At 32.2% G+C, this 115,343-nt stretch carries 108 protein-coding genes, 10 tRNA genes and 1 other RNA gene (1 of these 119 cut by a window edge); 34 read left to right on the top strand and 85 right to left on the bottom strand.

Annotated elements, in window-relative coordinates:
* A protein-coding gene (locus tag ACKI32_RS06815) for an Ig-like domain repeat protein (protein WP_407414796.1) crosses the window boundary here: on the bottom strand, positions 1–2,141 show its 5' portion. Its footprint begins 922 nt before the window's first position; only the first 2,141 of its 3,063 coding nucleotides appear in the window; it begins with the start codon at positions 2,139–2,141; the stop codon falls past the left edge of the window.
* A 161-nt stretch (positions 2,142–2,302) separates the two neighbouring features.
* Here ACKI32_RS06815 and ACKI32_RS06810 point away from each other — a divergent pair, with 161 nt between their 5' ends.
* The 6 genes from ACKI32_RS06810 (at position 2,303) to cas4 (ending at position 7,780) form a co-directional block, all read left to right on the top strand.
* Positions 2,303–3,376 carry a DNA polymerase subunit beta gene (locus tag ACKI32_RS06810; RefSeq protein WP_407414794.1) on the top strand — a complete coding sequence of 358 codons (1,074 nt, stop codon included), beginning with the start codon at positions 2,303–2,305 and terminating at the stop codon, positions 3,374–3,376.
* Between the two features lie 117 nt (positions 3,377–3,493).
* A complete protein-coding gene (locus tag ACKI32_RS06805) occupies positions 3,494–4,462 on the top strand; it encodes a LytS/YhcK type 5TM receptor domain-containing protein (RefSeq protein ID WP_407414792.1) in 969 nt (322 codons plus the stop codon).
* 44 nt (positions 4,463–4,506) lie between these two features.
* The gene (locus ACKI32_RS06800) at positions 4,507–4,779 is read left to right on the top strand and encodes a 2TM domain-containing protein (RefSeq protein WP_407414790.1); all 273 of its coding nucleotides are present in this window, start codon (positions 4,507–4,509) and stop codon (positions 4,777–4,779) included.
* Between the two features lie 16 nt (positions 4,780–4,795).
* Entirely contained in the window at positions 4,796–5,245 is a 450-nt protein-coding gene (locus ACKI32_RS06795) for a hypothetical protein (RefSeq protein WP_407414788.1), read from the top strand.
* 126 nt (positions 5,246–5,371) lie between these two features.
* Positions 5,372–6,850 carry a sodium-dependent transporter gene (locus ACKI32_RS06790; RefSeq protein ID WP_407414786.1) on the top strand — a complete coding sequence of 493 codons (1,479 nt, stop codon included), beginning with the start codon at positions 5,372–5,374 and terminating at the stop codon, positions 6,848–6,850.
* A 135-nt stretch (positions 6,851–6,985) separates the two neighbouring features.
* Positions 6,986–7,780 (top strand): CRISPR-associated protein Cas4, encoded by a 795-nt coding sequence (gene cas4, locus ACKI32_RS06785; RefSeq protein WP_407414784.1) that lies wholly within the window; start codon positions 6,986–6,988, stop codon positions 7,778–7,780.
* A 43-nt stretch (positions 7,781–7,823) separates the two neighbouring features.
* Here cas4 and ACKI32_RS06780 read toward each other — a convergent pair whose 3' ends face one another.
* The 19 genes from ACKI32_RS06780 to ACKI32_RS06690 all read right to left on the bottom strand — a co-directional run bounded on the left by ACKI32_RS06780 (position 7,824) and on the right by ACKI32_RS06690 (position 19,481).
* Positions 7,824–8,483, bottom strand: coding sequence for a DUF5612 domain-containing protein (locus ACKI32_RS06780; RefSeq protein WP_407414782.1), 660 nt, complete (start codon positions 8,481–8,483; stop codon positions 7,824–7,826).
* Position 8,484: 1 nt separating this feature from the next.
* Complete coding sequence (locus tag ACKI32_RS06775) at positions 8,485–8,739, bottom strand: energy-converting hydrogenase B subunit P (RefSeq protein ID WP_407414780.1); 255 nt, start codon at positions 8,737–8,739, stop codon at positions 8,485–8,487.
* A 10-nt stretch (positions 8,740–8,749) separates the two neighbouring features.
* A complete protein-coding gene (locus ACKI32_RS06770) occupies positions 8,750–9,748 on the bottom strand; it encodes a respiratory chain complex I subunit 1 family protein (RefSeq protein WP_407414778.1) in 999 nt (332 codons plus the stop codon).
* A gap of 3 nt (positions 9,749–9,751) precedes the next feature.
* On the bottom strand, positions 9,752–10,879 hold the full coding sequence (locus ACKI32_RS06765) for a nickel-dependent hydrogenase large subunit (protein WP_407414776.1): 1,128 nt from the start codon (positions 10,877–10,879) through the stop codon (positions 9,752–9,754).
* Positions 10,880–10,891: 12 nt separating this feature from the next.
* Positions 10,892–11,338 carry an NADH-quinone oxidoreductase subunit B family protein gene (locus ACKI32_RS06760; protein WP_292603639.1) on the bottom strand — a complete coding sequence of 149 codons (447 nt, stop codon included), beginning with the start codon at positions 11,336–11,338 and terminating at the stop codon, positions 10,892–10,894.
* Positions 11,339–11,830 carry a 4Fe-4S binding protein gene (locus ACKI32_RS06755; protein ID WP_407414773.1) on the bottom strand — a complete coding sequence of 164 codons (492 nt, stop codon included), beginning with the start codon at positions 11,828–11,830 and terminating at the stop codon, positions 11,339–11,341.
* On the bottom strand, positions 11,831–13,237 hold the full coding sequence (locus tag ACKI32_RS06750; protein ID WP_407414771.1) for a 4Fe-4S binding protein: 1,407 nt from the start codon (positions 13,235–13,237) through the stop codon (positions 11,831–11,833).
* A gap of 12 nt (positions 13,238–13,249) precedes the next feature.
* Complete coding sequence (locus tag ACKI32_RS06745; RefSeq protein ID WP_407414769.1) at positions 13,250–13,498, bottom strand: energy-converting hydrogenase B subunit J; 249 nt, start codon at positions 13,496–13,498, stop codon at positions 13,250–13,252.
* The gene (locus tag ACKI32_RS06740; RefSeq protein ID WP_407414767.1) at positions 13,498–13,974 is read right to left on the bottom strand and encodes an MnhB domain-containing protein; all 477 of its coding nucleotides are present in this window, start codon (positions 13,972–13,974) and stop codon (positions 13,498–13,500) included. The genes ACKI32_RS06745 and ACKI32_RS06740 overlap by 1 nt, the downstream gene beginning before the upstream one ends.
* The gene (locus ACKI32_RS06735) at positions 13,971–14,210 is read right to left on the bottom strand and encodes an EhbH (protein ID WP_407414823.1); all 240 of its coding nucleotides are present in this window, start codon (positions 14,208–14,210) and stop codon (positions 13,971–13,973) included. Before ACKI32_RS06735 ends, ACKI32_RS06740 begins: the two co-directional genes overlap by 4 nt.
* Before the next feature lie 34 nt (positions 14,211–14,244).
* Positions 14,245–14,580 (bottom strand): hydrogenase, encoded by a 336-nt coding sequence (locus ACKI32_RS06730; RefSeq protein WP_407414765.1) that lies wholly within the window; start codon positions 14,578–14,580, stop codon positions 14,245–14,247.
* Entirely contained in the window at positions 14,577–16,031 is a 1,455-nt protein-coding gene (ehbF, locus tag ACKI32_RS06725; protein WP_407414763.1) for an energy conserving hydrogenase EhbF, read from the bottom strand. Before ehbF ends, ACKI32_RS06730 begins: the two co-directional genes overlap by 4 nt.
* Entirely contained in the window at positions 16,024–16,410 is a 387-nt protein-coding gene (locus tag ACKI32_RS06720; RefSeq protein ID WP_407414761.1) for a cation:proton antiporter subunit C, read from the bottom strand. The genes ehbF and ACKI32_RS06720 overlap by 8 nt, the downstream gene beginning before the upstream one ends.
* Positions 16,410–16,643, bottom strand: coding sequence for a hydrogenase subunit MbhD domain-containing protein (locus ACKI32_RS06715; RefSeq protein ID WP_407414759.1), 234 nt, complete (start codon positions 16,641–16,643; stop codon positions 16,410–16,412). The genes ACKI32_RS06720 and ACKI32_RS06715 overlap by 1 nt, the downstream gene beginning before the upstream one ends.
* Position 16,644: 1 nt before the next feature.
* The gene (locus ACKI32_RS06710; protein WP_407414757.1) at positions 16,645–17,067 is read right to left on the bottom strand and encodes a cation:proton antiporter; all 423 of its coding nucleotides are present in this window, start codon (positions 17,065–17,067) and stop codon (positions 16,645–16,647) included.
* Positions 17,064–17,330, bottom strand: a complete 267-nt coding sequence (locus ACKI32_RS06705; protein WP_407414755.1) for a hypothetical protein — start codon at positions 17,328–17,330, stop codon at positions 17,064–17,066. The genes ACKI32_RS06710 and ACKI32_RS06705 overlap by 4 nt, the downstream gene beginning before the upstream one ends.
* A 33-nt stretch (positions 17,331–17,363) precedes the next feature.
* Positions 17,364–17,678, bottom strand: coding sequence for a monovalent cation/H+ antiporter subunit E (locus tag ACKI32_RS06700; protein ID WP_407414753.1), 315 nt, complete (start codon positions 17,676–17,678; stop codon positions 17,364–17,366).
* Between the two features lie 271 nt (positions 17,679–17,949).
* Entirely contained in the window at positions 17,950–18,669 is a 720-nt protein-coding gene (locus ACKI32_RS06695; protein WP_407414751.1) for a metal-dependent hydrolase, read from the bottom strand.
* A gap of 71 nt (positions 18,670–18,740) precedes the next feature.
* Positions 18,741–19,481, bottom strand: a complete 741-nt coding sequence (locus ACKI32_RS06690; protein WP_407414749.1) for a succinylglutamate desuccinylase/aspartoacylase family protein — start codon at positions 19,479–19,481, stop codon at positions 18,741–18,743.
* A 44-nt stretch (positions 19,482–19,525) separates the two neighbouring features.
* Here ACKI32_RS06690 and ACKI32_RS06685 point away from each other — a divergent pair, with 44 nt between their 5' ends.
* The 3 genes from ACKI32_RS06685 to ACKI32_RS06675 all read left to right on the top strand — a co-directional run bounded on the left by ACKI32_RS06685 (position 19,526) and on the right by ACKI32_RS06675 (position 23,634).
* A complete protein-coding gene (locus ACKI32_RS06685) occupies positions 19,526–21,448 on the top strand; it encodes an IGHMBP2 family helicase (protein WP_407414747.1) in 1,923 nt (640 codons plus the stop codon).
* Positions 21,449–21,702: 254 nt separating this feature from the next.
* Positions 21,703–22,881 (top strand): argininosuccinate synthase, encoded by a 1,179-nt coding sequence (locus tag ACKI32_RS06680; protein ID WP_407414745.1) that lies wholly within the window; start codon positions 21,703–21,705, stop codon positions 22,879–22,881.
* Positions 22,882–22,908: 27 nt separating this feature from the next.
* Entirely contained in the window at positions 22,909–23,634 is a 726-nt protein-coding gene (locus ACKI32_RS06675) for an NAD-dependent protein deacylase (protein ID WP_407414742.1), read from the top strand.
* On the opposite strand, the gene sfsA is transcribed toward ACKI32_RS06675, so the two are convergent.
* Together sfsA and ACKI32_RS06665 are read right to left on the bottom strand one after the other, a co-directional pair.
* The gene (gene sfsA, locus ACKI32_RS06670) at positions 23,584–24,327 is read right to left on the bottom strand and encodes a DNA/RNA nuclease SfsA (protein WP_407414740.1); all 744 of its coding nucleotides are present in this window, start codon (positions 24,325–24,327) and stop codon (positions 23,584–23,586) included. The two genes, ACKI32_RS06675 and sfsA, sit on opposite strands and share 51 nt — an antisense overlap.
* Positions 24,314–25,855, bottom strand: a complete 1,542-nt coding sequence (locus tag ACKI32_RS06665) for an NAD(P)H-hydrate dehydratase (protein ID WP_407414738.1) — start codon at positions 25,853–25,855, stop codon at positions 24,314–24,316. Before ACKI32_RS06665 ends, sfsA begins: the two co-directional genes overlap by 14 nt.
* Before the next feature lie 70 nt (positions 25,856–25,925).
* Between ACKI32_RS06665 and ACKI32_RS06660 the strand changes: the two genes are divergently transcribed.
* Positions 25,926–27,053 (top strand): NAD-binding protein, encoded by a 1,128-nt coding sequence (locus tag ACKI32_RS06660; protein WP_407414736.1) that lies wholly within the window; start codon positions 25,926–25,928, stop codon positions 27,051–27,053.
* Between the two features lie 6 nt (positions 27,054–27,059).
* On the opposite strand, the gene ACKI32_RS06655 is transcribed toward ACKI32_RS06660, so the two are convergent.
* The 4 genes from ACKI32_RS06655 to ACKI32_RS06640 all read right to left on the bottom strand — a co-directional run bounded on the left by ACKI32_RS06655 (position 27,060) and on the right by ACKI32_RS06640 (position 32,119).
* A complete protein-coding gene (locus ACKI32_RS06655) occupies positions 27,060–28,859 on the bottom strand; it encodes a hypothetical protein (RefSeq protein ID WP_407414734.1) in 1,800 nt (599 codons plus the stop codon).
* Between the two features lie 59 nt (positions 28,860–28,918).
* Entirely contained in the window at positions 28,919–29,803 is an 885-nt protein-coding gene (fhcD, locus tag ACKI32_RS06650) for a formylmethanofuran--tetrahydromethanopterin N-formyltransferase (RefSeq protein WP_407414732.1), read from the bottom strand.
* A 246-nt stretch (positions 29,804–30,049) separates the two neighbouring features.
* Positions 30,050–30,937 (bottom strand): formylmethanofuran--tetrahydromethanopterin N-formyltransferase, encoded by an 888-nt coding sequence (gene fhcD / locus ACKI32_RS06645; RefSeq protein WP_407414730.1) that lies wholly within the window; start codon positions 30,935–30,937, stop codon positions 30,050–30,052.
* 120 nt (positions 30,938–31,057) lie between these two features.
* Positions 31,058–32,119, bottom strand: coding sequence for a UPF0104 family protein (locus ACKI32_RS06640; protein WP_407414728.1), 1,062 nt, complete (start codon positions 32,117–32,119; stop codon positions 31,058–31,060).
* Positions 32,120–32,195: 76 nt separating this feature from the next.
* On the opposite strand from ACKI32_RS06640, the gene ACKI32_RS06635 reads away from it, so the two are divergent.
* Together ACKI32_RS06635 and ACKI32_RS06630 are read left to right on the top strand one after the other, a co-directional pair.
* Positions 32,196–33,626 (top strand): TrkH family potassium uptake protein, encoded by a 1,431-nt coding sequence (locus ACKI32_RS06635; RefSeq protein WP_407414726.1) that lies wholly within the window; start codon positions 32,196–32,198, stop codon positions 33,624–33,626.
* 54 nt (positions 33,627–33,680) lie between these two features.
* Positions 33,681–34,331 carry a potassium channel family protein gene (locus ACKI32_RS06630; protein WP_407414724.1) on the top strand — a complete coding sequence of 217 codons (651 nt, stop codon included), beginning with the start codon at positions 33,681–33,683 and terminating at the stop codon, positions 34,329–34,331.
* On the opposite strand, the gene ACKI32_RS06625 is transcribed toward ACKI32_RS06630, so the two are convergent.
* The 8 genes from ACKI32_RS06625 to ACKI32_RS06590 all read right to left on the bottom strand — a co-directional run bounded on the left by ACKI32_RS06625 (position 34,332) and on the right by ACKI32_RS06590 (position 36,219).
* Positions 34,332–34,943 carry an MBL fold metallo-hydrolase gene (locus ACKI32_RS06625; protein WP_407414722.1) on the bottom strand — a complete coding sequence of 204 codons (612 nt, stop codon included), beginning with the start codon at positions 34,941–34,943 and terminating at the stop codon, positions 34,332–34,334.
* A 58-nt stretch (positions 34,944–35,001) separates the two neighbouring features.
* Positions 35,002–35,149, bottom strand: a tRNA-Trp gene (locus tag ACKI32_RS06620).
* A 54-nt stretch (positions 35,150–35,203) separates the two neighbouring features.
* Positions 35,204–35,611, bottom strand: coding sequence for a Holliday junction resolvase Hjc (gene hjc / locus ACKI32_RS06615; RefSeq protein WP_407414720.1), 408 nt, complete (start codon positions 35,609–35,611; stop codon positions 35,204–35,206).
* A 103-nt stretch (positions 35,612–35,714) separates the two neighbouring features.
* Positions 35,715–35,790, bottom strand: a tRNA-His gene (locus ACKI32_RS06610).
* Between the two features lie 31 nt (positions 35,791–35,821).
* Positions 35,822–35,904: transfer RNA gene (locus ACKI32_RS06605), tRNA-Leu, on the bottom strand.
* Positions 35,905–35,963: 59 nt separating this feature from the next.
* Positions 35,964–36,038: transfer RNA gene (locus ACKI32_RS06600), tRNA-Glu, on the bottom strand.
* A 29-nt stretch (positions 36,039–36,067) separates the two neighbouring features.
* Positions 36,068–36,141, bottom strand: a tRNA-Ile gene (locus ACKI32_RS06595).
* A 5-nt stretch (positions 36,142–36,146) separates the two neighbouring features.
* Positions 36,147–36,219, bottom strand: a tRNA-Asn gene (locus ACKI32_RS06590).
* Positions 36,220–36,412: 193 nt separating this feature from the next.
* Between ACKI32_RS06590 and ACKI32_RS06585 the strand changes: the two genes are divergently transcribed.
* Complete coding sequence (locus tag ACKI32_RS06585) at positions 36,413–37,393, top strand: radical SAM protein (protein ID WP_407414718.1); 981 nt, start codon at positions 36,413–36,415, stop codon at positions 37,391–37,393.
* A gap of 39 nt (positions 37,394–37,432) precedes the next feature.
* On the top strand, positions 37,433–39,217 hold the full coding sequence (locus ACKI32_RS06580) for a hypothetical protein (RefSeq protein ID WP_407414716.1): 1,785 nt from the start codon (positions 37,433–37,435) through the stop codon (positions 39,215–39,217).
* Positions 39,218–39,243: 26 nt separating this feature from the next.
* On the opposite strand, the gene ACKI32_RS06575 is transcribed toward ACKI32_RS06580, so the two are convergent.
* The 4 genes from ACKI32_RS06575 to ACKI32_RS06560 form a co-directional block, all read right to left on the bottom strand.
* A complete protein-coding gene (locus ACKI32_RS06575) occupies positions 39,244–40,308 on the bottom strand; it encodes a phosphorylcholine transferase LicD (protein ID WP_407414714.1) in 1,065 nt (354 codons plus the stop codon).
* 11 nt (positions 40,309–40,319) lie between these two features.
* Positions 40,320–41,351: a phosphorylcholine transferase LicD gene (locus ACKI32_RS06570; RefSeq protein WP_407414712.1), complete on the bottom strand. Its 1,032-nt coding sequence runs from the start codon at positions 41,349–41,351 to the stop codon at positions 40,320–40,322.
* A gap of 165 nt (positions 41,352–41,516) precedes the next feature.
* Positions 41,517–42,449: an NAD-dependent epimerase/dehydratase family protein gene (locus tag ACKI32_RS06565; protein ID WP_407414710.1), complete on the bottom strand. Its 933-nt coding sequence runs from the start codon at positions 42,447–42,449 to the stop codon at positions 41,517–41,519.
* An 84-nt stretch (positions 42,450–42,533) separates the two neighbouring features.
* Entirely contained in the window at positions 42,534–45,158 is a 2,625-nt protein-coding gene (locus ACKI32_RS06560) for a CDP-glycerol glycerophosphotransferase family protein (RefSeq protein ID WP_407414708.1), read from the bottom strand.
* A 384-nt stretch (positions 45,159–45,542) separates the two neighbouring features.
* Here ACKI32_RS06560 and gatB point away from each other — a divergent pair, with 384 nt between their 5' ends.
* The 7 genes from gatB to ACKI32_RS06525 all read left to right on the top strand — a co-directional run bounded on the left by gatB (position 45,543) and on the right by ACKI32_RS06525 (position 52,738).
* Positions 45,543–46,895 (top strand): Asp-tRNA(Asn)/Glu-tRNA(Gln) amidotransferase subunit GatB, encoded by a 1,353-nt coding sequence (gene gatB / locus ACKI32_RS06555; protein ID WP_407414706.1) that lies wholly within the window; start codon positions 45,543–45,545, stop codon positions 46,893–46,895.
* A gap of 13 nt (positions 46,896–46,908) precedes the next feature.
* A complete protein-coding gene (locus ACKI32_RS06550) occupies positions 46,909–47,718 on the top strand; it encodes a CBS domain-containing ParB/RepB/Spo0J family partition protein (RefSeq protein ID WP_407414704.1) in 810 nt (269 codons plus the stop codon).
* Complete coding sequence (gene hisE / locus ACKI32_RS06545) at positions 47,715–48,002, top strand: phosphoribosyl-ATP diphosphatase (protein ID WP_407414702.1); 288 nt, start codon at positions 47,715–47,717, stop codon at positions 48,000–48,002. The genes ACKI32_RS06550 and hisE overlap by 4 nt, the downstream gene beginning before the upstream one ends.
* 65 nt (positions 48,003–48,067) lie before the next feature.
* Entirely contained in the window at positions 48,068–48,835 is a 768-nt protein-coding gene (locus ACKI32_RS06540) for an ABC transporter permease (RefSeq protein ID WP_407414700.1), read from the top strand.
* A gap of 9 nt (positions 48,836–48,844) precedes the next feature.
* Positions 48,845–49,654, top strand: a complete 810-nt coding sequence (locus tag ACKI32_RS06535) for an ABC transporter ATP-binding protein (RefSeq protein ID WP_407414698.1) — start codon at positions 48,845–48,847, stop codon at positions 49,652–49,654.
* A 15-nt stretch (positions 49,655–49,669) separates the two neighbouring features.
* On the top strand, positions 49,670–50,188 hold the full coding sequence (locus ACKI32_RS06530) for a hypothetical protein (protein WP_407414696.1): 519 nt from the start codon (positions 49,670–49,672) through the stop codon (positions 50,186–50,188).
* A gap of 15 nt (positions 50,189–50,203) precedes the next feature.
* Positions 50,204–52,738 carry a CDP-glycerol glycerophosphotransferase family protein gene (locus ACKI32_RS06525; protein ID WP_407414694.1) on the top strand — a complete coding sequence of 845 codons (2,535 nt, stop codon included), beginning with the start codon at positions 50,204–50,206 and terminating at the stop codon, positions 52,736–52,738.
* Here the strand turns inward: ACKI32_RS06525 and ACKI32_RS06520 are convergent.
* Both ACKI32_RS06520 and larB read right to left on the bottom strand, forming a co-directional pair.
* Positions 52,727–53,296, bottom strand: a complete 570-nt coding sequence (locus ACKI32_RS06520) for a GNAT family N-acetyltransferase (protein WP_407414692.1) — start codon at positions 53,294–53,296, stop codon at positions 52,727–52,729. The genes ACKI32_RS06525 and ACKI32_RS06520 overlap by 12 nt on opposite strands.
* On the bottom strand, positions 53,289–54,050 hold the full coding sequence (larB, locus tag ACKI32_RS06515) for a nickel pincer cofactor biosynthesis protein LarB (RefSeq protein ID WP_407414690.1): 762 nt from the start codon (positions 54,048–54,050) through the stop codon (positions 53,289–53,291). Before larB ends, ACKI32_RS06520 begins: the two co-directional genes overlap by 8 nt.
* Before the next feature lie 55 nt (positions 54,051–54,105).
* On the opposite strand from larB, the gene hypF reads away from it, so the two are divergent.
* Positions 54,106–56,346, top strand: coding sequence for a carbamoyltransferase HypF (gene hypF / locus ACKI32_RS06510; RefSeq protein ID WP_407414687.1), 2,241 nt, complete (start codon positions 54,106–54,108; stop codon positions 56,344–56,346).
* A gap of 40 nt (positions 56,347–56,386) precedes the next feature.
* Here the strand turns inward: hypF and ACKI32_RS06505 are convergent, their stop codons facing one another.
* The gene (locus tag ACKI32_RS06505; RefSeq protein ID WP_407414685.1) at positions 56,387–56,962 is read right to left on the bottom strand and encodes an ArsR/SmtB family transcription factor; all 576 of its coding nucleotides are present in this window, start codon (positions 56,960–56,962) and stop codon (positions 56,387–56,389) included.
* A gap of 307 nt (positions 56,963–57,269) precedes the next feature.
* On the opposite strand from ACKI32_RS06505, the gene ACKI32_RS06500 reads away from it, so the two are divergent.
* The 3 genes from ACKI32_RS06500 to dnaJ all read left to right on the top strand — a co-directional run bounded on the left by ACKI32_RS06500 (position 57,270) and on the right by dnaJ (position 61,011).
* Entirely contained in the window at positions 57,270–57,821 is a 552-nt protein-coding gene (locus tag ACKI32_RS06500; RefSeq protein ID WP_407414683.1) for a nucleotide exchange factor GrpE, read from the top strand.
* Positions 57,822–57,861: 40 nt separating this feature from the next.
* Positions 57,862–59,736, top strand: a complete 1,875-nt coding sequence (gene dnaK / locus ACKI32_RS06495) for a molecular chaperone DnaK (protein ID WP_407414681.1) — start codon at positions 57,862–57,864, stop codon at positions 59,734–59,736.
* A gap of 129 nt (positions 59,737–59,865) precedes the next feature.
* Positions 59,866–61,011 (top strand): molecular chaperone DnaJ, encoded by a 1,146-nt coding sequence (gene dnaJ / locus ACKI32_RS06490; RefSeq protein ID WP_407414679.1) that lies wholly within the window; start codon positions 59,866–59,868, stop codon positions 61,009–61,011.
* A 263-nt stretch (positions 61,012–61,274) separates the two neighbouring features.
* Here dnaJ and ACKI32_RS06485 read toward each other — a convergent pair whose 3' ends face one another.
* From ACKI32_RS06485 to ACKI32_RS06475, 3 genes are all read right to left on the bottom strand, one after another.
* A complete protein-coding gene (locus ACKI32_RS06485; RefSeq protein WP_407414677.1) occupies positions 61,275–65,270 on the bottom strand; it encodes a right-handed parallel beta-helix repeat-containing protein in 3,996 nt (1,331 codons plus the stop codon).
* Between the two features lie 190 nt (positions 65,271–65,460).
* Positions 65,461–69,861 (bottom strand): right-handed parallel beta-helix repeat-containing protein, encoded by a 4,401-nt coding sequence (locus ACKI32_RS06480; protein WP_407414675.1) that lies wholly within the window; start codon positions 69,859–69,861, stop codon positions 65,461–65,463.
* A gap of 162 nt (positions 69,862–70,023) precedes the next feature.
* A complete protein-coding gene (locus ACKI32_RS06475) occupies positions 70,024–74,805 on the bottom strand; it encodes a cobaltochelatase subunit CobN (RefSeq protein ID WP_407414673.1) in 4,782 nt (1,593 codons plus the stop codon).
* Positions 74,806–75,074: 269 nt separating this feature from the next.
* On the opposite strand from ACKI32_RS06475, the gene ACKI32_RS06470 reads away from it, so the two are divergent.
* Positions 75,075–75,923, top strand: coding sequence for a DUF1002 domain-containing protein (locus tag ACKI32_RS06470; RefSeq protein WP_407414671.1), 849 nt, complete (start codon positions 75,075–75,077; stop codon positions 75,921–75,923).
* A 73-nt stretch (positions 75,924–75,996) separates the two neighbouring features.
* On the top strand, positions 75,997–76,977 hold the full coding sequence (dusB, locus tag ACKI32_RS06465; RefSeq protein ID WP_407414669.1) for a tRNA dihydrouridine synthase DusB: 981 nt from the start codon (positions 75,997–75,999) through the stop codon (positions 76,975–76,977).
* Here dusB and ACKI32_RS06460 read toward each other — a convergent pair.
* A complete protein-coding gene (locus ACKI32_RS06460; protein WP_407414667.1) occupies positions 76,974–77,429 on the bottom strand; it encodes a hypothetical protein in 456 nt (151 codons plus the stop codon). The genes dusB and ACKI32_RS06460 overlap by 4 nt on opposite strands.
* Before the next feature lie 132 nt (positions 77,430–77,561).
* The gene (locus tag ACKI32_RS06455) at positions 77,562–79,157 is read right to left on the bottom strand and encodes an ABC1 kinase family protein (RefSeq protein ID WP_407414665.1); all 1,596 of its coding nucleotides are present in this window, start codon (positions 79,155–79,157) and stop codon (positions 77,562–77,564) included.
* Between the two features lie 90 nt (positions 79,158–79,247).
* On the opposite strand from ACKI32_RS06455, the gene ACKI32_RS06450 reads away from it, so the two are divergent.
* Both ACKI32_RS06450 and ACKI32_RS06445 read left to right on the top strand, forming a co-directional pair.
* A complete protein-coding gene (locus ACKI32_RS06450) occupies positions 79,248–79,406 on the top strand; it encodes a hypothetical protein (RefSeq protein WP_407414663.1) in 159 nt (52 codons plus the stop codon).
* Positions 79,407–79,459: 53 nt separating this feature from the next.
* Positions 79,460–79,783, top strand: coding sequence for a hypothetical protein (locus ACKI32_RS06445; protein ID WP_407414661.1), 324 nt, complete (start codon positions 79,460–79,462; stop codon positions 79,781–79,783).
* A gap of 28 nt (positions 79,784–79,811) precedes the next feature.
* On the opposite strand, the gene ACKI32_RS06440 is transcribed toward ACKI32_RS06445, so the two are convergent.
* The 6 genes from ACKI32_RS06440 to ACKI32_RS06415 all read right to left on the bottom strand — a co-directional run bounded on the left by ACKI32_RS06440 (position 79,812) and on the right by ACKI32_RS06415 (position 84,124).
* Positions 79,812–80,363, bottom strand: coding sequence for a DUF2115 family protein (locus tag ACKI32_RS06440; protein WP_407414659.1), 552 nt, complete (start codon positions 80,361–80,363; stop codon positions 79,812–79,814).
* 120 nt (positions 80,364–80,483) lie between these two features.
* Positions 80,484–82,469 carry an ABC transporter transmembrane domain-containing protein gene (locus tag ACKI32_RS06435; protein WP_407414657.1) on the bottom strand — a complete coding sequence of 662 codons (1,986 nt, stop codon included), beginning with the start codon at positions 82,467–82,469 and terminating at the stop codon, positions 80,484–80,486.
* Between the two features lie 243 nt (positions 82,470–82,712).
* Positions 82,713–82,994, bottom strand: an RNA gene (gene rnpB / locus ACKI32_RS06430) — RNase P RNA component.
* Positions 82,995–83,015: 21 nt separating this feature from the next.
* Positions 83,016–83,090, bottom strand: a tRNA-Met gene (locus tag ACKI32_RS06425).
* A 90-nt stretch (positions 83,091–83,180) separates the two neighbouring features.
* Positions 83,181–83,705: a hypothetical protein gene (locus ACKI32_RS06420; RefSeq protein WP_407414655.1), complete on the bottom strand. Its 525-nt coding sequence runs from the start codon at positions 83,703–83,705 to the stop codon at positions 83,181–83,183.
* Between the two features lie 8 nt (positions 83,706–83,713).
* Entirely contained in the window at positions 83,714–84,124 is a 411-nt protein-coding gene (locus ACKI32_RS06415; RefSeq protein ID WP_407414653.1) for a hypothetical protein, read from the bottom strand.
* A 99-nt stretch (positions 84,125–84,223) separates the two neighbouring features.
* On the opposite strand from ACKI32_RS06415, the gene map reads away from it, so the two are divergent.
* Entirely contained in the window at positions 84,224–85,141 is a 918-nt protein-coding gene (map, locus tag ACKI32_RS06410) for a type II methionyl aminopeptidase (RefSeq protein WP_407414651.1), read from the top strand.
* A gap of 105 nt (positions 85,142–85,246) precedes the next feature.
* Here map and frhB read toward each other — a convergent pair whose 3' ends face one another.
* Genes frhB through frhA form a run of 4 tightly spaced genes read right to left on the bottom strand, consistent with a single transcriptional unit; the run spans position 85,247 to position 88,745 of the window.
* Positions 85,247–86,098: a coenzyme F420 hydrogenase subunit beta gene (gene frhB, locus ACKI32_RS06405; protein ID WP_407414649.1), complete on the bottom strand. Its 852-nt coding sequence runs from the start codon at positions 86,096–86,098 to the stop codon at positions 85,247–85,249.
* Between the two features lie 11 nt (positions 86,099–86,109).
* Complete coding sequence (frhG, locus tag ACKI32_RS06400) at positions 86,110–86,946, bottom strand: coenzyme F420 hydrogenase subunit gamma (RefSeq protein WP_407414647.1); 837 nt, start codon at positions 86,944–86,946, stop codon at positions 86,110–86,112.
* Positions 86,946–87,515: a coenzyme F420-reducing hydrogenase, FrhD protein gene (gene frhD, locus ACKI32_RS06395; RefSeq protein WP_407414645.1), complete on the bottom strand. Its 570-nt coding sequence runs from the start codon at positions 87,513–87,515 to the stop codon at positions 86,946–86,948. Before frhD ends, frhG begins: the two co-directional genes overlap by 1 nt.
* Positions 87,516–87,530: 15 nt before the next feature.
* Positions 87,531–88,745, bottom strand: a complete 1,215-nt coding sequence (gene frhA, locus ACKI32_RS06390) for a coenzyme F420 hydrogenase subunit alpha (RefSeq protein ID WP_407414643.1) — start codon at positions 88,743–88,745, stop codon at positions 87,531–87,533.
* A gap of 146 nt (positions 88,746–88,891) precedes the next feature.
* Here frhA and ACKI32_RS06385 point away from each other — a divergent pair, with 146 nt between their 5' ends.
* From ACKI32_RS06385 to ACKI32_RS06375, 3 genes are all read left to right on the top strand, one after another.
* Positions 88,892–89,392 (top strand): endoglucanase, encoded by a 501-nt coding sequence (locus ACKI32_RS06385; protein ID WP_407414641.1) that lies wholly within the window; start codon positions 88,892–88,894, stop codon positions 89,390–89,392.
* A gap of 86 nt (positions 89,393–89,478) precedes the next feature.
* Positions 89,479–89,552, top strand: a tRNA-Arg gene (locus tag ACKI32_RS06380).
* 55 nt (positions 89,553–89,607) lie between these two features.
* Positions 89,608–89,681, top strand: a tRNA-Arg gene (locus tag ACKI32_RS06375).
* A gap of 13 nt (positions 89,682–89,694) precedes the next feature.
* On the opposite strand, the gene ACKI32_RS06370 is transcribed toward ACKI32_RS06375, so the two are convergent.
* The 18 genes from ACKI32_RS06370 to ACKI32_RS06285 all read right to left on the bottom strand — a co-directional run bounded on the left by ACKI32_RS06370 (position 89,695) and on the right by ACKI32_RS06285 (position 103,084).
* Positions 89,695–90,870 carry a TIGR00375 family protein gene (locus ACKI32_RS06370; protein WP_407414639.1) on the bottom strand — a complete coding sequence of 392 codons (1,176 nt, stop codon included), beginning with the start codon at positions 90,868–90,870 and terminating at the stop codon, positions 89,695–89,697.
* Positions 90,871–90,940: 70 nt separating this feature from the next.
* Complete coding sequence (locus tag ACKI32_RS06365; RefSeq protein WP_407414637.1) at positions 90,941–91,711, bottom strand: proteasome assembly chaperone family protein; 771 nt, start codon at positions 91,709–91,711, stop codon at positions 90,941–90,943.
* Between the two features lie 6 nt (positions 91,712–91,717).
* Complete coding sequence (locus tag ACKI32_RS06360) at positions 91,718–91,885, bottom strand: RNA-protein complex protein Nop10 (protein WP_292785157.1); 168 nt, start codon at positions 91,883–91,885, stop codon at positions 91,718–91,720.
* Positions 91,886–91,891: 6 nt separating this feature from the next.
* The gene (locus ACKI32_RS06355) at positions 91,892–92,689 is read right to left on the bottom strand and encodes a translation initiation factor IF-2 subunit alpha (RefSeq protein ID WP_407414635.1); all 798 of its coding nucleotides are present in this window, start codon (positions 92,687–92,689) and stop codon (positions 91,892–91,894) included.
* 59 nt (positions 92,690–92,748) lie between these two features.
* Complete coding sequence (locus tag ACKI32_RS06350; RefSeq protein ID WP_303345555.1) at positions 92,749–92,928, bottom strand: 30S ribosomal protein S27e; 180 nt, start codon at positions 92,926–92,928, stop codon at positions 92,749–92,751.
* 10 nt (positions 92,929–92,938) lie between these two features.
* Positions 92,939–93,217 carry a 50S ribosomal protein L44e gene (locus tag ACKI32_RS06345; RefSeq protein ID WP_292739056.1) on the bottom strand — a complete coding sequence of 93 codons (279 nt, stop codon included), beginning with the start codon at positions 93,215–93,217 and terminating at the stop codon, positions 92,939–92,941.
* A 218-nt stretch (positions 93,218–93,435) separates the two neighbouring features.
* Positions 93,436–94,224, bottom strand: a complete 789-nt coding sequence (locus ACKI32_RS06340) for a hypothetical protein (RefSeq protein ID WP_407414633.1) — start codon at positions 94,222–94,224, stop codon at positions 93,436–93,438.
* 57 nt (positions 94,225–94,281) lie between these two features.
* Positions 94,282–95,016: a proliferating cell nuclear antigen (pcna) gene (gene pcn / locus ACKI32_RS06335; protein ID WP_407414631.1), complete on the bottom strand. Its 735-nt coding sequence runs from the start codon at positions 95,014–95,016 to the stop codon at positions 94,282–94,284.
* Between the two features lie 58 nt (positions 95,017–95,074).
* Entirely contained in the window at positions 95,075–95,848 is a 774-nt protein-coding gene (gene trpA, locus ACKI32_RS06330) for a tryptophan synthase subunit alpha (RefSeq protein WP_407414629.1), read from the bottom strand.
* Positions 95,841–97,025, bottom strand: a complete 1,185-nt coding sequence (trpB, locus tag ACKI32_RS06325) for a tryptophan synthase subunit beta (protein ID WP_407414627.1) — start codon at positions 97,023–97,025, stop codon at positions 95,841–95,843. Before trpB ends, trpA begins: the two co-directional genes overlap by 8 nt.
* On the bottom strand, positions 97,022–97,621 hold the full coding sequence (locus ACKI32_RS06320) for a phosphoribosylanthranilate isomerase (protein ID WP_407414625.1): 600 nt from the start codon (positions 97,619–97,621) through the stop codon (positions 97,022–97,024). The genes trpB and ACKI32_RS06320 overlap by 4 nt, the downstream gene beginning before the upstream one ends.
* Complete coding sequence (trpC, locus tag ACKI32_RS06315) at positions 97,614–98,390, bottom strand: indole-3-glycerol phosphate synthase TrpC (RefSeq protein ID WP_407414623.1); 777 nt, start codon at positions 98,388–98,390, stop codon at positions 97,614–97,616. The genes ACKI32_RS06320 and trpC overlap by 8 nt, the downstream gene beginning before the upstream one ends.
* Positions 98,391–98,395: 5 nt before the next feature.
* Positions 98,396–99,403 carry an anthranilate phosphoribosyltransferase gene (gene trpD / locus ACKI32_RS06310; RefSeq protein ID WP_407414621.1) on the bottom strand — a complete coding sequence of 336 codons (1,008 nt, stop codon included), beginning with the start codon at positions 99,401–99,403 and terminating at the stop codon, positions 98,396–98,398.
* Positions 99,400–99,984: an anthranilate synthase component II gene (locus tag ACKI32_RS06305; RefSeq protein WP_407414619.1), complete on the bottom strand. Its 585-nt coding sequence runs from the start codon at positions 99,982–99,984 to the stop codon at positions 99,400–99,402. The genes trpD and ACKI32_RS06305 overlap by 4 nt, the downstream gene beginning before the upstream one ends.
* Entirely contained in the window at positions 99,981–101,477 is a 1,497-nt protein-coding gene (trpE, locus tag ACKI32_RS06300) for an anthranilate synthase component I (RefSeq protein ID WP_407414617.1), read from the bottom strand. Before trpE ends, ACKI32_RS06305 begins: the two co-directional genes overlap by 4 nt.
* A gap of 90 nt (positions 101,478–101,567) precedes the next feature.
* Entirely contained in the window at positions 101,568–101,969 is a 402-nt protein-coding gene (locus ACKI32_RS06295; protein ID WP_407414615.1) for a hypothetical protein, read from the bottom strand.
* A gap of 24 nt (positions 101,970–101,993) precedes the next feature.
* Complete coding sequence (locus ACKI32_RS06290) at positions 101,994–102,479, bottom strand: CPBP family intramembrane glutamic endopeptidase (RefSeq protein WP_407414821.1); 486 nt, start codon at positions 102,477–102,479, stop codon at positions 101,994–101,996.
* 404 nt (positions 102,480–102,883) lie between these two features.
* The gene (locus tag ACKI32_RS06285) at positions 102,884–103,084 is read right to left on the bottom strand and encodes a helix-turn-helix transcriptional regulator (protein ID WP_407414613.1); all 201 of its coding nucleotides are present in this window, start codon (positions 103,082–103,084) and stop codon (positions 102,884–102,886) included.
* A gap of 340 nt (positions 103,085–103,424) precedes the next feature.
* Here ACKI32_RS06285 and purB point away from each other — a divergent pair, with 340 nt between their 5' ends.
* The gene (gene purB, locus ACKI32_RS06280) at positions 103,425–104,774 is read left to right on the top strand and encodes an adenylosuccinate lyase (protein ID WP_407414611.1); all 1,350 of its coding nucleotides are present in this window, start codon (positions 103,425–103,427) and stop codon (positions 104,772–104,774) included.
* Between the two features lie 33 nt (positions 104,775–104,807).
* Here the strand turns inward: purB and ACKI32_RS06275 are convergent, their stop codons facing one another.
* The 11 genes from ACKI32_RS06275 to cfbD form a co-directional block, all read right to left on the bottom strand.
* Positions 104,808–107,297, bottom strand: a complete 2,490-nt coding sequence (locus ACKI32_RS06275) for a heavy metal translocating P-type ATPase (protein WP_407414609.1) — start codon at positions 107,295–107,297, stop codon at positions 104,808–104,810.
* Between the two features lie 26 nt (positions 107,298–107,323).
* Entirely contained in the window at positions 107,324–108,121 is a 798-nt protein-coding gene (locus tag ACKI32_RS06270; RefSeq protein ID WP_407414607.1) for a nitroreductase family protein, read from the bottom strand.
* Positions 108,099–109,313, bottom strand: coding sequence for an amidohydrolase family protein (locus ACKI32_RS06265; RefSeq protein ID WP_407414605.1), 1,215 nt, complete (start codon positions 109,311–109,313; stop codon positions 108,099–108,101). Before ACKI32_RS06265 ends, ACKI32_RS06270 begins: the two co-directional genes overlap by 23 nt.
* Before the next feature lie 8 nt (positions 109,314–109,321).
* Positions 109,322–109,711, bottom strand: coding sequence for a DUF126 domain-containing protein (locus ACKI32_RS06260; protein WP_407414603.1), 390 nt, complete (start codon positions 109,709–109,711; stop codon positions 109,322–109,324).
* 9 nt (positions 109,712–109,720) lie between these two features.
* On the bottom strand, positions 109,721–110,347 hold the full coding sequence (locus ACKI32_RS06255; protein ID WP_407414601.1) for a zinc-ribbon domain-containing protein: 627 nt from the start codon (positions 110,345–110,347) through the stop codon (positions 109,721–109,723).
* Between the two features lie 8 nt (positions 110,348–110,355).
* Positions 110,356–111,618: a tRNA pseudouridine(13) synthase TruD gene (truD, locus tag ACKI32_RS06250; protein WP_407414599.1), complete on the bottom strand. Its 1,263-nt coding sequence runs from the start codon at positions 111,616–111,618 to the stop codon at positions 110,356–110,358.
* A gap of 21 nt (positions 111,619–111,639) precedes the next feature.
* A tRNA-Arg gene (locus tag ACKI32_RS06245) sits at positions 111,640–111,713 on the bottom strand.
* A gap of 50 nt (positions 111,714–111,763) precedes the next feature.
* Positions 111,764–112,201, bottom strand: coding sequence for a hypothetical protein (locus ACKI32_RS06240; protein ID WP_407414597.1), 438 nt, complete (start codon positions 112,199–112,201; stop codon positions 111,764–111,766).
* Between the two features lie 85 nt (positions 112,202–112,286).
* The gene (locus ACKI32_RS06235) at positions 112,287–113,654 is read right to left on the bottom strand and encodes an AIR synthase-related protein (protein WP_407414595.1); all 1,368 of its coding nucleotides are present in this window, start codon (positions 113,652–113,654) and stop codon (positions 112,287–112,289) included.
* Positions 113,655–113,656: 2 nt separating this feature from the next.
* Entirely contained in the window at positions 113,657–114,253 is a 597-nt protein-coding gene (gene hisH, locus ACKI32_RS06230) for an imidazole glycerol phosphate synthase subunit HisH (protein WP_407414593.1), read from the bottom strand.
* The gene (cfbD, locus tag ACKI32_RS06225; RefSeq protein ID WP_407414591.1) at positions 114,250–115,323 is read right to left on the bottom strand and encodes a Ni-sirohydrochlorin a,c-diamide reductive cyclase catalytic subunit; all 1,074 of its coding nucleotides are present in this window, start codon (positions 115,321–115,323) and stop codon (positions 114,250–114,252) included. The genes hisH and cfbD overlap by 4 nt, the downstream gene beginning before the upstream one ends.
* Positions 115,324–115,343: the final 20 nt, after the last annotated feature.

Below are 115,343 nucleotides of genomic sequence, written 5' to 3'. Positions count from 1 at the left end.
ATATGATATGTTCCAACTGATGCAAGATTGTCATTAAATATGGAATTATTTATTGCTAAATTTCCATGAGATAATATTGCTCCACCATCATCAGCACTATTGTTTTCAAAAATAGATCTGTCAACTGTTCCATTTATGTTAAAGTAGATTGCTCCACCATATTTTGTTTTACTGTTGGCTATTCTTGTGTTTGTTAAAGTTCCTTCACCATTGAAATAAATGGTTCCTCCATTATCACATGCTGTGTTGTTGGCGAAATTACAATCAGTTATTTCCCCGACAGAGTAAATATAAAGTGCACCGCCAGCATATTCCTCAGCGACATTGTTGGTGAAATTACAATCAGTTACTTTTACATTACAGTTAAGATAAATTGCTCCTCCGCTGAATTTTGCAACATTATTGTTGAAATTGGAATTTTTAATTGAACCATTTCCCCATAATTCAATTGCACCACCAGTTCTTGCATTGTTATTTGTGAAATTACAATTGTTTACTTCACCAACACCTGCGACATATACTGATCCGCCATTTTGCGCAGCATTATCATTAAAGTTTGAATTATCTATTTTTCCATCTTCCCAGAAGTAAACTGCTCCCCCATTATATTTTGCAGTGTTGTTAGTGAAGTTACAGTTTGTTACTGTTCCATTATCTTCCAAATCAATTGCACCTCCGTAGAAATCTGCAGTGTTGTTTTCAAAATAAGAGTTGTCAACAGTTCCTTTTTCAGCAAAATAAACTGCACCGGCACTGTATCCTCCATTGTTGTTTGTAAAGATGGAGTTAGATATTGTTCCTTCATTGTTGAAATAAACTGCACCGCCATCCCCATATTCATCAGTGATTTTGTTATTGTCAAATTTACAGTTTATTACTTCACTAATATTGTCAAAATATATTGCAGCGCCAGTTTCCGCACGATTACCCATAAAACATGTGTTTTTAACAACTCCGCTTCCGGCAGCTATTGCACCACCACAAACAGCAGAATTGCCTACGAATTCCCCATTAAATATTACATTTTCAAAGCTTTTAAAGAAATTAACTCCACCACCGATTTTTCCCTTATTGTTAATGAAATTGCTATTGAATGTAATATTGTAGGAAGTTTCCCTATAGTTTACTCCACCACCTGTTTTAGCGGCCGTATTATTAATAAAATCACAGGTAAATACACTATTACTTGACGTATTTTTGAATGTTATTGCTCCACCATTCCCGTTTACATCATCAAGCAAGCCTAAAGCAGAATTGTTGACGAAATAACCTGTGAAAGTATTGTTATTTGTAGTATTGTAAAAAAACATAGCTCCTCCACAGGATTTAGCTACATTGAATCTGAAATCACAATTGAACTTATTATTATTTGCCTTGTTGTAAAAAAAGATTCCAGCACCATAGCCTGCATTGTTATATCTAAAAATGCTTTCAAAAATGTTGTTCTCAGCAAGCTTATAGAAAAATATTGCTCCACCACTTGCCAAATTTGCGGAATTGTTATAAAACTCTGATGCAAATATGTTGTTTCTAGATTCTCCTCTAACAAATATTGATCCACCGACCCTTTCAGCCTTATTGCCTTCAAAATACCCAGTTATTTCAACATCAATAATTGAATCGTTATAGTATATTGCTCCACCATTATTTGCAGTATTATTTATGAATATAGAATTGATTTTACAATTTGAAAAAGCATCTGCAACAAATACTGCTCCCCCAGCTTTAGAAGCAGTATTATTATCAAATACTGAATCCAAAATGTTTAAACCATTAACAGTAAATATTGCTCCGCCATTTTCACTTGAAAACCCATTTACAAATTTAATATTTTTTAAGGTAACGTTGTTTGAAGTTATATAAAATATTCTGGCCTGTCCTGCCCCATCAATAGTGTGTCCATCCCCATCAATTACAATGTTGTCCTTATCTATTATGATGCCATCCCTGTAATCGGAATCGTTATTGTATGTATAATCCTTTTCTAATGTTAGATTTCCACCAGTTGTGATTTTACCAATCTCAACATTTAAATCTGTGAAATTGCCAACTTCACCAGTGCCCTGATAATCTTCCAATACCCCATGATTACTGTCAGTTGCACTTACACATGTCAAACTGGTTAAAACAAATGTAACCAATAAGGCGAAAATAATTTTAGATTTAATAAATATACCCCCCCCATAAATCAAATACTACTATATTTGTTTAAAGATTATAAAAAATTTTTATAAATGCACTGTCTCCATAAACTCAAAATAGATATAAGACTAAAATTAAAAATAACAATAGGTGTCATGAAATGAAACAGGTAAGAACAAGAGATTTTATTTATACTAGTGATGATTTATATTTTGCTTCAACCAACTACATTCACCCTGAAGATAGGGTAATCTGTTTTTTAAGGTATGTGCCAGACCCAGAAGGTGACCGTGAAAAAGACGGAAGAAGATACCGAAAAGTGGGATCTGAAGAAGCTTATTCATATTTAAGAGAAAACCATCCTGATTATTTGTACTTCTGTGATGTTACAAATGTTGAAATGATGGGAGTTCCACTTGATAAAGTTGAAAAAATTATAAAACCCGAAGAAAGGCTTTTTGGTCTTAAAAAGACTTTTGAAAGTGGTGGTGAGGTTAAAAACCCTAAATTAATTTCAAAATTAATGGATGTTGCTGACTTTTTCCATTTTATGGCAGATATCCCCTATGACCATCTTGGAATTTCAGGATCTATACTACCTGGACTTCAAAAAGATGATGTAAGTGATTTAGACTTTGTGGTATATGGTTTAGATAACCACAGAAGAGCAATTGCTGCTTTTAAAGAACATAGAGGGAAAGAAGTTTACATCAAAGAAGTTGACAAACATATTACAGTTCAAGGAATCACTGATGATTATTGGGATTTTGTATATAACAAAAGAATGAGTGATTCAAGCCTAACTAAAAGCGAATTCAGATGGTATGAAAACAGGAAAGCAAATAGAGGAACTATTAACGGAACCCTATTTGATATTCTAGCCACAAAAGATTACTCAGAAATCAGTGGGAAGTGGGGAGATACAGTATACGAACCACAGGGAATTGCACAAATCGAAGCAGACATTGTGAGTGCCCTTGGAGCATTTGATAATCCTTCACTTTATACAATTGAAAATGTTAAGCTTTTAGATGGTGTGGATTTTAATCTGACAGAAATAGTATCATTTACACACACTTACGCCGGAGAAGTAGTCGATGGCGAGCATGTGATAGCTAAAGGAAAGGTGGAAAAAGTTATTGTTGACGGCGCAGATTCCCATTATCGTTTGGTTGTCGGAACTACCCGTGAAGCTATCGATGAGTATGTAAAACTTAAAGAAAGCCCAGCATGAATTTAAAAAAAATATTAATATAAATACCAATATAATTAAAATTACAAAAAATTCTTTAAAATAATGATTTCAATGCTAAAAGAGAGATTAAAACATAAAAACAAAAATTATTTGAAAATGAATGTGTTATTCCTAATATTAATCATTTTAAATATTGTTCTTTTAATAGGATTAGTCAGTTATTATTCAACCGCTGGAATAAACTTTAATCTTGAATTTTTTAACGATATATCTGCTGTTATAGCCACTATAATCATTTTAGGATTCATTTCGGCCAAATTACCTAAAATAAAAGAATTGGGAGATAGTCCTCTTTATGGAATGGTCTATTTAATAATTATATGTGCAATAGGCCTTATGACTTCATATTTTAACAGCAAGGTCAATACTCCAGAACTTTTTGGCCCATATTTAGAAATGTTTAAGATGTTGTGTGCAGTCTTAATATTTGTTCTTATTGCAACCAATTTAAAATCATTTAAAGCTGTTTTGCATGGCGAATATGATAAAAAAAATCTAATTGTTTGCTTTGTCATATTTACAATATTAGGGCTTGTGGCTTCAAGATGGTGCGTGACAATTAACGATACACCTGCCAACGTCAGATGCTTGATAGTTATGATTAGTGGTTTATTTGGAGGTCCTTATTTGGGAATACCTGTGGGAATAATATCCGGAGCATATAGATTCACCCTGGGAGGAACCACAGCACTGCCTTGTGCAATTTCAACCGTAATCAGTGGAGTTGTCGGAAGTTTAATCTTTATGTGGAATGATAAAAAATTCCCTAGAACTATCGCTGCAATAACATTAATGTTTTTATTTACTGGTTTTGAGATGTTGATGATTGTTATATTAACTCCACCAGACATTTCATTCCCTTACCTCAGAAATATCTATCCAATAATGTTATTTGCATCTGTTATCGGAATAATTTTGTTTTCAATCGTTGTTAGAGAAAAAAGACAGAAAAAAGAATCTTTAATTAGTTACGAAGAACAGAAAATCAACGAATTAAGAAATGAATACGATGAAGTAATTGAAGATTTAAGAGCAGAAATCAAGGAATTAAAAAAAGATAAATGAAAATATTCAAATAATATGTGTTATAAATTAAAATTGGTGATTTAATGACAGATGATTTATATAAAAAAGCAGAAAAAAGAGCGGATGCAAAACTTGGTTTTTATCATCATTTATATGGTTTTATTACAGGTAACGTGATTCTTTTTGTTCTTAATGCCATTACATCTTTTGGTAGTTGGTGGTTTTACTGGATTACCGTTTTATGGGCAATTGGTTTAATAATTCACTTCTTAAAAGTGTTTGTTTTCTCTGCAAAGCTTGACGATGACTACAGAGACCAAATGATTGAAAAAGAAATGGAAAAACTAAAAAAATAGATTTTAAGGAAGTACCATGAATCTAAATAAAAAACATTTAATTATCCTTTTAATTTTTATTGGTGCTTTATTCATAATCGCTAGCGCATGTGCTCAAGCAGACAGTGCTGCAAAAACTAGCACAAAACAAGCAACCGTTAAAATTTATAATTTTAAACCAGGAGTACTTTGGGGTCCAAAATCATTAATACTTAAAAACGGTGATGCAATTGCCGGTTATGTCGAATACAAAGGGAATATGCAGTTTGACAAAGGAACTGGTGTTACTTCATGGTACATAGGAAATGGAGTAAATGGAGATATCGAACCCCACCACACCAAGCTTGTCAAAGTGAAATTCTTCTTTAAAAATAAGAAAGGAAATGTTAAAACAAAAACCGTTAAAGGCAATGGAGGACATATCCGAACAGACCTAATTAATGGGTATACTCCATACAAAGCTACTGTCTGGTACAAAGAATACTAAAATTATCATAGGGAAAATTTTTTCCCTTAAACCTACTTTTTTTGAAAAACTTGATTATATTAACTAAATTAATCAATTATTTAAACTTTAAACACTAAAATAATAGTATCAAAAATATGTGATAAAATGACAGAACAGAAAAGATCCGAATGGAACAGTAATCTTGCATTTATGATGGCAATGATTGGTTCTGCTGTTGGACTTGGAAACATCTGGCGTTTTCCAAATGTTTTATATTCCAATGGTGGAGGATCATTTATGATTCCATACATCGTTTCACTATTTCTTTTAGGAATTTCCTTCGTTTTAGTCGAATATGCTGTAGGATTCAAATTTAAAAGGTCACTTGCAAGAATATTGTTTTCAGTCAGTAAAAAACTAGAACCTGTAGCATGGTTCATCCTATTAGTCGTATTTTTAATCACAACATACTATGTATGTGTTGTTGGATGGGATTTAATATACATTGTTTTAAGTATTACAAAAGCATGGGGAGCAAACCCAGACTTATATTTCACAAATAATGTCCTACACGCAACAGATTCAGTGTCCGGAATATTTACAATAGTTCCAACAGTACTTGCATCAGTATTTGCAATTTGGTTTATAGCATGGTTTATCCTCAAAAGAGACTTGAATGAAGGTATTGGTCGTGTGAGCAAAATCCTATTGCCATTGCTTTGTATAATAGTTGTGGGCATTGTAGCTTTCTCACTAACATTACCTGGCGCATCAATCGGATACACACAGATTTTTACACCAGATTGGTCAGCACTGACTAATTTAGACGTTTGGTTAGCTGCATTTGGACAAATCGTGTTTTCACTAAGTTTAGGTATGGCAATCGCTATGACTTATGCCAGTTACCTACCAGAAGGCTCCAAATTAGTCGATAATGCTTTAGTTGTTGCATTTTCAAACTCAGGTTTTGAAGTGTTTAATTCAATTGGAATATTTTCCATTTTAGGATTTATGACCTTGAGTTCTGGAATTCCATTTAATGAACTTGTAACTGAAGGAACAGGACTTGCATTTGTAGTTTTCCCACAGGTATTTAACATAATGGGCGATGTTGCTTACATTGTTGGGCCATTGTTCTTTTTATGTATTCTATTTGCAGGAATCACATCAGTTATTGCACTTCTTGAAGGAGTCTGTTATTCAATTTCTGAAAAATTCCTTATTGAACGTAAAAAGACCGCAACAGCAGTTTGTATTGTCGGATTTTGTATATCAACAATCTTTGCAACAGGACTTGGAAGTTCAATTTTGGGAGTATTTGATGCGTTCTTAAACAATTTCGCATTGCTATTTGCAGTACTTCTTGAATGTATAATCTTTGGTTGGATTTACAAATTTGACGATTTAATTGAAACATTAAACAACAATTCCAAAATTAAAGTAGGCAAAACATGGAAAACTGTAATTAAATACATATTACCAATTTGTATTTTCGGCCTTTGGGCTCAAGGAATATACTCAACCATAAGTTCTTCCAATAGCTTTAGTACAACAATCATGATAATATTAACAATAGTATTGATTGTAGTTCCAGTCATATTTGCAAAATTGCCTGCAATAAACGAACATTACTACGACGTGTAAAATTGAATTTAAATAGCTAAATTACTAGCTATTTACTTTTTTTATTTTATTTGAAGAAATTTATATCAGTTATAACTTCTAATTTTAAATATTATTAGGTTAATAGTAATATTAATAATTTTAAGAGGTTATATTATGATAAATGTTTCTTCCATAAAAACAAATTTATATTGTCCAATGAAAGTATATCATCAAATTCACACAGATACTAACAAAAATGACAATTACCAATTAGCTGTTGAAATCAAAAAGCTTAAAATCGATGTTCAAGACCTAATCAATAAAAATATGCGAAAAGTAAAAAAAGAAATGAATCTCAAAGAGATTGAATGCATATTATCCGACAATATGGACCATTATATCAAAAGTAACCTAGATTCAATTAAAGAAATGGGATTTCAAATTGAAGAAGAAAAAAACAATGAAATATTTGATAGCGCCCATTTTAACATCAAAATCATGGCATTAAAAATCTCAAAAGCGATGAAAATACTTGATAAAAATGCCTTTGCAATAATGGACATGTTTTTTCCGAATTGCATGCATTCCTATCTTATAAAAAATGAAAATCTTGAATTGATTGGGATGTGTGATAAAATAGAGATAAATGATGGCAGATATTATCCTGTAACTATTAAAAGCTCAAAACCTCCGCTTAATGGTGTTTGGAGACAAGATGCAATCGAATTAGTTGCTCATGCAATACTCATTGAAGAAGAATTTGAAACCGAAGTTTATGTCGGTTTTGTGGAATATGAAAAAATAGGCGATAGGCGACCAGTTGTAATGGATGTGGATTTAAGAAAGGCATTATTTGATGAAATGCACAAAGTAAAAGAAATAGTTGAAAATAAAAAAACTCCAGATATAAAAATGAATGGCAAAAAATGTCAAAATTGCGAATACAAAGATATCTGTATTAAAAATTAATTAAGGGAGTTGAAAAACTCCCCCATATATCCATAAACATGATTTAAAATTTAATATTGTCCCCAAGCCTTTCAATATCAAATACTGCAGTATCTGCTATTGACATTACCGCTAAAACACCGGCCTGAATTGGATCCGTGATAATCAAATCAGCATATTCCGTTACACTTCCAGGCATATTTAGACAAATTACAATAAGCTTACTTTCTTCTTTAACCTTTTTAACAGCTTCTGTAATTTCTCCACCCATAAGAGAACCTGCAAGAACCAAAGCACTTACACGAGGCAATCTAGAAATAGCTTCAACAGCTTCAGCCAAATCTTTTTCACCAACCAATGGAATTGTATCAATACTGATACGTTCCCCACGTATATTATGCCTATCCGCTTCGGTGATTGCACCCATAGCCACTTGAGACACCTGCGCTCCGCCACCAACTATAATTATACGTTTCCCATAAATATCAAGTTGAGAACCATGTAATTCAACTGATTTTACTGTGTCAATACTTTTTAAATCAGCAATTAAGTCATCTATGTCTTCAACATGCTCTAGTTCTAAATTAATAGAACCCATATTATTTTTTTCGACAAAAAGATGGACATAACTAATATTAGCACCATGGTTAGTGATAACATCAGTAATATCATCCAACACGCCTTTTCTCTCATCTGATTTAATAGTTAATGTATAATCACTCATTTTATGGCCTTATTTTATCTAGTTCCGCATGTGCTCTTTTCCACATGCTTAAATAATTATCATCTTTAGTAACAGGAATCACTTCTAGACCTAAGTCCCTATGTTCAGCAATCCATTCTTCATGAAATACAGGTATTTCAATTTTAATTGGTTCAGAGGTTTTATTTACTACTATGAGATTTCTGTAAGGAAAATCCCATTCAACAATGTATCCTCCAAGACTTACCATATGATACGGCCTCATAACAAACTTCATTTTCCTCACCTCATAATAATCCAAGTACAATAGATAATATTCCAAGTAATGTAGCGCCTAAAATTGTAGGCAATAATTGCCTATTTGTAAATACTGGGCTGAATGCTGAAAATATTCCCATCATAAACACAAAGATTAATGCCACAGCAATATTTACTAAAATTCCCCATGAGAAAATGCTTGGAGGAATTCCAATGAATAATACTGAAAATACGCAACCAAGTACAAACATGAAAAAACCTCTTGTTAAATAAACAATAGCTCTATATTTAGCCGCATATTCCATGTATGGTCCTTCAATTACATCACTTTTAGCTTTGATAATTGAAAATGGATATTCATTTAAAATTATCATGTACCCTATGAAAAAGACAATTGCTGCTATTCCCCCCGCTACTGTAAACAAGAACGGTCCATGTACTTGTTGATATGACACAATATCTTGTAAGAAAATGCTTCTTGCAGCAGTTACTGGAGCAAATAACGCAAGATACAATGGGAAAGACCCATAAGTAATCATTCTTAAAGACCTTTTTGCACTTATATCTTCAACAAATGATCTTTGAGCATTTAGGTGGGCTCCTCCTTTTGCCAAATCAGGGAATGGCATTCTTAAAGACATTACAGATTTAGATAATGCTCCCATCAATACATAACAAATCTCTTCCACTTTTAAAAACCCAACAATCGCCACCAAACTTGCAAGAGCAGGTATTTGATAAGCTTGTGGAGTTAATGCAACAAGAATACATAAAACAACAATGAAACATAATACTGGCAATATTTTATATAATCCTGGAACAGGAGATTCGACTTTAACATTTTCCTTAAACATGAATTTTATCGGAGCCATAATTCCTGGAGCGATAAGAATTGGTCCAATTCTCTGTTGAATTCTTGCATGAATGTATTTTCTTTCAATTCCAGGAAGTAATGTTGAAATTATAAAACAAACCAATACTGTGAGAACAACTGCAAGAACTGAATGTATAATTGTATTTGAAAACATAATCTATCTCCTTATTACCTCAATTGCTCTATCAGTACAAGTGAAACAAGGGTCACATTGTACAATACATAATTGTGCATCTGTAAGCTGGTCTCCAATACATGCATATTGCATTGCCCCAATGTTCGCCATTGATGGAGTCCTTATAATACAGTGCCTTACTCTACCGCTTTCCAATGAATAAGAATGATAAAGAGTTCCTCTTGGAACTTCAATATAACTTTCAGTTATGTCCGTGTCAATCATTTCCCAGTCATGATTAACCAATTTACCTTCAGGAATGTTTGCAATAGCTTGTTTAATAATTTTAATTGATTCAAATGATTCTAAAGCCCTCATTAACAAATTGGATTTCACATCACCATCAGGTTGTGTGACAACATTAAAATCAAATTCATCATATTCAAACATTGATGTTCTTAAATCTCTTGCAACACCAGTTGCTCTTAGAGTTGGGCCAGTCACTGCCAATTCAATAGCTTGTTTTTGTGGCAATACCCCAATTCCAGTTATCCTTGACATAACCATTGAATCTGAGGTAAATCTAGTTGCAAAATCTGTAAGACCTTCTTCAAGTTTATCCATATCATTTTTAAGCCTTAATATTTTTGCTTCATCCAATTCACATCTTGGCCTTACACCACCTAAAACAGAACAACCATATTGAACTCTGTTACCACCTATCATTGCGAGCAATTCCATTACAATTTCTCTTAAATAGAATACCCTCATTGAAAATGTTTCATGAGACAATACTTCACAACCATGCGCTAAATACAAGAAGTGTGAATGCAAACGTTCAAGTTCACTCATGATAACTCGAATATATAAAGCCCTATCTGGAATTTCAATACCTATGCCCATTTCAGCAGTTCTGCATGAATTCCATATATGTGAATTTGAACAGATTCCACAAATTTTTTCTGTAAGTGAATTAGCTTTTTGAACTGGAAGTCCTTCCATGATTCTTTCAATACCCCTATGATTAACACCAATAGTTATTTCGGCTTCTTGAACTATTTCATCTTCAACAAAAAACCTGACTCTATATGGTTCCAATGCAGCAGGGTGAACTGTACCCATTGGAATTCCTGTTTCAATAATATTGCTTCTTGGTACTTTCTCCTCCATTTAATCCCCTCTTTAATCTGCATCTAATAATGTAGGTAAAAGTGATACAACACCAGCCAAGACATCTTGAGGTCTTACCGCACAACCCGGAACTTTAGCATTAACCGGGATAATATTTTCAACTGGTCCTTCAATTTCTTCTGAAGGTATATCACCATAACAATTCTTATAAACACCACCCATTAGAGCACAACTTCCAGCAGCCACAACTAACTTAGGATTAGGAATAGCTTCATAAATTGCTTCTAATGGTTTCCTATTTAAATGTGTAACCGGACCTGTAACAACCAATACATCTGCTTCACGAGGATTCCAAGTTAAAAACACATTATATTGCTCAGCATCAAAACGTGGTGATAATATTGAATTGACAATTTCAATATCGCATCCATTACATCCTCCAGTGTAAACCAGCATGACGTGGATTGCTCTTGCCCTTGAAAATGATTTAATTCCCATCTAATCACCATCCTCTAAATTTTTCAATACTGTTTTATCTGATAAGTATTGTGCAATAATCTTAAGTTTATCCTCGGATATTTTAAATGGTTGTTCAAGAAACTCTGAGACATCGACTTCTTGATCTCCAACACAACTCGGATGAACTGTTCCTTTTTGTCCATAAAGTGAAAATATTGGGCAGAAATCATGACAATAATAACATACAACACATTTTTCAAGATTAATTTCAGGTACTTGGTCTTTAGTCCAGTCATCAGTTAATTTAACAGGGTTTGCTAACGGTTTCATCTCAATTGCACCTGTTGGACATACATTAGCACAACCAGAACATCCGATACATGCTTTTTCATCAACTCTATCATCAACTTCAACTGAAAGAGTGGAGATTTGTCTTCTAAGTTCCATATCTGTAACTCTATCAGCTGCAAAAAAGATTCTTTTAAAGTTGGTAAAAGCTCCTTCTAAAGCTATTTTAAGTAAGTTTATCATTTAAATACCCTCTATTGAATCTTTAAAATTTCTCTCGAATAAAAATGCCCTTGCAGGACATGCATTTTTACATGCTCCACAATATGTACATTTTTCTTCATTTACAACATAATTACCATCAATTTCATCAATCGCATCATATGAACAAATCTTGTGACATAACCCACAATGCATACATAATTCCTGTTCAATGAAGTTAAATCCATCCTTAATTTCATTTTTATACCTTGTAGTTTTAGCAATTGCGTCAACAGGACAGTGAACAGCACAATTTTCACATAATATACATTTATCTAAGTTAACAGTAATACTGCCTCTGTTTAATGTAATAGCTTCTTCTTGACAGACTTCTACACAAATCCCACAGGAGATACAGTCATCTGAAACACTACCATCCCATGAATGTGTCATATATTGGCGTGCATGTGTCTCATCACAAACTTGTGCACATTTACCGCATGAAACACAGAATCCTGCCAATGTAGGTAACTCTTCATCATTAATCTCATCATAAATGTATATTTCATCATCTTGTCTTAAAGTATTGACTGGACAAGACTCAGTTGCTATGTCATGAGTTACGTTTTCAGTGTCAACTGTAGGGTCATATCTTAATTTTCCATCTACCTTCTTAAGTGATTCATTTTCACATAAATCAGCGCATAAACCACAATTTAGACAAGAAACAATAAATCCTGTTGGTTTTTGATTTAATTTATTAACAATAATCTCAAAGTCATCTACTGAAATTGCATTGTTAGGACAAGCCTTCATACAATTAAGACAAAGTGTACATGATGACTTATTAACAATTTGAAGCTTATTCATTGATTCATTAGGACATACATCATTACAAATTCTACATTCACTGCAGATTCCCTCATCTCTGTCAATATTTACATGAATAGCTCCAGTCGGACAATACTCTTGACATCTTCCACATAAAACACATTTCTCATAATCTGTGCCGAAGTAACTTCTTGTAACTTCTTTAGTTTTGCTTTCACTTTTATGAGGAACATTTTCCATTGGAGGGTAGAGTATGTTCAATGATTCTATGAAATTGAGTTGTTTTTCTTTCTCAAGCTTATAACCATCAATACGATTTGAACAGACCTCTTCACAGACTCCGCAACGTGAACAAATACCATATACAATCCCATCTTCAATAGTGATGTTATTGGTAGGGCAATTGTACATACACATTCCACAACCATTACATTTGGCTCTATCTACAACATATCCCCCATAGCTATTTAAGAATATTGCTCCATTTGGACAGTTTTTATAACATATTCCGCAAGTAAGACAACTGAAAGCTCTACCATTAATGAATTTAATAGCTTTTGTAGGACACTGTTTTATACAATCTCTTTTTCCATCACATGCATTAGTTGTTAAAAACATTATAAAAACTCCTTATTTACTCCTTGCAAATATTAGTTTGCCTACAAAAATTCCTATTAAAGCAGATAAAAATGCGGTTGAAATAGGTAAATCTGTGTAAAACGGGAAATTACCTAATTGCCAAGCCATAATAATTCCTGCAATAAGTATCACTATAAATGAGCCTAGAGTGAATCTTGTATCGTCAATATTTAGTTTAAGTTGAGATCCGATAATTAAACCAAATATTAATCCGAATATTATTGGTCCTAAACTAAACATTATTCACCCTCCTCAGTAAACTTTTTAAATCCTTCAAATGCAATAACAATTGCAGATAAACCCACAAATACTTTCAAACCAACGAAAATATTTAAATATGGAATTATGCCTGCATTGGTGACATCAGGATAATGTAAAACATTTTGTATGGATGCCGGGACAATGTTAAGTATGTCTGTACCTACATTGTATAAGAAAAATCCTCCAACAAACAATCCGATTAAACCTAATATGATAAATCCTAATGCACCGATTGATTCGAAAACTTCGATATAAGCATGAGAGAATTCTAATGGAGAATTGCCCAATCCATAAACTAGAATGGATAATGCTACACCACTAGCAATCATTGCTCCACCTTGGAAACCTCCACCAGGAGTAATATGTCCACCAAGAACAGTCATTATACCCAAACATATGAGAATAATTGAAAGTGGTAAAGCTATCAATTTTAAAATAACACTACCTTGACTCATCTTTTATCCCCCAATAATCCTCTACCAAATATGAGCAATACAACTATTCCTGCAGTTAACAGAATAATTGATTCCCCTAAGGTATCGTATGCTCTGAAATCGAAAATTACTACTGTCACCATGTTTGGTGCAATCTGTGTTCCCAAATAATTATAAATATTGCTTACACCAGGATTGATGATGCTGCTTAAATTAAATATTGCATCAAATAATGTAATAGAACATATTGCAACCATTATTGCTGCAATTAAATTACGAACAGTGCTCTTATCAGACAAGATTACCACCCCAGTACATAAATACAATGATAATTGAAAGTGTGACTATCGCGTAAAATAACATCTTTTCAAGTGAATCTTCTTGTTCTATTTTGAATTTAGGAATAAGCGGAATATTTGAAATTAACACAACCGCCAATATCAATGTAACAATACCTGCAAGTAAAACACTTACATGCCTTAACAATATTGCAGATAACACCAATGATACGATTAAAAATATTTCTGCTGTAATACTACCAGAAACATCAGCATTGGTTACGGGACCTGGTGAAAACAATTTTCTGAATTGTTTTACAACATCGAATATTTGATCATACAGTTTCATAATATCCCTCCTACAAAGTTAGAAATTCCGCTTGTAACAACATCAGGGAATAAACCTAAAAGAACAATAATTATCAATAATATGCCCATTGCAATAATCATTGAATTTGGAACACTTTTTCCTTCAAGTTCTAAGTCATTTGGTTTTGGTCTTAAAAACATTGCATAAAATGTTTTAACAAACACTACAAATGTGGCTATACTTACCATAATAGCTAAAATAGATATCTCAGGGAATCCACAACTTAAAGATGCTTGAACAAGCATTAATTTAGATTGGAATCCGCTTAAAGGAGGAACACCAGCCATTGCCAAACCACCAATTAAAAGCATTAAGCTAACTTTTGGATGGTATGCTAAAAGTCCACCTAATTTACGAGTATCCACTTCATTTGTTGCATTAACTATTGCACCAAAACCTATGAATAATAATGCTGTAATAATAATTTCGTTTAAAGCCTGGAACAGACCAGCAGTAATTGCATATTGGGTTCCAAGACCTATACCCAATCCAATGAAACCAAGTTCACCTACAGCTAAAAATCCAATCATTCTTCTGAAGTCTGTTTGAGTAAGTGCAAGAGAGACACCCAATATCATAGCCAAGATAGAGAAGAAGACTATGAGAACTTCAAATATTGGCAATACTGAATAAATTCTAAACATGACCAATACAATTGAAATCATTGAAATGACTGTAAATGATTGAAGTAAAGCTGCTCCATGAGGTTCTGCTTTTGAATAAATTCCAGATTTTATAGTATGGAATGGTGGTAAACCAGATGCGTATAACCAACCAAAGAAGATTAATCCGAGTGAAATTAAAAATACTGGAGAAGTAGCATCAACTAAACCATTATGAACAGCAGCTACAATATCTGTAACATTTACACTACCTGTTAGTGCCAATAGGAATCCAATTCCTAAAAGCATAATTGGTGACCCGATAGATCCCAAAATCATATATTTTAAAGCCATTTCATAACTGTAATCAATTGATGAAGCAGCCACAATACCTACTTGTGCAAGTGCTAAGATTTCAAAGAATACAAACATGTGGAAAATATCATCTGTTAACAGCATTGCAGTTACTGCAGCAGTACCTAAGAACAATAAGAACAAATATGGTCCTGAAACTTTCTTATACTTAGTTAGATAGATAAATACAACTAAAAATGTTAAAAGACCAATCATTGCAATGAATATTTGTTGCAAGAATGTGAATGAATAGGTAATTGCTGGATGATACATCACACCAGTTACATTATCCAACATCGGAGCATATCCTCCGAAGTAATGCAATCCATAGTTAGACAATAATGGAATTGCCGGAAGACATATTGCTATAACAAATGCAAAAATCTTAGTTATTTTGTTGAACTTTGAAAATGCTGAAATAAGCAAACCTGCCATCAAAGGAACAATAACCATAAGTGGAATTAATTCATTCATTGTATTCCTCCTGTTTTGATGTGTCTGCTAGCATTGCTTTAGTGGATAAGGTTCCATACCTCCTATACAATACCATTACCAAAGCAAGCATTACAGCCAAAGTACTTGCGCCAATTACAATACTGGTTAATACTAAACCGAAAGGAAGAGGATAAGCAGCATTTGATGCAAACCAAGATGCGTCAGTTCCAGGAATCAAAATAGGAACAACACCCCCATACTTATAACCAAGGGCTACGATGAATAGGTTAACACCCTCCTCAATAAAGCTAATACCAATTATCTTTTTTATGATATTATCAATGAAAATTGCTGAATACAGTCCGATGACTACTAAAGCAATAGATGTGAATAATATCGCCAATTGAACCTGTACCATTAGCTATCACCCCTTTGAGTCTTTTTAACGGCCAAAGCAATGAATACAGGGACAATTACTGCACCAACAATAGCTTGAGTTAAAGCAACATCCGGCGCCATCAACACTTGGAAGAGAACTGCAATAGCCCCCGCAGTAAATCCTGTTAAAATCGCAGCTTTTAATAAATCTTTCTGAATAAGAGCAAGAATTGCACTTATAATAATTATAATCAATAATACAAATTCCAACATCTTATTCTCCCTCCTCAATTTCCAATGTAGTAACTGAGAATCTGTCATCAGCTTTAAGTTTTTCTGAATTTTCACTTTCAAAAACTTGCATTTTATCTCTTGGATGAATAAACGGATTGTTATAATCCGGAACTTCCTCAACAGTTACCAAATCCAAATTATTTTCTCTATCTTCTTTTTTCCAATAAGCATTAGCTATTGCATGTGCTGTAAACGGTGCAATAATGAAGTATATTCCCGCAAGCAAATATTGGCCAAGACCAATCATGGCAATAATACAGGCAATATCAAAAACACCAATGATATGAATCCTTGCATAAACTGCATTTTTAGTGTTTTTTGGTAAAGTAACGATTCCTACTGCTGAGATAATAATTAAAAATGCTGCAATAATTAAAAGGGCAGATTGAATATACTCTATCATTTATCTTCCCCTCCCAAAACAGCAGCGAAAGCAACAGTACCTATAAAACCAAAGAATATTAAAGCCAATGATATATCTTTAAAGAATGCGATATCATACACATCCCCTCCAACAAGTAATGCCATAGCAAAAGCTACAACAACAACTGAACTTCCTATAAGTCCCATTGAAGTGGATTTATATGAACCCGCTCTTAAAGCGGCCAGCATCATGATAATTAATGCTATAACCAAAATATATTTTGAAATAAACAATATATCCATACTATCTCACTCGATTTTTTTATAAGAAAATGATTATTCGAGCATTTTCTTAATATACTTTTCAAAAGGAATAATATCCTCTTTTTCTCTTGGAGAAATAGCAGCTACTTTAATAATGTTATTTTCACTGTCCAAATCAACAGACAAAGTACCTGGAGTTAAAGAAATACTATTTGCTAAAATTGTTTGAGAAACAGGCCTCTCTAAAACTGTTTCAATATCAACAACTATAGGATCAATATTTCTCCCCATAACTGAATTAAAAGCAACACTGATTGTTGCTTTAATGATTTCATAAATAAGGTCTAAGAAATAAATAATTCCATAACCAATTCTAGTCAAAAACATTAAATAAGCTCCATTTCATTATATAAATTAAGTCAGTAAATTGACATTAAATAATAATATTATTATTTATCATGATTATTTATTATAAATGTATGCTTTTTAAAAAAAATGCTATAAAAAAATAAGTTTGTTATAAAAAATTTTTCTAAAAAATTAAAATGAACTATTTTGTTTATCAAAATTAAAAAACAGGAATAAAATTATACTAAAAATCGAATTTAGAAAAAAATATACAGAAATTAAAAATTATGATATAATTGTTTCAACTTAGTTAAAAAATTAATTTCAAAACCATCACATAATTTTCAAATAAGTTAAATAATAACGGAACATGTATAATTAATGAGATTACAGATAATAAAAATATCATTGCCAAACCAAATGATTTATAAACCTTTTTAGAAGAAACGGGTGCAAAAATTTTAATCCCAGCTGGCGTGAATGAATCAAGAACAGTGTGAGATAATAATCCCAAAAACAGCGCCAAAACAATTTCAATATAAGATATATCCCCATTTGGAATAATAAACATACTAACGAAAAACAAAGGTATGAGAATCATCAATAACTTCTTATTTAAGAACAAAAAGCTTAAAATAGCAATGATTATTGCAATTATCAAATAATCATTTTCCAAAGTTGTAACACCAACGACTAATTCATAACCCCAAATAACAATTAGTGAAACACAAGCCGTTAATGTCAAGATACCAAAAATTGAATGTGTAAAACTTCTATGTTCTGAAAAGTAAAATGTAACTCCTAAAAATACAATTATTAAACCAATGAAATAAGGTAATTTAAGGATATAAAGTGAAATAAACACTATCAATCCTAAAATAATCAACTTATAGACATTCTCCTTTTTGAATTTATGATCAAAATCTGGGATATTTGCACCAATAAAGGTAAGAGCAATTAACGGAGGACTATGAAAAAACATCAAGGAAATTATTAATGCAAATATCGAATGTCCTTTATAAGAAGACAATTAAATCACCTTTACTAAAAGATATTTAAATAATATTAAAAATAAGTAATCCGAGAGCATTTGTTAAGTAATCATAATCCAAAATATGATAAAAAACTTTTCATTTGGCTAAATGACCTTTCAACACTCCCAGTTGCAACATTAGCAAATGGAGATACAACTTCCCCAGTAATAGCTGGAATTTCTTTTAGATTGCAAACATCTTCAACAGCCCCCTTGTAAGATGAACCTGCAAAATCAAAAGAAATTATTTCAGAGCCAACATCTTCCGAAATATAATTGGCAATTAAAAAACTTTCAGAACTTGGAGATTTTGATGAAAAAATAGCTTCAAAACCAGGATTTGAATTAACCGCAGTTGAATGGAAGTCACCAACAAAATTTATTCCTAATTTATCTATTTTTTGAATAATCAAATTACTTAAAGAATCTTTTATGTGTGCAGAGCGATTTAAATCCATTGAATGAAATGTTCTTTCATTATTCATTGTGGATTTAGGGGATGCAAATGGTATGAAAAATAATGTGTGGTTTAAATCTTTACCTATTAATTCGTTTATCAAATAAACATTAGCAATCTGAGGAGGCAATTCATTACCATGAATGCCTGATAAAATTAATATTTTAGTTCCCTTATTTCCTAATTTAAAAATAGGAGTTCCATGAACTGATTTTTCTAAAATAAATTGAGTTAAATTGTTTAATTCCAATTTTTCAAGAAGGTTACTATTCTTTGAAATAAATCCTCCTGAAAAATCTGAAATATAATCCATTTCAAGATTGGCAAATTGCTCAATTTTTTCAAAAACCATAATTAATTATACATAAACGCTCTTATTTAAAATTAGGGATTAAATTGAAAAAATATATTAAAAACTTAATTAGGCTCATCAATTATGAACGAGATGCCGAAATAGATTTGATGACACGTGAAATAAGTTCCATGTCAGGTAAAAAAAGAGAAGAACTTGGAAGAGCAATTAATAAAGTTAAAGGCAAATATTTAGGAAAAGAATTAGGCCTGCAGATTGTCCAATTTGGAAGATCTGAAAAAATCGAAACTGAAATTTCAGTTGGAGACATGGTTTTAGTAAGTACAGATAATCCCTTAAAAAGCGATTTGACAGGTACCGTTACGGAAAAGGGAGCCAGATTTATTAAAGTCGCATTTGATAAAAGAGTTCCAAGATGGGCATTAAAAAAGAAGGTTCGCCTTGACTTATATGCAAACGATATAACTTTTAGAAGAATGGAAGATAATTTAAAGCATTTGAGCCTGAAGGGTAAAAACGCCCTTGAATATATTTTAAATGAAAGAAATCCGAAAAAGAACAGACAACCCCCATACATTAACTATATTGACGAATCCCTTAACAGCTCTCAAAGATCAGCTATTGAAAATGCTCTTTCCTGTGAAAACTTCTATTTGATACACGGTCCTTTTGGAACAGGAAAAACAAGAACCCTAGTTGAGTTAATCTCACAGGAAACAAGACAAAATCACAAGGTACTGGCTACAGCCGAAAGCAATGCCGCAGTTGATAATATTTTAGAAAGGCTGATGGAAAATAAAAAATTAAATCTTACACGTCTTGGACATCCACAAAGAGTATCAAAGCACAATATTACACAAACACTGGCCTATAAGGTTGAACAGCACGATTTGAATAAGAAAATTAGAAAAATTCACAGAAAAATGGATAATCTAATCGAAAAAAGAAGTGTTCACACAAAACCAACCCCGCAATATAGGAGAGGGTATGGAGACTATGATATACTGCACAATGCTTCAAAAGGAAAAGGCGGACGTGGAATAAGTCCGGATAAAATGAAATCAATGGCCAAATGGATTGAAATCAACCAGGAAATAGATGAATATCACGATGAAATTAAAAGAATAGAAAACAGAATGATTAAAAACATTGTTGAGGAAAGTGATGTGATTTTGGCTACAAATTCATCCTCTGCTCTTGAAGCAATTGCAAGAGTGAAATTTGATGTTGCAATAATTGATGAAGCTTCACAGGCAACAATTCCAAGTGTTTTAATCCCAATTGCCAAAGCCCATAGATTTATTCTTGCAGGCGACCACAAACAGCTTCCACCAACAATAATTAGCGAAAAAGCAGGAGCCCTTGAAAAAACATTATTTGAAGAATTAATCAAGATGTACCCATTTAAATCACAGTTACTGAATGTCCAATATCGTATGAATCGTTTACTTATGGAATTTCCAAATAAGGAATTTTATGATGGCAGCCTGAAAAGCGATTCAAGTGTAGACGACATTACAATTAATGACATATTAAACTCCAACTATGAAGAAGAAGCCCTGCTATTCATTGATACATCAAATATTGATGATTATGGAGAATCACATCTGAAAAATTCAAAATCCATCATAAACAATGTTGAAGCTGACATTGCCGTGGATTTGGCTAAAAGTTATATGAGTGCTGGAGTCAGTGAGGAAGATATTGGAATAATCAGCCCTTATGCTGACCAAGTTAAAATTATTCAGGATCGAACCCCTGTTGAAGTAAAAACCGTTGACGGATTTCAGGGAAGGGAAAAAGAAATAATAATCATATCCACTGTGAGAAGCAATGATAATGAAAATATTGGATTTTTAAAAGACTTAAGAAGATTAAACGTTGCAATCACAAGAGCTAAAAGAAAATTAATCATCATTGGCCATAAAGACACATTAATAAGCAATCCAACATATTCCAGACTTATTGAATTTGTTGAAAATGAAAACTTGCTGATTAAAATTTAGGCATACCTAAACTTTTATATAGTATGAAAAACAACATTATAAACAAGGTTAAAAGTGACCATAATACTTTTTTCCTCCAAACTCTTAATTAGGGATTTTCATTTTAAAACCCCGAATAAATCTTCAACCTCAATTATAACCCCCAATTAAGAGTTTTTCTTCTGCCAACTATTTTTTTAAATTATAAATACTATTAAAAATATAATATTTAATGAAATCTTATTCTTATTTAAAATTATTTACGGTGATTAATTATGGCTGATAAAGTAGTTTTAGCATTCAGTGGAGGGCTTGATACCTCCGTATGCGTTAAATTATTAGAAGAAAAATATGATGTAGAAGTAGTTACCTGCTGTGTAGATGTAGGACAAGGCGAAGAAGAAATGGAAAAAGCAAAAACAATGGCATCCAAAATTGGAGGATTAAAACACTACAATATAGATGCTAAAGAAGAATTTGCAAACGAATACATCGCACGCGGAATCAAAGCAAATGCAGAATATGAAGGATACCCATTAAGTACTGCACTTGCAAGACCTTTAATTGCACAAAAAATCATTGAAGTGGCTGAAAAAGAAGGAGCAACAGCTATTGCACATGGTTGTACTGGAAAAGGAAACGACCAATTCAGATTCGAAGCAGTAATTCTTGCAATGTCAGATTTAGATATCATTGCACCAATCAGAGAAATGAATCTAACAAGAACCGAAGAAAAAGCATATGCTGAATCTAAAGGCATTGAATTAAGCTATGATAAAATTTACAGTATTGATGAAAACCTTTGGGGAAGAGCAATTGAAGGAGATGTCTTAGAAGACCCTGCAAATGAACCTCCAGAAGATATTTACGAATGGACCAAATCATGGGAAGATGCAAACGATGAACCAGAAAAAGTATCTATTGAATTCGAAGAAGGTATTCCAGTAGCCATCAATGGTGAAATGATGACTTTGGTTCAATTAATTGAAAAAGCAAATGAAATTGCTGGAAACAATGCTATTGGTAGAGTAGATACTATCGAAAACAGAATGATTGGTCTTAAAAGTAGGGAAATCTATGAAACCCCGGGTGCAAAATTATTAATCGCAGCTCACCAAGCTTTAGAAGAATTAGTTTTAACAACTGATGAGTTAAGATTTGCTGAATACATGTCAACACTCTATGCTGATTTAGTATACAGAGCTTTATGGCAAGAACCATTAAGAGAAGACATTGACCAAGCAATTGATAAAATGCAAGAAAGAGTTAGTGGAGAAGTTGTAATGAAACTCTATAAAGGTTCAATCCAACCAATCATTAGAAAATCTCCATTCAGCTTACACAGCATTGAACAAATTACTTTTGAAGACAAAGAAACCGAACAAAGTGAAGTTGAAGGTATGATTAAATACCATGGTCTTCAAGCAGCAAATTTCCAAAAATTAAACAGATAGCTTTTAAGCTATCCCACTTATTTTTTTATGTCCAAAATTAACCAATTACAGGAAATTATTAACACTTCAGACAATATCGTCTTTTTTGGAGGAGCTGGCGTTTCAACAGAAAGTGGAATTCCAGATTTTAGGTCTGAAAGCGGAATTTTTAAGAGTTTAGAAAAATATGGTGCAACACCAGAAACTCTCGTTTCCCACAGTTACTACTTAGACCATACTGAAGAATTTTTTAACTATTATAAAGAAAATCTCATTTTTAAGGATGCCAAACCTAATCCTGCACATATTACACTAGCTAAGCTAGAAAAAGCAGGAAAATTAAAAGCAGTGATTACACAAAATATTGACGGACTTCATCAAAAAGCCGGAAGCAAGGAGGTAATGGAACTTCACGGAAGTATTCACAGAAACTATTGTCAGATTTGTGGAAAAGAATATGGGTTAAATCATATCTTAGAAAGTGATGGGATTCCAAAATGCAAATGTGGTGGAATCGTTAAACCTGATGTTGTACTGTATGAAGAACCATTGAACAATGCTATTTTAAGCTTTTCAATTGATTATATTCAAAATGCTGATACTTTAATAATTGGCGGAACTTCACTTGTTGTTTATCCTGCTGCAGGATTAATAAATTACTTTAAAGGAGATAATTTAGTTTTAATTAACAAAAGTGAAACGCCTTATGATGATATTGCGAGTTTAGTCATCAATGACGCTATCGGTGAGACCCTCTCCCAAATCAAAATCTAGGGATTCGGGGATTAACTCAATACCTTCCAACTGATTATCACACCTATAGACAATTATCTCAACACCAGCTTTATACGCTTCATTTAATGTTTTAGAAAAATTAGGATCATTTTCCCAGTTAGGCCTAAAGAATTTGCCTGCCGGATGTTGAATCAAGAAAAATACAACACACCTATTTCCTTGTTTTTTAAGTTCAATAAGTTCTTTTAGATGTTTTGCACCTCTCTCAGTTGGAGCATCTGGAAATCTGGCTTCACCGTTAACAATTAAAGTAACACCTTTAACCTCTATAAAACAAGAATCCTCTAAAAAACTCATTCCACAACAATCATCTTCTTTTTTAGCGAGATATATGTCAATTCTTGAGTTTCCAACTGTTTTTTCTCGTTTAAAATAATCATAGCCATAAAGTTCTTTTATTTTACCTTCTTTAATAGCATCAAAAACTATTGAATTGGCTTGTTGAGAAAATAAAGACACTAAAACACCTTTGTTTTCAACAAAGTGAAGTGAGAATTTGGTTTTTCTATTTGGATTATCAGATGGTTCAAGCCAAACAACTGCATCTTCAACTAACAGCTCCTTACATCTGCCAGTATTTGGAACATGAGCTATTTCCAATTTTCCATCAACTTCAACTTCTGCAATGAATCTATTTGGTCTGTTTTTAAATATTCCTTTAACATAAACCATCTTTAATCACATTTGCAATGTATGAAACCAAATCTGTTGCTGAAAATCCATTTCCTTTTACTTTAAAGGCTTCTTCGCCCGCAAGACCATTGATAAAAATAGCTAAACATGCAGAGTCAAAAGAATTGAGACCTTGTGTGAGCAAACTTGTTGCAATACCCGCAAGTGCATCACCAGTTCCCCCAACAGTCATCCCAGCATTACCCGATTTATTGATTCTAAATTTACTGCCTGATAAAATTAAATCATATTGGCCTTTAACAATGATACTTGCTTTAATCTGGCGAGTAATTTGTTGAAATTTGGTAATCTTTTCATCAACCTTTTTAAAGTCATATGAATCAATGTCAAGTTTTAAATCATCTTTGACTTTAAAAAGTGATTTAAACTCAGAAATATGTGGAGTTAATATTATATCCTCACGATTTTTAATTAATGATAATTCTACTTGTTTTAGAGCGTCAGCATCAAGAACAATTGGTTTTTTAATTTTTGCAACTAAAACATTGAATAATTTTGAGGTTTCATCATCAATTCCTGCTCCAGGACCAATTAATACCGCATCAACCTCTTCAGAAAGATTCAATATCTCATCAACATGTGATAAAGATAATTTATCTCCCTCTAAAGATTTAACAATCAAATCAGGAGATGTTGCTTTTATTGCTTCAGCAGCTTTTTGAGGTGCAAACACATAAACCAAATCGGCTCCCGCCCCCATTGCAGCCATTCCTGCAATGGCTGGAGCACCAGAATAATCTTTATTTCCACCAATAACCAACAATTTTCCATTATTCCCCTTATGTGAAGATGGATTTCTATTTTTCAATCTCAAAAAGTCCCCATAATTAACAAAGTATTCTGCTTCAATTGGAATTCCGATGTCTGCAGTGACAAGTCCTCCGACAACTTCCTCATCAGCATCTCTCACGCCAGTTTTGATTTTATGAAAACTAATCGTATAATCTGGAATTACAGCCAAATCCACCACATCACCTGTTAGAGGATCCATTCCAGACGGAACATCCACACTAATTTTAACACCCTCAGCATCATTAATAACTTCAATAGCCCTTCTAATATTTGCTTGTAATTTTCCTTTAATTCCTGTGCCTAAAAGTCCATCAACAATCACATATTCATTTGAATTGCAATTAGCTATTTCACAAGCATTAATGTCTTCCAAAGTCCTTAAATTGAAGATATTCAAACGAGACAATCTTGGTTTCATATTCTGTAAAATCTCCAAATTGGTTTTTGCCTGACTAGAATGAATATTTTCCTTTAACATATAAACATCAACATCATACCCCCTGTTTAATAGGTAACGTGCTGCAACAAAACCATCACCACCATTTCCACCAGAACCTGTGAAAATTACTACTTTAACTGGTTTTGAGAACGTATAAACAGCAATTTTACCTACTTCTTCTGCTAGGGCTTTGCCTGCTGATTCCATTAAACATAATCTTGATAATCCCAAATATTCGCAATTATAATCTGTAACCATCATATCAATAGGGTCCAAAAAATCACCTTTAAATTAAAATATGACTATCTAATATAAATATAATTATCTTACTAAAAGGAAAAAACTCATGAGAAAAATAACCATAAAAATTTTAACAATCCCAACAAAATTTGTGACCTCAGGAATACTCCTAATTATTGCATTATTCGTTTACGGAATAGTAGGTTCACATTTTATAATGGGTTTAAATTTAATTGATTCTATTTATTACTCAGTCATTACTATGGCAACAGTGGGTTATGGAGATTATCTTCCCAAAACGGGGATTCAAAAGATTTTTGCAACTACCCTAGCACTTGCAGGTGTTGCATTACTTGCTTATGTATTCAATATAATTCTAACAAATTTCCAAGACAAAATGAGCAAATATTCAAAAGGAGTTAAGAAAATGAAAGCTATTGATAATATGGATGATTATTATATTCTTTGCGGTTATGGGAGAGTTGGAAAAGTAGTTTTTGAAGAGCTGACCAAAAGAAAACAAAATGTGATATTATTTGAAAAAGATGAAGACATGACTGAAAACATTGAAGAAAATAATTCAGTGGTTGTGATACACAAAGATGCTACCGAAGATGATTTAATTTCAAAATTGGCAGGAGACAAATGTAGAAGCGTGATAATAAGTACTGGAGATGATGTAACCAATTTATTTATAGTTTTATCAATACGTGAAAGCAATCCTGATGCATGGATTGTATCAAGAGCCAGTAAAGAAGAAAATCATTCAAGACTTAGAAAAGCAGGTGCAGATAAAATAGTGTCTCCGGAATTAATCGGAGGAAAAGATTTATATTTTGAATCAACAAGACCACATATTCTAAAGATTACCGTAAGGCATTCACTAGATGAACTCTATGATGAATTTAAAATAATTAGCAAACATGGATGTACATTAGAAAACATACAATACCACTTACCAGGAATCGAAACCCCACTAACACGAAAAATTAATACAATGGACATTAAAGATGGAAAACGTTTTAGAGACTACCTCGAAGAAAATGATGAACAAAAAGAGGCTATTGAAAATTTATACAAACTCGTAAACAATACCCATTCCCATATCATCTCAGGTCCTGACCGTGCCACTTTTATTAAACTGGTTGATGAATTAAAAAAGCATGAGGAAGTTCTTGGAATAAATTTAACTAAAAAAGAAGTAGCTAAACTAACAAGAGAAAATATAAAATAATTGCAATTATTTAATTATGATTGTGCTCTTTGCTGAAATTAGATATTTATTATTATTAGGAGATATTGTAACTGCATAATTGCCAATTGCAAGTTCTTTAGTGTTTATTTTAGCAATTCCCTTACTATTAGTTTTTACAGTGAAATATTTTGTGAAACTTGATGTTGTAATTTTAATTTTAATACAAACCCCACTAACAACTTTTTTTGTATTTTTATCCTTAACTGAAAGTTTAAAGTATTCTGAAGTGTTGAATGCATTTGTAACATTAGGTGCATTGATAATAGTGGATTTTTTAATTAATTTATCAATATTTCCAAAGCTATGGGTTCCCAATAATTTCATATTTAATGTATACGGCAAAGTATTTTTAGAAATAAATTTACCTTTAAAGTAAATATCATCTTTTAAATGAGCCTTGCTTGGCAAACCGGAATACTTTCCATTGTCATTAGCTGCATAAACAACAACACTAGATGTTGTTTTGAAATTTTTGGTTGTTGACTTCCAATGATACAAGGAAATTTCCCTTTTGTTTAATCCATATGGATCCGTTGCAGCTATTTTTAAACCCGCCTTTTCAGGATTCTTATTAAAACTAGCATAATTCCCTGTTCTAAAACATGATTTATAATTTGGAACAGAAATAAATTCACCAGCTTTTAATTTTCCTGTTTTGATTCCATTAAGCCAAACGGCAGCATATTTTCCATTAGGTGCCTTAATGGCAAAATGCCCTATACCTAACCTAGAAATATAATTTTTAATTGTCTTAAGTTTATTATTTTGGATTTTACCAGACTTTACCATTTCTCCAGACAGCTTTTCAATAGCTTTATTGATACTGGCACTATCTGCACCGCCAGTTCCAACCATCCACCCATCAGAAGTAACAATCATGTGAAAAGAATACTGGCCTATTGTTTTATATTGTTTAACAGCAGTTCTACCATACCATTTTACATTTTTAAAATAGATAGTTACAGAATAAGTAGAATCCCTTCTATATCCACTTATTGAATCAGTTCCATTCACTTGAACATAATAAGAACAGCATCCCACTTCCTCAGTAGGCTTGACTGTCACTGATGCCTTGGATTTGGAATTTTTACTATAAACATGATTTTTATCTTTAATATAAGTGTAAATAATGTAAGAACCTACTTTTAGGTTTTTATTCAACGTGACAATTCCTTTATTATCAGTAGCCCTGTAGTAATTAGTGTATTTTTTAGTTTTAAGAGAATATACCTTAAATAGCACATTAATTCCAGATGCGGGATTATTAGTAACTTTATTATATACTTTTGCTTTGAAAAATAAATCAGAATGCCAATTAGTTTTAAAATTACTTGTTTTAATAACTAAAGGAGCCTTATTAATTTTAATTTGTGAATTACTATTGGATTCATTGAAATCATCATCCCCTCTAAAATCAACTGCAACATTATAGCTATTTGGCTTTAAATTTAAATCCAACTTAACCTGGCCGTTTAAATCTGTGACTTTACTATAGGTTTTCCCGTTTAAAGATATATTCAATTGTTTATTAGGAATAGAAACCCCATTATCATCTTTTAAATAACAAACTAACTGACTTTTCTCTTTATAATAGGAATTAACATTATTAATTTCAATGTGAGTATTTACAGCCTGATGTGGATTATCAACTGCAGAATCAATGATATGTGCCTCTTCAAGATTGACATCAATTTCTTGACTAATATCATCTGAAGCATAAACCATACCTAAACTTAAAATAAAAAACAATGAAACAAAAAGAATAAGACATTTGTTTTTAAACATAAAAACACCAGATATGGTTTAAATAATTTTAAAAAAATAAATTAAGAGAGTAAAACTCTCTAGAACAAGTCTTGTAAGTGAATTTGGTAAGGTCCTAAACTTCCGCCGTAGTTACCTGCACCAATTTCGACAACACCAGGTACTTGACAAGCAGCTTCAATACCTGCTTTCATAGCAGCTTTAACGGATTCTTCATCCACACCGTCAATAACGATTTCCATGTTTCCGAATACGTTTTCTGGTAATTCGGTGTCGACTTGATCTTTTAATGTTACACATTCTTTTTCGTTGGTGGATGCACTCATGAAAGAGTATTTGGATCCAGTTTTGGAACCGGAAGCAACCATACCACCAGAGAATGGAGTAATTACACCCGGAACAGCATGAATAGCATCAACAGCAGCTTCAGCGGCGACAATGGAAGCCATTTGACTGTCTCCCATGATGAAGAAGTTTCCACCAGCTACTCCATCTTTAAAGCCCATCTCGTCTTCCACTAAGAAGTCACCAGACATAATAGGGATTACATGCATTTTTTTACCGTTTACATCTTTTTCAGTTTCGTATCCGTCACCGAAGAATTTGAGTTGTTTTCCTGTTGGGAAAGCTTCTTCAGATTCAAGAGCATTGAATGCTGCTGCGGTAGGAGCAGTTAAAACACATTGACCGATTCTGTCCATGATTTGTCCGCCTAAAGCTTTTTTAGACATGTGGCAGATCATGATTGCATAACCAGGTCTTCCATCCGGAGATTCAGTTGGAGGAACATATTGGTCAATACCTGCTTCTGCAGGACATCCGATAACTGAAGTAGCAAATCCAGTAGCTTCAGTAGCTGCAATTTTAGCTAAATGTTTAGTAGCTGCAGTAATAATTAATCTAGATACTTTAATTCCAAAACCTTCAGCAAAGGTATCTTGTATTTTTACACCATTAATTTCCATTTTTTCACCAAAAATTTTTTTCAAAAAATTGTTTTTTGTGATAATGAAATTTATGATTATGAATAAAAATAAAGGTTACTATTTAATCATTCTATTCAAAATATTTTTCATCATATTTTTATATAAAATAATTAACATTAACAGCAATACTTTAAAAAATCAAACTTAGCTTGTGCATATGTACATTTTAAAAGAATAATTTCTACAAAGCCGAAAAAATAAAAAAAAAGAAGAGAGTTAAACTCCCTAGAATAAATCATGTAAGTTCATGATGTAAGCGCCTAATTTACCGTCGAAGTTTCCTGCTGAAATTTCAAGTACGCCATCAACGGAACAAGCCGCTACAATACCAGCTCTCATAGCTGCTTTAACGGTTTCTTCATCAATACCATCAATAACAATTTCAAATACACCATCAGCATCCGCTCTAATGTCTGATTCTACTTTATCTTTTAAAGTTACACACATTTTTTCATTAGTGGATGCAGGTAAAAATGCATATTCGTTAGAACCTACTTTAGAACCTGATGCAACCATACCGCCAGGGAATGGAGTAATAACACCTTCAACTTTAGAAATAGCTTCAACTGCAAGTTGAGCTGCTTTTATACCAGTTATTTGATCTTTTGCTAAGATAAAGAAGTTTCCTCCAGCTACACCATCTTTATAACCAAATTCAGATTCAACTAAAAAGTCACCAGACATAATTGGGATTGAATATACAGTTCTTCCATCAATGTCTAATTCTTCTTGGAAACCATCACCGAAGTATGATAATTTGAATCCTGTTTTTAAAACATCTTCAGATTCAAGGCAGTTAAATGCTGCTGCTGTTGGAGCAGTTAAAATACACATACCTATTCTTTCCATTAATTCATGGTCAAGTGCTTTTTTACTAGCATGACAAATCATGATAACATAACCAGGTCTTCCGTCAGGAGTTTTATCTGCAGGTACAAAACAATCAATACCTGCTTCTGCAGGACATCCAATAACAGAAGTTGCATAACCGGTTGCTTCTGTTGCTGCAATTTTTGCTAATTCTTGAGTTAAAGCTGTAACTAAGATTCTACTTACTTTAATTCCGAAACCTTCTGCATAAGTATTTTTAATTTCTACGCCGTTAATTTCCATTTTTTCACCATTAAGTTCTTTGAAAATTAGATTAAAAAGAATAATTTAAAAAAATATGAATTAAACTAATTTTCTACGACATTTAAAAATATATTTAATTATTAAAATAAAGTTTTCTATTTAATCTGTCGAGTCATCATCACTATCTTCTTCAATTTCACCAGATGAAGACGAAAATGAAATCTTATCTAAAACAGAAGATCCATAGTATGGTAATATAATCAAACCAATAATTGTAGCCATCCAAAATGAAATTAACCTTTCAATAACTGTTGCAGCCGCACTGATTGAGGATGGAATTCCTGCAGCAGAATAAAATATAATCATGATTCCATCAATTGCACCCAAACCACCTGGAAGTAAAGGAATCATACCTACCAGACAAGCTACAATAAAGACCTCACCGATAACAATAATGTTGACATTTGCTCCAAATGCTAAAAATACTAAATAAACCCTTATAATTTCGAATATCCAAATCAAGAATGATAACGGGATTGTATAGTATAATCCTTTCTTATTTGAGATTAAAATCTTCATAGTGTCCTGGAATCCGAAGATGACACCATGAATTTTTTCTTCAAGTTCTTCTGAATTTTTCTTATAAAATCTTCTAACAAGACCAATAATCCAACCATCAACTCTTTTACCAAAATTAGGATTTATACACATGTAAATAAGAGCTATTAGAACTGCAACAATCACTATTACAGCTAAAACCATTACAATTAAAAGCCACAATTCAAAATCAAAATATAGTGCCATTGCAGCTATGGTGACCGCAGCCAGGACTACAAATGGAAATGTATCCAAAGCCCTATCTGCTACGACTGTTGCAAATGTCTCCTCCATAGGATAATCTTTTCGTTTAGCTAAAATATATGCCCTTACAGGCTCTCCCCCACCACGTCCAGAAGGAGTGATGTTATTAACTGCCAAACCAACCAATACCATTGGAAGTAACTCCTTAATGCTTACATCCATATCAGTGATTTTATTAAGTATTTGCCAACGCAAAGTGTATAAAAAATAAGTGAAAATTTGGGCCGCTATCGCTAAGGCTATAATACCCAAATTAGCGACTTTTAAAGCACCAATAACTTGATCGATTCCTACAAACCATAACATTACTGCCAAAATAAGAATACTAATACCTAAGAAAAATAATGTTTTGCGATCCATATTTATCCTTATAATTTATTTAATTAATCTTCTTACTTATAAATTTATATAGACATTTAATCAAAGTATTACAATAATGAGGTATATAACTAAAACGGATTTAATAATTGTTGCAAGAAATTCCGGATATTTGATGATGGGAATAGGAGTAATGTGTTTAATTCCGTTAATAATGGATATGATTTATTTTGAATTTGATATCCTCAGTTTTTTAATTCCAGGAGCCATTTCAATATTGCTCGGATTTGCTTTTACAAAGTATTTTGATGACAGTGGAAAAAAAATACGATTAAAACATGGAATGATGATTTCATCATTTGCCTGGTTTTGGGCAGGCCTTATTGGAGGACTTGTTTTTATGCTTGCAACACACATTCCACTTACCGATGCTGTTTTTGAAAGCGTTTCTGCCTTAACTGGTACTGGAATAACACTGTATGAAAATGTAGAAATACTGCCTCATAGTATTTTATTTTTTAGAGCTCTTGAACAATGGATTGGTGGTTTAGGAGTTGTTGTTATGGTTGTAAGTGTTTTAACAAAGCCTGGAACCGTATCCTCAAAACTTTACCAATCAGAAGCTCGTGATGAACGTATCAAACCAAGTGTTAAAGCAACACTTAAAAAAACAATGGAAATTTATGCCATTTATACAGTTGCAGGAATTTTATTATATTTATTAGCAGGAATGCCCCTTTTTGATTCTGTTTGTAACACATTCACAATCATTTCAACCGGAGGAATGTCCATAAAAAATGCAAATATTGGTTTTTATCAGAACAATATCATTTATTTTATTACAATCATTCTAATGATTCTAGGAGCAACAAGCTTCTTAGTACATTATAAGGTTATTAGGACAAGAGGTCGCTCATTAATTGAAGATTTACAATTTAAAGTAATAATCTGTGTTATTGCATTTGTCACCCTAATGCTTTATTTTGTTTCAAACATCGTTCCAATGGACTTATTATTCACTGTAGTTTCAGCGATTACAACAACAGGAGCAAGTGTTGCACCAATACAAGTAATGGCCAATTGGCAACCATTTGTTATAATATGTTTAATGTGTTTAATGTTGACAGGAGGTTCAAGCGGATCTACTGTAGGTGCAATCAAACTTGTTAGGATGATAACATTTTTTAAAGGAATTTACCGCCACGTCAGAGAAATTTTATCTCCCGAAGGAAGGGTTGTCCCTATAAAACTTAACGGCCGTAAGATACCTGAAAAGGCAATATCCCAATCCGGAAACTATATAACATTATACATGATGTTTATCATGTTTACATGGGCATTATTCTGTTTATTTGGATATGATCCATTTAACAGCCTATTTACAGCAATGTCCCTTCAAGGAAACAACGGATTGGACTTAGGAATTGTAACACATACAATGCATCCAGCACTAAAAGTAGTAAGTATGTTTGATATGTGGACCGGAAGGTTAGAAATTTATCCAGTGTTGATTACCTTAAGAGCATTTTTCGAAATTTTCAAAAGATAAATTTATATTACTATAAAATAAATATTGATTATTTAACATTTGTGAGGAGATTGAATGTATATAGTCATTATGGGTGGAGGTCGTGTAGGACTTGCACTTGCTAATTTATTAATTGAAAACGGTCAAGACATTACTTTAATTGAAAGTGATGAAACATTATGCGCAGACATTGCATCAGAACTTGATGCACTTGTTATTTGCGGAAATGGTACAAATTCTAAATTGCTTGAAGAAACAAATATTGAAGATGCTGATTACTTCATTGCAACAACTGGTAACGATGAAGCTAACTTATTGTCATGTATTCTTGTTCGAAAATATGATGTTCCAAACATCATTGCCCGTGTAAGTAATCCCGATCACGAAGAAGCATTTAAAGAAGTTGGAATTGACCATGTAATCAGCCCTGAAACTGCAGCCGCCGCACAATTACAAAAATTGGTAACAAGACCAAATGCAGCAGAATTAATGACTCTTGGAGAAGGAGATGCTGAAATATTAGATATGACTATAACCAACGATAGAATTGTCGGAAAACGTTACAAAGACATCTCCCCAACAAAAGACTATATAATTATATCAACTTACGAAAGTGGAAAATTAGTCATTCCACAGCCTAACGATACTGTTACTCGCGGAGCAAAAGTAACCGTTCTTGTCAGACGTGGAACATTTAAAAAAGTTTCCAAAAAATTAGGACAATAATTATAACATAGAATAAGACAATTTTATATGGTCTTTTCCATTTTTCTCAACTATCGGACCGTGACCCGGATAGATGTTTTTAACATCTAATTTCATTAATTTTTCAACACTACTTTTCATATCATCATAGTCCCCGCCAATGTCCATTCTACCAACTCCACCACCTGCAAAGATAGTGTCACCACAAATTAGATTTTCACCATCCCAAAGACAAATTCCACCCCCAGTATGGCCAGGAGTGTGAATTACCTCAAAATCAGCAATTTTATCGCCTTCTTCCAGTTCAACATCAACTCTAGAATTGTCAACCCCTTCAAAGCCAAAAGCAGTGCCTGCAGTTCCCAAATCATCTTCATTTTTAATAGGAATTGCATCGATTTTATGGACTGCAATTTTAGCATTCGGGAAGAAATGATTGCCCCCAATATGGTCGAAGTGGCAATGAGTATTTACAACCAATTCAATATCATCTGGTTCAACACCATTTTCACGTAGTTTTGAGAACAGATATTCTTTATTTTGACCTGCACCGGTGTCCACTAAAATATTATCATCAATTAAGTAACAATTTGAATCAAAATTAAATCCAATAATAAAAGTAATGTTTGACATGAAAAATAATATGTTACAAAAGTAATTAAAAGTTTTGAAAAAAAAGTTTTATAAAAGATGGGGTCACAGGGATTTGAACCCCGATCCTGGGATTTCTCTTGCCTCAGTACTCCAATTGTTCATCACAACGGATACTGTTCAGTTACGCGTATATTTCTTCAAAGACAACTGGAGTCCCAGATGATGCCAGGTTACACCATAACCCCACATAACATACAACAATACATTACATTTTAATAATATATAAATCTTATCATTAGCTAAAACTTCATTTGTTTATCTATTCCTGCTATTTCATCAATTTCCAAACCTTTTTCTAAAGCATAATCCTTCTCAACCTTGTAATTACCATTTTTTGTACGAGGAGTATTATCAGGTTCTAAAAAAAGCCATTTTGTATATTTAAATCTAACACCAATATATGCTTTAGCACCGAAAATCTTTGAAAATTCAAGGAGTGCATCAATTTGAGGTTGATCAATATAAACTTTGTCCTTAGTTGTTGTTTTAACTTCAATTGCTAAGTATAACTTTCCATTTCCAGCAATAACATCCGGCAATGGATTTTTAGTTGCCCCTCCAGATGCTGGAGCTCTCATTGCTGCAAAATTCCTTTCCCAAAGTTTATGCACTAAATCTCTTTCTTCAGCAGACCCTTTTTTAGCCATAATTACACTCTTAAATTATTTCTCATAGTTAATTTTCTTAAAACTGATATATAAACAAAATGAGAGAGCATTTGTAAAGTAATAATAAAAATAGTTTTATAAATGGGGCCGGGGCCGAGATTCGAACCCGAGTCCCGGGATCCACAGTCCCGGAGGATGACCACCTACCCTACCCCGGCAGAAATACTTAAAATAAAAAAATTGTTAAAGTGCGGGAGCAGGGATTTGAACCCTGGTAGACCTGCGTCAACAGGTCCTAAGCCTGTCCCCTTTGGCCTCTCGGGCACCCCCGCTTATGATAAAACAAAGGATACATAGAAACCATTAAAAATCTTAACAAATTTTTTAAAAATGCTCCGGCCGGGATTCGAACCCGAGTCTTCGGCTCGAAAGGCCGAAATGATTGGCCGGACTACACCACCGGAGCATACAAATACAAATAACGTTTAATTAACATGGGCCCAATGGGGTTCGAACCCATGACCTTCCGGTTATGAGCCGGACGCTCTACCTGGCTAAGCTATGGGCCCAACAGCGCCGTCGACAGGGCTCGAACCTGTGACCAATCGGTTAACAGCCGAACGCTCTACCTACTGAGCTACGACGGCATATGATACCCATCCATCTTAACCAAATAAAACCCATGTTTAAAAATCAAAAGACTTTAAACAGTAACTATAACTATGATTACAATAATATATAAACCTTTTGGTTTTTTACGGTTAAAACTAGATAAAATCAGTTTCTATAAAATAATTAATTCCATCTACTATATAAAGTTTAAGAATAAATATAATTAATATGGAATTTAACATATTTGACTTAATAAAAAAAGCCAATGAAGTTACTTTAAATAAGCATGGAAACTTAATAACACTTGAACGAGCCGTATTTCTATCATGGTGGTGTGATAAAGGAGACTGTGCATTCTGTTATATGTCCACGCAAAAAAATAAGATTAAAGACCCTAAAAAAGCTAGAAGAAATATTAGCAATATTTATGCTGAAGCAGAAATGTGCAAACGCCTTGATTGGAATATTGAATTTTTATCAGGAGGATATGAATCATTTACCACACAAGAGATAAAGAATATCGCAACAACCATTAAAGACATAACTGGAGAGGGCGTGTGGTTAAATACAGGAATAACAGATGAATTATATGAATATGGCTCTGAAATAAAAGGAATTACTGGTGCTGTTGAAGTAGCTAATCCAAAAATCCATGAAAAAGTCTGTCCATCAAAACCATTAGAAGAAATAAGTAATATGTTAGATGTTGCAGGTAATTTGGGCTTTAAAAAAGCAATAACAATAATTTTAGGTCTTGGAGAGACATTAACTGATGTTGACTATATCATAGATTACATCAGAGATTACAAAATTGATAGAGTGATTTTTTATTCACTAAACCCCCACAAAGAAACTATTTATGCAAATTCATCTCAGCCCGCTTCACTTTACTATGCTCAAGTTGTAGCACAAGTTAGATTAGCATTTCCAGACATAGAAATCATTTGTGGAACATGGATTGATAATTTGGCAAATATAGGAATATTAATATTAAGTGGCGCGAATGGAATAACCAAATTCCCATTATTCAAGATGTTCGGAACCAAATATGGTAAGCGAGTTGAAGAAGAAGTAAAATGGGCCGGTCGTGAATTAAAAGGAACTTTTACAGACAAGACTCAGTTAGGTCCCGAAAAAAGTGAAGTTTCACCAGAACTGGACAGATTTATTAAAAGATATGTTAAAGAATCCTTAAAAAATAAATATTAATAAATTTGCTATCATTATTAATCTAAGAAAAGAGATACAATGAGTTATAAAAATTTTTTTACAGATATAAATTTAAAAAAGAAAGACATTCCATACTTATCTTTATTATTTATAGCTACATTAATCCTAGTCATACTTGCAAGTTTTAATCCAAACAAGGTGCCTCAAGGATATGATTTGTCAATTTATCTTTTTAACTCTATAAAACTAGCTCATGCTAATGTAAATTTCAGCATCAGTTCATATTCCTTATTTTTATCTCCAACATTGTGTTTTTTAGCTTCTTTATTCATAAGATTAGGATTTGATTATTTCCATTCATGGATTTTAGTGATTGGAATATTCGAAATTATTGCTGCATTTTCATTTTATATATTCTTAAAAAATAGATTCAATTGTCTTTTAAGTTTAACTGGCGCCATTTTACTAATAACTACCACCTACACGCTAAAAATTTTAATGTTGTCATTAACTGATATGGCGAGTATTGCACTATCCACATTGGCTTTTGTCTTTTTTATCGCAGCCGTCAATAAAAATCCAAAATATTATATCTTAAGCTCAATAATTTTTATTTTGGCACTGTTTACACGATATACTTCAGGTTTGGTCCTGCCTTTGATGATTTTCTATTACTTTTCAAAGCATGACCTTTTCGTGAATTTGGATAATTTAATTTCTGACAGACAAAAATTCACATCTGATTTAAAAAATTATCTAAAAAGTCCTGAATTTAAATATATTATAATCTCAATAGTTTTAGCGCTAGTGTCATTCTATTTAATTTATAAAACATTAGCTAATATAGATGCCCATTTAGGACTAATTTCACAAGTTACAAATTCTGTAAGTGGATTTCAATCAAGTACACATGATTCATATTATTCAGAAAACTCTCTTTTCTATATTCTAAGATATCCAAATGGAATATTTAATAAAAATTCTTCTTTATTTGGAATTCGTTTTATATATGTGATCTTTTCACTGATTTTTATTGGATTTTTATTAAAGATATACAATTTATTTAAAAATCGAGAGTTTGTAAAGGAAGTATATTGTAATAGATACAGGTTTAAAACTAAATTCTTTGATGGTTTTTTACTTGTTTTCCTATTCCTGTTAATTGGATTAATATTTTTAGTAAAAAAAGACAATGTCATTTTCACCATGACATTCTTTTTAGTTGCTTCTGTTATATGTGTGTCCTTTTTAAACAGGTTAAACATCAATGATGATAATTATTCATTAACATGCTTGGCAATATGTTCATTTTGCATTTATTTCCTGTTTTTCTCTTTAATCAACATTAAACTCCACAGATACATCATAACTACTTACCCTGCGTTTATTTATTTATTTATTTTAGCATTAGAAGAAATATTTTCAGTGATAAATTACAATTTTATTCCAATAAAAGACAAATATCTGACAAACGACGGATTTAAATTTGAATTTGATAAAAATACTAAATCTAAAATCGAAAGCATCATTTTAATATTATTTTTCCTAATATTGGTGTTAAATAGCGTTAATGCAATAAATAGCTATGAATATTCACAAGAATATTGCGAAATTGTAGATATGTCCAATTATTTAATTAAATATGATTCAGACTACATATCTAAGGACATTACTTCTTCAATTAAATATTATAAGTATTTTGAATTAAATTTGGACAAAGAAATCAACTTCGTAAAAGAAAAAGAAATAGGAAATACCACTAAGTTCAATAGCACATATATAATCCTTAAAAAGAATATTAATATTCCGGATTACTATATTGTGCACCAAGAAGGGGATTTCAATCTATACAGACATTATTAAGGTTATCTTATAAAATAAGATAACGTCTAATTAAATTTTTCATTGATTTCCCTTATTTTCGCCAAATGAATCTTGAATAACTCATCAATATTATCATGACCACGTAAATAAGGTAATCTTTGGTGAAGATGAACAATTTGAGGTAATTGTTTATATCCAGAAGAATAAACTGTTGTTAGATAATAATCACAATCATTTGGGGCAGGATACTCCTTATCATTAATTTTAATCTTAGAAAAAGGCAGGATTACATCCTTATCATATATTGATAATTTATGAGAGTTATTTGGACCTCTCACATTTTCGGCTGCGGGAATAATATACTTACCATCATCAATTTGTACGCCCAATTCATCAATATAATTTTTAATAGCTTCTCTTCTAGGCATTCCAGACTTAAGCCTTTCTTGATATTCTATTTTAGCATCACCAAATCTTTCATTTGTACTCTCATCATAAGAATTTATATAATCATAAGGAAGAATATCAATTCCTGCAAGAATAATTTTTTTGTTTGGATCTTTTTCATTAGGGATTTTGTATGAAATTTGTAAAAATGTATGAATATATCCTTTCGGATTAGATCCTACTTTTCTTATATGAAGTCTGTCTTCAAGATTGTTATTTTTAACTTCCTCATCAATAACGTCAATAAATTTATCAAAGTCTTTTCTAAGCATTCCAATATCCATGTCATCATCCCAAGGAATAAAACCCCCATGACGAACAGCACCTAAAAGAGAACCATAATCCAGCCAATATTCCAAGTCATGCTTTTTACATACATTATCAACAAAATTAAGTAATTCTACACAAAATTGTTGGACATCATTCAATAATCCTTTAGGTTTTAATTCATAATATAAAAATAAAGTATTAAAAAGATTATAATTGGACTCTTCTTGTTTAATATTTTTTTTAGAGGCTATCTTATATTCTCTTTGAGACTTTTTGTACTCATTATGATAGTTCTCTACTTTTTTATTTAATTGTGCATAACGTTTTTCATTTTTATAATATTCATCCTTATAAAAATTATACATATCACTTTTACTTAGAATTTTTTCCTTGATTTTAGAAAATATTGACATACAAACCCCCGCTATTTGAAATTCTCATTTACTTTGCGAATTAACTCCAAATTTTTGGCAAATGCTTCTTCCATATTTTTATATTTACTTAAACGCCCTAATCTTGGATGGACACTAACAATAGATGGAAGTTGCGAATATTCAGAAGAATAAAGTGTTGTTAAATAATAATCACAATTATTCGGTCCAGGATATTCTTTTCCGTTAATTTTAATCTTAGAAAGAGGCATGATTACATCCTTATCATATATTGATAATTTATGAGAGTTATTTGGACCTCTCACATTTTCAATTGCTGGAATAATATATTTACCATCATTCATATCTACATTCAAATCTTCAATATACTCTTGAATAGCCTCTCTTCTTGGAATTCCTTCCTTAAGTTTTTCCTGCAATTTAATTTTTGCTTCGCCAAATACGTCATTTATTGTATCATCATAGTGAGTAATATAATCATATGAGAGAATATCAATTCCTGCAAGTGCAATCTTTCGTTTAGGATTATCTATGTCCGGTTCCCTACATGAGAGCTGTAAAAATGTATGAATATAACCTTTAGAGTTTTTTATTTGTTTTCTTACCCTTAATTTACCCTCAAGATTGTTATTTTTAATTTCATCCTCAATGACATCGATGAACTTTTCAAAGTCCTTTCTAAGCATTCCAAAATCCATGTCATCATCCCAAGGAATAAAACCCTCATGACGAACAGCACCTAAAAGAGAACCATAATCAACCCAATATTCGATATCATGTTTTTTACAAACATTGTCAACAAAATCAAGCAATTCGACACATAAATCCTGCACATCTTTTAAAAGGCCTTTGGGTTTTAAATCATAATATAAAAATAGAGTATTGAATAAATTGTAATTAGATTGTTGAAACTTATTAAATTCACCAAAATCTTTGTTAAAAGCATCTAATTTCTTATCTAATTCATTGAAACATTTATCATATTTTTCATATTCCTCTTTATAATAGTTATAAGAATTACTTTTAGTTAATATTTTTTCTTGAATCCTAGATAATATCCCCATAAAAACCACGAAAAATTTTAAATCGTTGTTTAACTATTTTTAATTAATAATTATATAACAATTTCTATTAAAATAATTAAGAAATACCCATATGGGAAAAATTTCGTATGTTTTGACTATGTTTTCAATTATTTAAAAATGAAAATACCTATGAAGCATCATACATCATAAATTATCTTTAAACCAATTTACAGTTTCAGATAAATTTTTTTCAAAATCATTAGGGTCTATTTTTAAGTTAATATGTTCCATATTAGAAATATCTGCTTGTGAATGCTTAATATCACCTAATCTCTCAGGAAGATACCTTACATCAATATCAGTGTTTAATGTCTTCTTAATAATTGAAAATAACTCATTTATTGTGATTCTTTTACCACAAGCAATATTTACAATACCATTATAATCCGCCTTGCAAGCGTTAATATTAGCTTTTGCAACATCCCTAACAAAAACAAAATCTCGAGTTTGTTCCCCATCACCATAAATAACTGGTTGATCATTTTCTAAAATTGCACTAATAAAATTAGGAATAACTGCAGCATACTGGGAATTTTTATCTTGTTTTGGGCCAAAAACATTAAAATATCTCAATGCAACATAATTTAATCCATAACTTTCATAAAAAGATTTCAAGTAAAGTTCACAACATGCCTTTGATGCCGCATAAGGAGAAGTAGGCATTGGAAGCTCAGTTTCCTTAAGAGGCATGTTTTTATTTTCACCATAAACTGCAGAGGATGATGAAAAGACTACCTTTTCAACATCATTCTTTACACATGCATTCAATAAATTAACGGTTGCAGCAACATTTTCTAAATTACAGGTAACTGGCTTTTCAACACTTAAAGGTACGCTGGCCATAGCCGCTAGATGAAAAACATAATCAACATCATTCAATATTGAATTTAAATCCACACTTTGTAAATCTTTTTGTATTAACTCTAAATTTTCATGATTTGGATTAATTAAATTAGATAATTTGCCTGTTGAGAGATTATCAATGACAATGACATTATTATTATCTAACAACTCCTCTGTTATGTGTGAACCTATAAAACCTAATCCACCTGTAACCAAAATAGTTTTATTTTTCATTATATCACTTATTTGACAATCTATATTATATGTTTATTGACCATGTCTATTATATTATTGTGTTTTAAAATTAAAATTTACAGTCTATTTATCATTGTAAATCCAATCATAAACTCTTTTACGATTATTTTTATCTGTGTATTTAAAGAAGCTATCTACACGATTAATGTATTTTTCATCCATATTACAATCAGTATTAATTAGATTTATTATATTGTCAATTAGGACATCCTCTTCATTAATTACATCTCCAAAACCCATTGTTTCAAAATCAAAATATCCTTCATCATAATTATATTCATCAGCATACTGATAATATAAAACAGGTTTTTTGAGATATGCAAAATCAAAAGCAACTGAAGAGTAATCAGTAACTAAAAGAGAAGATTTATTGAATAATTCTTGATAGGACTCGTCCTTTGAAACAACAACCGTGTCATTATTAATATCAAAATAATTTAAAAATGGTATTAATTCTGGATGGGGTCTGAAAATTAACTTATATCCATTTTCACTCATTACCTTCAATAATTTTTCATTAGTGAAAATATTATTCATCTTTTTATAGAATTCAGAAGCCATTAAAGACTGTTTATCTTTAATGAAAGATCTCCAAGTAGGCATTAACAAAATCTGTTTTTTTACTTCATCATTCTTTAAGTTATCATATCTTGGAAATCCTAAAATTTGGATAACGTCTTTATCATAATTATAATGAGGATTATTCGCAATTGAATTCCATTCTAATTCAGAAACATTCACAAATAATGATAAATTATGAATTGATTTGTTGATTCTGCTGGAAACATCCCCTAATGTAACACCATGTTGAATAAAATATTTATCAGAAGTATTGAAACCAGAATATAGGATTTTATTCCTATGTGATAACGGATGGACAAATTTATCTATTACATGGGTTGTAATAACTTTTTCAGCATATAGATAATATATTTGATTTTTGATAGTTTTAAAACCGATAATATTATCACTGATTTTTTTCATTTTCTCGAAATCAGGAACATCTTTACTTACAACGAAATATTTGTCAATTCCATCATCTTGTTTTATTGCATATTCAAACAGATGTTTTGCATTATCGTCAGCAGAGGTAGGTCTGTCACTAAATAACCAAATCCTCTTATTTCTTAAAAATGGCCAATAAGCAAAGTAAAGCATGCGCACGAATATGCTGTAATAAAATTGTAATCTTCTGGAAGAAGTTAAAATCTTAAACATTGACCTTAATTCAAATTTCAATCTTAATGCACTTGAATAAGGAATAATTAAAATGTTATTATGCTTTAACACAACAATTTTTGAATATTTGATATAATAATGACTAAATTTTGATAATGATGCATTAGTACCGAATCCTAATTTTGGTTTGAAGGTTAATTTTTTCCCATCTTCCTCATAGGTTATGCTAAATGAAATTTCATAATTTTCATCAAGAGTAACATCATAACTTAAATCAAAATTATAATAAAATCTCCATCCAATATCTAAATATTTCCGTGTTTTCCTAAAAGTAGTTGGATAATAAACCCGATTTACTGGGAGCGTGTCTTCTTTTCCACTTGAAGATTTGAACTTAATTTTAATATCAAGAAATTCATCATCACAATTACTTAAAAAGAATCCTGAGATGTTTATTTTATTATTTTTTAATTGAACAAAGTCCAAATTTAAAATATGGTTGTTTAACTTATTTATTAGCCTATCTTTAGATCTTAAGACCACCATGTCTGTGAATTCTGTTTCTTCATTATTTTCAATAGCTATGTGGAAATCGTCTTGTTTATAATATTGAAGGAATTTTTTAACTACATTTAAAAGTTTAGGGGAATTCTCAATAGATTCAATATCAATATATCCCAAAATTTCTTTTAATTTATTTTTATATTCCAATCCTTCTGTTTTATTAAAAAACTTTGAAGTATCTGGAATTAAAGCGTTCATACTAATCAAATAAGATAAAATATTCTGGAGAAACTCAGGAACCGTGCCAAATTTCTCAATAGAATAATTAATTGTGTCAAAACAATAATTATTTACAAAATTTTGGAAATATTCTTTAGTGAAATTCTCAATGTTTATACGCCTATTTTCCCTAAATGAATAATGGACGTTTTTGATTACTCCATATTTTGGATTGTCAATCAACATTTGATTTAATAAAAAGGAACCATTAAGAATTATATCCTCTTTAAACTCATATTGATTAAATATTTCTCTTTTTATAAAACTTGACTCCAAAGAAATATGGATAAACTCGGGCCTTTTAATTAAGTCAATTACTTCATTTTTTTTAAATCTGTAATTTAGAGCATCATTACCATTAGTTGAAATCATATAACTTGGAATTGTGATTAAATTCACATCATATTTGGAGAAAGCATTGTAAACTTCAGATAAAACATTTTCTTTGAAAAAATCTTTGGAATTTAAGAAAGTTATATATTCACCTTCAGCATAGGATAATGCATTGTTATAATTACTATTCAACTCATCTAAAACAACCACATTGTCAGAATATTTATTTTTATACTTTAAACAAGCCTCATACTCTTCATGAGTATTAACTAAAAAAATAACTTGCAAGTTATCTTCAAAGGCTAATTTTTGATTAATTAATGAATTAAATGATTCTGTGATTGAAAATGAATCAGTAACCTGCATTAATATAGTAAATTTGAAATTTCTCATTCGATTCCTCCAGAATAATGTGAAACAATTATTAAATTATAAAAAATAATCCAATTATCATTAACTAATTATATTATCAATTTAATAAATAATTTTTTATTCCAACACTCTATCAAAGGATACCAAATCATACACCACAGTAATCTTTAGTTTTAAAATTGTATTGAACAGATATTTTACAATTTTAGAAAATTGCAAAAAAATATAATACGAATTAATCAATAGCTGGGACAATAAAAAAAATTAATTAAATTTTTTAAGAAAAATTGTATATTTTAATTGTAAGGCCCATTTTCAAAAATATTTATAAATCCCATAAAACAAATACTATCATAATATAAAATATCCAAATATGGAGGAATTACTATTAGTGACGATGTCGATATGATGTGTGGACTTGAAATCCACGTACAACTAGAAACCGATTCAAAATTATTCTGTGATTGTCCTACAAATTATCAGGACGCACCTGCTAATACAAACATCTGTCCTGTTTGTTTAAATCAACCAGGTGCAAAACCTCACCCAACTAATGAAAAAGCATTAGAAAATGCGATTATGATTGCTTTAATGCTTAATTGTGAAATTGACAAAGATGTTATTTATTTTATGAGAAAACATTACGATTATCCTGATTTACCATCAGGTTATCAAAGAACTTCAGTACCTATCGGTATTAATGGTGAATTAAATGGTATTAGAATAAGAGAAATTCACGCTGAAGAAGATCCAGGTCAATTCAAACCTGACAGAGGTACTGTTAACTTTAATCGTTCTGGAATACCTTTAGTTGAAATTGTTACAGAACCAGACATTAAATCTCCTACAGAAGCAAGAAACTTCTTAAAAGAATTAATTCGTGTTTTACAATATAGTGGGGCTGCTCGTGGTGAAGGTACAATGAGAGCAGACGTAAACATCTCAATAAATGGTGGAAACAGAGTAGAAATGAAAAACGTTAATTCTATTAAAGGAGCATATAAAGCTTTAAATTACGAACTCATCAGACAAAAAAATCAGTTAAGAAGAGGTGGGGAAGTAAAACAAGAAACTAGAGCTTATGTTGAAGCTACTCAAAGAACTGTTGCAATGAGACTAAAAGAAGATGCAGATGATTATAGATTCATAACTGATCCAGATTTACCTCCAATGAAAATTTCAGATGAAACAATTGAAAGAATATTAGAAACTATGCCAGAAGCTCCACACAACAAAGTTAAAAGATTTGTTGAAGAGTACGGAATAGATGAAGAATCTGCAAAAGTATTAACCTCAGAACTTGATTTAGCTATAGCTTATGAGGAAATTGTAAAAGAAATTGACCCTAAATTTGCAGCAAAATGGATGAGAGATGAACTTAAAAGAGTTTTATCTTATAACAAATTAGACTTCTCAGATAGTGGAATTACAGCTAATGATTTAATTGAATTCTTAAACATGTTACAATCAAAAGAAATTACCGCCAAAGCAGGACAAAGAATCATAGAGCAAATGCCTAACAATGACCAATCCCCAAAAGAAATTGCGGAAGATTTAGGATTACTTGGAGTTGTAAAAGATGATGAAGTCTTAGCTGCTGTTAAACAAGCTATTGAAGAAAATCCAAAAGCTGTAGAAGATTACTTAGCTGGTCAAAAAGCTTCAATTAATTTCTTAGTTGGCCAAGTAATGAGATTAACTCGTGGAAAAGCAGACCCTGGTGAAACAGTTAAACTTTTAAGAGAAAATATTGAATAATGGAGTAATCGATATGGCTTCGAAAAAATCATTTGTCAAAGATTATATGACTAAAAATGTTATTAGTGTTTCTCCAGATACTAAAACTGACGAAATCATTAATTTAATGAAAGAAAGTCACCACAACAGTTATCCTGTTGTTAAAGACAATAAACTAGTTGGAATGGTAACTGCATTTGATATCGTTGCTAAAGAAGAAAGTGAAACAGTAGAAGGCATTATGACAAGTAATTTAGTAGTGGCCAACCCAGAGTTATCTATTAATGATGCATCAAGAGTGATGTTTAGAAGAGGAATATCAAGAATGCCTGTTGTAGATGATAATAATGAATTAGTTGGCATTATCACAAATACTGATATGGTTCGTTCCCACATTGAAAGATCAACACCAAATAAAGTTGAATACTTTAAAAATACATTAGAACAATTATATGGAATTAAAACTGTTTTAAGACATATGGCTGTAGAAACTGATAAATTAAGACCTACCCAGGACAGAGTTTATGCAGATGAACTTGAAGGTAGGACTTATGAATTAGAAATGGGCCTAGCAGAACCAGCAATTGTTGTAAAAACTGGAGACAGATGGATTTTAGTTGATGGACATCACAGAGCTGTTGCTTCATCTCAAAAAGGATATAAAACTGTTGACTCTTATGTTATTGATTTATGTCAAGACATTAAATTAGGTATGGAAAAAACTGCAGATAAAGCAGGAATTAAATGTTTTGATGATATTGAAATAATCGATGACGATAAACATCCTTTAATAGCCCTTACTGAAAGTATTCAAGAACAAGCATCCAAAGGAGATAACGAATGAGTGACGAAATCATTAGAGAAGTTTATAATGTTTTAAAAACACGTCGTGACAACCCTATTGATTCTTATACTTCAAATATTATGAAAGATAGTGATAAAAAGGCCGAAGATAAAATCCTTGAGAAAATTGCTGAAGAAGCAGGTGAGGTACTTATCGCTTCTAAAAATGATGAAAATTTAGTATACGAATCTGTGGATTTAATCTTCCACACACTTTTATTATTAGTTTATAAAGGCGTAGAACTTGACGAAATATTTGATGAATTCGCTAGACGCAGAAAATAAAAATATATTAATAGTTATTCTCATAAAAATAATTTTAAATTAAAAAAAATAAACAGTTGAAACTTATGTTTGATACATTCGCAGAAAAAAAATTTTTATTGAAAGAATTGGTTAAAAGGGATTTAACTGCCAAATACAAAGACTCAACCTTAGGAATTCTTTGGAGTTTTTTCAATCCTCTTTTAGTAATGTTAGTTTTTACAGCAGTTTTTTCAATGTTATTTAGTAAGCAAATAGAAAACTTCCCAGTTTACTTTTTATGCGGACGTTTAGTTTATGATTTCTTTAATTCAGGTACTAAAAGTGCAATGAGATCCATTAAACGTAACGCTGGTTTATTAAAAAAGATTTATGTTCCAAAACATATGTTTATAGTAAGTACTGTGTGTTATGAATTTGTAAACTTCTTAATTTCATTTGGAATATTGTTTGGAGTTATGTTAATAACTGGTGCACCATTCCGGATTACTATTCTCTTCTCAATTATACCAATATTCTTCCTAATATGTTTAATATTCGGTGTTGGATTAATATTATCCGTGTGCAATACATATTTCACAGATTTTGGATATTTATACAATGTATTTACATTACTGTTAATGTATTCCTCAGCATTATTTTATCCTATGGAAGTTGTTCCAGTTACTGTACAGAAAATTTTTACATTAAATCCTGTTTATTCTGCAATTACCTGTATGAGAGAATGTATTGCTTATGGAGTGATTCCAAACATCAGCAAATTATCTTATTTAGCGGCATTTTCTTTAACTGCGCTTGGAATTGGAGTAATACTCTTTAGTATTTATGATAAAAGATTAGCATTAGAAATATAAGGTGACCAAATGATAATAATCGATAAGATAAAAAGTTTCTTAAAAATGGAAAATCCCTTTAAATCAAATGCAATTGATGAAAATGTTGCTATTGACATACAACATGTAGCAATGGAATTTAAAGTATCTAAAGATAAAATTGATACATTAAAGGAATATGTTATCAGAACCATAAAAAGGAATAAAAAAGAAAGTAAAAAAATTAGAATTCTTGATGACATTACATTTAAAATTTATAAAGGTGAAAGAGTAGGTATTCTTGGATTTAATGGTGCTGGAAAAAGTACATTATTGAAGATAATTGCTGGAATTTATGAACCTACAGAAGGAACAATATCAATAAATGGAAAAATTGCGCCTTTATTAGCTTTAAGTGCGGGCTTTGATAAAAATTACAGTGGAAAAAACAATATTTTTTTAAATGCTGCATTTTTAAGTATTGATGAGAAATATATTAAAGAGAAATACGATGAAATTGTTGAATTTTCAGAACTAGGAGAGTTCATCAATTATCCTATAAAAAATTATTCAAAAGGTATGAGGGCGAAATTGGGTTTCTCAGTTGCTACCCTTATTAAACCAGACATACTCATCATTGATGAAATTTTATCAGTGGGAGATGTTAAATTTAGAAAAAAAAGTTCTGAAAAAATTGATTCAATGATGGAAGATGGGGTTACAGTGTTATTAGTATCCCATTCAACAAAACAAATTAAAAGAATTTGTGATAGATGTATTTGGATTGAAAATGGTAGAATCGCTATGGAAGGCGACACTAAAGAAGTTTGTGATGCTTATATTAAAAGTTCAAAAAAATAATACAAAGGTTTTAAAATGGATAAACGATGGATAGCTATATTAATAATTTTAGTAGTTGGAGTAACTTCTATGTATTTCATAGTTAATGAATCAACATCTATTGGAACTGCAATTACAAGTTTAAATAAGTCCATTGTAACAATACCTGAGGGGTTTACAATTGGAGACACCGGTAAAAATTATGTGGAATTATTTAATAAATCTAGCCCTAATGAAAAAATTTATATTGAGGATACTGGGAAAAATAATGATTCATTGAAACAATTTAATGAAAAAATAAAATTACTGCCCCTGCCAAATAATGAAATTGAAATTATAAAAAATATAACTAACACTACTAACGACGTTACTTATCATTCATTTTATTATGAAAACACAACAAGCAATATAATAGACTCTATAACCTTCTTTACAAGTTATGAACACACATATTATATGAAAATGTATGGTTTTAAAAATATTGATACTATGGATGGTGATTTGCAGTTTGTAGTAAAAACCATACAACCTGATTACAAAAGATCACAAGATTAAACATTAGGTGATAATTTGGAATTTACTGTTATAGTTACTTCAAATAATGTAAATGGTACCAAAAAAACAGTAAATTCTTTAATCAACCAAAATTTAAATTTTAAAGAAAATATTAATGTAATACTAATCGATGCCACTGATAAAAAAGAAATAAAAAGTATTTATGAAATATGGGCATCAGAATATTCTAATTTTACATACATTGCAAATGATGAAAATGATTTAATCCAAGTAAAAAATAGATTAATAAACAATATTGACGGAAAGTACGTTAATTTTTTAAATAGTGGAGATTTACTTTCTAAAAATACATTAAAAGATATTTTAAAATATTACAATGAAAATGATAATGTAGATGTAGTTTGCATCCCAACTAATTTTACAGATAATCCCGAAAAAAACCATTGGTCCAATAAAAGATTTGAAAATACAAAAACAATAGATTTGATAAAAAATCCCGATTATTACCAACTATTCGGATCATCATGTTTTATAAAAAGAAATTGCCTAGGGAATCTTAAATTCAAAGACAGCACCAGACAAGATTGTATTTTTATAAATGAAATACTTATAAATAACCCAAAATTAGGGCTTTGTAAAACTGGAAGATGCGATATCCCCATTAATTTAAGAAATAACCTTGAATTAGAAACTTCTCAATCAACAAAAGAATATTACTTTAATTTATGTGAAAACTATTTTGAAAATCTAATTAAAAAAAGTATTGATAAATTTGGTGAAGTTCCCGAATTCATACAGTATTGTATAACCTATGATGCTGCAATAATGTTACATGCTAAAAACACTAATCAGATTTTGAGTGACAGTGAAGTTGAAGCATTTAAAACTTCAATGAGGCATACTTTAAGCCACATCCCTGATGATATAATCCTAAATAACAACATTATGGACGATTATTTAAAAATCAATTGTTTTTTATTGAAATACGGAGAAATTACTGATTCAATACTTGAAAAATTTGATTTAAATACTGTTTTTATAGATATTTATGATATTATTAACGATGAATTAAAAGTATTGGCAAATTTACCTAACGTTTTTGACAGGGATGTTGACGTATTTGTTAATGGAAAACAAATTGAAACAAATAAAATAACATTCCCACAAAGAAATAGAACTTATTTTAATTATAGATATCTAAAAGATTATTCATTTGAATTTACTTTGCCGTTATCTATAGAAAACAAGTATGAAATAGAATTTAAATCCAATAATAACAACCTAAAAATTGATTTTTCAAGGCCTTGTAACTTTTCACGTGTTGCGGGTTATGCAAAAACAAAAGATTACCTAAGTATTTTAAAAGGAAATAAAATATCAATTGAACACAAAACAACTTTAAACTGGATAAAACAAGAATTTAAAACTTTAGTAAAAATGGTTCGAGAACGCAAGCAAGGTTATAAAACAGGAATTCCAATTAGAATTGCTTACATGTTAGGTTATCCTTATTTTAGAAACAAGCATATTTGGTTTTTTATGGATCGTCCTGAAATGTCAGACGATAATGGAATGCATCTTTTCAAATATGCAATTGATAAAGACAAAAACATTAAAAAATATTTTGTTATAAATAAAGATAGTCCTGATTTTAAAGAAATGAAAAAAATTGGCCCTGTACTCGGTTTTAAATCTATTAAACATAGATATTTGGGCTTGTTTGTAGAAAATATAGTTAATAGTCACCCTGACAATCAAATAATTTATCCGTTTTGGGGCAGTTACCCTCATTTTGCAGGGCTGCTAAAATCAAATAATGTATTTTTACAACATGGAATTACTTTACATGACGTATCTTCTTGGTTAAATAAAACTAATATGAATTTATCTTTCTTTTTGACAGGCTCTCCATATGAATATGATTCACTCTTTAAATATCCATACAATTACGAAAAGGATACTATTAAATTATTGGGTTTTCCTAGATTTGATAATCTAGAAAATGAAACAAAAAAACAGATATTAATAATGCCTACTTGGAGACGAGACTTAGAAAAAAAATCAAATGAGCATATCATTCAGACAGAATATTTCAAAACATTTAATTCATTAATTAATAATGAAAAATTGATTGAATCTGCAAAAGAAAATGGCTATGAAATAATATTTAGGCCACATCCTAACGTTTATAACTTCATTGAAGAATTTGATAAAAATGATTATGTAAAAATTGATTATGAACGAGTGAAATATCAAGCATTATTCAACCAAGGATCCATATTAATCACTGATTATTCCTCTGTTGCATTTGATTTTGCTTATCTTAAAAAACCTCTCATTTATTATCATTATGGTGAAGATTTTCATTTTAATTTAGAAGAAAGCTATTTTGACTATGAAACTATGGGCTTTGGTGAAATTTGTAAAAATGAAGAGGAGTTAGTCAATTTAATTATTGATAATATGAAAAATAATTGTGAAATCAAAGATGAATACTCAAAAAGAGTTGATGAATTCTTTGCATTTACCGATAAAAACAACTGCAAAAGAGTTTACGATGAAATTAAAAAAATTCCTTTAAAGGATTAATTCCATATTGTGCATTCCTCTCTCAAAACTTCCTATTTTAACTCTTTTTTTATTAAATTCCTTAAATCCTATTTTTTCGTATAGTTTTCGAGCCCCCACATTTCTAAAATCAGCATCTATAGTAACTCGATTAAGTTTTTTGGATTTGGCATATTCAATTACATCAAATATAACCTGCCTACCTATTCCCTGACCTCTAAGTGAATCATCAATAGCTATTTCAGCCAAATATAAATCATCCTTTTTAACATCAGATAAAACAAAATAATCAAGGACATCAACAATTATCAATTTTAAAGATTTAATCCTTATATCAAGAGGCTTATCTGACACATATGCCATTAAAACCCCAATAATCTCATTATTATCATTTAAGATTACTTTAAAAGTGCTTGTAGGATTATGTTTTTTTAAATCATTTGCGATAGTTGAAATTGCTTTAGAACTATCCTTGAATAACATGTCAAATGTCCTAAAGTCAACATCATAAACTAATTTTGCAACTTTTAAAATATCATGAGTTTTGGGATTGAAATTTTCATAATGCAAATTAATCACTTTTTACAATAGTTAGGGCAAAAACACCTGCTCCAAATCCATTATCAATATTTACAACTGCAATTCCTGGTGCACAAGATTGAAGCATAGCATCTAGTGCGACTCGTCCACCTTCACCAACACCATAGCCAACAGATGTTGGAACCCCTATAACCGGGACATCTACAAGACCTGCAACAACAGATGGAAGTGCTCCTTCCATCCCAGCACAAACAATAAATGCTCGCACTCCTTCCTTAACCATGTGTGCTATTTGTGGAAACAATCTATGGATTCCAGCAATTCCAATATCGTAAGAGGTAATAGCTTCACAACCACCCTCTTCAACAATGACCCGTGCTTCCTCTGCAATATCAATATCAGATGTTCCGGCAGTTATAATGCCTATTTTAGCAATAGGTTCTCTTTTTTTAATTTCTTTTCTAATAATTAGTATATGGGCTCTAGGATTGTAATCAAAAATTAATGAATTATCACCTAAATCGTCGAATATCTTTTCATAACGTTCAGCAGACAATTTAGTGATTATTAAATCATTATCACTTGCTTCAATATATTTTTTTATTATAATTAGTAAATCTTCATAATTCTTGCTTGGTGCGAAAACTGCTTCTGGAAAACCAGTTCTTTCATTTCTTTTAATATCTAACTTAGCAATGTCATCAAATTCTAAAATGCTAGCTGATTTTAACAATTGCTCAGCTTCATCGATATCAACCTCACCATTTATTAACTTCTCAAGAATATCTTTCATAATATATTATTTAAGATAAAATTATATAAAATTTAACTTACAATATTATAATTTAATGAATGCTTTAAAGATTTTAACTCAAGGAATCGTCCAAGGTGTGGGATTTAGACCCTATGTTTACAGGCTAGCCAAAGATTTAAATCTAAATGGAAGTGTTAGAAACCTTGGAAATGTAGTTGAAATCATAATTGAGGGTGAAAATGTTCAAAAATTTGTTGAAAGGTTGCCTAATGAACTGCCTCCAATAGCAAAAATCGATTCCATGAATGTGGAAGAAATTTCTGCAAATAATTATACTGATTTTGAAATTATCGAAAGTGCAGACTCATATTCCGGTGTTAGCGTAATTCCTCCGGATATAGCAATTTGCGATAAATGTCTTGAAGAAATTAGAAATCCGAAAGACAGACGTTATAAATATGCATTTAATGCTTGTACCGATTGCGGACCAAGATTTACTGTGATTGAAAGTGTTCCATATGATCGTGAGAGAACCTCAATGGACGAATTTCCACTATGTGAGGAATGCTTAGTTGAGTACAAAGAACCTCTAAACAGACGTTATCATGGTGAGGCAATTTGTTGCAGTGATTGCGGACCTCAAATGGAAATCTATGAAGGATTAGATAAAATCGAATGTGATAATCCTATTAAGTTAGGTGCAGATATCCTAAAAGAAGGTAAAATATTGGCCATTAAAGGAATTGGCGGAACACATTTAGTTGTTGATGCATACAATGACAAAGCAATTAAAGAACTTAGAAAAAGATTAAATCGTCCAAATCAAGCTTTTGCAGTGATGTGTAAAGATTTGGAAAGCCTTAAAAAATATGCTCAGTTAACTTCAAAGGAAATCAACACAATTACTTCAAATAAAAGACCTATCGTGATTTTAAAGAAAAATGAAAATTATCCATTCCCTGAAAGCTTATCTCCAGGCCTCCACAATATTGGAGTGATGCTTCCATACTCTCCAATGCATTATCTGCTTTTTGATGAGGGGGAAATTGATACATATGTTATGACTTCAGCCAATATCCCTGGAGAGCCAATGATGATTACAAATGAAGAAATTATCAATGGCGTTAACGATTATTCATTAGTTCACAACCGTAAAATATTAAACAGATGTGATGATTCCGTTATCCGATTTAGAAACAATGAACTATCATTCATTAGAAGATCACGTGGATACACACCAGAGCCTTACACAATAAACTATGAAGTAAATGATGCAGATGTACTAGCATTAGGCCCTGAACTTGATGTGACATTTTCAATAGCTCGTGACAATATTGTATATCCTTCACAGCATATTGGAAATACAAACAAACCAAAAACATTGGAATTTTTAAAAACTGCTATTGAAAATATGTGCCAGATTACAAAAATTAATGAATTTGATATCATTGCCTGTGATATGCATCCGCATTTCTTTACCACACGATTAGCCTATGAACTTGCAGAAAAATATGGTGCGGAAGTCCTTCCAGTCCAACACCACCATGCACACTCTGTTGCACTTGCAAATGACAGTTCTATTGAAGAAATGATTGTTATTGCTGCTGATGGAGTAGGTTATGGAAGTGACGGGACAAGCTGGGGCGGAGAGATTCTCTATACTGACATTAAAAACTTTGAAAGATTAGCTCATTTACAGCCACAATTAATGCCTGGAGGGGACGTGGCAACAAAATATCCTGCAAGAATGCTTGCAAGCATCTTAAATGATAAAGATTTAATTAAAAATTATTCTGACTACTTCAAATATGGTGAAATTGAAATAAAAAATATTTTCAAACAAATTGAAGCTGGAATCAATGTTGGAAAAACAACAAGTACCGGCCGAGTCCTTGATTCAATCGCCGTTGCTTTAGAAATTTGTCATGAAAGGACCTATGAAGGAGAATGCTCTATGAAACTAGAATCTGCAGCATATTATTCAACTAAAGATTTAGAAATTCCAGTTATTATTGAAAACAACCAATTAAATACCACTGAAATATTAAGGGAAGTCGTGAAGTTATACCAAAATGGAGAAAAAAAGGCAGACGTTGCAGCTGCAGGTCAGTTTGCAGTAGCCAACGGATTAAGTAAACTTGCAATAACAGCTGCAGACAAGAAAAATATAGATGATATCGGTGCTACAGGAGGGGTGTTCTACAACGAAGCCATCACAAACACCGTTAAAAATCATATCGAAAATAATGGTTATAATTTCATCCAACATAAAAACACTTGTGCTGGAGACGGATCAGTATCTCTTGGACAAGTTATTGTGGCTAAAAAAAAGTAGGAAAATTGTTTGAAAATTAATTCAAACAATAACAATGAAGTTATCTATTTTTAAGAGTTCTCTCAAGAATGTATTCAGCTCTTTCTTTAAGATTTCCATACAATCTGATTTGATTTTTTAATTCATCGATAGCTTCAAGTTGTCCATCATCAATTCTTTTTTCAATGTCTAACAGTTTAGACCATTCATCACCTGATGGAAGTTGTAATGTATTGAGCATGTCATCTGTGAACTTAACATCAAAATTATTTCTATTAATAGTAATGTGGATGTTAACTTCATTTTGTAAATCATAATATTTACGTGGACGACCTCTTAAAATCTTTTTATAAGAAGAATTCAATATTCCTATGTCTTCCATAGCACGTAAATGTGCAATAATTGCTTTTTGACCAATATCTAGTTCATTTGAGATTTCACTAACAAACATAGGTTCTTCTCTTAAAAGGTTTATAATGTCCCTTCTAGTCTTACAACCCATTACATCAAGTATATCCTCCACATCAATGTCATCTACAGGGTCATTATATCCACCACGGATTTCAATATGACCTTTAGGTAAATCAGCATTTTTGTGAGATTTTCTATTTTTCTCAATGTCGTTTGTATCACTCATAATTAATAATTATATCCTAACCATATTTAAATCATTATGTTTTTGTTACCCTTTGTAAGAAAATATATGCAAAATATCGAAACATTTATATAACTTTTTGTAACTATAATAATGTAAGAGAAAGATAACTTTTGGTTACTTTAATATTTGGTTCAGAAAAACTTAAAGTAATAACTCTGATTTGATGAACCATTTTCCTATATATCCATAAATTCCCAAAAAACCAATATTAAAGAGCCGAAGTGTGAATTCTCGGTTAAGAGTTATTACCAGAGTTTTTCAAAAAACCTAAAAAAAAGGTGCAAATATGACTGATGAAAAAAAGAGTGAAACTGAAGTTGAAACCCAAGATCTTCAAGAAAAATATGATGAAATTCTTGAGGAGCTAACTCTAAAAGATGAAGAGTTGCAAAAAGTTAAAGAAGATCTTGAAAAATCAGAAAGTGAAACTCAAGAATACATTTCACTATCACAAAGACTTCAAGCGGATTTTGAAAATTTCAAAAAAATAACTGATAAACAAAATAAAGAAATTATCAAATTTGCAAATCAAAACATCATAAAAGAATTCCTTGATTGTTACGAAGACTTCGGTAGAGCTTTAGAAATTGAAAATGATAAAGATTTAAGAGAAGGTATCGAACTCATCTATAATAAATTTAGTGATATTCTAACAAAAGAAGGCGTTGAAGAAATTCCTGCAAAAGGAGAAAAATTCGATTTAAATAAACATGAAGCATTAATGGTTCAAGAATCAGAAGATGTTGAAAATGGATATATTATAGAAGAGTTAATGAAAGGATACATGTACAAAGATAAAGTTCTTAAATATTCAAAAGTTATAGTTTGTAAAAAATAACGTTTATTAAATAATTTATGAAAAAAAATAGGTGATAATTATGTCTGATACTAAAAAAGAAAAAATTATTGGAATTGACCTTGGAACAAGTAACTCCGCAGCATCAGTGCTTGTAGGAGGAAAACCAACCACAATTCCATCTGCAGAAGGAGCAAGCCAATATGGTAAATCCTTCCCAAGTTATGTTGCATTTACTGATGACGGTCAAATGTTAGTGGGTGAACCTGCAAGAAGACAAGCAGTAACAAACCCTGAAAACACTATTAGTGCAATTAAAAGAAGTATGGGTACAAACCACAAAGTAAACGTGAATGGAAAAGAATATTCTCCACAAGAAATTTCCGCATTTATTTTGCAAAAAATTAAAAAAGATGCAGAAACTTTCTTAGGCGAACCAATTCAAAAAGCTGTAATTACCGTACCTGCTTACTTTGACGACAACCAAAGGACCGCAACCAAAGACGCAGGAACTATTGCAGGACTTGACGTTGTAAGACTTGTAAACGAACCAACTGCAGCAAGCCTCGCATATGGTCTTGATAAATCTGATGAAGAAGACATGAATATTATGGTTTACGATTTAGGTGGAGGTACCTTAGACGTAACTATCATGGAATTCGGTGGAGGAGTATTTGAAGTAAGATCCACCAGCGGAGACACCCAACTCGGTGGTACCGATATGGATAATGTATTAATCAAATACTTAGCTGATGAATTCAAAGCACAAGAAGGTATTGACTTAATGGATAATGACCAAGCAGTACAAAGATTAAGAGAAGCTGCTGAAAAAGCAAAAATCGAATTATCCACCACCACAACAACTGAAGTCAACTTACCATTCATCGCAATGGGAACTGACGGAACTCCTAAAAACTTAATCATTTCCCTTACAAGAGCAAAATTAGAAGAATTAGTTGACTCCATTGTAGAAAAATCAGGTAAACCAATGCAACAAGCATTAGATGACGCTAAAATGAGCAAAGGAGAAATTGATAAAATCATCTTAGTTGGTGGACCTACCAGAATGCCAATCGTGCAAAAATTTGTTGAAAAATTCATAGGAAAACCAGTTGAACGTGGTATTGACCCAATGGAATGTGTATCCATGGGTGCAGCTATTCAAGGAGGAGTATTAGCTGGTGAAATTAAAGACATCGTTCTTTTAGACGTAACTCCATTATCATTAGGTATCGAAACCTTAGGTGGAGTATCAACTACATTAATTGAAAGAAACACAACTATTCCTACCAAAAAAAGCCAAATCTTTTCCACAGCTGCAGATAACCAACCATCTGTAGACATCAATGTATTGCAAGGGGAAAGAAAAATGGCTGCCGACAACACTTCATTAGGTCGTTTCCAACTCGTAGGTATACCACCTGCACCAAGAGGCGTTCCGCAAATTGAAGTAACATTCGATATTGACGCAAACGGTATTATTAATGTAACTGCTAAAGATAAAGGAACAGGTAAAGAACAAGCAATTACCATTACTTCCTCAACCAAATTGTCCGATGACGAAATTGAACAAAAAATCAAAGAAGCAGAAATGAATGCTGAAGCAGATGCAAAAAGACAAGAAGAAATCGAAATCAGAAACAATGCAGACTCATTAATTTACACTTCAGAAAAAACTTTAGATGAACTCAAAGATCAAGTATCTGAAGATGAAAAAACCAAAGTCGAAGGACTTGTAGCTGAATTAAGAGAACTTATAGCTGGCGATGACGTTGATGCCATTAAAGCAAAGTCTGATGAATTATCCAACATAATTCAAGAGATTGGTGCAAAAATATACCAACAAGCACAAGCTGAAGCACAAGCTCAGCAACAAGCTGGAGCTGACCCTAACGCTGGTGCTCAAGACAATAGTGATGATGACACAATTGATGCAGACTATGAAGTAAAAGACTAGATTAAATAATTAAGTTTTATTAATTGTTGGGTATAAACAAAACAGAATCAGAATCAATAAATAAACTGACAATGAAATAAAACTATTATTTATTCTATTTTATTTTTTAAATTTTATTAAGGTGAAGAAATGGCAGACAAGCGAGATTATTATGAAGTTCTTGGAGTAGATAAATCTGCTGATGAAAAGACAATCAAGAAAGCTTATCGTAAACTAGCCAGAAAATACCATCCAGATGTATGTGATGAACCTGATGCAGAAGAAAAGTTTAAAGAGGTAAGTGAAGCTTATGCTGTCTTGTCTGATGATGAAAAACGTCAAAGATATGACCAATTTGGTCATGCTGGAATGGATGGATTTACTGCAGAAGACTTCTATCAAAACGTAAACTTTGAAGATATCTTCCAAGGCTTCGATATTGGAAACATATTTGACATGTTCGGCTTTGGTGGAGGTTCTCGTTCAAGAAATGCTAGAACTGGCCCACAAAGGGGTTCAGATATCTACACAGAAGTTCCAATTACTTTAGAAGAAGCATTCCAAGGATGCGAAAAAGAAATTAAAATTACAAGAAGCGAATTATGCCCAACTTGTAATGGGTCCAAATCAAAACCTGGCTCTGAACCGGAAACCTGTAAGGTTTGTGGCGGAACAGGTCAAATTAAAGAGGTCAGCAATACATTCCTAGGCCAAATGGTAAACGTTAGACCTTGTAGGTCATGTGGAGGTACCGGTAAAATAATCACCGACCCTTGTGAAGAGTGCCACGGAAAAGGAAGTATCAGAAAAACCAAAACAATTAAAATTGAAATTCCTGAAGGAGTTGATGAAGGTAATCACTTAAGAGTTTCCGGTGAAGGAAACTGTGGTGAAGCTGCAGGCCTTGAAGGAGATTTAATTGTTACAGTTCATGTTAAACGGCATAAAAAATTCGTCCGTGAGGGCGATCACCTATACCTAGACCAACAAATCAGTTTCCCTCAAGCGGCACTTGGGGACCTAATCAGCATCCCAACCATTGAAGGAAAAGAAGTTGAGTTTAAGGTCACACCAGGAACACAAAGCGAAACCGTTTACAAATTAAGGGGACAAGGTATGAACTCTGTCAGACACAACGGCAGAGGAAACATGTATGTCACCGTTAAAGTAGTTGTTCCTAAAAAGTTAAATTCAAAACAAAAAGACTTGCTTAAAGAGTTCTCTGAAATCAGTGGCGAAGAAATCAAACACGTTGAAAGAGGAATTTTTGATAGAGTTAAAGACGCAATGAAATAAATTAGTTTTCGACTAATTTATTTTCCTCCCTATTTTTTATTATTTTTTTTGAAAAATCTATTTTCCATTAATTGAAATTTTAGATGAAATTTTTCTATCAATTTAAATGAAATACTTATTAATTAAATTACTTATAATTAAAAAAACATCTGAAATTAAGAAGCTATGTTTAATAATTTTAATGATGTATTTTAAAAATAGTAAATATAAATTTGGTTATCTACATGAAAAAATAAAAAAAGAATAGAGATTAATAAAAATCTCTATTTAACTGTAATAACTGATTTTGCAGAAGATGCTTTGTAAGATCCGTTGCCTGCAAATTTAACTACTGCTTTGTAACTACCTTTTTTATTCAATTTGGTAATTTTAAAGGTAGCTTTACCTTTAGCATTAGTTGTAGCTTTGTAAGTTTTACCGTTAACTTTAATAGTTACTTTAACACTTCCAAGAGCTTTATTATTAGCTTTTACAGTTACAGCGTATTTTTTAGTTTTTGTTTTTACACTAAATGCCTTTTTAGCTGCGGTAATTTTGGTAGCTGCTTTGGTGACTACAATTTTATTAGTTGCCTCTTTTGGACCATATACATCATCACCATCATATGATACTTTAACAGTGTGAGTTCCAACAGGTAAATAAGCATTGAATCTAGCAACACCTTTTGCATTTGTAGCTGCTACATCTACAAGGTCTACGCCCATAGTTAAAACAAGTGTCTTATTTACAACAGGATTACCATTTTCATCTACTACAGTTACAACAAACTGAGTAGCAGAATCATATGCTTTAGTTAAATCATCTGCAATGATAATTATTTTGTAAGTTGGACCGGTTCCTGAAATTGTAATATTATTAGCTACCTCAATAGCATTTCTACCAACATTGTTAGCCACTAAGTCATTATTATCAATTGAACCAGTAACACCAGCAGCAATTGAAATTGCATAATCACTAGTAGATCTAATGGTGTTATTAGCTATTAAAGCATCACCAGCAACTACTTTAATACCATAGGTGTCAACACCAAATGCTTCCCAAGCAGACTCATTACCTACATTTGAACCTGAAGAAACAATTAAATTGTTAACAACATATAATTTAGCTACTTTTGAAGCAATACCTTTGGTATAGTTTCCATCAACATAAATGCAGTTATTTATGATTTCACTTTCAACGTCACCTAATGACATGCCAATAACAAGATAAGCATCACCATAAATGTCGTTGTTGACATAGCTTACAGATACATTTTGACCATTCATACCAGAATAGATAGGGTAAGCAGAACTTACACCAGTAGCATGAATATCGTTACCAAAGATTACACCGGTAGCAGGACCTTCAACATCAATACCATTAGCATAGTAATTATCTGATGTGGCATAAATGGAATTATCATAAATAAAGAAGTTTTCACCTGAAACTATAATTCCATAGATGTAAGTATGACCATTAGCTTCGATGTCATTTCCAGTAACATTAATATCAGTACAGTTGTCAAAGTCTACAGCATAAATAGTGTCATATAATCCACTAACATCACCATAATTAACATTTACTTCATTATCTGAAAATACAACATCTTTTGAATTTTCAATGAGTATACCTTCACTGACAGGGGAACTTACCCAGTTACCTGAACCGGTAGGAACCTCAGTCCAAGGAACATAACAAGAAACTAACTCTAAATAGAATTTATTACCAGTAATTTTAGCTAAATCAGTTTCATATAGGAAAATACCATAATTTAAACCATCACCTTCAGTAGTACCTTGATAATCAATGGTGTTATTAGAAATAGTCAAGTTAGAAGCATATGTAGCAGCAATTGCAGCAGCATCTTTATCATCATTAGCAACAACGTTAATGAAGTTATTTTCTATATCAACATTTTGAATACCATTAATCTCAACACCAGTACCCGGAGTTGCAATTACATTTTCTTTTAAGGTTAAATTACCTTTGACGACTTTAACACCAACAGCTTCTACACCAAATGCTTCCCAAATGGATTCATTTCCAACTTCACTAGAAGTTAAAACAATTCTATTGTCTATAAGTTCAATGACATCCCCTCTGTAAGCAACACCAGTAGAGTAATTACCATCTAACATGACAGTGTTTCCGTAAAGAGAACAATCAACATCACCTAAAGAGAAACCAAATACATTGTAAGCATTACCTTTAATTTCATTATTAACATAGCAAGCAGTAACATTTGCACCGTTCATACCTGAGTAAATAGCATAAGCAGACACAACACTATTGACAGAAATAGCATTGAGGTTGACTAAACCACTAGCAGGACCTTCAATATCAATACCGTTAGCATAATAGTTATCAGATTCTACTGTAATAGCATTACCTATAATTGTGAAGTCTTGACCGCTTACTTGGATACCATAAATGTAAGTGTGACCTTTAGCAGTAATATTATTGGCATTGATCACAGCTTCATCGGAGTTTTTAAAGGAAATTGCATAAATAGTATCATAAGAACCAGAAATATCGCCATAGGTTAACTCAACAGTGTTTGCTTCAAAAGTTGCATAATCTGATGAATCAAATACAATACCTTCACTGACCGGGAAACTTACCCAGTTACCTGAACCGGTAGGAATTTCGAACCAAGGAACATAGCAAGAAACTAAATCTAAAATGAAATTATTCTGAGAGAAATAAGCGTCAGTAGTATTGTAAACGTAAACCACATTATTAATACCAGTTCCTTTAGTTAAACCTTGATAATCAATAGTATTACCAATAACTTCTAAACCATCAATTTCATCAACATAAATTGCATAAGCATCTTTATCCTCATTACCGACGACATTTATAAAGTTGTCTTCCAAATTAGCGTTAACAGGACCTTCGAAAGAGACACCTTTACCTGGAGTTGCAATAGTGTTATCTGTCATGCTTACATTACCTTTGATGACTTTAACACCTACAGCTTCCACACCAAATGCTTCCCAAACGGATTCGTTTCCAACTTCACTAGAAGTTAAAACAATTTGATTTCCTTCAAGTTCAATATCTTCTCCTCTGTAAGCAACACCAGTAGAGTAATTACCCTCCAACATAACAGTGTTTTCGTAAAGAGAACACTCAACATCACCTAAGGAGAAACCAAATACATTGTAAGCAGTAGCCTCAATTTCATTATTATAGTAGCTTGTACTAACATTTGCACCGTTCATACCTGAGTAAATAGCATAAGCAGACTGTACACCAGTAACAGAAATAATATTTTCATCGACTGCACCACTAGCAGGACCTTCTATATCAATACCGTTTGCATAGTAATTATCAGATCCCACATCAATTTCATTGCCAATAATAACAAACTCATATCCGGAAATAATAATACCGTAAATGTAAGTGTGACCATTAGCAACGATAATGTTGTCTTTAATTAAAGCCCCGTCAGAGTCTTTAAAGTCCACTGTATAGATAGTATCATAAGAACCGGAAGCATTAACATAGTTCAATTCTACTTCATTTTCTTGGAAGATAACATCATCAGATGATTCAATTAAAATACCTTCACTAGCTGGAGAACTTACCCAATTACCAGATCCTGCAGGAATTTCTTCCCATACAACAGGAACTGAATTCAAATAAAGATTAAACTTGTTTCCTTTAATTGTTGCACCGTAAGATCCGTAAACATAAATTCCATTATTTGCTGTACTTCCGGTTGTAGTTCCAAGATAATTAATTGTATTATCGATTAACTGGAAGTTATTAGCAAGAACTGCAGCGATTGCAGCTCCATCTCCATCTTCAACTGCTTTAAAATTAATTGTTGTTTTTTCAACTTGAACGTTAGTTACATTAAATATTGAAATAGCACTTGAATTATAGATTGAACTAGCACCATTAATGTTCTGATTAATAGTTAAACCAGAGATAACAACATCACTTGAATTAACCACAATAGCCATATTAGTAATAGTTGCATTATCACCAGTTATTCTAATCGGACGATCTAATTTAATTATATCCACACCAACATCAGCAATGTCACCTTTAAAAGTCAATTCATCTGAAGTGACATTTGCCAATAATGATCCGGTTGAATCAAAATAGTTGTAAAAAGTATCTTTTGTTACAACATCCCCATCGCTTAAAGCTTGACTGTCTTCGTCAACAGCGAGAGTTTCAAAATCATCTATTTCATCAATAGCTACTGCATCTGCATTGTCATCAGCTGCAAAAGTTGCACTGATGGACAACATTACAACACAAAGCAAGATTAATGAAATAAATAAACTTTTTGCTTTAATATTTCCACCTCATTTAAAATATGTTCAATAAAAGAATAGCCTAAAATTTTAATAAAGTAATAATTTGACTATACAATTATAAGTTAAGTTTAAGAATATTTAAATATTATTAAAGCAAACTTGAAAAAAAAATAAATTAGAGATTAAAAAATTAACCTCAATTTTTAATAGTTATTGTATTTTTAATAGTGCAACCACCATAACTAGAGGCAACCGTATATTTTCCAACTTTTGAAATCTTAATGGAAAGTTTAGCGACCCCTTGAGAATTGGTATTAGCCGTATATTTTTTATTTTTAATTTTGAAGGTAATTTTCTTATTTTTTAAGATTTTACCATTCATATTAACTAATTTTACATTGAATGAAGTGGTTTTTGACTTTTTACCTACAACATTTTTGGCAGTTAAAGTAGGTTTGAAAGTAATCTTTTTAGATACTTTAAGACCATTATAATCTGCTGTTATTACATATGTACCGACTCCCAATTTAACCGCATAAGTTGCATAACCATTTGCATCTGTTTTAACAGTTTTAGTTACGCCATTAATGGTAAATTTAACCTCACGACCAGCACCTACAGATTTCTCACCCTCCATGACGCGAACTTTATAGTTGACTGTGTTTCCATAGTAAACTGAATAATCTTTGGCACCAACAATTGAAGGAATTGCAGCTGTTAAAACTGTTAAATTAGAATTTCCAACAGCATCATTATAATAATCCAAACCACTAACTTCAGCCGTGATATTATGTACTCCTTCACTTAAAGATGCTTGAATAGCATATGAAATAGTAGCAATACCCTCTTTATTAGTTACACCAGTTCCGATTGGAGCGGATCTTCCAGCAGAAGTAATTCTGTTAAATTGTACGATTACCCCTTCTTTGATATTTCCAAATTCATCTGTAACTTTTGCAATAATATCAACAGATGTACCTTGGGCACCTTTAGCATCATTTAAATCAATCAATATACTTGCCTTATTTATTTTGGTCTTGATTTCAAAAATAGAAGCTTTATAATCTTTTTTAATAAATTTGGCATAAAATTTATACTGTGCCGGAATATATGATTCATCGAGCTGATATTTGATTGTGGCAACACCATTTGAAACAGTTGTTTTGTTTAAAAATTTGTCGTTTATATCATAAAGCTCTACAATTGCCCCATCAACATTTCCATCAAATGCTAATCTAAACTCGCCAATGCCCATGTATACAACACTGGTTTCACCAGCTGTAGCATTGACAATATATTTGTAGTTATCCGGCATTTGATTAATAGTAGAACCATTAATAGCATTATTTCCAATACCATTTTCAGAATCCAAATAATTATCTGAAATTATATTTTCAATAGCTACTTCATCCATTAAAATTGCATGACCTTTACTGGATCTAATTTCATTGCCTGAAATAGTGTTATTGCATGAATCAGCGTGAAGATAAATTCCCGCGTTACCATATCCTAATGAATCTAGATTTTTAATAGTCAAATTGCCGCCACGACCGTTTGCATTAATTGTATTATATGAAATCTCATTATAATTTCCATTTGACAATACCATACCGTATACGTATTTTGCGTTTGCATTGAAAACATTACCAGTTATCTCATTTTTATTAGATTGATATCCTTGAATTCCATAAACCACTTCAGATTCTAATTCAACAGTATTATTATCAATTATTGATTCTTGAGACATTTCCAAGGTAATTCCGTAAGTAACACTTGCTTTAGCATTGATAATGTTGTCTTTTAAAATTGTGCCTTCTGATTCATCCCCTATAATAATACCTGTTGCAAAATAGCTTCCTTCAATATTGATTATATTTTCAACATATTGGTTATTTGTAGCACCTTGACCTTCAGGAGCACTATGTCCAGTGTAATATCCTAAAACGCCCATACCATACAAATAATTATCATAAGCTTTTATATTAACAGTATTTTGTGAAAATACATTGTTATGACAGTTAAAGTACAAATCGATGCCGACTATTGAATTTGTTGAAGAATTCGCACCTGTGACCTGATAGGTACTGTTTAAATCAGAGGTGACGTTTACATCATTTCCAGAAATAACATTATTTGATGAGTATAACAATAAGATTCCGTAAGTTTGATAAATTTCTGAAACAATGTGGCCGCCATCCATACAATATTCGTTACCATCAACACAATAGCGAGTACCATCAATAACAAGCTCATTACCATCCAAACAATAAGTTTTTCCATCAATAGTTAACTCATTTCCATCCAAACAGTAGGATTTACCATTAATAGTCAATTCATTACCGTCCAAACAATAAGTTTTTCCATCAATGGTTAATTCATTACCATCAAAACAGTAGCTGGTACCATCGATAGTTAATTCATTTCCATCAATGCAATAACGAGTACCATCAATAACAAATTCGTTTCCATCAATACAGTAGCGAGTGCCGTCAATAACAAGCTCATTACCATCCAAACAGTAAGAAATTCCATTTATCACAAGTTCATTACCATCCAAACAGTAAGTATTTCCATCAATGGTTAATTCGTTACCGTCCAAGCAATATGACCTTCCATTTATCACTAGTTCGTTACCGTCAATGCATTTTTCAGGTGAAAACTTGTATACTTGGCCAGTTCCTACGGTATAAATTGTATTGTTTGAAAAGACACAATCCTCACAGGCATAGGAAAGTAAAGTGAAAGTCAAATAGTCTCCTTGAGAAGTTAATATATTATCGAAAACATCAATGTCACTGGATTCCAAGACATAAATTGCGTAAGCCGCCTTTGGATCGTTTACAGCAATATTGTTGTTTGTAATTCTGACACCTGAAGCTTGATTTACAAGAATACCCCAGGCATTTACTCTTTCTGCTTCATTGTTGATAATTGTTAAGTTTTCAATGAGTACATTACCGGTTGTCACTTTGAATGTGGAATTATAGAATATCGGATTGTTACCTGTAATTTTAACACCTTTTGTAATATATATTACCTCATTGTTAAAACTGCCCTCAAAGCTTAAAATATCACTATCATTAATTTTTGAAGTTAAACCACCATTATCATTAATATATTCACGGATATTTTCCGGAGTGATAATGTGTGTAACACCTTTATATGTATAGGTTGGCTTTGAAGTATCGATAACACCAGCAGGAGAGTTGATTAAACCTTTCCCAATAATCGTATTTGAATCCGGATCAATTACAGAAGTATCTGCTTGAACACCACTTGCATCAATTGCATATGGATTGTTTGTAGAAATTATATTGTTTACGATTGTTACATAGGAAGGCATTCTTTTTGAACTTAATTTTTCAATCAATATTCCTACACCAGTATTGGAAGTAATATTGTTTGATTCAATTAATAATCCTGAACCCTCATCTTTTTCATAAATTCCGGAACCTGATTCTGTAAATACTACATTAGATTTAATTATTACATCTGATCCCCCAGCAACGATACCTCTACCTTTTAGTGTAACGTTAACCCAATTATCTTCAACAATAGACCCATCGATGGCAGTGATACCTGCACCGGTTGAGATTACTTTTGCACCTATTACAGTATTGTTTACTACAATTGAATCATAAGAACCAACGATTGCAAATTCACCGCCTGTTTCAACTCCCAAATGATTGTAATCCGCACCTGTGAGATTTATAATGGTATTTTCAATTATTATATTTCCGCTTCCTGCTGTTGAAACACCCCTATAAGCTCCAATGACCTTATTGGATTTGATTGTATTGTTTCCTCCCATAATCTGGATACCATAACTCCAGGAAGTCGGTAAAACATTATAATGGACAGTATTGTTGAAGATTGTGTTAAAATTAGAAGGTCCTCCATTTAAAGGTCCCCCACTATAACTGGACAGATAAATACCGTTTGCATCGTCTGCTTCGACATGGTTATTTGCAACATAGTTATAATGTGAACCACTAAGGATTAAAGGCGGAGTAGACCTAGTACCATGCCCGTAAGTGACACCATAACAAGTTAAGTCATTATTAAGTACTTCATTATAGTTAGCATTATTAGCTAAACAAATACAATATGAAGCCTGTCCTGAATTTGAAATGCTACAATTTTCAACTTTACAGTTGCTTGCAGTATTTAAAAAGACACCATATGTTTGGGCTTTTGTATTTGCAATATTTAAATTAGCAATATAACTTCCTGATGCTCCATTTAATACTGTAATCATTGAATTTTTCATATTATTAGAAGAAGTACCTACAATGCTTAATTTTTTGTCAATTGTGAATTTTAAATCAGAAAAACTTCCATCCAAATAAATTGTATCCCCTTCATTGACAGTAGACTTTATAAGGTTACCATTGATATCAAAATACATTCCATATGTATCTTGTGTAACCGTATGGGAATTTTCTGACAATACATCATCTGCATCAGATATTGTTAAAACATCCGAAACAGTATTATTGCTGTCAATAGAAATATTTGAATCATCAACTGCACTAACAGCACTAATTGACAATAAAACTAACAGCAACAACATCAAAATGTTAATTTTTTTAATCATATTATACCTCATCAAATTAAATTTAAAATAATATATCAAAATTTAATTAAAATAAACTTTAAAAATTTTCTAATATATTATTATTTTTGATAAAATAACATATTTAAAAATTACTAAAAAAATCAAATTTATAAAAAAAAATAAAAAAAGTTGATGATTAGATTAATAATCATCATCTTGTTTTCTTACATATCCAACCAAAAATATTGCAATTAGAATTATTATTGCAATAATAACGAATATTGGCATGCTGGACTCAGCAGAAGCTGTGGATTTAGATGCTGATTTTTGTGTAAGCTCATAAGCTTGAGCTCCACTTGCACCTGCATCACTTGATGAAGAACTTTGAGCATCTGAAGCAGTTTGAGCAGTACCACTTGGAGATGGATCTTCACCGATTGCTGTTTGACCACCGGAATTAGAACCACTTGATTTCTCCTGTGAAGTACCATTAGCTAGTGTATTTGCATTACCACTATTTCCACCATTTTCATCTGCTTTATACAATGCTTCAGTATTAGTTGCTTGAGCCAATATCTCTGCATATTTTTGTTTTTCAGCAGGAGTTAATGAGCTCATTTGTATAATTTCATTATTCCATGCGAGATTCTTACATGTGTGGTGACAACATGCAACACCGTATGCAATTACACTTCCAACATAAGTGTCAACTAATTTTTGAAGAGTTTCTGCATCAGCGTCCCAAAGACCTTGTTGAGCCATATAAATCATCCAAGCTGTAGATGACTGAGAACCTGCAGCTAAACTACCTTTGTTAACAGTGGAAGATATGTACATTACTTGTTCTGCCAATTGATTACCTAATTGAGTATTAAGACCCTCTCCACTTAAAACAAGGGAAGCATAGAAGTTTTGGAAGCTTTTTGCATATGAATTCATTCCAGCCGGAGTATGGATTAATGCTTCAGTATATTGTGGATTTAAAAGCATACTACGGATTTCAAAATTCAACTCTTCCATATATGTTCTTGAGATATAGTTATTTTTATTTCTAATATCAAAGAACATTGTATCAACTGGGTCTTTACCTGCTTGTTTTTTCAATTGGTTAGCTGTATTTAATAAACCACCAAACCAGTCGTAATAATCGTCTGAGTCAAATAATCTCCAACTACTGTCAAAGTTTTGGGTAATTACATCTACATTTTCAATCAAATACTTATATGTGTCTTTTTGCTTATTGATTACAATATTACCTTTTTCATCTAGAGTCCATGAATATGAAACTTTATCTAAGTAAATATCCATAGCATATTCTCCAACTGTAGATATATTCCAATCTGCAGTGTTTGGAATAAGATTAGACATACCAGTTCCTTCTAAAACGTTACCCGGAAGACCGAATAATCTGTCTAAAGTAGGATTTTCAGCATAATGTTTTATAACATAATTATTAGATGCATCTTCTCCTTGAGCATCAGCAGCTAACTGAATTGCTGTTAACATCCAAGTAATCCAATCTTTGTTATTTGTAACCATACTTGCAAATACATCCACTCTAGGCCTATTTACAATAGTTCCATTATTTAATTGAACTTTTAATTCATCAATAGGTATTTGTTCAACACCTAAAACTTTTCCATTGTCAGCCCATACTGGTTTACAACCAAGCAAATACATAAACTCAGCAACACCAATTCCTTCAGTTCTGGATATTTCGGTACCCCATAAGATTAATGAAGTTAATTCCGGCCATTTACCATGAGCTTCATAGTAATTAGCTAAAAGCATATCAACAATTCTTACAGCAGAATCATAAGCAGCTTGAGAAGGCATTCTTGTTGGGTCTGATGCATAACCATCATAACCGGTTGGAATTGAATCACCATAAGATGGATCAGCAAATAATCCTGATTTTACATAATTTCCACCTAATGCAAGTAAAATCGCATTCCATTCATTATTATTTTGAATATTAACAATTATATCTTCACAATAGCTTGTTGAATTATATAAAGCAGTTCCTTTTTGAATGCCCAATTCATTGTTTAATTCTTCTACTGAACTGCCGTTAACCAAACGATAGACATAATCCTTAAGGTAAGATTTTATAGTGCTAACTTCATTAGAATATTTGAGATTGCCCTGCATATCTTTAAAGAAGCTTAAATCAGCTAAATTTGGATACAAGAATTCGACTAATTGGTCATAAATCTTGGTTTGAGAAGTTACGATTGTAATTATCTCTTCTGCAAGCTCATAACCAGTTAAAACTTTACCTATGGTATGCAATCCAAAAGTGTTGAAGTCATTTTCCATTGCATCAAGATAAAGGTGCAATTCATCTATCCAATCACTAAAGCTTTCATTTTTTGTAATGTTTCTAAAACCTAAAGCCGGAGCCAATTCCAAAATCATATTCTTGTAGGATTCGGCATTAGCAGTCACATTAAGAGCAACTTGGTCTTTATAGTAATTAATATAATTTTTCAATGTAGTGTAATTACCATACAACTCTGATGAGACCATTGCAGGAGTCATGTGTGTGATAAGAAGAGCAGAACTTCTATCTCTTGCAACCATTGCTTCACCAGGGTTGGAAACAATATATGGATATACAGTTGGAATTAAAGTTAATTCGAATGTCCAATCTCCAGGATAAGCCCCAAGATTGACACCAGGCAACCATTCTAAGGTTCCGTGAGTTCCCATACTAACAATAGCATTAATATTTGCAGTTTTATCTAACCATTCATAGAATGCAACATATTGTTGATGTGGCGGTATAGTAAGACTGTGATAATCTTGCACTTCCTCCCAACCCCTACTTGGTTGGAAAGTTACAAATACATTACCGAACCAAATACCTGGAATTACGATGTATTTATTTTTATAAACCATTGCAGGACCTAAAGTATCACCCCAATAGCTTATCATTTCATTGTAAAGTTCATCCCTTAAATCTGAAGTTAAATATTCAAATTCCTCTAAAGAGATTAACTGATGGTGTTCCATTAAGTAATCCCAGTTTTCTTCAACATATTTTTCAAGTAAACCTGATGCCCATGAACCTTTGTTGTTCATGTCAAAGATTAAATCTGTTAAATTTTCAAGAGAAATCAAATTAGTGGAAGTTCCATTAATTTTATAATTACTATCTGAGTTAATAATCCACTGGTAAGTATCGTTGTAGACGTTTGAGTATTCAACGCTACCTCCGATGTCATATCCTTGAGCATATAACTGTATAAGCAAGTCATGAATACTTTGGAAAACATCCAAATAAGAAGCACCGATTTCAGCTTTACCTGGTGGGTAATTGTACAGCATTACAGATATTTTTTTATCAGAATTTTTTAAGTCTTTTAAATCTGCCCAAGCACAGTTTAACTTGACCATTTTATCTACACCTTCTTGGATAACATGAGAATTACCCCAATTATCCACATAAGATAGTGCAACCTGTCCAAATACTCCTTCAAAACTTGGATAGGTAACCATAAATGTCCATTCTACTTGAGCACCCAAATCACTGTTATAACTGTATTCTGATATCTCAACTATACCTTTCAATACATGCAAATCAATATCTGTTAAATCTGGTTCTGCAGTACCTGCAGTGTAATCCAGTGACCAACTACATAATGAGTTTACAGCAGACATTCCCACTTTTGAAATATTATTAATCTTATTTAAGATTGATGATATCGGTGGTTGAGTGCCTGTTTTAAATACATTAAATGCTGGCCTTCCACTAGCTTCATAACCTCTGATTAATGCATCAACTACTTCTTCACCACCGTAATAAGAAGCAATGACTATAAATGTTCTGTTTGGATTGAATTTAGCAATATAATCATTTTCAAATTGAACAAATAGACTTGTAGGGTCTAAAACATTTGTTAACCATTCGACATAATCTTCAATCATCCAATTTAAACTTCCATCGGAACTGTGAGTATAACCCGGATTATTGCGAATCCATTGATTTACTAGTTTGCCTTCTGGAACCAGGGAATAAATTCCCATATCTGGATGGTAGAATCCGCACTCAGGAGTCATTAAAGGAGAATTGTTCTCATCAAGAGTTGGGTCATCATATTTAGATGGATTAATTAAATAGTAAACATAAGCCAAATAATTCTTCATATTACTTTGTAAGATATTTGATTCCTCAATATCTCTTGCCTGGAAATATGAGCCAACATATGTGTTTTCAATAGTGTCAAAAGTATTATTTCTAGCTGAAGCCCCAACAATATGTAAACCTGTGTTGTTTAATATTTGCTGTGAGCAAACACCAAAAGTGTATGCAACATTATAATTTGCGTTAGCTGGAGATTTTGCTAAAAGTTCCTTTAGATATTGACCCGTAAAAACACTATAAGCCGATTCTGAAAACATATCTATGTGAATGTAGTTTGCATATTCAACCAACCATGCCCTTGCCTTATCGAAATCAGTGGTACTGATAAAAGCAACTCTTCTAGACATATTCATCAATACATCTACCTTTTCATTATGGGAGTTGTAGTCCACCAGTAATAGGATATCCGGAACAAACATCACATTATCAATGTTTATTGTACCACTTTTTTTAGTAAAATCAATATTATCAAGTTTTATAGGTTCATATGTTGAATAGCTAATCTCTAAGCGATATTTACTTGAAGCTAAGTTTTTAATTACTGCAATACCTTTTGAGTTAGTTTTCTGTGTTGAAATTAATTTATTATTTGAAGAGTCATAAACTTTAACGGTAGCTCCCGCTAAGTCAAAACCGTCTTCATCCCATGTTTTGCCCGTTTCGTTATAAGAGTCAGTTACATGAATATTAATAACATTATTGCTTTCTGTTAAAATTGATTCATCAAACTGGGAACTCTCAACTTCAATTGCTTGTGAATCATGCGAAACATCATTTATATCATTAGGAACACCAACTACATCAGATACTGCATCATTATCTTCTGCAAAAACCATGCTTATCGAAAATATGAGCATTATTGAAAGAATTAATGTAAATAACAATCTATAATCTAACTTTTTCGTATTTTCACCTCCTTTACACTTATTTATAACAAACGTAGCAAAAATTATTACTACATTTTTAAATTTAATTTGAATACATATAAAATTAACTAAACTAAAGTAATATTATAATTCAATAAAATTATGTTAATAGAAAAAAGATACATTTAAATATTGATTTAACAAATTAAAATGTACCAATATAATAAGAGGTGACATTAATGCGCAAGATTAGCTTAAGTATGATTATTCTATCTTTAATAATAATCGGAATGCTCATCCCAGTAGGCTTTTCAGCCAATGATAATTCACAAACTGTAATAACCTACGGTGAGACCACACAACATAATGCAAATTATAAAGCCATTGTTGATGATTTCTTTGTAAATCAAGCAAATGTCGATTTAAATACTGTTGAATCAAAAATAATCACTGCTGATGAAGTAAATAAAATTGCAAGCACAATAACTGGAAAAGTTTACAATTCAAACCAAATCTTCTCCTCAGCACTTGTAGATTTAAATGATAACGACAATCTTGAAGTTAGTGTTGATAAATCAAAAATCACCACAATAACCGGAGATATGTACCTATCTGCTTTAAAATCAGTTGGAATTACCAACGGTCATGTTTACGTAACCAGCCCAGTTACAGCAACTGGTGAATCTGCACTTGCCGGAATTATGAATTCCTATGAAGTAGCTACTGATGTGGAAATTCCAGAAACTGTAAAAGAAGCAGCAAACAATGAAATTTACACCCAAGCTGAAATTGTAGAAAATTCAGATGTTGACGCAGATGAATTATCAAAATTAGTTGATGATGTAAAAGAAACCGTTCAAGAAGAAGACATTACTGACCATGCTACAATCGTAAATATCATTAACAACTACACTATTAATTACAACATTAATCTCACAAATAATGATATTGAAAACTTAGCATTAAGTATTGAACAAATCCAAAGCGTACAAGGAGATATTGACAATTATGAAAGTCAAGTATCTGAAGTGTTAGGAAATGCCAATACTGACTCAGCTAAAGGATTTTTAAGTGGATTATTTAACTAATCCACATTTACTACTTTTTTTAAAATTTTTAAATGCAACCCATTAAATATTTGCTTAAAGAAATATTTTAGTGATGAAATGGAAAATTGGCAATGTTAAAATTGATAATCAAGTTGTTTTAGCTCCAATGGCAGGAATATGCGATTCCGCATTTAGAAAAATTGCCAAATCAATGGGCTGCGGACTTATTGGAACAGAAATGGTTTCAGCAAAGTCAATCATGTATGACAACGATAAAACAAAGGAAATGTTGTATATGACTGATGAAGAACGCCCAATAGCACAACAGATTTTTGGAGCAGAACCGGAATCATTCAAAATAGCATCCAAATACATTCATGAAACAATGCAACCGGATATTATTGACATCAACATGGGATGTCCCGTTACAAAAGTGGCCGTTAAAAGCCAATCTGGAAGTGCGCTTTTAAAAAATCCTGAAAAAATAGAAGATATTGTAAAAAATGTAATTGAAAGCGTTCCAGTGCCCGTCACCGTTAAGATAAGAAGCGGATGGGATAGAAAACATATTAATGCCCTCGAAGTTGCAGGAATTGTTGAGGATGCTGGGGCTTCTGCAATCGCCGTTCATCCAAGAACCCGAGAAGATCGTTATGATGTTCCTGCAGATTGGAACATTATCAAAGAAGTTAAAGATTCCATATCAATTCCAGTTATAGGAAATGGAGATATTTGGACATGTTATGATGCTGAAAGAATGATAGATGAAACCAACTGTGATGCAATCATGATTGGAAGGGCCGTACGAGGAAATCCATGGTTAATCAAACAGTGCATTGAATATTTAGAAGAAGGAATTGAACCTGAAAAGGTAACAATCGATGAAAAAATAGCGATGATTAAAAAACATGCAGAGTTACTTTCAGAACTTAGAAGTGAAAAGATAGCAATGCATAAAATGAGAACACATGCCGCATATTATCTAAAGAATACTTACAGAAGCTCTGAAATCAAGCCAAGACTATTTAAAATTACTGAAAAAGAAGAGTTGTACGATTTATTAGAAGAATTTAGAGAGATGATTGCTTTTTAACTTACCTCTTTTTCATGTGCCAAATGAATTCCAATATGGCCAATTCCAAGAATTACTGTTGAAATTACCAATAATATATTATTTTGAGAAATTCCCAATAGGAAAAATGCCAAAACAGGCAGTGTTGCACCTGCAACAGGGATTTTAAGAAAGCTTGAATACATATCCTTCATTGACCTTGAACTTTGGAAATACCTTATCCAATAAATTTCATACAACACCATTAAAGCAAAAGCAACAACCTCTATTGGCCAAATAATTGTAGAATCAAAAATTATTAATGAAAATAAAACAACAAGAACCTGTCCTATTTGCTCCAAAACAGACAAAATCCTATTTTCATTTCCAGCATACTTTTCATAATCATAAGGCTTATTTCGAGTCCAAATAATATTTGGAGTAAAAAGCATTACAAGAAAAATCAAACCAACGAATGAGAATCCTAAATTCATATTTCACCAATCAATATTAATTATTTAAATCTACAATCTAACATAATCATCCAAAAATTACCAAATACTGGGAATAAAGAAAAATTACTAAAAAAATAAATTATGAAGGAAAAATTCCTCATAACTCAATATCTATTTTAAAACAAATTTTTTAAAACCAATGATACTTAAAATTATCGCAATTATATAACCAATTAAAGAAATTACCGGCATGTCAAATACCATCGGTCCAAAAGAAACAACAGAAGATCCAACTATAAGAGCAGATACCAATGCAATTATGGAAACCTTATCGGTGATATCTACTTCAAACTTAAGTTTCAATTCCTCGTTTTCAATCTTGTGGATGGTCCTTGTAAGAAGTTTTGGCAAGGCCTGAATCATGTGTTCATATAAAATCAGATTGCTTTTCTTACCTTTGAAATACTCTTTAGGATCCATTCTTTTTTTGGCAATTTGTACTGCAACTGGTTTAATTGATGCGAAAACATCGATTTCAGGATCCAGATTCTGTGCAATAGCTTCAACCATTGAAAGTCCTCTTGCCATTGTAACAAATTCGTTTGGAAGAATGACACCATATTCCTGCATGAGATTAAGCAGTTCTTCTAAAACACCATTGAAACGATTGAGTTCGACACCGAAATACCTTCCAAACAGATCATTTAGGTCTCTTTTTAAGGTTCTTGTTTCAATGCTATAATCCAAAATATCCATGTACATTAATTGATTAATCAATCCATCAACATCCTGGTCAACAAACAATATCATCAATTCAGAAAGGTTTCTTTTGAATTCTTCATCAAAGAATCCCATCATACCCAAATCAAGATAACATACAATATTATCCTCTAAAATCATTATGTTTCCTGGATGAGGGTCCCCATGGAAGAAACCGTCAATAAACAGCTGTTGAAGATATGAATCAAGAATATTTTTAGCCAATAGTTTTTTGTCGAATTCCTCATCACTGCTCACATATACATCATTTAATTTTGTACCGTCAATAAATTCCATTGTCAAAACTTTTGATGAACAGTATTGGGAATATGTAGCTGGAATATGAATACCCGGATTATCTACAAAATTTAATTCTATGCGTTGCATATTCATAAATTCGTTATTATAATCAATTTCCTTGTGAATTGAACGGTCAAATTCATCCATTATTCCAGGTAAATTTAACTTTTTAAGATTGGAATTGAATTTATCAGCACGATTTGCGACATATTTCATTATCCTCAAATCAAGATCAATTTTATCAGTGATTCCTTCTTTTTGGATTTTAACTGCAACTCTCTCACCGGTTGTTAATTTAGCTTCATGAACTTGACCAATGGATGCAGTTGCTAAATGTTCATGTGAGAAATCTTCAAATAATTCATCAATGTTTCCTTGAAGTTCTCTTTCAACTATTGCTTTAACCTGGTCATATGATATAGCAGGATTATCATCCTGCAAGTTAGCCAATTCATTTGCGATTTTTTCACCGACAATATCCGGCCGGGTACTTAATAGCTGACCTAACTTAATAAAAGTAGTTCCCAACTCTTGAAGCATTAATCTTAATTTTACAGGAATTTCATCATCCAATAAAAGGTCAGGAGCATTTTCATCATCCTTATGACGTATTTTACTCTTTGCTGTTTGACCTAAAATCTTATCAAAGCCATATTTTTTTAAAGCATCACGAATTTCGCCCAAACGTGCTTTTGTTTCTTTATCCATAGTTGTCACCTTAATATTATTTTAACTAATATTTAGATATTTGTTTAATTGGTAAATAAATTTATACATAACAAACTTAAAGTATTAATTATGGAAATAGAACTTGATAAAATTGAATCTAATAATTATTACGGCGAAGTCTTAGCTGTAATGTCTAATTATTTAAAGCTAGTGAAAAATGCAAAGAAGAAAATACGTGGAACAAATACCGAAGCAATCCTGCTAACTGGAATTGCATTGGTGTTTTAGTAATCTTTACAGGCCTATATCTGCTGGACCAAAGCTATACCTTATACCCATATGTGATTATTATATTTTCAATTGCATTAGTTTTAGGCATAATCTATAATATTTTAATCCATAGACGAATTTCAAAGCTAAAAAATAATGATTTGGAAAAGAAGTTAATCATTGAAGACGACTATGTGGAAATGAATATTGGAGAGGAACAATTCAGGTTAAACTTTAAGGATATCCACTGGATTATTTTAAATAAGTATTCAATCACATTTCTTCCAAAAATTGAAGGTGCTAAATTAATAGCTATCGAAATTAAATATAAAGATCAGGTAATTAGTAATATTAAAGAGAAAAGCCTCATTATTGACAATTCTAATTTATACTAAATTTTATTTTTCGAAATTAGATAATCCCTTAAATATTAGGGTTTTGTTTAGCAATGCAATAATGACAAGTTGCATTGACATTATCCATGTGCTTTTCCTTAACGGGACAGAAATATTCGCCATTTATTTCTTCAACTTTAAGATTTCCAGGAAATTCGCTTCCAACATGGTGTATTGGCTCTTCTGTGATATATGTTACATATAATGAAACAACGGCATAAACTAATGGGAATTTGTCTCCCTCAAAACCAGGTAACGCCTCTTTTTCAAACATTCTCTCAAGAATAGGAAATGTTTCATCAAAGGAATTCTTATTAATATTTGAGTCATCGTAATCTTTTAAAGCGATAAGCTCAGTTATGCGCAATATGAAATTCTTAATATAAATTTCAAGGAAGTGTTCACGATACTCTTCATCGAGATACTCGCCTTCTTTTCTCATACGTTCTGAAAGACCCATTAAGTCATATACACTAATTGTATGTGCATATTTTTTAAGTATTCTCATCAATTCGCTTTTTTTAATAGAATCCTGTGAGGACAATTCCTTTAATTCCATAAGAATATCTTCAGGTTCCATATTATCATATTACTTTTATTAATTAAAAATATTTTTTGTCAAAATATGTATTTTCAGAGGATATAACCTTTTCATAGGTTAATAAGTTACTTTTTTACGTTAACATAACTGAAAATCCAATCATTCCTCTTTGCGATAGTCAATAATCGCAAATATTCTTTTTATGCTTGAAAATGCAGTTTCAATAGAAGCCATCGAAGTGCTTAGTTTTTTAATAGGTTTAGTCAATAACTGCCCATACATGATAACCACCAATAGGGTTCCCAGTTGTATTTCACCAACTGATAAAAAGTAAATGCCTGCCATATAAACAGTAATATTACTTGCATTTGTTAAAAAGGTTGTAACAGGCTCCATAATATTAGTAATGTTTCTAGATTTGGCATAATAGTCAATTACAGTTTGGTTGATTTTTTTAAACCCTTTTTCATGGAATGAATCACGATTTGTGAGACCTCTTTCAAAATAGCTCATCAATCGCCCCAAATGCTTTTGATGGCCATCATAATAATCTTTAGATTTATAATCGCATAACGAAAAGGAAATGACATAAATCGGCAATATCCCAAGATAAATTAAGCTCAATCTAAAGTCTGTCATCATCATCAGTACTATTACAAGGACTATCGATAGGATTTGCGCATAAATTTCAGAAAATCTGGTTGAGACGAACTCCCTGATGTTCATCACATCATTGTTTAATCTGGACATGATAAGACCCTTTGAGTTTTCCTGAATGAAAGCGGGCCCGACAGCATCAATCCCATCAAATAATTTCATTCTTAAATTATAGGCCACCTTTTCACCCATAACTCCCATTATTCTTTTAGGAGACAATTGAAGCAGATATCCTGCAGAATATAATACCAAAAGCAATGCCAGATTAATGTAGATGGCAGCATCGTTGGATGAATTCACATTGGAACTCAATAAATTAACCGTCTTTCCTGCAATTTTAGGGGCATAAACCATGCATAATGTGGATATCGTAAGCAAAATCATTGATATGATTACTTTGGCCCTGTCTTCGTTTAATATTAGAGTGAATTTTTGGGAAATGTCCTTTCTTTCATCCCATATGCCCTTATTCTGCCAGGATACATCTTCCTCTACAATTTCTATTCTTTTTGAATTAACTGGTTTTTTGGATTTTATGGTTTTATCTTCCAGATTCAGGACTTCCTCCAAACGCACAGAAGTGGCATATGCACGTGGCCACCTGTCAATTAATGCCGGGAGAAACGCCAAGGTACTGATGAAGTAGGCAACATATATAAGAATAATGAATGAATCAACTACACTGTCGGTTTCAAAGCCAATGGTGTATCCGGAATTAACCATTGCAAATGTAATCAAAACAATAGCATATAAACCCCATAATAATACTGGCCCAAGGTAATATTGGCTTAAAATATAGGTGACATTCTTATCATAGGAATTCTCACATGCCTCTTCAAATTCCTCTTCATACTCCTGTTTATTGAATGGAATTCTGCCTGCAATATCACTGATTTTGGATAAAAACATCAGGTTCAGTTTTCCGTATGTCTTTTTGGCTCTGAAAAATATTTTCACAATTTGTTTCATTCTAAAAATCAGAATCATGGCAAGAACACCAACAAATGCCAAGAAGAATAGCGCATAAGTTCCGTCAATCAAGGCTATTTCATAAATAATTGCTATGAATGTAACTGGAATCAACATTAATTGTGTGAGTATTATCACTATAAACCCCTGTTCTGAGGACATCCCCCTGGTTGACCGTGTAACCAGCCCTGAAATTTTAAATTGCTCAAGTTCCTCACTAGGCAAGTTCATCAATATATGAAAGAGTTTCTCACGGACCGTATATGCGGCATTCGAAGCCACTCTTGTTGAGAGAAATGAAATGACATAAATGGCAATCATTGAAATGACTGTATACAATAACATGTATGATCCGGATTGGACAAGCAAATCGATTTTCTGTTCTTTAACACCGGTCAAAGCCGCACTGAACAAATCAATTATTTCCATTTGAAAGAATGTCTGAATGATTATTAAAGCGAAAATAACCAATATTGTCTTCCATTGGAATTTCAGTGAAACCTTCAAAAACTTTCTCATGAATTTTATTTTATTTTTTAAAATAGATATACATTATTCCCTAATTCATGAAACATGAAACTTCATAATTATCCTTTCAAACCATCTTAACTCCTAGTTGAGAGTTAAATACAATCAACATTACTAGAAGCAAAGATTCGTACTTATAGTGGCATCATAATAAATATTATGTATTTTATATTTTTTGAAAGTGAACACCTGTGTAAAAACACTCTTAAAATAAGAAAATAATTAATATTCATGGCCTGTTAAGAGTAACCCACCTTCTGTTTAAACAGCATTCATCTTAGCGAACTACCTTGCCTACAACAGAGATTATCGGCATCTTTGTTCTTGCATCCTATGGAATGGCCGTTTCACCGATTCTTTTAACATCCTCAATTAAATATCATCGTCTACTGTTAAAAGCCGTGTCGTTTCTGCTCCAGAGTCATACTTCTCAGTATACGTTTTTCAACGCCATAGTTCTGTATTGATGGGCGGAGTTTCCTTAGTTAAAATAACCAGCAGCTGTCTTTAACTTGCCATGAAAATATTAATTAAAAGTAGCAGGGCCTAGATTTGAACTAGGGATCTCGGGGTTATGAGCCCCGCGGGTTCACCAGACTACCCCACCCTGCTATACGAAAAAAGTAGTACAAGTATTTAATAATTATATTAAAGATTATATATAAATCTTTCTACAAAAAGAAAAGATTAAAGAAAATAAGATTAATTATTTTCTAATGATTCTATTCTTTTATCTAAATCATCTAATTTTTCTTCAGTAGCTTTCTGGAACTCAGCGGATGATTTTTTAAATTCATCAAAGCTTTTCTCTAAAGCATCAACATTACTAGTTGTTTTGGAAAATTTAGATTCTAATTCTTCTAAATCATCAGTAGTAGCTAAAGACCAATCTTTAATTAATTGATCACTTTTAGCATCTAAAAATGCGTCAATTTTGTTAGAAAATGCATCTGTATTTAAACTAGACATGTCAATATCGCTTAATTTAACTTTAATTCTTTTAGTCATGGAACCTTCAGATTCATCTGCAGCATCTTCTTTAGGTAAATCATCATATGCAGGCTCTGAATCCCTATTTAAAACTTTATTCATATGAGCATCCGCGCTAGTCGGAACATAATTACGTAGTTTATTCACATGTTCAGGACTGTTTAATAAATAATAATAAACTAAAACTGCGATTGCAATAACTAAAATAATAATAGCAACTGCTTCCATAGCATCCATTTTACCACCTATTTATCCATTTTTTTAAGTTTGGCTTCTTTTGCTTCAATTTCTTTAAGCATTTTTTCTAACTTTCTTTGTTCTGTTTCAGCTTCAAGTCTAGCTAATCTTTCATTAATTTCAGAATGAAGATAACCTACATTGCTTCTAACTTCAGTTGTAGATTGTCTAATTGCTGAAAGACTATCTTGTTGCTCTTGTGGCAATGGAATTGGATTGTCCATTAATCTTTTAGATTCTATGTCTTTTTCTACCATAGACATCTTTTTAAGTTCAATTTCTTTTTCAAGCATTAAAATTGAATTTTTAGATTGTGCGACTTTTCTCCATTGATAAACAATAATTATCAATACAATTGCAACAATTACCAGTATAATTAAATAAAAAATTTGATTTGGTATTGTAGGAATAATATCCATTTTTTTACCTCCAATTATATTTATAGAGTAACGTAATATAAATAATAATATAACTTTATCAATTATATAATTAATTATTTAATGTGAAGGTAATATTTTATGATGGAATCATATATAGAATCAGGAAAAATTGCTTCAAAAATACGTGAAGAAGCATCAAAGATGATTAAAGACGGGACTTTAGTCATTGACTTAGTAGAGTACGTAGAAAGCGAAATCCTAAAATCTGGTGCCCAAATAGCTTTCCCATGCAATGTATCATTAAATGAAATTGCTGCACATTACACTTCCCCTGCAGGAGATCAGACCGTAATTCGTGCCGGAGATATGGTTAAATTAGATTTGGGTGCAATGATTGACGGATACATTGCAGATACCGCAATTACAATAATTGCTGATGGAAACATTGATGAAAATTACACTCAAGACGAAATAAATTTACATGAAGAGATTGTTGAAGCATCAGCAGCCGGCCTTGAAGCTGCAATTGCAACTACAAGAGCAGGTATTGAAGTTTCAAAAATTGGTGCTGCAGTCCACGAAGCCATATCAGAATATAATTTAAATCCTATTTTTAATTTGACTGGACATAGTTTAGAGCAAAATAACCTTCATGCAGGCATTTCCATTCCAAATTATAATAATCATGACAATTATATCCTAGAAGAAGGCCAGGCAGTTGCAATCGAACCATTTGCAACCAATGGAGAAGGTATCGTGAATGATTCTCCAGGCCATTACATATTCTCATATATGGCAAATAAGCCTTTTAGAATGAAAAGCACTCAAAGAGTCTTAAAGTATATCCAACATAATCATGCTTACGTTCCATTTTCAGGAAGATGGATTACAAGTGAATTTGGAGAAAGGAAAGGAAATATTGCTTTAAAACAGCTTTCAGATGCAATGGCAATCTATCCTTATGCTCCATTGCGTGAGAAAAAAGATTGCTTTGTCAGTCAAAAAGAACATACTGTTGTTGTTGAAAAAGAAGGTTGTACTGTTACAACTATTTAATTGAAGAGATACTCTCTTCATCTTATTTTTTAAATATTTGCAAAAATAATTTATTAACTAATTTTAAGAAATTTTAAATAAAAAAAAGAAAAAAAGAAAGAAGATTTAGTATATAGCTGGGATTTTGAGTCCCATTTTAGCTCTTCTTTCACGTTCTGCAGTGTTTTTGTCTTTTTTACCTTTAGCTAATTTTTCAAGTAAAGGAAGACCAGGTTTTACTTCATCCATTGGTTTTGTTTCAATTAAACCAGCGGAAACAGCTGCTTTGAATACGTTGGAACCAGCATCAGTTCTGGTTAAAACAGTAGACCATCCGTCAGGAGATCCAACTGAACCAGTTGATACATCAGACCATTCAGCAACATAGTCTTGACAAATGTTACATCCAGCTTGTTCGTAACCGTGGGTTTCCTTAATAGCTAAACCACTGTCTTCACCGTCTTTGGTTAACCAGAATTTACCTTTACCAATGTCCATTTTACTAGCATCTTGTAAACTGTCAAATCCTAATTTTGCGGTTGCAAAGGTATCAAGAGAAGCCATAGGGAAGTTTTCCATACAGTAGATACCGACGATTAATTTAATTTTGTCAGCAACAAATCTTGTGAATGGATAAGCTTGTGCTTTTCTTAAACCTTGTGTTTGACATGGAGTTGCGACAACTCCTACTTTTTCAAGACCGTATTGACGGGTTGCTTCTTTTAAAGCGGATAAGGTTGGGGACATTGAGTATTTGGTTCCTGCAGCTGCGATAACTTCATCGGATGAAGTTACTACAGTAGGAATTGGTCTCCAATCATCATCAGGAGTTCCAGCAACAACTGCACCTTCAATGATTCCTTCATCGAGTGCGTAACAGAGTAATGCTGAAACAATTCCTCCGTCTTGTGATACGTCTAGAATTTTTTTATCAGTAGATCTTGCAGATACTGCTTCTTTATAAGTACCTAATGGCATGTTCATTCCTCCTAAAGTCCTGTTTCCTTTTTAATTCTTCCTTCAGGTAACCATGACCTTGGACACATCATATAACAAGATCCACATTTAATACATCTGTCTCTATCACAGCTAGGTCTACCTTCGGAAAAGCCCATTGCTCTAGTTGGACAAGCAAGAGCACAAGTTCCACATCCAGTACATAATCCGTGACGGATTACGTTAGTTAATACATCACAGCCACATCCTTTATCACATGCAGCCCAATCCATTGCTGGTTTTAAGTAATCTAAGTCTCCTTCACATAATGCAACAACTGCTTTCGCAATCATTTCAGGAGCGACAGGACAACCAGGAAGTGCTAAATCTACTTTAACTAATGCGTTAATTGGTAAGAAGGATTCGTGTTTAGGTTGTGCTTGTTGACCCCCACGAGCGAAGGTGGTGAAACAACCAGTTACAGCACAAGATCCAAATGCGGCGATTAAACCAGATTTTTCTCTTGCTTCTAAAAGTTCGTGAACACTGTGTTCATCTTGTAGACATACAGATCCTTCAATTAAACATAAGTCCATTTCTGGCATTTCTTCAGCATAAGTACCATGAATCCATTTATCTACTAAAGTTTGTCCGTAAACAATGTCAACCATGTCAGTTAAAACTGTGGATAAAATATCATAGTTTTCGGTTAAAGACATTGCATCACCAGTACAACCACTTAAGTGTATGTAACCAATACGTGGTTTTGAGGAAGCAGCTTTGGTTTCTGCAGGTGCTTGGGTTTCTGCAGGAGCAGCTTCAACTTTTTCTTCTACTTTTGGTGCAGGTTCAGATGAACCTCCAAAAGCTTTTTTCAATTTATCAAACATTATTTTACCCCGATTTCATTTAAAATAATATCAATAGCTTCAGGAATTGCCTTTTCAACAGGTTCTGTTAAACCCATATCTACATCCGGAGTTGGAATCTCAGCCGGTTTACAGCCAACAACAACGACTTCACATTTTTCGGAAATCTTTTGAAGAGGTTCTTCAACAGTTGCACCATGAGGATTATCATATTTTCCTATTTTCATAATATTAGGATCAAATGTATCTACAGTACCCGGTTCTGCATTGAATTCAACAACATCAATTACAATTAATTTTTTCCAATCATACTCCTCATATAACGGGAAGAAATTAGTTGGAGCTGCAGTTCCCCCATCAATGAACTGAACACCGTCAGGCAGTGTGATATCTTCAAATTTCTCTTGTATTTGGCTTAAAATATCTTTATCAAATTCATCTTCAACATATGAAGTAACAGCCGGATCATAATAATCGTTTTCATCATTAAAATATTTTTGTAAAATATTAATGACTATTGGACCAAAACCATCATCTTTAAATAATACATTTCCACATCCAATAACGATAATATCCGAATTATAAGGCATTAATTTTCCTCCACTCTAGATTCTCACCATTTCATTTTTGAGAATGGATTTATCTTCGTCATCAACAACCATTACGTGAGTAGCACATGATAAACAAGGGTCGTATGCTCTGATAACATGTGGACCAAATTCGTGATGGAATCCTTCGGTTGCAGGACCCATAGTTGGAATGTTCCAAGTAGTTGGCACAATTGCAGAGTAGAATTGGGTTTTTCCTTCGACAACTTTTGCCATGTGTACATCAGTTCCCCTAGGACCTTCGATAACACCGAATCCGAGTTCACCAGTTCCTCTTTTATCGTAACTTACATTAGCAGGTGCGGAAGGATCAATTGCATCTAATGCTTCCATACATGCATCGTAGTTTTTCAACATTTCATCTGCACGAGCAACGTGTTGTGCAACTACACCTTTATCTTTGAAACCTGCAAATTTTTCCATTCTTGCTCTTGGACCAGTTTCAACGTTTTCACCATTCAATAATGGAATTACTGAACAACCTCTTTTACCAATTTCAGGGTCATCATACCATGCTTCTGGTAATACTTCAGAGAATATGTCCATATCAAATTCGTTGGTACCATAAGTTGCATCGGTAGCTAATAATGGTTGGTTAACTACACCTAAATCAGCAGGTAAACCTGCTTCAGCTACACAGTTTTTGATAAATTCAACGTGTTCTTCAAGTTGTGGTTTTAATGCAGTCATTCTTTCGACTAATCTTTCTTTGGTGAATGGAGTAATGTTTCTTGCCATACCACCAACTCTTATATCAGATGGGTGAATACCTTCACCAGCAATCATGTCAACAACATATTGAACAACTTTTCTTACAGCACTTACACTGTCAACTGCAGTTGCAAATTTGTCATCTGGAACAACATCAGGAGCAACTAAAAAGTGGTGAATTGCTGCACTGTTAATTCCGTGTGCTGCTGCGACAGCTTTTCTTAACAATTTACCTGCTTTAGGAATTTCGATTCCTAATGCCATGTCCATAGCTTCTGCGGATGCTAAAGTGTGTGGAATTGGACATACTCCACAAATTCTTTGACATAGAACAGGAGCGGGTTCAGGTGCTTTGTTAAGAACCATCTTTTCTAAACCCCTTACAGGAGTTATACTAAAATACATACCTTTTGTAACTATCCCTTCATCATCAACTTCCATGACGAGTTCGGCATGGCCTTCTTGACGAGTTGTAGGAGATATAACTACTCTATCTTTCAAATATGTCACCTCAATTAGAAATTAGAAACTAACGTATATATCTTTATTATTAAACATTTATAAGTAATACTGAAAAATTAATATAGAAACATATATATTCTATGAAATACTAAAATTATTTATTATACTTAATAGGAGGGAAAAGAATGGATAAAGCTAATATTATAATTTCAATTATTGTCGTTTTATGTATTGCCGCAGCTGTTGCAGCATACGGTATAACTAATAGTGATAGTCCAATATTTTCTGACTTATCCAGTATGTCCGCAAGTAATGATGCAGGAAATGGAATTGGTAATATTTCAAGTTTAAATAATGGTACTGGTTCCTCTGTAGCTACTACTTCTTCAAGCAGTGGAAGCACCGGATCAGGCAGTGGAAGTTCAAGTTCTGGTGGCTCAAGTTCTGGTTCAGGTAGTGGATCAGGAGGCTCCGGTTCAGGAAGCGGAGGATCTGGAACAAGTACACACTTATCATATTCACAAGCCCAAAGTATAGCTAATGGTGCTATTAGTGAAGCAGGATGTTACGCTGGAAATGGAAGATACAGTGATGGATACTGGATTTTTACCATATATGATGCTAACGGTAATGCTGTAGATGGTATCGGTGTAAACGATGCTACTGGAATGACTGAAAGAATGTAAGGATTTTTTATATCCTTTTTTATTTTTTTATATAATTCGTTAAATATATATAATACAAAAAATAAATTTATTATTGTTATATGTAAGGGCCCGTAGCCTAGCTGGATAGGGCGTCGGACTTCTAATCCGAAGACCCCGGGTTCAAATCCCGGCGGGTCCGCTCTTACAAATACTTTTTTTAAAAAAACAATTTTACAATATTTTTTAATAATTTTGGGCTTGTAGCCTAGTCTGGAAGGGCGTAAGACTCCTAATCTTAAGATCGAGGGTTCAAATCCCTCCAAGTCCGTTTTAATATTTAATTAAAAATTGTCTAAAGTAATTTCACGACTCACAGGTTCTTTTTTAAAAGAAATATTACCATATTTTCCCCCACCACCAGGAATAACTTCAATAGTATTATTTCTAAATGATTCAATAGCCAAAGAAACCTTTGAATCAATGTTATTAATACTTTCCAAAGAAGTATTAACTAAAACATCAATTTCTGTTCCAAAATTATCTATCAAAAGTTGCCATTTTCTTTGAACTGTTTTTGTGGTGACTCCTTTATCATAAACGGCAGATATTAATTCGGCTAAAGGCATTAAATGAACATATTTTGGTCTAAATTTAGGATGTTGAGGCTCATTTAGGTCTGCAATTTCTGAAATTCTAAAGTCAACACCTTTTTTAATTGTTCCACCACAACTACATTTCATCTTATTTTCCTTTGCAATTAATGGATCAACTAATTTAAAGCATTTAGTACATGCAGTCATGTGATACTTTCCCAAATTTGGTACAAGTCCATAATTTGCCTTAATTTCCTTATGTTTAATGGCGTGTTTAATTGATGAAAATGAAATGTCTTCCATCTCGATTTGATTAAACTCCCTACCTAATCTGTGCGGCCATGGCGAATGAGCATCTGAATTTGTAAGAAATGGAAAATCCTTAAGTTCTGAAACTTTGTCCGCCATGAAAGTATCTGCTGAAAGACCCAACTCAACAAAATCTGGCTTTTTTTCATAGCAGTCATAAATACTGTTGTATGATTTATACATTCCAGTCCATGGAGTAAATGCATGTGCAGGGCCAATCAAACAATCATACTCCTTAACAAGTTCTAAAAGTTCAGCCCCACCATAGTTAGTTTTAGGCCTTCCATCAATTGATTTATTTTTTGAAGGAAGTTTTTCAGATAACTCCCGGGCTATTTCCAAGTTAGGAATAATGATAACATGGTGAATTCTGTGTTTTCCTTCAACTTCAGTTGTTAAAACAAAATCAACATCATCAGTTGAATAAATTCCATCACCAGAATAGGTTGTGCTTTCCTCAATGATATCTAACCAACCTGAATGAAAAGCATCCCCTGTTCCCACAAGTTTTAATCCCTTTTGGGAAGCTTTGGGAGCGATATTTCTAATTAGCATATCCTTTGATGATGCCATTGAAAAACAACTGTGAATGTGAAAATCAGCATTTACTAACATGTTTAATTGTTAGAATTTAAAATTATATTAAATTATTTAAAAAAAAGTAAAAAAGAAATATATTGAATATTCATCCAATATATCTTAAATCATCCGCATTTCCAGCATTAGCTTTATTAATTAAATCTTGTTCCATTTGCTGAGCTTTAGCAATCATTTCACGAGTTTCTTCAGCTCTTTCTTCTAATTTATCAACATTAATCTCAAAATTAAGTAATAATGATAATTTGTTTAAGATTCCTTCAGCAGATTCAGCATCAATGAAATAACCTGGAGTTTCACCCATAAGACAAGACCCGTGAATTCCCTGACGAACCCCCAAACCTAAAAACAGTCCGGAAGCACCGACAATTCCTCCATCATTGGATCTGATTTCAATTCCAGCTTCTCTTAATAACTCAATATTTGCATCGTTAGTGGCCGCACCAAAAACTTTTGGGTTTTCTACAGGCTGTCCTGTAGCCATGCCCCCTAATGTAAAGATTCTATCAATTCCAAATCCTGTAACATATTCAAGGATATCTTTACATACTAGATATTGTCCTTCAGGAGATAGTGCTTGAGTATTTCCAACGAGTATGATTAAATCTAAATTATCTTCACCAACATCTTTTAAGTAATATAACTCATTGAGCATATTTTCAATTACACCTTCATCTTTAACAAGAACTTGAGGTGGAAAAGTTGGAGAAAAGATTTCAGCAAATTTTGTTGCTCCTAACTCGTCAATCATATGATCAGCAGCTAATTTACCAACATGTCCAATACCAGGCAATGCTTCTATAAAAATTGGGTTTTCCAATTCAACTTCTTCTAAAACATTTATCTCAGCAGCGTTCATTACGCATTACTCCTTCATTGATTCTTTTTTCAAAATGCGACGATATTTACCGTATTTATCCTCAATTGAAAATTTTGGTGGATAGATAACCTTAAGTTTACCTCCGCATTTAGGACAAGCATCTTTTAAGGTATAAATGCCACATTCTGGGCATTTATTCATCTTCATATTCATAAAAATCTAGTTACCTAACTCTCTTAAGAAAGAACCGTTTCCATCAGATTCTTCTACAACTGCAATACATCTTTCAGCTGCAGATTTAAGAGCTTTTTCAGCTAATATGTAGTCAGTAGATTTTACAGTTATTCTGTATCTTGGAGCACCAACACATTGGACTTTAATCTCTTCTTCTTCATCACCATTATCTTCAGCAGCTTTAAGTGCAGAAATAATTATTTCAACACCATTCGGTACAAAAGTTTCAATATCGACATATCCGCTGATGTGAACTTCAGGCGGAGTGATGTTCTTTTGAGCTACTTCAGTAATAGCATCTGCCCAATCCTGTGGGATTCCTTCTTCAGTAAGTGATTCTACACCTTCATCAGCAGCAGTTTCAAAAGCTCCATAAACATCTCCAAAGATGTCCATAAGCTCATAACCTACTTCATCATATGCTTCATCTAAATCTTTATCTAATGATTTAGCAGATAATTCTAAAAATTTTTCAGCTTTTTGTTCAATTTTCCAATGTTGGATTTTTTTAGTTCTTTGGTCTTCACGAATCCTTTTTAAGGATGCATCTACATGCCCTTTTTTAGGATTTACTCTAAGAACACGACAGACGATTTTTTGATTTTCCCTAACGTGGTCTCTGATATTTTTTACCCAACCAGAAGATACTTCAGAAATATGAATGAAAGCTTCTTTGCCCTGATATTCTTCTAATTTAGCAAAAGCACCATAATTAAGAACTTTATAAACAGTACCAACAATAAGTTCTCCTTCATCAGGCCATTCTTGACTTTTTCTTACCATACTTTCACCAACATTATAAAATTTTAAAAAAATAAGTAAATAAGTTAAAAACTAGAAATCTAGTTTAAAACTTTTTCAATATGTGCAGTAATTTTTGCTTTAGCACCACGGGATTTGACAAGGGTTTTACCACAAATAATACATTTTACATCTGATGCTGCACGATCAAATATTACTTGCTCATTGTCACAATCTAAGCATTTAACTTTTAAAAAGTTTCCTCTACCATTACTAACCATGTTAATCACCTTATTTAGCTACAAATTCAGGTTTTCCTGTTCTGAAAGATTGTTTAATGTGGGATTTACCGCATTCTTTACATTTAAGTCTTAAGTCTAATTTCTTAACTGGTTTGTTTCCAGCAGGTAAAGGCCTTGGGTAACCTCTATAACCAGCAGTTACACGTCTGAATTGTCTTTGTCCCCAGGTTAATTCACTAGCTTTTCTTTTTTTAGCAGTGTGAACTTCATGCACTGTGTGTCTTTTACAGTGAGGACAGTATGTTCTTTTTTCTTTTGGTATTTTCATTTTTTCACCGTAATTAATAAGTCATTATAAATCTATCTATGAATTTATCTAAATCCTATTTATATCAAAAAACGTTAGAGATTAAAACTGCATTGTAACGCATCAAGTCTACAGACAGCAAAAATCCAAATTATAAAAAAATATAATTTTTTATTATCACAAATAGATACGTTAAATATATCTATTAATTAAGTTATTTAAAGGTAATGGAAAAATAGTTAAATTTTAACTTGACGACCCTTTCTATTTTTGAAAAATATTTTTGCATTTATCAATGGTAAGGTAACAATATCCTGAGGTCTGAATGGACCATAAACTTTCTCATCAACACCCACAATCTGACCTATTTCATCAAAAACAAGCATTGTAACTAATTCTGTATCCCTAGCTATTTTTTTAGATTCAAAATCATAAAATTCCTCTTGATTTGGATTATCTTCAATAGAATTATTCTGAACTGTTTCTTGAGGTTTTATTGCTTGTTTTTCTGGCTTTTGAACCTCTTCAATAGGTTTCATATCTTCTTTTTTCTCAACAGTAGATGTTAATGTATTTGTTTGAGGTTCAGATGGTTTAATAACTTTTTTCTCAGTGGAAACATCTTCATCATCAGATAATTTATCAAGTGAAATATTTCCCCTATGATTTTTTAAAGTATCGATTAGGGAAAAATAGAATTTTTCCTCTTCAGGAGTTAAATTTAAAGGAGTGGTATCCACTAAATCAAACTGGGGTTTGCCTGTAAACAAATGATAGGACCTATGAATATTAACAACAGCAGCATCAGTTATTTTATGTTCACGCCTTTCACAAATTTCAGTTGCAATAATTTGGGCTTCTTTAAGCTTAGCTGGGACATTTGAAAATGGATCTCTCATTGCTTGTTCTTTTAGCTTATCCATATATTCATGAATATCAACATAAAAGGTTTCGTCCACACGAGCTAATGTAGCGTTATTGCGCTCTTTTTTTTGAATTTTGCGTAAGTCCTGATAAAATTGATCCACTTAATACCATCTCTAAATATTAAATTTAAAAATAAAAAAAGATAAAACAAATGAAAACTATTCATCTGTTTCTAATCTAGGAGCAAGCAAGAAACTAAGCTTACCATCGCCAGTAACCATATTAAGGGTTAAACTTAATGGCATGTCGGTACCAAGACTAATTTCAGCTTCCTCTGAAAATTTATCTGCTTTAAGCATTTCTCTAATCTTGTCTAAAGAGAATAAAGATTTTGCATGTTCTTGGATATTTTCTCCATGAAGATATTTAATACTTGCATCACCAAATTCACCATCTGCAGATGCTATAAAGTAATCTTCATCGACTTGTAAAGCGATTTTATCAGAAAAGATATCGATATCGTTAATACAATCTTTTAAGATAGAGAAACGAACTTTGAATGTGGTTGGATGATTAATTTGAGGAGGAACAGGGTTATCGTATTCCATATCAATTAATCTTATTTTGAAAGTTCTTGTAGCATCACCTTCGAAAGTAATAATGAAATTACCTTCATCAACAGACATTAAAACTCTGTCTTGTGATTTTGCACGTTTTAGAACTCTCATAAACTCATCAGTGTCAATGTTAATCTTTTCAGGAACATCACAAACATATTCATCAAATAAACTAGATTTAAGTTCTAAATGTACGAAAGTTATGTGACTACGGTCTAAGGCATCTAATCTCATGCCTTCACTATCAGTTTGGATTTGTACTTCATCAACAATGGATGAAATAGCATCAAAACTTGTTTTTAATATACTAGAATCACTTAATTCTGCTTTAAACATAAATAATCCTCTATTTAATAATACTATTATATTTATTTTTCATATATAATAAGGTTTTTTATTCCAAACATGCCCTTTTCATAGAAGACACATATTCTTTTAAAGCTTCAGTTGCATTTTCTCCATGCTCTTCTATAATTTTAACAATAGCGCTTCCAACAATGACCCCATCAGCTATTTTAGAAATATTGGTTGCCTGTTCAGGAGTGTTTATTCCAAAACCAACAGCTAAAGGCAAATCAGTGACTTCACGAATATCAGATAATATTGAATTTAAGTCTGTTTTTATCTCAGCCCTCATACCAGTAACACCCAGTGATGAAACAACATAAATAAATCCTGATGCATCACTTGCAATCATTTTAATTCTTTCACTTGATGTTGGAGCAATTAAAGAAATAACATCAACATCATTTGCACGAGCAATATCTACGATTTCGCCTTTTTCTTCAAAAGGCAAGTCTGGAGAGATGATTCCATCAATTCCCAATTCTGCACATCTTTTAAAGAACTTTTCATAGCCGTAAAAGAATACTGGATTGATATAAGTTAAAAATACCAAAGGAATATCAGTTTTTTGGCGAACACGAGCTACAATATCAAATACATCATCAGTTGTTGTGTTATGTTTTAGTGCTCTTACATTTGCATCCTGAATAACTACCCCCTCGGCCATAGGATCTGAAAATGGAATGCCTATTTCAATTAAATCACAACCGGCTTCTTCCATAGCCAATATATATTCAACGGTTTTATCGATTGTTGGGTCACCTGCAGTTAAAAAACCGATGAATGCAGTTCCATCTTTAAATGCATTAGCTATTTTACTCATTTAAATCAACTCCTCTGTATTCTGCAATTGACCTGACGTCTTTATCCCCTCTTCCGGAAAGACATATCATAATAGTTTCATCCTTATTCATTTTTGGTGCTATTTTCATCGCATAAGCAACAGCATGTGCACTTTCAATAGCTGGAATGATTCCTTCCATTTTTGACAAATATTCAAATGCATCCACGGCTTCCTCATCAGTTACTGGAACATATTCCGCCCTACCCGTATCTCTTAAGTAAGCATGTTCCGGACCAACACCAGGATAGTCAAGACCTGCGGAGACTGAATAAACAGGAGCGATTTGACCATAATCTCCTTGGTTGAAAATTGACTTCATCCCATGAAATATTCCAATTTTACCCTTAGTCAGTGCCGCTGCATTATATGGAGTATCAATACCTTTTCCTCCAGCTTCACAACCGATTAATTTTACATCTTCATCTTCTATGAAATTATAAAATGCGCCCATTGCATTACTTCCTCCACCAACACATGCAATTACTGCATCTGGAAGTTTGCCTTCCTTATCCAAAAATTGTTGGCGAGCTTCTGCACTTATTACTGCTTGAAAATCACGAACAATCATTGGAAATGGGTGAGGCCCCATTGTTGATCCTATTACATAATTAGTATCATGAACTCTTGCAATCCAATCTCTGAATGCATCGTTTACTGCATCTTTTAGTGTTTTTGTTCCTGACTTAACTGAATGTACTTTTGCTCCGAGCAATTCCATTCTATAAACATTTAATGCTTGCCTTTTGGTATCAACTTCACCCATGAATACTTCACATTCCATGTCTAAAAGTGCTGCAGCAGTTGCTGTTGCAACACCGTGCTGGCCGGCACCAGTTTCTGCAATGACTCTTGTTTTTCCCATTTTTTTAGCAAGCAATACCTGACCTAAAACATTGTTAATCTTGTGAGCCCCAGTATGGTTTAAATCTTCACGTTTTAAATAGATTTTCGCCCCACCAAGGTCTTCAGTCATTCGTTTAGCATAATATAATAAAGAAGGACGTCCAGCATATTCTTTTAATAGAGTATTCAATTCTTCTACAAATTCTGGATCGTTCATGTAGTGATTATACTGCTCTTCTAAATAAATCAATTCATTCATTAATGTTTCAGATATGTATTGGCCTCCATATTCTCCATATCTTCCTTTACTCAATTTATAACCTCCATTATCTCTTTAATTTTACTTTCATCTTTAAATCCATCAGTTTCAAGGCTTGAACTTAAATCAATAGCATAGGGATTAAATTCACCAATAGCTTCAACAACATTTGAGCTATTTAAACCTCCAGCTAAGAAAAATTTCTTTTTCAAATCTTTTCTTATCAGCCGCCAGTCAAAGGTTTTTCCACTGCCTTTTCCACTATCTAGTAATAAATAATCAGCTTGAGAATCATCATAACTTAATAAATCCGTATTCTGTGTGATTTCAATAGCTTTAATAATTTTTAATTTGCAATTAGTTTTTTCTTTAAGGATTTTTATATAGTCTTCACTTTCACTCCCATGAAGCTGAGCAATTTCAATTATCCCAGTATTAAACAATTCCACTATTTCTTCTTGAGGAGCATCTACAAAAACACCAACTGAAATAATGTTTGAGTCTAAATTATTCTTTAATTTACTGGCCAAATCATGTGAGACTTTTCTTTTTGAATCTGCAAATACAAAACCAATATAATCAGGTTTATACATATTTACAATTTCTATATCTTCTAATCTTTTAAGTCCGCAGATTTTGATTTTAACCATTCTTCAACTCCGAAATCATAGCCTTTTTATCTTCACATTTCATCAAAGTTTCACCTATTAAAACTGCATCGACATCATTTTCTTTTAATCTGGCGATGTCTTCAGCTGTTTTAATGCCACTTTCAGAAATAAATATCACATCACCACTAACACATCTACGTAGGTTGATACTATTTTCAATGTCTACAGTGAAATCATTTAAATTTCTATTGTTCACACCGATAATTTCGGCCCCGACAGTCATTGCACGCATAATTTCATCACCGTCATGAGCTTCAACAATTGCAGAAAGACCTAAATCATGAGCCAAATCCAGATATTTCTTTAACTGTACAACATCTAAAATAGAAACAATCAATAAGACTGCTGAAGCTCCAAGCAATTTAGCCTCCCAAATCATATACTCATCAACGACAAAGTCTTTTCTTAAAACTGGAATGCTAACTTCATTTGCTATTTCTTTTAAATAATCGTCGGAACCTTTAAAAAAGTAAGGTTCTGTTAAAACTGAAATTGCACTAGCTCCTGCATCTTCATATTCTTTTGCAATAGCAAGATAGTCAAAGTCTTCAGCAATTAAACCTTTTGAAGGTGATGCTTTTTTAACTTCAGCAATAATTGAAATATCCTCTTCACTTAATGCTTTTTTAAATGAAAACTCATCAGTAACTTCAATTAAAGAAACTGCATCTTTAAGTTCATCTAAAGACATTATTCCTTTTGATACTTCTACTCTTTCTTTAGTTTTCTCAACAATTTCATCTAACATAATAATCAGCTGTTTGTAAATTCAATGAATTTTTCAAGTTGTTCCAATGCTTTTCCAGAATCAATAATTTCTTCGGCTAATTCAACGCCTTCTTTTAGTGATTCGACTTTTCCTGCAACATATAATCCTGCAGCAGAGTTTAAAAGTACAGCATTTCTTTTTGGTCCTTTTTCACCAGTTAAAATTGATAATGTGATTTTAGCATTTTCTCTTGCATCTCCACCAACCAAATCTTCTTTAGAAGCAATTTCCATTCCGAAATATTCTGGTGAAATTTCATAAGACATTGTTTTACCATCTTTAAGTTCACATACAAATGTTTTATCACTGGCTGAAATTTCATCCATTCCATCTAAACCATAAACAGACAAAGCGGATTCAACACCCAAATTCTTTAAAACATCGATTAACGGCTCTACCAAATCCTTTTCATAAACTCCCAATACCTGCATTGATGCTCCGGCAGGATTGGTTAGTGGCCCCAGAATATTGAAAATTGTCCTAATTGACAATTCTTTTCTAACATTTGCCACGTATTTCATTGATAAATGATAGTTTTGAGCAAATAAAAAACATAAATTAATTTCTTTTAAGCATCTTAAGCTTTTTTCAGGTTCAATATAAATATTAACGCCTAACTGCTCAAGCACATCAGCGGCGCCACATTTACTTGAAGCAGATCTGTTTCCATGTTTTGCGACCGGAACACCTGCCGCTGAGATGACAATTGATGAAGTTGTTGAAATATTAAATGTATTTGAACCATCCCCCCCAGTTCCAACAATTTCTAAAACTTTTTCGTCATTTAATAATCTTACACAGTGGGCCCTCATTGCTTCAGCAGATGCAGTAATTTCTTCAATTGTTTCTCCTTTCATAGACATTGCTGTTAGGTAAGCGCTCATTTGAACTTCACTTGCCTCACCACTCATGATTTCATCCATGGTCTGATATGCTTCATCATAGGTTAAATCTTCATGTTTGTAAACTTTTAAAATTGCTTCTTTAATCATAAAATACCTCTGTTAACTTTTTCTATGAAATTTTCAATAATTTTTAAACCATCTGGTGTTAATATTGACTCTGGATGGAACTGAAGGCCATAAACATTGAAATCCTTGTGTTTGACTGCCATGATCTCACCATCGTCTTTTGCTTTTGAAATAATTTCCAAACAATCCGGAAGAGTCTCCTTAACTAGGCTTAATGAATGATATCTACCAACGTTTATCTGTGTAGGCAATCCTTTAAAAATAAAATCATAATCTAAGAATATATCTGATGATTTTCCATGCATTAGTCTTTTTGCATGAGATATTTCACCTCCAAATGCTGCACAGATTGCTTGATGGCCCAAACAAACCCCTAAAATTGGAATTTTATTGTGAAATTCCTTAACCAAATCTATACAAATTCCTGCATTCTCTGGTTTTCCAGGCCCAGGAGATAAGATAATTGCCTCAGGATTCAAATCATTGATTTCATCGATTGTAATTTTATCGTTTCTAAAAACTTGAATATCTGAATTAACTTGACCTATTAATTGGAATAAGTTATATGAAAAACTATCATAATTATCTATTAAAAGAATCATTCTATCCCCCCATCAGCAATTTTCAATGCATTTACTACAGCTGCAGCTTTATTTAAGGATTCTTCAAATTCATTATCAGGAATGCTGTCTGCAACAATTCCTGCTCCCGAACGTATGAACACCTTATTATTTCGGGCAAATGCTATTCTAATTGAAATACATGTGTCAATATTTCCACTTAAATCAACATATCCTATGGCTCCACCATAAATTCCACGTTTATTGTCTTCAAGTTCATTAATAATTTCACATGCCCTTATTTTTGGGGCTCCTGACAATGTTCCAGCAGGTAAAATTGAATCAATAGCCGTAAGTGATTCCAAATCACTTCTTAAGGTTCCTGTAACTGTTGAGCCTATATGCATTACATGTGAAAATCTTTCAATTGACATGTATTTATCAACACTGACAGATCCAATTTCAGATATTCTTCCAATGTCATTTCTTCCCAAATCTACCAACATGTTATGTTCTGCAAGTTCCTTTTCGTCTGCAAGCAAATCTTTTTCCAGTTCCAGATCCTCCTGTTCTGTTTTTCCGCGAGGTCTTGTACCGGCAAGTGGAAAAGTGTATAATTTTTTATCCGTCAATTTGACCAGAGTTTCAGGAGAAGCGCCGGCTATTTCAATATCATCACTTGAAAAGTAAAACATGTATGGAGAGGGATTTGTTGTTCTTAAAACCCTATATGTATCAAATAGACTTCCTGTGATGTCGGCTTCGATTTTATTTGAAAGTACAACTTGGAAAATATCTCCTTCACGAATATATTCCTTTGCTTTTAGAACCATATCACAATATTTTTCACGTGAAAACACTGGTTTGAAATCTGATTTTAATTCCAACGGTTTAATTTCAGGTTTTTTACCATTTTTTATTAAATCTGCTAAATCATTTAATTCATTGCATGTTTTTTCATAATTAGCTTCCAGATCATCAGTTTTCATGTTAGCAATTAGAATAATTTTTTGTTTGAAATTGTCGAATGCAATAACCTTATCAAACAGCATTAAATCAATGTCTTTGAATCCATCTTGGTTTTCAGCATCCAATTTAAGTGAAGGTTCTGAATATTTAATATAATCATAAGCGAAATAACCCACAAACCCTCCTGTAAATGGAGGCAAATAATTTAATTTAGGAGATTTATTCTTTTTGACCAACTCCTTAATTACTTCACCAGGATTATTGGTTTTGATTATTTTTTCATCATCTGTGAGTTTTTCAAAGTTTTCATCACCCTTTATTATGACTTCACCATCTTGACATGTGAACTCTAAAAGAGGATTAAAACCTAAAAAACTGTATCTTCCCCATTTTTGTGAATCCTCAATACTTTCCAACATGTAAGTATGTTTACTAATACCTTTTAAAATTCTTAAAACTTCGATAGGAGTTGCAATATCTGAAAATAACTCATAAGATACTGGAATCCGTTTATATTCCTTATTTTTTGCAATTTTTTTTACTTCATCTAAACTTGGGGAAAACATTCTATCACTTAATTAAATTATTAGTATAATGTACTATTTAAAACCTTGTTGTAACTTTTTGTACATTGATAAAAAAATTTTAAAAAAAATTTAATCCATTTTGTCTTGTTGTTGACTAAATTGGATTACAATTTTTTTGATTTCACGACTTTCCAAATAAGGTAATTTTTCTGTAATCTCATTTTCCAAATCCCTATGTAATTGAAGTCTTTTTTCGGCATATTCTTCGCCTTCAAATTCTTTTTTGTATTGCTTATTTAAATTAGAATATTTTGTTATTAAAGGTTGAAGGATTGATCCAATATCCTTATCCAACTGATCATTGATGAGTTTTCTTTTTCTAATTTCACTAACATATCCAACAACAGTGATAAAGAATCCTAAAACGGTTACAGTTAATGCCGGGACAAATATCTTTTCATTGTCAATGAAAAGAACTGTTAATACGATACCAATGAAAATTAAAAGAATACCTATTTTTCTTATATCCATAGTAAAACTCCCTTATAGGATATTTTAACTTTGATTATTATTAATATTATTCCATTGCCTAGAAATTGAAATGAAAATAATTACAAATGAAATAATAGCCAATATAGAAACTGAATAAATCAAGATAGAATTTGTAAACAAAAGATTTTGACTGTCAAAAGCAACAATACTTTCTGCTAATAGATTATTTAAGAAATGGGCAAACATCGGAACAAATATATTATCTGTTTTCAAATATAAAATGGCCATACAAAATGCAAAGATAAATGCGGATGTTATGGAACCAAAACTATGTAAAGCAGCAAACAATAGAGAAGTTATCACTATTGCAAACTTCGTTGGAACAAATAAATTCATCCTGTTCAACATTACCCCTCTAAAAATCAACTCTTCACTAATCGGTGAAACAACGATTATTGCAATTACTCCAAATGCCAAGCTTAAAGAATTATTCAAATATATTGAAGAAATTGGGAAACTTACTAAAAAATTTAAGCTAGGAAAAGCCATCAAAATAAAATTTGCCAGGTATAAAAAGCCATATGACAAGAATATGTTTAAAATAACAACCAAAAGGATGGATTTCATTGAATCTTTTAAAAAAACCTCTTTTAAATCATCCTTTAAAGATGAAAAGGAATTTCTCAGCTTAAAAATAAAATAAAAAATTATCAAAATATACATTGCTTTAGAATCTAGTGAAATAATGTTTAAAGATTTTAAAACCTGAAAAATAATAAAAATAGAAATTATTAGAATACATAATTCTTTTAAAGTAATGTTTTTTAAAGTTTCATTAATTAAGGACATATTATCAAATTAATACTTTATCAAATAAGACATTAGGCTAGCTATCCAATTGTAAAATTTGATTGATAAAAAAAAGATAAGTGGAACTATCCTCAAATTATTCTTCATTCTTCTTCCAATTGAAACACATCTTCAATATACTGTTTACCCAATATCTTTGTAATTTTATAGGCTAATAATAAGGAAGGGTTATAGCGAGCGTTTTCTAAAGCATTTATTGTTTGACGAGTAACACCAACAGAATCTGCTAACTCTTGTTGAGTAATTCCTTTCTCTTGGCGAAATTGTCGAATTTTTGTTTCCAAAAAATCACCTAATCATATACTAGTATACTATTATCTTATTTATGAATAATATAAATGTTTCTCAAATTAACAAATATTTAACAATTTTATGAAAAATTTTTAACTTTTAATCATAACTATTATAATTTAACCAATTTTTTATTAAATCATTATTTTTAAGTGCACTATAGATAATAGGATATTCCTTACTTCAATTAAGAGATTGAAAAGAAATAGCCAAATTTAAACAAAATTAAATTAAAATTATGTGAAAGTTAAAATGATTTTTAAAATAAGGATAAAATAATTAAAATATGAAAATCAAATATTAATTATAATAATTTTAATGAGATGATAAAATATGGCTATACACCCTATAGAATTTAGGTATGGTACTCCCGAAATGAAAAGAATTTGGGAAGAAGAAAATAAATTACAAAGAATGTTGGATGTGGAATCTGCATTAGCTCAAGCAGAAGCTAAACTCGGAATTATACCTCAAGAAGTAGCAGACGAAATAGCTGCTAAAGCTAATACTGATTATGTAAAGTTAGAAAGAGTTAAAGCTATTGAAGCTGAAACTAATCACGATATCGCAGCTTTATCAAAAGGAATTACTGAAGTATGTGAAAATGGTGCTGGTGAATATGTGCACTTTGGAGCTACCTCCAATGATATCGTAGACAGTTCAAATTCATTATTAATCAAAGACTCAATCGATGTATTAAAAGAAAAATTAGAAAGATTAACTAAAATAATGCTTGATTTAGCAAGCGAACACAAAATGAAAGTATGTATTGGACGTACACACGGACAACATGCACTTCCAACAACCTATGGAATGAAATTTGGTCTTTGGGCAGATGAACTCCACAGACAATATGACAGATTAGAACATGCAGAATCAAACGTATGTGTTGGAATGATGGATGGGGCTGTCGGTACTACTGCAGCTTTAGGTGAACAAGGTTGGGAAATTCACAAAAGTGTTGCAGAAATTTTAGGACTTCCTGCAGCAACAATTACAAACCAAGTTGTTCAAAGAGACAACCATGTTGAATTCATCAGTGTTTTAGCCAATATCGCAAGTACCTTAGATAAAATCGCATTAGAAATCAGAAGCCTCCAAAGAACCGAACTCATGGAAGTTGGAGAATACTTCGATCCAGAAAAACAAGTTGGTAGTAGTACAATGCCACACAAAATGAATCCTATTACTGCTGAAAGAATTTGTGGTGTTGCAAGAATTGTTAAATCCTATGTAAATGCAGCATTAGACAACAACCCACTCTGGCACGAAAGAGATTTAACAAACTCCTCTTGTGAAAGAATCATGTTCCCTGAAAGTTGTATTTTAACTGATTACATTTTAAACTTAACAATTAAATTAATGAGCAATTTAGTATTTTATGATGAAAACATCGAAAGAAACTTAAATTTAACTAACGGTTTAATCATGGCTGAAAGATTAATGGCTGAACTTACCCGTGCTGGAATGGGAAAACAAACTGCATACGGAATTGTAAGGAAAAATGCTATTAAAGCCAACAAAGAAAAATTATTACTCGGCGAGTTAATTTTAGAAGATGCAGATGTTCAAAAATACTTAACTCAAGAAGATGTCGATAAAATAATGGATCCTCACACCTACATCGGGTCTATTCCAACCATTATTGATGAATTACTTGAACAATCAAAAGAATGGTTTTAAAAATTAAAAATAGAATTAATTGATTTAAATCAATTAATTTTTACTTCTTTTTATCTCCGGAACATATCTCTTAAGCATCAATGAAAGAGATATAACTGTTACAGAACTCATCGCCATTGCGAGACCTGCAAGGGCAGGTTCAAATGTTATTCCAAATGAAGGATATAAAACACCTGCTGCAACTGGAATTAGTATAGAATTATAAGCAAATGCCCAGAAAATGTTTTCCTTTATTCTTCTCATTACTTTTTTAGAAAACTGCACTGCAGCAACAACATTTTCCAAGTCCCCCTCCATTACAACAATATCTCCACTTTCCATAGCAATATCAGTACCATTTCCCATGGCGACACCAATATCTGCCTGTGTTAGTGCAGGAGCATCGTTGATACCATCTCCAACAAATAATACTTTTTTAGTGTGATTTGCTTGAGTCTGTTTTACAATATCTAATTTGTTTTCTGGAAGAATTCCTGCCTTTACACTATCAATTCCAACTTCACGGGCCACATTAACTGCAGTGGATTCATTATCTCCTGTAAGCATATATGTTTCAACGCCCATTTTATGCAATTCATCAACCGTTCTTTTAGAATTAGCCTTAATTTTATCAGACAAACTTAAGATGCCTTTAACAGAATTATCTTTAGCTAAAAAGATAATTGTTTTACTTAAACTTTCAAGTTCATGATATTTTTCAACCAATTCTTCAGATACATCAATATTTTGAGACTCCATTAAAGATAAATTACCAGCTAAAACCTCACTTCCATTAATTTCAGCCTTCAAACCTTTACCTGTCACATTTTCAAAACTGGAAGTCTGATTTAAATCTAAATTCAACTCTTTAGATTTGTTCACAATGGCTTTTGCAATTGGATGTGTGGAATTCTGTTCGATACTTGCTGCAAGCCTAATTAACTCATCTTCGCTAATTCCATAAGCAATAATGTCATCAACTTCAGGTTTTCCTTCTGTTATTGTACCTGTTTTATCAAAAGCAGCAACATCAATTTGACCGGCATTTTCCAAGATATCCCCATTTTTAATTAGAATACCAAATTCAGCAGCCCTTCCAACACCTACAGTAACTGCAGTTGGAGTTGCAAGGCCCAATGCACATGGACAGGCCACAACAAGAATTGAAATTAAACATGTAAGTGAGAACAATAAGGAGGCACCTAAAACAAGATACCAAATTAAGAAAACTACAATAGCTATTGTTAAAATAACCGGAATAAAGTATGTAACAATTGTATTTGCGAATTTTTGAACTGGAGGTCTTGAAGACTGCGCTTTTTCAACTAAACGAATAATATTTGATAAAACTGTCTCTTTACCAATCTTTTTAGCCCTAATATGCAGAACCCCGTCTTGGTTAATGGTTCCTGCAAATACCTCTTCACCGTCTTTTTTAACTTTAGGAATTGGTTCACCATTAATCATTGATTCATCAACATAGGACTCCCCACCTACAACATCACCGTCAACTGGAATCTTTTCACCAGGTTTTACCAAAAGCAAATCATCCAAAACAATGTCTGCTATTGAAACTTCTTTTTGAGAAATTATTTCCCCATTTTCATCAACTTCAATTGCTGTTGCCACAGTTGGCTGAAGGCCAATCAATTCACGGATTGAATCAGAGGTTCTTTTCTTAGCTCTTGCTTCCAGATACCTTCCAATCATTAAAAAAGATGGAAGCATAACGGCCGAATCATAAAACATGAAGGAATGATCCAAAACAATGTGGAAAGTTCCTAAAATACTTGAAACATAGGCAACCATAATACCCATTGAATACATTACATCCATATTCAGGTTTTTATGCATTAATCCATTTGCTCCAGCTTTTAAAATTGGTAAAGACACATATAAAAATGGAGCTATACTTACAATTAATGATAATAATCCCATTGAGGAAATATTAAGTCCTGTTGACTGTTTAATAGATTGGGTTACACCCATTAATGGATCCCATCCACTAAACATTAAAACCATTAAAATACCAGAAAATATTAATCCAACTATGATTCTATTGCGTTTGTCCTTCAAATCTTTTTGATAAATGGCTTCTTCATCGATTTCTGTTTGACCTTCAATGCCTAAAAGCTCAAAACCCAATGATTCAATTGTTTTTTCAATTTCATCCATATCAACTTTGGATGCATCATATCTGATTTTTGCAGATTGAGAAGTTAAATCTGCTTTAACATCAAAAATACCGTCTAATCTAATTAAAAAATTCTCAACATTCATTGTACATGAAGCACAATGCATACCTTGAATTCTTAATGTCATTTCATCAGAATGAAGTTCAAAACCAAGGTTTTTAACCAATCTCTCCATTTCTTCATAGGAAATCTTTTTAGTGTTAACAGTTAAATGCAATTTATTTGCTGCAAGGTCTGCATCGACTTCTTCTACACCTTCAATTTTTTCAAATGTTTTATTTACACTTAAAACGCAAGAAGCACAGTGCATTCCTTCAATTGGTAAATCCATATGTTTGTGTTTTACCATGATATCAACCATGAATATTTTTAATTTTATAGATAATTAACTTTTATATCCTTATGAGGAATTGTTCTTCTAAATCTCTTTTTAGGATAACCAATGATGAAAGCAGAAAACATGTGCTTTTCTGGATTAATTTCCGGGAAAAATTCCATTAATCTATTATGGTTAATTTCATCAGCTTTGAGAATAAATAATGAATAAAATCCACCTAATCCTAAAGAATACGCAAGTAATTCCAAACGAGTATTAGCTATTACAGCACTTGTTTTATCAGCTGAAAATGTTAAAATAAGTTGTTTACCCTCCCATAGCAATGGATGAAATTCTTTTGAAGAATTATCCTTCAAATAATCGCCAAATTCTTTAATTCTGAAAAATTCATCTTCTTTGACTTTAATAATCTCATAGACAAGATGCATGAATTCATCAAGTTTTTCATCCAAAACCACAAATTCCACATCTTGCTCGTTTTGAGCAGATGGAGAGTAATATGCTCCTTCAAAAATCTTATCAAAAATTTCTTTATCAATTTTTTTATTTTTAAACCAGCGAATAGACCGCCTTTGTTTTAAAAATTGAAGTAAATCACCATATTCAACTGGAATTTCACGAGGATTATAATCCACTATCCTATCTTCAAGACCTTGGTATGATTTAAGTGTAATTGCCCCTTCCTTACAGATTGCCATGCAATGACCGCATTCGAAGCAATTACTACCAGTTTCAATTGCAAAATCTTCAACTTTAATATTATCACGAATACATACCTGCATACATTGTTTACATGCAGTACACAGTTCTTCATCAATTTTTAACTTGTATTCCATCTTGAATTACCTTTAAAATATTATCATTATCACTTAAAACATTAACATCATCTAAAGGATTTGAATTAACTAAAATCAAATCAGCAACATAATTTTCTTTTATTAAACCCAAGTTGTTAAAACCTAAAAACTCAGCTGCTTTAACTGTTCCACTAGCAATTGCCTCATCTGAAGACATTCCAATATCAGTTAAATGGATTAATTCTTCCAAGTTGTGCCCATGAGGAATAACACCACTATCAGTTCCCATCAATATGTTTACTCCTTCTTCATAAGCAACTGAAATGTTTTCCTTGTGAACTTTAACGACTTCCTTTAATTTAGCTGTCTTTTCAGCAGCATAACTATCCCAAGCTGGAAATCCGTTTTTATACAGAAATTGGTGAACCAAAAGTGTTGGAGTTAAGCTTACATTATTTTCAACCATTCTACATGCTGTTTTTTTATCAATGAAAGTTCCATGTTCAATTGATGAAAATCCCGCATCAATACAGTTATTCATTCCTTTTAAACTATGACAATGAGCTGAAACATTCATGTCATTTGCAGCTGCTTCATTAACAATAGTCTTAAGCTCTTTTTTATTGAATTGTGCAAATTCCGGTGAAGTATTTGTTGTTAAGACTCCACCACTAGCCATGACCTTGATAAAATCAGCACCTGCTCTTTTAACTTCACGAGTCTTTTTTAATACTTCTTCGACACCATCACATCTTCCTTTAGGAAAACCGGGATAGATAATTTCCATGTCAAAACCTGAAGGCAAAAGCAAATCAAAGTGCCCTCCAGTCATGACCAGCGGAGTAATGGACAAATGAACTTTTGGAGCAGTGAATAATCCCCTTTGTTGAGCTAATTTAAAGCTTAAATCAGCAGAACCGCAATCTCTAATTGTTGTAACGCCAGCATTGATTGTTTGTGATGCATGAGGAACCGCATTATAGAAATGAATTCCAAGCGGATTTGCCATGTTTTCTTCCTTGTGAAACCCCTTTGCAAAGATATGGCAATGACAATCAATAAAACCTGAAAGTAAGTAATTATCACCACCATCAATTATTTTCACATTATCCTTTGTGTTTATTGAAGATGAAATTTCTTTAATAATGTTATCTTCAATCAATACTTTCTGTGAAGTCTTTATCTCTTCAAAGGGGTTTACAATATTTACATTTTCAATTAGAGTTTGCATACTATCACTTACAAAATCTCAATAGTTCCGTTGTTCCCATCGACTTCAACCAATGTGCCATTAGTCAAGTCTTTAACAACTTCCGGAGAGTCAACCATTGGAATATCTGACATTATGGCCCCAGTAGCAATGATTGGTTCTGCATTTAAACAAATAATAGCTTTAGGAGCCGTATTATTTTTCATCATTTGAAAAATTACATAAGACCCAACGGTTGAACCTTTACCACCAGGGATAAATAAAACTTTGTCTTTAATAATTTCTCCTTTCAATTCGTGATTTGGATCAATCACTTCACCATTTTCAGGATTTACTCCACCAAGAAAACTAATTGGTTCTGAAGAAACTATTAATTCTCCTTTTCCTTTGCCTTTTGCTATGCTTCTACAATTAATCATAAACTCACTCTAGCCTAATAATTTATCTTCAACAGATTCTCCACGATTTAATGCATTTGTAGATATAATTGTATCTATTAATGCCCAAATCCATACAACAAACATGAGTATAGCTCCAATAAACAATAAAATAATTGATATGAATAAAACAAATGAAAGAATATAACCAATTAAAAACATTAATCCTTTATGATTTAATCCCAAATAGAACTGACCTAAACCTGGGAATATAACACTTAAAATAATAGCTATTAGTATATTTTTTTCTTTATATGAAGTTACAGAGGTTGTTTGAGTTGTACCGCTAGGATTGGTTAAATTAGCACCACAATCTGGACAGAACTTAAATTCACCATTAAGCTCATAACCACAATTAGGACAGAATCTGATATTATTTCTTGTTTCTTCTTGTTTTACTTCTTCTTCAGTTACCTCACTTGCACTAACAGGAATTGTTTCCTCCACAACAACAGGTTTTACCTCTTCACTTACAGCAGGCGTAACCTCTTCAACAACAGAGTTTACATCTTCATTTACAATCTGCGTAGCTTCTTCAACTTCAGGAAGGCGAGCTCCACAATTTTTACAAAATTTTGCTTGTGGAACTTCTTTTCCACAATCTGGACAAATTACCATATTATCACCTAAATTACATCTTTTTTCATAATTTCTCTTAAAACAGCAGTAGCATAAGAACCTTTATTTATTGAAAATTCACATAAAACACCATCATCCACAGGAGTAGCAGACGCATCCCACACTTGAAAACGCATTGCCCTCCTAAGTCCATGACTTCCAAGACGTGGCATTTTTGGGACTTCAAAATCTGATTTTTCTAAATTATAACTTTTTAATACATTTTCTTCCATTTCACCAACTTTTCCACCAGCATATGGAACTTTTGTACCATATAACGGACTTGTTGGATTGACTTCAAAGTTATCAATTAATTCTTGAAATTCCTCCGGAGTTTTATCTCGAACAATATGTTCTTCTTTATCAATAATAATATCTCCATCAATATATTTGTTAATTCCCATTTCAACTCTATTACTTACAGCTTCATTAAATAAATAAGATTGATAAGCATGGACAAACATTCTCTGAAGTGGTTTTGGAAGGGCATGAATTGCATTCATATAAGACTTATCTGTCAATTCTCCTTTTTTGGAATCTTTTATTAACTCCCTTATCATCATTTTTTCATATCTCATTCCCTTACCCATCAGATTAAGAGATTCTTCCAAATTCCCCTCATCATATGCCTGCCTGGCTTTTTGGTTTTCTTCATGCTCCTCTTCAGTTGGATTTCCAATATATCTATCAACAGCTTTGGCCAAATCATTTTCAACCAATGCTTCACCAACCAAATGAGTATTGGTTCTAGGTTTTCCAAATCTCTGCCAACCAAAGTAGTTAGGAACACCTTTAACTTCCAATTCTTTTAAAACTTCATTAGCAATATCTGCACTTTCCTGAATATCATCAAGGTCTTTAATTAGAATTTTGAATTTATTACCTTTAAGTTGGCCCATTCTAAGTTTTTTACGACCTCTGATAATCTTTAAAAAATCAGTTTTATAGATAGTTCCATCCAAAGCCTTAACCTGATTAAATTCCTCTTCTGAATTCATATTGGATATACAAATCCACTGACGAGTTAAAGCTTTTTTATCTTTCATTCCTGCAAATCCCATTCTCTTTCTTGAGATGTGTAAATCACGAGCTATGTCTAAAACAACATCCAATGTGGTTCTTCCCAATTTCTCAATCCAAATGTAGACATTTGGCCCTTCACCATCAGGAATGACTTCAGGAATTTCTTCAACGTAAAAATCTTCATATCTGTTTCTAATTGTCCCACCAATACCTTTCTGGTGAGTAACATAAGTATTAGCATTTAACATAATAATCACGGAAATAACAAATGCCCTGACCGGGATTTGAACCCGGGGAATGGGATCCGCAGTCCCATGTGTTATCCAAACTACACCATCAGGGCTAACAAAATAAGATAACATTTAAGTTTAAGTTTTTTATAGTATTTAATTATTACCATATCGATAATGTATAGGAATACTGGCCATAATTTCTTGAAGCTACCGAAACATCACTAGCCTTTGAATAATCCCCTGAAGAGGCCAAGACTTCGCCACTCAAAACATTATTCTCACTAAATCTATAATTTTTTAAATCATATGAATCAAGTTGATTACTGCATAACTCCGAAACATTCCTAATAGCTTCTTTTGAGTTTTCATTTTCATCTAAAATATTTGATATATCCCCAATAAATGTCCTATCCGTAACATTTACTTTTCCACTTAGAATTTCCATTATATCCTGAGCTGTTCTAATATCTTTTGAAGTATAGGAGTAATCTGGAGATGAAATTGAAATAGCCATGTTTAAAGCTAAAAATACAATTAAAATAAGTATAACCGCAAGAACTGCATCAATTATGTAAAAATTCCCTTTTTCATCTAACATGAAGAAAAATTGAATTTTAAAATATTAAAAAAATAGGGAAGTGCGACAATATGATTTTACATCAAGTCGCATCAAATCAGAAATCTTATTTATTCTCTAAAATATGTTTTATAACTTTATCTTTTTTAGCAATTGCTGCATCTGAAGCTTTTTGAACTTTTTGTTTCATTTCTTCAAAGTCTTCAGGAGTTGTTTCACCAACTAACTTTTTGATTTTAGTATAAGCCGCTTCTCTGAACAATGGGACTAATTTTTCACTAGAACCATCTTCCTTAAGTAAAATTGGTTCGCCGGAATTATTAACTTCACCAATTTCAGAAATTGCAACATCATATTTTGCAACTGCTTTTTTAATGTCACCAACAATTTCAGGAGGTGCAATTAACATTAATGAATCAGTTGAAACACCTAATGGATCAATGTTTAATGTTTCAAGCATGTTTAACACATTTGGTGCAACCATTTGTCTGATTTCTTTTTCATGAAACTCTAATCCTACACCAGTAGTATTTGATATTTCATGAGCGTCTCCTCTAAGACCACCATTTGTTACATCAGTCATTGCATGGATGTCTTTTACAAGGTCCGCTTCAAATAATGCATGTGATGCCTGAACAAAGTTTACGTTCATTGTATCCCACACAACATCGAAAAATCCGTTGTAAAGAGCGGTTGTTGTGATTGTTCCTCCTCCTGAACCTTCAGTTAAAAGAATAACATCACCTTCTGTAGCTCCTTTTCTTGCAGTTGGAGGATATGCTGATACACCAACACTTCCAACAGCTGAAACAAACCTATCACCTAAAACCATGTCTCCCCCGACACGCAAGGTACTTCCCGCTACAATTGGGACATCTACAAGTTCTGATACTGCAGCAACACCTGCTGTAAAGTCAAATATTTTAGCAACATCCCCATCGTCTGCAAGGTGAACATCGCTTAAAATAGCTACAGGATCTGCCCCCATAACACAAACATCCCTTAAAGTTGCACGAGTAACATGGAAACCACCTAAAAATGGATATTCACTTAATCTTGAGTGGATTCCATCAACTGCAGTTGTAATGTAAACTTCATCATTGTTAACTGGTGCTTTTACAACACCACCATCGTCCTGTTCTGATGGATTAACTAAAGAAGCAGTGTTGGTTGATGAGACTATCTCTGCGATTTTTCTGTGAACAAAGAAGTCACCTGCTCCACGGGAACCTACTCCCATCTCGCCCATTAAAACATCGGCCTTATTAACACTGGCTATTTCTTTTAAAAACTCATCATCACTTTCCTGCAATTTTAAAGTTGTTGAAACTTCATCAATTACAGCTTTAGCCATTTCAACAGAGTTTTCTTCTGATATCTTTTTGTATTCTCTAATTCTTACAGCCAAAATGTCTGCAAGATCATTATAATCATAATCATCGATTCTTGCTCTTACAAATCCTTCTATATCCATAGTTAAATCTCCAAATTAGTGAAATTTTTTAATATTTTAAGTCCAGCTTCTCCACTTTTTTCCGGATGAAACTGTGTTGAAAACAAATTATTCTGATTTAGAGATGCTACAACATCTCCACCATATTCACATACTCCTGCAATGATATTTTCATCATCAGGAACAACATGATAAGAATGAACAAAATAAAAGTATTCTCCACCAATACCTTCCAAAATAGGTGAATTATTTACTACTTTCAATTTATTCCAACCCATGTGTGGAATTTTAACACCTTCACCCAATATCTCAGCATGGCCTTTAAAGAGGTCCAGACCTTTAACACCTGGTGATTCTTCACTTGAGCTCATCAATACCTGCTGACCAAGACAGATTCCTAAAAATGGTTTGTCATCTGCAACATGCTCAAAGATAACATCTTCAAAAACTTTTAAATTTTCCATTGCACTTCCAAATGCTCCTACACCCGGCAAAACCAAATAATCACTATTTGCAATGACTTCCTTATCATCAGTTATTTGATAGTCAACACCAATTTTTTTAAATCCATTTGATATGCTTTTCAAGTTTCCACTTTTATAATCAATAATTGTTATCATTCGTTTAACCACTCCATAGCTGATCTAATCATTCCACCAAAGTCAGAAAATACTATTTCATTAGTTCCTAAAGTTTTTGAATGTGCATCAAGCTCTGCAACAACATGAGTATAACCTAATTCTCTTAGAGGTTCTACTAAACGTGGCCCATCAGTTACTGCAACAGATTCAGTGTCAAAATCTTCTATTGGAAACGCATGAGGAACACCGAATACAACAATTAAATCCAAATCTTTATCATTCAAGTATTCTGCTGCCTTATTTGCAGTTATAGGATATTCATCTAGTCCTCCAGTAATGAAATCTGGTTCAATATCAAGCTGATTTCTGATATTTACTGCATGTTGTCTTATTCTTGGAAGACCAACGTTTTCATCCAGGTTAGCTACAAAAATAGGTTTATTGTCTGGATTAATCTTTTTGTAGTCAAAATTTATAATATCTGAGAATAAATATGATGTTTCCTTTTTAACATTGAGTACAAAGGCAACTTTTTTATTGTCTTTTAGGGCATTTACAACTATTTTTGCAACGCTTTCTTTTGAATCACCAAAATTAGGTTTAATATACTTACCTTGTGCCATTCCACGAGTTTTTTCAACTTCAGTTGCTTTTTCAAGCATTTCTATTTGTCTGTCAGCCTCGGCGCGCGGTATAACACCACATTCAACAGCAGCATCTAAAACCATTATTGCACCAACAGTATTGTCTCCTTCACCGGATCCACCATGTGATTCGACTGGAATAACTGTACACGGCAAGTCTGCAGTTTCAATTGCCTCTTTTAAGTCTTCGCCAATTATCATACTTGCACAAGTTCCAGCAATGCCCATCAATTTTGGCTGAAACATATCATATGCTTCGATTAATGTATCAACTAATTTTTCACCAGCACCTAATATAAAATCATTTTCAGACATTCCTGTAGTTACGACACGTACACCGTCACCTTCTAAAAGCCTGGCTGTCCTAAAACAACACCCTGTAGGCCCATGCATTACAATAACGTCAACATTCATGTCCCTTAATGTGTAAAGGGTTGCAGCAATTGGACTTGGTCTTGGATGCATATTTTTTCACCTAAAAATTT

The organism is Methanobrevibacter sp., from assembly GCF_045611865.1.
Taxonomy (GTDB): Archaea; Methanobacteriota; Methanobacteria; order Methanobacteriales; family Methanobacteriaceae; genus Methanocatella.
This window is presented reverse-complemented; position numbering and strand designations above follow the sequence as displayed.

Bases quoted from the DNA above. Each gene is read 5' to 3' on its own strand.
- larB (WP_407414690.1), bottom strand. From the start codon at position 54,050: ATGAAAGATATTCTTGAGAAGTTAATAAATGGTGAGGTTGATATCGAT.
- hisH (WP_407414593.1), bottom strand. From the start codon at position 114,253: ATGATAACAATTATTGATTATAAAAGTGGAAACTTGAAAAGCATATCA.
- ACKI32_RS06755 (WP_407414773.1), bottom strand. From the start codon at position 11,830: ATGATAAACTTACTTAAAATAGCTTTAGAAGGAGCTTTTACCAACTTT.
- ACKI32_RS06735 (WP_407414823.1), bottom strand. From the start codon at position 14,210: ATGGTTGCAATATGTTCTATTACATTATTTGATGCAATATTTAATTTA.
- ACKI32_RS06655 (WP_407414734.1), bottom strand. From the start codon at position 28,859: ATGTTTAAAAACAAATGTCTTATTCTTTTTGTTTCATTGTTTTTTATT.
- ACKI32_RS06435 (WP_407414657.1), bottom strand. From the start codon at position 82,469: ATGAGAAAGTTTTTGAAGGTTTCACTGAAATTCCAATGGAAGACAATA.
- ACKI32_RS06440 (WP_407414659.1), bottom strand. From the start codon at position 80,363: ATGGAACCTGAAGATATTCTTATGGAATTAAAGGAATTGTCCTCACAG.
- ACKI32_RS06345 (WP_292739056.1), bottom strand. From the start codon at position 93,217: ATGAAAATACCAAAAGAAAAAAGAACATACTGTCCTCACTGTAAAAGA.
- ACKI32_RS06660 (WP_407414736.1), top strand. From the start codon at position 25,926: ATGAGAAAAATAACCATAAAAATTTTAACAATCCCAACAAAATTTGTG.
- ACKI32_RS06365 (WP_407414637.1), bottom strand. From the start codon at position 91,711: ATGAACGCTGCTGAGATAAATGTTTTAGAAGAAGTTGAATTGGAAAAC.
- ACKI32_RS06385 (WP_407414641.1), top strand. From the start codon at position 88,892: ATGGATAAAGCTAATATTATAATTTCAATTATTGTCGTTTTATGTATT.
- frhD (WP_407414645.1), bottom strand. From the start codon at position 87,515: ATGCCTTATAATTCGGATATTATCGTTATTGGATGTGGAAATGTATTA.
- truD (WP_407414599.1), bottom strand. From the start codon at position 111,618: ATGTTAAATGCTAATACTTATGTTACTCACCAGAAAGGTATTGGTGGG.
- dusB (WP_407414669.1), top strand. From the start codon at position 75,997: ATGAAATGGAAAATTGGCAATGTTAAAATTGATAATCAAGTTGTTTTA.
- ACKI32_RS06750 (WP_407414771.1), bottom strand. From the start codon at position 13,237: ATGTTTTTAACAACTAATGCATGTGATGGAAAAAGAGATTGTATAAAA.
- ACKI32_RS06560 (WP_407414708.1), bottom strand. From the start codon at position 45,158: ATGAGAAATTTCAAATTTACTATATTAATGCAGGTTACTGATTCATTT.
- trpD (WP_407414621.1), bottom strand. From the start codon at position 99,403: ATGATTAAAGAAGCAATTTTAAAAGTTTACAAACATGAAGATTTAACC.
- ACKI32_RS06275 (WP_407414609.1), bottom strand. From the start codon at position 107,297: ATGGTAAAACACAAACATATGGATTTACCAATTGAAGGAATGCACTGT.
- ACKI32_RS06295 (WP_407414615.1), bottom strand. From the start codon at position 101,969: ATGGATATAAGAAAAATAGGTATTCTTTTAATTTTCATTGGTATCGTA.
- trpA (WP_407414629.1), bottom strand. From the start codon at position 95,848: ATGAGTAAAATAGCTAATGCATTTAAAGATGGAACTGCATTCATCGGT.
- ACKI32_RS06305 (WP_407414619.1), bottom strand. From the start codon at position 99,984: ATGATTCTTTTAATAGATAATTATGATAGTTTTTCATATAACTTATTC.
- trpE (WP_407414617.1), bottom strand. From the start codon at position 101,477: ATGTTTTCCCCAAGTTTAGATGAAGTAAAAAAAATTGCAAAAAATAAG.
- ACKI32_RS06790 (WP_407414786.1), top strand. From the start codon at position 5,372: ATGACAGAACAGAAAAGATCCGAATGGAACAGTAATCTTGCATTTATG.
- dnaJ (WP_407414679.1), top strand. From the start codon at position 59,866: ATGGCAGACAAGCGAGATTATTATGAAGTTCTTGGAGTAGATAAATCT.
- ACKI32_RS06415 (WP_407414653.1), bottom strand. From the start codon at position 84,124: ATGGATATTATTCCTACAATACCAAATCAAATTTTTTATTTAATTATA.
- ACKI32_RS06350 (WP_303345555.1), bottom strand. From the start codon at position 92,928: ATGGTTAGTAATGGTAGAGGAAACTTTTTAAAAGTTAAATGCTTAGAT.
- ACKI32_RS06355 (WP_407414635.1), bottom strand. From the start codon at position 92,689: ATGGTAAGAAAAAGTCAAGAATGGCCTGATGAAGGAGAACTTATTGTT.
- ACKI32_RS06575 (WP_407414714.1), bottom strand. From the start codon at position 40,308: ATGTCAATATTTTCTAAAATCAAGGAAAAAATTCTAAGTAAAAGTGAT.
- ACKI32_RS06765 (WP_407414776.1), bottom strand. From the start codon at position 10,879: ATGGAGGAGAAAGTACCAAGAAGCAATATTATTGAAACAGGAATTCCA.
- ACKI32_RS06710 (WP_407414757.1), bottom strand. From the start codon at position 17,067: ATGATAGAGTATATTCAATCTGCCCTTTTAATTATTGCAGCATTTTTA.
- ACKI32_RS06680 (WP_407414745.1), top strand. From the start codon at position 21,703: ATGGCTGATAAAGTAGTTTTAGCATTCAGTGGAGGGCTTGATACCTCC.
- fhcD (WP_407414730.1), bottom strand. From the start codon at position 30,937: ATGGAAATTAACGGCGTAGAAATTAAAAATACTTATGCAGAAGGTTTC.
- ACKI32_RS06805 (WP_407414792.1), top strand. From the start codon at position 3,494: ATGAATGTGTTATTCCTAATATTAATCATTTTAAATATTGTTCTTTTA.
- purB (WP_407414611.1), top strand. From the start codon at position 103,425: ATGGCTATACACCCTATAGAATTTAGGTATGGTACTCCCGAAATGAAA.
- sfsA (WP_407414740.1), bottom strand. From the start codon at position 24,327: ATGGTTTATGTTAAAGGAATATTTAAAAACAGACCAAATAGATTCATT.
- trpC (WP_407414623.1), bottom strand. From the start codon at position 98,390: ATGTTAGATGAAATTGTTGAGAAAACTAAAGAAAGAGTAGAAGTATCA.
- ACKI32_RS06770 (WP_407414778.1), bottom strand. From the start codon at position 9,748: ATGTTTTCAAATACAATTATACATTCAGTTCTTGCAGTTGTTCTCACA.
- ACKI32_RS06795 (WP_407414788.1), top strand. From the start codon at position 4,796: ATGAATCTAAATAAAAAACATTTAATTATCCTTTTAATTTTTATTGGT.
- dnaK (WP_407414681.1), top strand. From the start codon at position 57,862: ATGTCTGATACTAAAAAAGAAAAAATTATTGGAATTGACCTTGGAACA.
- ACKI32_RS06580 (WP_407414716.1), top strand. From the start codon at position 37,433: ATGAGTTATAAAAATTTTTTTACAGATATAAATTTAAAAAAGAAAGAC.
- ACKI32_RS06630 (WP_407414724.1), top strand. From the start codon at position 33,681: ATGTATATAGTCATTATGGGTGGAGGTCGTGTAGGACTTGCACTTGCT.
- ACKI32_RS06780 (WP_407414782.1), bottom strand. From the start codon at position 8,483: ATGAGTGATTATACATTAACTATTAAATCAGATGAGAGAAAAGGCGTG.
- ACKI32_RS06800 (WP_407414790.1), top strand. From the start codon at position 4,507: ATGACAGATGATTTATATAAAAAAGCAGAAAAAAGAGCGGATGCAAAA.
- ACKI32_RS06675 (WP_407414742.1), top strand. From the start codon at position 22,909: ATGTCCAAAATTAACCAATTACAGGAAATTATTAACACTTCAGACAAT.
- hjc (WP_407414720.1), bottom strand. From the start codon at position 35,611: ATGGCTAAAAAAGGGTCTGCTGAAGAAAGAGATTTAGTGCATAAACTT.
- ACKI32_RS06705 (WP_407414755.1), bottom strand. From the start codon at position 17,330: ATGGATATATTGTTTATTTCAAAATATATTTTGGTTATAGCATTAATT.
- ACKI32_RS06475 (WP_407414673.1), bottom strand. From the start codon at position 74,805: ATGGTTTTTGCAGAAGATAATGATGCAGTATCTGATGTAGTTGGTGTT.
- ACKI32_RS06500 (WP_407414683.1), top strand. From the start codon at position 57,270: ATGACTGATGAAAAAAAGAGTGAAACTGAAGTTGAAACCCAAGATCTT.
- ACKI32_RS06535 (WP_407414698.1), top strand. From the start codon at position 48,845: ATGATAATAATCGATAAGATAAAAAGTTTCTTAAAAATGGAAAATCCC.
- ACKI32_RS06635 (WP_407414726.1), top strand. From the start codon at position 32,196: ATGAGGTATATAACTAAAACGGATTTAATAATTGTTGCAAGAAATTCC.
- ACKI32_RS06715 (WP_407414759.1), bottom strand. From the start codon at position 16,643: ATGTTGGAATTTGTATTATTGATTATAATTATTATAAGTGCAATTCTT.
- ACKI32_RS06240 (WP_407414597.1), bottom strand. From the start codon at position 112,201: ATGTTAGATGAAAAAGGGAATTTTTACATAATTGATGCAGTTCTTGCG.
- ACKI32_RS06270 (WP_407414607.1), bottom strand. From the start codon at position 108,121: ATGGAATACAAGTTAAAAATTGATGAAGAACTGTGTACTGCATGTAAA.
- ACKI32_RS06730 (WP_407414765.1), bottom strand. From the start codon at position 14,580: ATGAAACTGTATGATCAAATATTCGATGTTGTAAAACAATTCAGAAAA.
- frhB (WP_407414649.1), bottom strand. From the start codon at position 86,098: ATGCCATTAGGTACTTATAAAGAAGCAGTATCTGCAAGATCTACTGAT.
- ACKI32_RS06255 (WP_407414601.1), bottom strand. From the start codon at position 110,347: ATGGTAATTTGTCCAGATTGTGGAAAAGAAGTTCCACAAGCAAAATTT.
- ACKI32_RS06370 (WP_407414639.1), bottom strand. From the start codon at position 90,870: ATGTTAGTAAATGCTGATTTTCACATTCACAGTTGTTTTTCAATGGCA.
- ehbF (WP_407414763.1), bottom strand. From the start codon at position 16,031: ATGAATGAATTAATTCCACTTATGGTTATTGTTCCTTTGATGGCAGGT.
- ACKI32_RS06265 (WP_407414605.1), bottom strand. From the start codon at position 109,313: ATGCAAACTCTAATTGAAAATGTAAATATTGTAAACCCCTTTGAAGAG.
- ACKI32_RS06540 (WP_407414700.1), top strand. From the start codon at position 48,068: ATGTTTGATACATTCGCAGAAAAAAAATTTTTATTGAAAGAATTGGTT.
- ACKI32_RS06760 (WP_292603639.1), bottom strand. From the start codon at position 11,338: ATGGGAATTAAATCATTTTCAAGGGCAAGAGCAATCCACGTCATGCTG.
- ACKI32_RS06420 (WP_407414655.1), bottom strand. From the start codon at position 83,705: ATGGATGCTATGGAAGCAGTTGCTATTATTATTTTAGTTATTGCAATC.
- map (WP_407414651.1), top strand. From the start codon at position 84,224: ATGATGGAATCATATATAGAATCAGGAAAAATTGCTTCAAAAATACGT.
- ACKI32_RS06360 (WP_292785157.1), bottom strand. From the start codon at position 91,885: ATGAATATGAAGATGAATAAATGCCCAGAATGTGGCATTTATACCTTA.
- ACKI32_RS06455 (WP_407414665.1), bottom strand. From the start codon at position 79,157: ATGGATAAAGAAACAAAAGCACGTTTGGGCGAAATTCGTGATGCTTTA.
- ACKI32_RS06810 (WP_407414794.1), top strand. From the start codon at position 2,303: ATGAAACAGGTAAGAACAAGAGATTTTATTTATACTAGTGATGATTTA.
- fhcD (WP_407414732.1), bottom strand. From the start codon at position 29,803: ATGGAAATTAATGGTGTAAAAATACAAGATACCTTTGCTGAAGGTTTT.
- hisE (WP_407414702.1), top strand. From the start codon at position 47,715: ATGAGTGACGAAATCATTAGAGAAGTTTATAATGTTTTAAAAACACGT.
- ACKI32_RS06570 (WP_407414712.1), bottom strand. From the start codon at position 41,351: ATGGGGATATTATCTAGGATTCAAGAAAAAATATTAACTAAAAGTAAT.
- ACKI32_RS06720 (WP_407414761.1), bottom strand. From the start codon at position 16,410: ATGGTACAGGTTCAATTGGCGATATTATTCACATCTATTGCTTTAGTA.
- ACKI32_RS06690 (WP_407414749.1), bottom strand. From the start codon at position 19,481: ATGGTTTTTGAAAAAATTGAGCAATTTGCCAATCTTGAAATGGATTAT.
- ACKI32_RS06775 (WP_407414780.1), bottom strand. From the start codon at position 8,739: ATGAAGTTTGTTATGAGGCCGTATCATATGGTAAGTCTTGGAGGATAC.
- ACKI32_RS06530 (WP_407414696.1), top strand. From the start codon at position 49,670: ATGGATAAACGATGGATAGCTATATTAATAATTTTAGTAGTTGGAGTA.
- ACKI32_RS06740 (WP_407414767.1), bottom strand. From the start codon at position 13,974: ATGAGTCAAGGTAGTGTTATTTTAAAATTGATAGCTTTACCACTTTCA.
- ACKI32_RS06640 (WP_407414728.1), bottom strand. From the start codon at position 32,119: ATGGATCGCAAAACATTATTTTTCTTAGGTATTAGTATTCTTATTTTG.
- ACKI32_RS06745 (WP_407414769.1), bottom strand. From the start codon at position 13,498: ATGTTTAGTTTAGGACCAATAATATTCGGATTAATATTTGGTTTAATT.
- frhG (WP_407414647.1), bottom strand. From the start codon at position 86,946: ATGTTTGATAAATTGAAAAAAGCTTTTGGAGGTTCATCTGAACCTGCA.
- ACKI32_RS06585 (WP_407414718.1), top strand. From the start codon at position 36,413: ATGGAATTTAACATATTTGACTTAATAAAAAAAGCCAATGAAGTTACT.
- gatB (WP_407414706.1), top strand. From the start codon at position 45,543: ATGATGTGTGGACTTGAAATCCACGTACAACTAGAAACCGATTCAAAA.
- ACKI32_RS06550 (WP_407414704.1), top strand. From the start codon at position 46,909: ATGGCTTCGAAAAAATCATTTGTCAAAGATTATATGACTAAAAATGTT.
- ACKI32_RS06450 (WP_407414663.1), top strand. From the start codon at position 79,248: ATGGAAATAGAACTTGATAAAATTGAATCTAATAATTATTACGGCGAA.
- ACKI32_RS06505 (WP_407414685.1), bottom strand. From the start codon at position 56,962: ATGAGTGATACAAACGACATTGAGAAAAATAGAAAATCTCACAAAAAT.
- ACKI32_RS06235 (WP_407414595.1), bottom strand. From the start codon at position 113,654: ATGGATATAGAAGGATTTGTAAGAGCAAGAATCGATGATTATGATTAT.
- ACKI32_RS06320 (WP_407414625.1), bottom strand. From the start codon at position 97,621: ATGGTTAAAATCAAAATCTGCGGACTTAAAAGATTAGAAGATATAGAA.
- ACKI32_RS06480 (WP_407414675.1), bottom strand. From the start codon at position 69,861: ATGATTAAAAAAATTAACATTTTGATGTTGTTGCTGTTAGTTTTATTG.
- cfbD (WP_407414591.1), bottom strand. From the start codon at position 115,323: ATGCATCCAAGACCAAGTCCAATTGCTGCAACCCTTTACACATTAAGG.
- ACKI32_RS06700 (WP_407414753.1), bottom strand. From the start codon at position 17,678: ATGTTTTTGACTAGAATTGGTTATGGAATTATTTATTTCTTAGACCTT.
- cas4 (WP_407414784.1), top strand. From the start codon at position 6,986: ATGATAAATGTTTCTTCCATAAAAACAAATTTATATTGTCCAATGAAA.
- pcn (WP_407414631.1), bottom strand. From the start codon at position 95,016: ATGTTTAAAGCAGAATTAAGTGATTCTAGTATATTAAAAACAAGTTTT.
- ACKI32_RS06260 (WP_407414603.1), bottom strand. From the start codon at position 109,711: ATGATTAATTGTAGAAGCATAGCAAAAGGCAAAGGAAAAGGAGAATTA.
- ACKI32_RS06460 (WP_407414667.1), bottom strand. From the start codon at position 77,429: ATGAATTTAGGATTCTCATTCGTTGGTTTGATTTTTCTTGTAATGCTT.
- hypF (WP_407414687.1), top strand. From the start codon at position 54,106: ATGAATGCTTTAAAGATTTTAACTCAAGGAATCGTCCAAGGTGTGGGA.
- ACKI32_RS06625 (WP_407414722.1), bottom strand. From the start codon at position 34,943: ATGTCAAACATTACTTTTATTATTGGATTTAATTTTGATTCAAATTGT.
- ACKI32_RS06470 (WP_407414671.1), top strand. From the start codon at position 75,075: ATGCGCAAGATTAGCTTAAGTATGATTATTCTATCTTTAATAATAATC.
- ACKI32_RS06290 (WP_407414821.1), bottom strand. From the start codon at position 102,479: ATGGCTTTTCCTAGCTTAAATTTTTTAGTAAGTTTCCCAATTTCTTCA.
- ACKI32_RS06565 (WP_407414710.1), bottom strand. From the start codon at position 42,449: ATGAAAAATAAAACTATTTTGGTTACAGGTGGATTAGGTTTTATAGGT.